93 protein-coding genes, 1 pseudogene and 1 riboswitch (1 of these 95 only partly in view) are annotated in these 115,343 nt (G+C 65.3%); of the genes and pseudogenes, 34 read left to right on the top strand and 60 right to left on the bottom strand.

Features of this window, described 5'->3' with window-relative positions:
* Positions 1-1,527: the 3' portion of a xanthine dehydrogenase family protein molybdopterin-binding subunit gene (locus ACVMB1_RS31775; RefSeq protein WP_076834855.1), read on the top strand. It extends 699 nt beyond the left edge of the window; the window shows 1,527 of its 2,226 coding nt (coding positions 700-2,226); its start codon lies off the left edge, out of view; the stop codon is at positions 1,525-1,527.
* A gap of 5 nt (positions 1,528-1,532) precedes the next feature.
* Here the strand turns inward: ACVMB1_RS31775 and ACVMB1_RS31770 are convergent, their stop codons facing one another.
* On the bottom strand, positions 1,533-2,753 hold the full coding sequence (locus ACVMB1_RS31770) for a DUF2235 domain-containing protein (RefSeq protein WP_076834856.1): 1,221 nt from the start codon (positions 2,751-2,753) through the stop codon (positions 1,533-1,535).
* Between the two features lie 464 nt (positions 2,754-3,217).
* Between ACVMB1_RS31770 and ACVMB1_RS31765 the strand changes: the two genes are divergently transcribed.
* Positions 3,218-3,745: a hypothetical protein gene (locus ACVMB1_RS31765; protein ID WP_210262845.1), complete on the top strand. Its 528-nt coding sequence runs from the start codon at positions 3,218-3,220 to the stop codon at positions 3,743-3,745.
* Between the two features lie 14 nt (positions 3,746-3,759).
* Here ACVMB1_RS31765 and ACVMB1_RS31760 read toward each other — a convergent pair whose 3' ends face one another.
* The 4 genes from ACVMB1_RS31760 to ACVMB1_RS31745 all read right to left on the bottom strand — a co-directional run bounded on the left by ACVMB1_RS31760 (position 3,760) and on the right by ACVMB1_RS31745 (position 7,509).
* Positions 3,760-5,136 carry a vWA domain-containing protein gene (locus ACVMB1_RS31760; protein ID WP_057021191.1) on the bottom strand — a complete coding sequence of 459 codons (1,377 nt, stop codon included), beginning with the start codon at positions 5,134-5,136 and terminating at the stop codon, positions 3,760-3,762.
* Positions 5,137-5,142: 6 nt separating this feature from the next.
* Positions 5,143-6,090, bottom strand: a complete 948-nt coding sequence (locus ACVMB1_RS31755; RefSeq protein ID WP_021078095.1) for an AAA family ATPase — start codon at positions 6,088-6,090, stop codon at positions 5,143-5,145.
* A 300-nt stretch (positions 6,091-6,390) separates the two neighbouring features.
* Positions 6,391-6,570: a hypothetical protein gene (locus ACVMB1_RS31750; protein ID WP_307720420.1), complete on the bottom strand. Its 180-nt coding sequence runs from the start codon at positions 6,568-6,570 to the stop codon at positions 6,391-6,393.
* Between the two features lie 306 nt (positions 6,571-6,876).
* Complete coding sequence (locus ACVMB1_RS31745) at positions 6,877-7,509, bottom strand: HAD-IA family hydrolase (RefSeq protein WP_076834858.1); 633 nt, start codon at positions 7,507-7,509, stop codon at positions 6,877-6,879.
* A 134-nt stretch (positions 7,510-7,643) separates the two neighbouring features.
* Here ACVMB1_RS31745 and ACVMB1_RS31740 point away from each other — a divergent pair, with 134 nt between their 5' ends.
* Both ACVMB1_RS31740 and ACVMB1_RS31735 read left to right on the top strand, forming a co-directional pair.
* Complete coding sequence (locus tag ACVMB1_RS31740; RefSeq protein ID WP_057021193.1) at positions 7,644-8,405, top strand: S1 family peptidase; 762 nt, start codon at positions 7,644-7,646, stop codon at positions 8,403-8,405.
* 162 nt (positions 8,406-8,567) lie between these two features.
* Positions 8,568-9,509: pseudogene (locus ACVMB1_RS31735) on the top strand (IS630 family transposase).
* 259 nt (positions 9,510-9,768) lie between these two features.
* Here ACVMB1_RS31735 and ACVMB1_RS31730 read toward each other — a convergent pair.
* The 3 genes from ACVMB1_RS31730 to ACVMB1_RS31720 form a co-directional block, all read right to left on the bottom strand.
* Complete coding sequence (locus ACVMB1_RS31730) at positions 9,769-11,991, bottom strand: acetate--CoA ligase family protein (protein ID WP_076834859.1); 2,223 nt, start codon at positions 11,989-11,991, stop codon at positions 9,769-9,771.
* Positions 11,992-12,161: 170 nt separating this feature from the next.
* On the bottom strand, positions 12,162-12,752 hold the full coding sequence (locus ACVMB1_RS31725; protein ID WP_076834860.1) for a class GN sortase: 591 nt from the start codon (positions 12,750-12,752) through the stop codon (positions 12,162-12,164).
* A 227-nt stretch (positions 12,753-12,979) separates the two neighbouring features.
* Positions 12,980-15,193: a marine proteobacterial sortase target protein gene (locus tag ACVMB1_RS31720; RefSeq protein WP_371852198.1), complete on the bottom strand. Its 2,214-nt coding sequence runs from the start codon at positions 15,191-15,193 to the stop codon at positions 12,980-12,982.
* Positions 15,194-15,446: 253 nt separating this feature from the next.
* On the opposite strand from ACVMB1_RS31720, the gene ACVMB1_RS31715 reads away from it, so the two are divergent.
* The gene (locus ACVMB1_RS31715; RefSeq protein WP_076834862.1) at positions 15,447-16,211 is read left to right on the top strand and encodes a helix-turn-helix domain-containing protein; all 765 of its coding nucleotides are present in this window, start codon (positions 15,447-15,449) and stop codon (positions 16,209-16,211) included.
* Positions 16,212-16,486: 275 nt separating this feature from the next.
* Here ACVMB1_RS31715 and ACVMB1_RS31710 read toward each other — a convergent pair whose 3' ends face one another.
* Positions 16,487-17,707, bottom strand: a complete 1,221-nt coding sequence (locus ACVMB1_RS31710) for an ABC transporter substrate-binding protein (RefSeq protein ID WP_076834863.1) — start codon at positions 17,705-17,707, stop codon at positions 16,487-16,489.
* A gap of 125 nt (positions 17,708-17,832) precedes the next feature.
* The gene (locus tag ACVMB1_RS31705; protein ID WP_057021198.1) at positions 17,833-19,374 is read right to left on the bottom strand and encodes an acyl-CoA synthetase; all 1,542 of its coding nucleotides are present in this window, start codon (positions 19,372-19,374) and stop codon (positions 17,833-17,835) included.
* 215 nt (positions 19,375-19,589) lie between these two features.
* On the opposite strand from ACVMB1_RS31705, the gene ACVMB1_RS31700 reads away from it, so the two are divergent.
* The 4 genes from ACVMB1_RS31700 to ACVMB1_RS31685 all read left to right on the top strand — a co-directional run bounded on the left by ACVMB1_RS31700 (position 19,590) and on the right by ACVMB1_RS31685 (position 23,847).
* Complete coding sequence (locus ACVMB1_RS31700) at positions 19,590-20,726, top strand: acyl-CoA dehydrogenase family protein (protein ID WP_057021199.1); 1,137 nt, start codon at positions 19,590-19,592, stop codon at positions 20,724-20,726.
* 290 nt (positions 20,727-21,016) lie between these two features.
* Positions 21,017-22,186: an acyl-CoA dehydrogenase family protein gene (locus tag ACVMB1_RS31695; protein ID WP_057021200.1), complete on the top strand. Its 1,170-nt coding sequence runs from the start codon at positions 21,017-21,019 to the stop codon at positions 22,184-22,186.
* Positions 22,186-22,842, top strand: a complete 657-nt coding sequence (locus tag ACVMB1_RS31690) for a glutathione S-transferase family protein (RefSeq protein ID WP_076834864.1) — start codon at positions 22,186-22,188, stop codon at positions 22,840-22,842. The genes ACVMB1_RS31695 and ACVMB1_RS31690 overlap by 1 nt, the downstream gene beginning before the upstream one ends.
* A gap of 174 nt (positions 22,843-23,016) precedes the next feature.
* Positions 23,017-23,847, top strand: coding sequence for a helix-turn-helix domain-containing protein (locus ACVMB1_RS31685; RefSeq protein WP_057021202.1), 831 nt, complete (start codon positions 23,017-23,019; stop codon positions 23,845-23,847).
* A gap of 143 nt (positions 23,848-23,990) precedes the next feature.
* On the opposite strand, the gene ACVMB1_RS31680 is transcribed toward ACVMB1_RS31685, so the two are convergent.
* A complete protein-coding gene (locus ACVMB1_RS31680; RefSeq protein WP_076834865.1) occupies positions 23,991-25,214 on the bottom strand; it encodes an ABC transporter substrate-binding protein in 1,224 nt (407 codons plus the stop codon).
* Positions 25,215-25,428: 214 nt separating this feature from the next.
* Between ACVMB1_RS31680 and ACVMB1_RS31675 the strand changes: the two genes are divergently transcribed.
* The 4 genes from ACVMB1_RS31675 (at position 25,429) to ACVMB1_RS31660 (ending at position 31,609) form a co-directional block, all read left to right on the top strand.
* Positions 25,429-26,295, top strand: a complete 867-nt coding sequence (locus ACVMB1_RS31675; RefSeq protein WP_057021261.1) for a BKACE family enzyme — start codon at positions 25,429-25,431, stop codon at positions 26,293-26,295.
* 111 nt (positions 26,296-26,406) lie between these two features.
* Positions 26,407-28,005, top strand: coding sequence for an AMP-binding protein (locus ACVMB1_RS31670; protein ID WP_076834866.1), 1,599 nt, complete (start codon positions 26,407-26,409; stop codon positions 28,003-28,005).
* On the top strand, positions 28,005-29,633 hold the full coding sequence (locus tag ACVMB1_RS31665) for an acyl-CoA carboxylase subunit beta (RefSeq protein WP_141339960.1): 1,629 nt from the start codon (positions 28,005-28,007) through the stop codon (positions 29,631-29,633). The genes ACVMB1_RS31670 and ACVMB1_RS31665 overlap by 1 nt, the downstream gene beginning before the upstream one ends.
* Entirely contained in the window at positions 29,630-31,609 is a 1,980-nt protein-coding gene (locus ACVMB1_RS31660; RefSeq protein ID WP_456849664.1) for an acetyl/propionyl/methylcrotonyl-CoA carboxylase subunit alpha, read from the top strand. Before ACVMB1_RS31665 ends, ACVMB1_RS31660 begins: the two co-directional genes overlap by 4 nt.
* A gap of 129 nt (positions 31,610-31,738) precedes the next feature.
* Here ACVMB1_RS31660 and ACVMB1_RS31655 read toward each other — a convergent pair whose 3' ends face one another.
* From ACVMB1_RS31655 to ACVMB1_RS31615, 9 genes are all read right to left on the bottom strand, one after another.
* Positions 31,739-32,734, bottom strand: coding sequence for an ABC transporter ATP-binding protein (locus ACVMB1_RS31655; RefSeq protein WP_076834869.1), 996 nt, complete (start codon positions 32,732-32,734; stop codon positions 31,739-31,741).
* Positions 32,731-33,744 (bottom strand): ABC transporter ATP-binding protein, encoded by a 1,014-nt coding sequence (locus tag ACVMB1_RS31650; RefSeq protein WP_076834870.1) that lies wholly within the window; start codon positions 33,742-33,744, stop codon positions 32,731-32,733. Before ACVMB1_RS31650 ends, ACVMB1_RS31655 begins: the two co-directional genes overlap by 4 nt.
* The gene (locus ACVMB1_RS31645; RefSeq protein ID WP_076834871.1) at positions 33,744-34,637 is read right to left on the bottom strand and encodes an ABC transporter permease; all 894 of its coding nucleotides are present in this window, start codon (positions 34,635-34,637) and stop codon (positions 33,744-33,746) included. Before ACVMB1_RS31645 ends, ACVMB1_RS31650 begins: the two co-directional genes overlap by 1 nt.
* Before the next feature lie 217 nt (positions 34,638-34,854).
* Entirely contained in the window at positions 34,855-35,802 is a 948-nt protein-coding gene (locus ACVMB1_RS31640; RefSeq protein ID WP_057021208.1) for an ABC transporter permease, read from the bottom strand.
* A gap of 91 nt (positions 35,803-35,893) precedes the next feature.
* Complete coding sequence (locus ACVMB1_RS31635; RefSeq protein WP_057021209.1) at positions 35,894-37,489, bottom strand: ABC transporter substrate-binding protein; 1,596 nt, start codon at positions 37,487-37,489, stop codon at positions 35,894-35,896.
* A 415-nt stretch (positions 37,490-37,904) separates the two neighbouring features.
* On the bottom strand, positions 37,905-38,792 hold the full coding sequence (locus ACVMB1_RS31630) for a TauD/TfdA dioxygenase family protein (RefSeq protein ID WP_076834872.1): 888 nt from the start codon (positions 38,790-38,792) through the stop codon (positions 37,905-37,907).
* A 78-nt stretch (positions 38,793-38,870) separates the two neighbouring features.
* Positions 38,871-39,569, bottom strand: a complete 699-nt coding sequence (locus ACVMB1_RS31625) for a DUF2270 domain-containing protein (protein WP_371852193.1) — start codon at positions 39,567-39,569, stop codon at positions 38,871-38,873.
* 120 nt (positions 39,570-39,689) lie between these two features.
* On the bottom strand, positions 39,690-41,240 hold the full coding sequence (locus ACVMB1_RS31620; protein WP_076834874.1) for an AMP-binding protein: 1,551 nt from the start codon (positions 41,238-41,240) through the stop codon (positions 39,690-39,692).
* An 87-nt stretch (positions 41,241-41,327) separates the two neighbouring features.
* Complete coding sequence (locus ACVMB1_RS31615) at positions 41,328-42,482, bottom strand: iron-containing alcohol dehydrogenase (protein WP_076834875.1); 1,155 nt, start codon at positions 42,480-42,482, stop codon at positions 41,328-41,330.
* Positions 42,483-42,986: 504 nt separating this feature from the next.
* Between ACVMB1_RS31615 and ACVMB1_RS31610 the strand changes: the two genes are divergently transcribed.
* Entirely contained in the window at positions 42,987-43,292 is a 306-nt protein-coding gene (locus ACVMB1_RS31610; protein WP_244559026.1) for a DUF6916 family protein, read from the top strand.
* Here ACVMB1_RS31610 and ACVMB1_RS31605 read toward each other — a convergent pair.
* The 6 genes from ACVMB1_RS31605 to ACVMB1_RS31580 form a co-directional block, all read right to left on the bottom strand.
* A complete protein-coding gene (locus ACVMB1_RS31605) occupies positions 43,274-43,822 on the bottom strand; it encodes a GNAT family N-acetyltransferase (protein WP_244559027.1) in 549 nt (182 codons plus the stop codon). The genes ACVMB1_RS31610 and ACVMB1_RS31605 overlap by 19 nt on opposite strands.
* Before the next feature lie 7 nt (positions 43,823-43,829).
* Positions 43,830-44,363 carry a phage tail protein gene (locus ACVMB1_RS31600; RefSeq protein ID WP_076834877.1) on the bottom strand — a complete coding sequence of 178 codons (534 nt, stop codon included), beginning with the start codon at positions 44,361-44,363 and terminating at the stop codon, positions 43,830-43,832.
* A 12-nt stretch (positions 44,364-44,375) separates the two neighbouring features.
* Positions 44,376-44,870 carry a phage tail protein gene (locus ACVMB1_RS31595; protein WP_253588614.1) on the bottom strand — a complete coding sequence of 165 codons (495 nt, stop codon included), beginning with the start codon at positions 44,868-44,870 and terminating at the stop codon, positions 44,376-44,378.
* Between the two features lie 42 nt (positions 44,871-44,912).
* Positions 44,913-45,413 carry a phage tail protein gene (locus ACVMB1_RS31590; protein ID WP_076834879.1) on the bottom strand — a complete coding sequence of 167 codons (501 nt, stop codon included), beginning with the start codon at positions 45,411-45,413 and terminating at the stop codon, positions 44,913-44,915.
* A gap of 337 nt (positions 45,414-45,750) precedes the next feature.
* Positions 45,751-48,465, bottom strand: coding sequence for a beta strand repeat-containing protein (locus tag ACVMB1_RS31585; protein WP_456849661.1), 2,715 nt, complete (start codon positions 48,463-48,465; stop codon positions 45,751-45,753).
* Positions 48,466-50,388: 1,923 nt separating this feature from the next.
* Positions 50,389-53,739 carry a beta strand repeat-containing protein gene (locus ACVMB1_RS31580; protein WP_456849659.1) on the bottom strand — a complete coding sequence of 1,117 codons (3,351 nt, stop codon included), beginning with the start codon at positions 53,737-53,739 and terminating at the stop codon, positions 50,389-50,391.
* Between the two features lie 832 nt (positions 53,740-54,571).
* On the opposite strand from ACVMB1_RS31580, the gene ACVMB1_RS31575 reads away from it, so the two are divergent.
* The 3 genes from ACVMB1_RS31575 (at position 54,572) to ACVMB1_RS31565 (ending at position 60,417) form a co-directional block, all read left to right on the top strand.
* The gene (locus ACVMB1_RS31575; protein WP_076834950.1) at positions 54,572-55,789 is read left to right on the top strand and encodes an efflux RND transporter periplasmic adaptor subunit; all 1,218 of its coding nucleotides are present in this window, start codon (positions 54,572-54,574) and stop codon (positions 55,787-55,789) included.
* Positions 55,786-58,959: an efflux RND transporter permease subunit gene (locus tag ACVMB1_RS31570; RefSeq protein ID WP_028344243.1), complete on the top strand. Its 3,174-nt coding sequence runs from the start codon at positions 55,786-55,788 to the stop codon at positions 58,957-58,959. The genes ACVMB1_RS31575 and ACVMB1_RS31570 overlap by 4 nt, the downstream gene beginning before the upstream one ends.
* 267 nt (positions 58,960-59,226) lie before the next feature.
* On the top strand, positions 59,227-60,417 hold the full coding sequence (locus tag ACVMB1_RS31565; RefSeq protein ID WP_057021219.1) for an ABC transporter substrate-binding protein: 1,191 nt from the start codon (positions 59,227-59,229) through the stop codon (positions 60,415-60,417).
* A 168-nt stretch (positions 60,418-60,585) separates the two neighbouring features.
* Here ACVMB1_RS31565 and ACVMB1_RS31560 read toward each other — a convergent pair whose 3' ends face one another.
* The 5 genes from ACVMB1_RS31560 to ACVMB1_RS31540 form a co-directional block, all read right to left on the bottom strand.
* Complete coding sequence (locus ACVMB1_RS31560) at positions 60,586-60,975, bottom strand: MAPEG family protein (protein WP_057021220.1); 390 nt, start codon at positions 60,973-60,975, stop codon at positions 60,586-60,588.
* 267 nt (positions 60,976-61,242) lie between these two features.
* Positions 61,243-62,328 (bottom strand): lipocalin-like domain-containing protein, encoded by a 1,086-nt coding sequence (locus tag ACVMB1_RS31555; RefSeq protein WP_076834881.1) that lies wholly within the window; start codon positions 62,326-62,328, stop codon positions 61,243-61,245.
* A complete protein-coding gene (locus tag ACVMB1_RS31550; RefSeq protein ID WP_076834882.1) occupies positions 62,318-64,777 on the bottom strand; it encodes an ABC transporter permease in 2,460 nt (819 codons plus the stop codon). Before ACVMB1_RS31550 ends, ACVMB1_RS31555 begins: the two co-directional genes overlap by 11 nt.
* Complete coding sequence (locus ACVMB1_RS31545) at positions 64,774-65,427, bottom strand: ABC transporter ATP-binding protein (RefSeq protein ID WP_057021223.1); 654 nt, start codon at positions 65,425-65,427, stop codon at positions 64,774-64,776. The genes ACVMB1_RS31550 and ACVMB1_RS31545 overlap by 4 nt, the downstream gene beginning before the upstream one ends.
* 36 nt (positions 65,428-65,463) lie before the next feature.
* Positions 65,464-66,225, bottom strand: a complete 762-nt coding sequence (locus tag ACVMB1_RS31540; protein WP_076834883.1) for a class I SAM-dependent methyltransferase — start codon at positions 66,223-66,225, stop codon at positions 65,464-65,466.
* Between the two features lie 222 nt (positions 66,226-66,447).
* Between ACVMB1_RS31540 and ACVMB1_RS31535 the strand changes: the two genes are divergently transcribed.
* Positions 66,448-67,776, top strand: a complete 1,329-nt coding sequence (locus ACVMB1_RS31535) for an MFS transporter (protein WP_057021225.1) — start codon at positions 66,448-66,450, stop codon at positions 67,774-67,776.
* A 226-nt stretch (positions 67,777-68,002) separates the two neighbouring features.
* Here ACVMB1_RS31535 and ACVMB1_RS31530 read toward each other — a convergent pair whose 3' ends face one another.
* Both ACVMB1_RS31530 and ACVMB1_RS31525 read right to left on the bottom strand, forming a co-directional pair.
* Entirely contained in the window at positions 68,003-69,721 is a 1,719-nt protein-coding gene (locus ACVMB1_RS31530) for an N-acyl-D-amino-acid deacylase family protein (protein WP_076834884.1), read from the bottom strand.
* Between the two features lie 356 nt (positions 69,722-70,077).
* Entirely contained in the window at positions 70,078-71,898 is a 1,821-nt protein-coding gene (locus ACVMB1_RS31525) for a chloride channel protein (RefSeq protein WP_244559028.1), read from the bottom strand.
* Positions 71,899-71,974: 76 nt separating this feature from the next.
* On the opposite strand from ACVMB1_RS31525, the gene ACVMB1_RS31520 reads away from it, so the two are divergent.
* The gene (locus ACVMB1_RS31520; RefSeq protein WP_076834885.1) at positions 71,975-72,427 is read left to right on the top strand and encodes a MarR family winged helix-turn-helix transcriptional regulator; all 453 of its coding nucleotides are present in this window, start codon (positions 71,975-71,977) and stop codon (positions 72,425-72,427) included.
* Between the two features lie 28 nt (positions 72,428-72,455).
* On the opposite strand, the gene ACVMB1_RS31515 is transcribed toward ACVMB1_RS31520, so the two are convergent.
* On the bottom strand, positions 72,456-73,694 hold the full coding sequence (locus tag ACVMB1_RS31515) for an MFS transporter (protein ID WP_076834886.1): 1,239 nt from the start codon (positions 73,692-73,694) through the stop codon (positions 72,456-72,458).
* Between the two features lie 226 nt (positions 73,695-73,920).
* Between ACVMB1_RS31515 and ACVMB1_RS31510 the strand changes: the two genes are divergently transcribed.
* Positions 73,921-75,168, top strand: a complete 1,248-nt coding sequence (locus ACVMB1_RS31510; RefSeq protein ID WP_141339962.1) for an ATP-grasp domain-containing protein — start codon at positions 73,921-73,923, stop codon at positions 75,166-75,168.
* A gap of 18 nt (positions 75,169-75,186) precedes the next feature.
* Here ACVMB1_RS31510 and ACVMB1_RS31505 read toward each other — a convergent pair whose 3' ends face one another.
* The 3 genes from ACVMB1_RS31505 to ACVMB1_RS31495 all read right to left on the bottom strand — a co-directional run bounded on the left by ACVMB1_RS31505 (position 75,187) and on the right by ACVMB1_RS31495 (position 78,936).
* The gene (locus tag ACVMB1_RS31505) at positions 75,187-76,179 is read right to left on the bottom strand and encodes an ABC transporter substrate-binding protein (RefSeq protein ID WP_456849657.1); all 993 of its coding nucleotides are present in this window, start codon (positions 76,177-76,179) and stop codon (positions 75,187-75,189) included.
* 206 nt (positions 76,180-76,385) lie between these two features.
* Positions 76,386-76,559: a hypothetical protein gene (locus ACVMB1_RS31500; protein WP_194295436.1), complete on the bottom strand. Its 174-nt coding sequence runs from the start codon at positions 76,557-76,559 to the stop codon at positions 76,386-76,388.
* Positions 76,560-76,671: 112 nt separating this feature from the next.
* Positions 76,672-78,936 (bottom strand): TonB-dependent receptor, encoded by a 2,265-nt coding sequence (locus tag ACVMB1_RS31495; protein WP_076834889.1) that lies wholly within the window; start codon positions 78,934-78,936, stop codon positions 76,672-76,674.
* A gap of 109 nt (positions 78,937-79,045) precedes the next feature.
* Positions 79,046-79,243: riboswitch (cobalamin riboswitch) on the bottom strand.
* Positions 79,244-79,355: 112 nt separating this feature from the next.
* On the opposite strand from ACVMB1_RS31495, the gene ACVMB1_RS31490 reads away from it, so the two are divergent.
* From ACVMB1_RS31490 to ACVMB1_RS31480, 3 genes are all read left to right on the top strand, one after another.
* Positions 79,356-80,399, top strand: a complete 1,044-nt coding sequence (locus ACVMB1_RS31490; protein ID WP_076834952.1) for a FecCD family ABC transporter permease — start codon at positions 79,356-79,358, stop codon at positions 80,397-80,399.
* The gene (locus ACVMB1_RS31485) at positions 80,396-81,169 is read left to right on the top strand and encodes an ABC transporter ATP-binding protein (RefSeq protein ID WP_076834890.1); all 774 of its coding nucleotides are present in this window, start codon (positions 80,396-80,398) and stop codon (positions 81,167-81,169) included. Before ACVMB1_RS31490 ends, ACVMB1_RS31485 begins: the two co-directional genes overlap by 4 nt.
* Before the next feature lie 200 nt (positions 81,170-81,369).
* Complete coding sequence (locus tag ACVMB1_RS31480; protein ID WP_076834891.1) at positions 81,370-82,185, top strand: ABC transporter substrate-binding protein; 816 nt, start codon at positions 81,370-81,372, stop codon at positions 82,183-82,185.
* A 168-nt stretch (positions 82,186-82,353) separates the two neighbouring features.
* Here ACVMB1_RS31480 and ACVMB1_RS31475 read toward each other — a convergent pair whose 3' ends face one another.
* From ACVMB1_RS31475 to soxX, 8 genes are all read right to left on the bottom strand, one after another.
* On the bottom strand, positions 82,354-83,394 hold the full coding sequence (locus tag ACVMB1_RS31475) for an MBL fold metallo-hydrolase (protein WP_076834892.1): 1,041 nt from the start codon (positions 83,392-83,394) through the stop codon (positions 82,354-82,356).
* Positions 83,395-83,732: 338 nt separating this feature from the next.
* Positions 83,733-84,188: a DsrE family protein gene (locus ACVMB1_RS31470; RefSeq protein ID WP_076834893.1), complete on the bottom strand. Its 456-nt coding sequence runs from the start codon at positions 84,186-84,188 to the stop codon at positions 83,733-83,735.
* Complete coding sequence (gene soxB / locus ACVMB1_RS31465) at positions 84,185-85,933, bottom strand: thiosulfohydrolase SoxB (RefSeq protein WP_076834894.1); 1,749 nt, start codon at positions 85,931-85,933, stop codon at positions 84,185-84,187. Before soxB ends, ACVMB1_RS31470 begins: the two co-directional genes overlap by 4 nt.
* Positions 85,934-85,967: 34 nt before the next feature.
* A complete protein-coding gene (locus ACVMB1_RS31460) occupies positions 85,968-86,282 on the bottom strand; it encodes a hypothetical protein (protein WP_083715237.1) in 315 nt (104 codons plus the stop codon).
* Positions 86,279-87,202, bottom strand: coding sequence for a sulfur oxidation c-type cytochrome SoxA (gene soxA / locus ACVMB1_RS31455; RefSeq protein ID WP_371852194.1), 924 nt, complete (start codon positions 87,200-87,202; stop codon positions 86,279-86,281). Before soxA ends, ACVMB1_RS31460 begins: the two co-directional genes overlap by 4 nt.
* Positions 87,199-87,510 (bottom strand): thiosulfate oxidation carrier complex protein SoxZ, encoded by a 312-nt coding sequence (soxZ, locus tag ACVMB1_RS31450; protein WP_057021236.1) that lies wholly within the window; start codon positions 87,508-87,510, stop codon positions 87,199-87,201. The genes soxA and soxZ overlap by 4 nt, the downstream gene beginning before the upstream one ends.
* Before the next feature lie 70 nt (positions 87,511-87,580).
* Positions 87,581-88,075, bottom strand: a complete 495-nt coding sequence (gene soxY, locus ACVMB1_RS31445; RefSeq protein ID WP_057021237.1) for a thiosulfate oxidation carrier protein SoxY — start codon at positions 88,073-88,075, stop codon at positions 87,581-87,583.
* Between the two features lie 33 nt (positions 88,076-88,108).
* Entirely contained in the window at positions 88,109-88,399 is a 291-nt protein-coding gene (gene soxX, locus ACVMB1_RS31440) for a sulfur oxidation c-type cytochrome SoxX (RefSeq protein ID WP_076834955.1), read from the bottom strand.
* Between the two features lie 265 nt (positions 88,400-88,664).
* Here soxX and ACVMB1_RS31435 point away from each other — a divergent pair, with 265 nt between their 5' ends.
* A complete protein-coding gene (locus tag ACVMB1_RS31435) occupies positions 88,665-89,339 on the top strand; it encodes a DUF938 domain-containing protein (RefSeq protein WP_076834895.1) in 675 nt (224 codons plus the stop codon).
* A 6-nt stretch (positions 89,340-89,345) separates the two neighbouring features.
* Here the strand turns inward: ACVMB1_RS31435 and ACVMB1_RS31430 are convergent, their stop codons facing one another.
* Positions 89,346-90,218, bottom strand: coding sequence for a protein-L-isoaspartate O-methyltransferase family protein (locus tag ACVMB1_RS31430; RefSeq protein ID WP_076834896.1), 873 nt, complete (start codon positions 90,216-90,218; stop codon positions 89,346-89,348).
* An 86-nt stretch (positions 90,219-90,304) separates the two neighbouring features.
* Between ACVMB1_RS31430 and ACVMB1_RS31425 the strand changes: the two genes are divergently transcribed.
* The 3 genes from ACVMB1_RS31425 (at position 90,305) to ACVMB1_RS31415 (ending at position 93,732) form a co-directional block, all read left to right on the top strand.
* Complete coding sequence (locus ACVMB1_RS31425; protein ID WP_076834897.1) at positions 90,305-90,796, top strand: type II toxin-antitoxin system HicB family antitoxin; 492 nt, start codon at positions 90,305-90,307, stop codon at positions 90,794-90,796.
* Between the two features lie 304 nt (positions 90,797-91,100).
* A complete protein-coding gene (locus ACVMB1_RS31420; protein WP_076834898.1) occupies positions 91,101-92,345 on the top strand; it encodes an MFS transporter in 1,245 nt (414 codons plus the stop codon).
* Positions 92,346-92,517: 172 nt separating this feature from the next.
* Positions 92,518-93,732 (top strand): MFS transporter, encoded by a 1,215-nt coding sequence (locus ACVMB1_RS31415; RefSeq protein WP_076834899.1) that lies wholly within the window; start codon positions 92,518-92,520, stop codon positions 93,730-93,732.
* Between the two features lie 180 nt (positions 93,733-93,912).
* Here ACVMB1_RS31415 and ACVMB1_RS31410 read toward each other — a convergent pair whose 3' ends face one another.
* A complete protein-coding gene (locus ACVMB1_RS31410) occupies positions 93,913-94,347 on the bottom strand; it encodes a helix-turn-helix domain-containing protein (protein ID WP_057019001.1) in 435 nt (144 codons plus the stop codon).
* Between the two features lie 83 nt (positions 94,348-94,430).
* Between ACVMB1_RS31410 and ACVMB1_RS31405 the strand changes: the two genes are divergently transcribed.
* Together ACVMB1_RS31405 and ACVMB1_RS31400 are read left to right on the top strand one after the other, a co-directional pair.
* Positions 94,431-95,294 (top strand): class I SAM-dependent methyltransferase, encoded by an 864-nt coding sequence (locus tag ACVMB1_RS31405; RefSeq protein ID WP_076834900.1) that lies wholly within the window; start codon positions 94,431-94,433, stop codon positions 95,292-95,294.
* The gene (locus ACVMB1_RS31400) at positions 95,287-95,790 is read left to right on the top strand and encodes a DUF2938 domain-containing protein (protein WP_076834901.1); all 504 of its coding nucleotides are present in this window, start codon (positions 95,287-95,289) and stop codon (positions 95,788-95,790) included. Before ACVMB1_RS31405 ends, ACVMB1_RS31400 begins: the two co-directional genes overlap by 8 nt.
* Before the next feature lie 366 nt (positions 95,791-96,156).
* On the opposite strand, the gene ACVMB1_RS31395 is transcribed toward ACVMB1_RS31400, so the two are convergent.
* Positions 96,157-96,651 (bottom strand): VOC family protein, encoded by a 495-nt coding sequence (locus ACVMB1_RS31395; protein WP_076834902.1) that lies wholly within the window; start codon positions 96,649-96,651, stop codon positions 96,157-96,159.
* 137 nt (positions 96,652-96,788) lie between these two features.
* A complete protein-coding gene (locus ACVMB1_RS31390) occupies positions 96,789-97,334 on the bottom strand; it encodes a carboxymuconolactone decarboxylase family protein (RefSeq protein ID WP_038385649.1) in 546 nt (181 codons plus the stop codon).
* A gap of 170 nt (positions 97,335-97,504) precedes the next feature.
* On the opposite strand from ACVMB1_RS31390, the gene ACVMB1_RS31385 reads away from it, so the two are divergent.
* Together ACVMB1_RS31385 and ACVMB1_RS31380 are read left to right on the top strand one after the other, a co-directional pair.
* Positions 97,505-98,689, top strand: a complete 1,185-nt coding sequence (locus tag ACVMB1_RS31385; protein WP_076834903.1) for an acyl-CoA dehydrogenase family protein — start codon at positions 97,505-97,507, stop codon at positions 98,687-98,689.
* A 152-nt stretch (positions 98,690-98,841) separates the two neighbouring features.
* Entirely contained in the window at positions 98,842-99,981 is a 1,140-nt protein-coding gene (locus ACVMB1_RS31380) for an acyl-CoA dehydrogenase family protein (RefSeq protein ID WP_076834904.1), read from the top strand.
* A 355-nt stretch (positions 99,982-100,336) separates the two neighbouring features.
* Here the strand turns inward: ACVMB1_RS31380 and ACVMB1_RS31375 are convergent, their stop codons facing one another.
* The 9 genes from ACVMB1_RS31375 to ACVMB1_RS31335 all read right to left on the bottom strand — a co-directional run bounded on the left by ACVMB1_RS31375 (position 100,337) and on the right by ACVMB1_RS31335 (position 108,608).
* Positions 100,337-101,374: an amino acid ABC transporter substrate-binding protein gene (locus ACVMB1_RS31375; RefSeq protein WP_141339963.1), complete on the bottom strand. Its 1,038-nt coding sequence runs from the start codon at positions 101,372-101,374 to the stop codon at positions 100,337-100,339.
* Positions 101,375-101,432: 58 nt separating this feature from the next.
* On the bottom strand, positions 101,433-102,026 hold the full coding sequence (locus ACVMB1_RS31370; RefSeq protein ID WP_057018994.1) for a L,D-transpeptidase: 594 nt from the start codon (positions 102,024-102,026) through the stop codon (positions 101,433-101,435).
* Positions 102,027-102,196: 170 nt separating this feature from the next.
* On the bottom strand, positions 102,197-102,325 hold the full coding sequence (locus tag ACVMB1_RS31365) for a DUF2474 domain-containing protein (protein ID WP_141339964.1): 129 nt from the start codon (positions 102,323-102,325) through the stop codon (positions 102,197-102,199).
* The gene (cydB, locus tag ACVMB1_RS31360; protein ID WP_057018993.1) at positions 102,325-103,326 is read right to left on the bottom strand and encodes a cytochrome d ubiquinol oxidase subunit II; all 1,002 of its coding nucleotides are present in this window, start codon (positions 103,324-103,326) and stop codon (positions 102,325-102,327) included. Before cydB ends, ACVMB1_RS31365 begins: the two co-directional genes overlap by 1 nt.
* Positions 103,323-104,729, bottom strand: coding sequence for a cytochrome ubiquinol oxidase subunit I (locus tag ACVMB1_RS31355; protein WP_057018992.1), 1,407 nt, complete (start codon positions 104,727-104,729; stop codon positions 103,323-103,325). Before ACVMB1_RS31355 ends, cydB begins: the two co-directional genes overlap by 4 nt.
* A gap of 191 nt (positions 104,730-104,920) precedes the next feature.
* Positions 104,921-105,499: a thioredoxin family protein gene (locus tag ACVMB1_RS31350; RefSeq protein WP_076834906.1), complete on the bottom strand. Its 579-nt coding sequence runs from the start codon at positions 105,497-105,499 to the stop codon at positions 104,921-104,923.
* Positions 105,500-105,515: 16 nt separating this feature from the next.
* Positions 105,516-106,271 (bottom strand): cytochrome c biogenesis CcdA family protein, encoded by a 756-nt coding sequence (locus ACVMB1_RS31345; protein ID WP_076834956.1) that lies wholly within the window; start codon positions 106,269-106,271, stop codon positions 105,516-105,518.
* A 411-nt stretch (positions 106,272-106,682) separates the two neighbouring features.
* A complete protein-coding gene (locus ACVMB1_RS31340) occupies positions 106,683-107,294 on the bottom strand; it encodes a sigma-70 family RNA polymerase sigma factor (RefSeq protein WP_057018990.1) in 612 nt (203 codons plus the stop codon).
* A gap of 246 nt (positions 107,295-107,540) precedes the next feature.
* Positions 107,541-108,608, bottom strand: a complete 1,068-nt coding sequence (locus ACVMB1_RS31335; RefSeq protein WP_076834907.1) for an acyltransferase family protein — start codon at positions 108,606-108,608, stop codon at positions 107,541-107,543.
* A gap of 211 nt (positions 108,609-108,819) precedes the next feature.
* On the opposite strand from ACVMB1_RS31335, the gene hrpB reads away from it, so the two are divergent.
* The 3 genes from hrpB (at position 108,820) to ACVMB1_RS31320 (ending at position 113,660) form a co-directional block, all read left to right on the top strand.
* Positions 108,820-111,288, top strand: coding sequence for an ATP-dependent helicase HrpB (hrpB, locus tag ACVMB1_RS31330; RefSeq protein WP_076834908.1), 2,469 nt, complete (start codon positions 108,820-108,822; stop codon positions 111,286-111,288).
* A gap of 219 nt (positions 111,289-111,507) precedes the next feature.
* On the top strand, positions 111,508-112,959 hold the full coding sequence (locus tag ACVMB1_RS31325; protein ID WP_057018987.1) for an NCS1 family nucleobase:cation symporter-1: 1,452 nt from the start codon (positions 111,508-111,510) through the stop codon (positions 112,957-112,959).
* 188 nt (positions 112,960-113,147) lie between these two features.
* Complete coding sequence (locus ACVMB1_RS31320) at positions 113,148-113,660, top strand: TIGR02281 family clan AA aspartic protease (protein WP_092078840.1); 513 nt, start codon at positions 113,148-113,150, stop codon at positions 113,658-113,660.
* A gap of 276 nt (positions 113,661-113,936) precedes the next feature.
* Here the strand turns inward: ACVMB1_RS31320 and ACVMB1_RS31315 are convergent, their stop codons facing one another.
* Both ACVMB1_RS31315 and ACVMB1_RS31310 read right to left on the bottom strand, forming a co-directional pair.
* Positions 113,937-114,326, bottom strand: coding sequence for a hypothetical protein (locus ACVMB1_RS31315; protein ID WP_141339966.1), 390 nt, complete (start codon positions 114,324-114,326; stop codon positions 113,937-113,939).
* Positions 114,327-114,676: 350 nt separating this feature from the next.
* Positions 114,677-115,165: a hypothetical protein gene (locus tag ACVMB1_RS31310; protein WP_141339967.1), complete on the bottom strand. Its 489-nt coding sequence runs from the start codon at positions 115,163-115,165 to the stop codon at positions 114,677-114,679.
* Between the last annotated feature and the right edge of the window lie 178 nt (positions 115,166-115,343).

Raw genomic sequence — 115,343 nt, 5'->3', positions numbered from 1 at the left:
TACGGCGCGCAGCTCGTGGAATGCGACACGGCCGCGATCGAGAAAATGCCCGGCGTGATTCAAATCGTGCGCGACGGCAACTTCCTGGCCGTGGTGGCGGAGAAGGAATTTTCGGCGGTCAAGGCCATGCACGCGCTGGCCGCCGCGGCGAAGTGGCGGGAGAGCGCGAAACTGCCGAACCAACACGATCTGGCCAACGTGCTGACCACGCTGCCCTCTCAGGATTTCGCGATCTTGCAGCGTAGCGATCCCACGGTGAGCGGCGCGCGGTCGCTCGAAGCGACCTATGCGCGGCCTTACCAGTCGCACGGCTCGATCGGGCCGTCCTGCGCGGTCGCGCAATTCGTCGACGGCGCGATAACGGTGTGGACGCACACGCAGGGCGTCTATCCCGACCGGCAGGCGATCGCCGAGATGCTCGGCATGACGCCCGCCAGCGTCCGCCTGATCCATGTCGAAGGCTCCGGCTGTTACGGCCACAATGGCGCCGACGATGCCGCGGCCGACGCCGCGCTGATCGCCCGGGTGCTGCCAGGGCGCCCAATTCGGGTGCAGTGGATGCGCGAGCAGGAGCACGGCTGGGAGCCGTATGGTCCGGCGATGGTGACAAAATTGAGCGCGTCACTCACGGCCGACGGCAAGATCGCCGACTGGAATTTCGCGGTGTGGAGCAACACCCATTCGATGCGGCCGGGCGGCGCCGGCGCGCTGCTTGCGGCCCAGCACATGGCGCGATCATTCGCGGTGCCCGCACCAAAGCCGTTGCCGTTGCCGGAAGGTGGCGGCGATCGCAACGCGATTCCGATCTACAATTTTCCGAACGCGCATGTGATGCATCACTTCATCCCCGCGATGCCGCTGCGGATCTCCGCGATGCGCGCGCTCGGCGCCTATCACAACGTGTTCTCGACCGAGAGCTTCATGGATGAACTGGCCGCTCTCGCCGGCGCCGATCCGGTCGAGTTTCGGCTCAGGCATCTCGACGATCAGCGGGGCCGCGCGGTGGTCGAGAAGGCCGCGGAGGAATTCGGCTGGACGCGCGGACAGCAGCCGCCGCGAAATCGCGGCTACGGCTTCGCTTTCGCGCGCTACAAGAATCTCGCCGCCTATTGCGCCATTGCATCCGAGGTCGAGGTCGATCGCGAAACCGGGCGGGCCCGGCTGGTGCGCGCGGTCGCCGCCGTCGACGCCGGCCAGGTCGTCAATCCGGACGGCATCACCAACCAGATCGAGGGCGCGATCGTGCAGTCGACCAGCTGGACGCTCTATGAAAGCGTCACCTTCGACGAGACAAGGATCACCAGCATCGACTGGCAGACCTACCCGATCCTGCGCTTCAATGCGGTGCCCGACAGTATCGCCGTCCACATCATCAACCGCCCCGGCCAGCCGTTCCTCGGCAGCGGCGAGACCGGGCAGGGCCCGGCCGCCGCCTCGCTCGCCAATGCCATCGCGCATGCAACCGGCAAGCGGCTGCGCGAGCTGCCGCTCAGCCGCAAACGGATCAAGGACGCGATCGACGCGTAATGCGGTCAAGCCGTTGCAGCGGGGGGAGCCGGGGGCGGCGTCATCGGCTCGACGTTGTAGGTCATCGGCATATTGATCGGCTTGTAGGCCGGATCCTTCTCCATGCGCTCCAACACCGAGGCATGGATGGTCGCGCCGTCCGCAATCGGCCGCGGCTCGCCGCGCGGCAGATAGAAGCCGAGGAAGGATTTCCGCTCCGACCATTCCTTCCATTTGTCGCTCTTCGGAATCCATTCCAGGATTTCCCAGGCGGCGGTCAGCGAATTGTGCAGCGGAGCGGTCGCGCTCGGCGGCACATATTCGTGCTTGTGCGGCGGCAACGGCATCCCCCAGGCGAGATGATCGATCAGCGCCTGATCCATGTGCAGCCCGGCTGCCTTGGCCTGCTCGAGCATCCAGATCAGCGGAAACTTCGACGGCCCGCTCTGGTCTTCCGGATAGCCGCCGCCGACGTCGGAGTGCACGCCGGCAAACCAGACCTGGCGGATGTCCTGCTCCAACTCCGTTGCCGGATCGAATGGATCCGAGCGAAATTTCTGCGGCTCGATCCAGCGATTGAGTCGGAACATGCGCCTGCGCTCGTCGATCGAGATCGCCTGGCGGAACCGTTTGACGCTGGAATTGGTGCGGGTGAACAGCAGCGTCTGCAAGTCGAACAGGAAATTGTCCTGTCGCGGCACGATGATCGAGGCCACGGTGTCCCAGACCCCGACGAACTCGATATCGATGTTGCGGCCGCCGGCAATCTGGCTGAAATGCCAGGCCTCCTTCAACGGAGCATAGTCGAACGAGCCGTCGGACTTCTGGGCGTCGGAGCTGGCTTTCTTGTAGGTGCCGAAGGCGTAGCTCGCGAGGTCGAGCTGGTCGACGGGCAGCAGGCCCATCACATGGACGAAGGCCGCGAGCACGCGCACCGTGTAGGCACCGCGGCTGAAGCCGAACATCCAGACCCGGTCACCGGGCTCCCAGGTTCGGCACAGGAACAGGTAGGCGCCGAGCGTGTCCTGGTCGAGACCGGCGCCGAAGGCCAGCCCGAACAAGCCGCGCATCTGCTGCTTGAAGCGGCCCCAGGCGTTTTGCAGGCCGATGGTGCCGAGGCCGGGATGATAGTAGATTCGCTGCCGGTCATTCTTGTCGGCGACGCGGAACAGCTTCAGCACGTTGGAAATATTGTCACCGATCTCGTTGCCGGTGCCGTCGCAGCAAATCACAATATCCTTCGGCATCCGTTGCCCTCGCGGCCGCCGTGAAAATTCGCAGCCTCTATGTACGGCAGAATGCGGTGAAAATTCAATCTCCAATTGAAGACGGTTCTGTGGCGGCGGCGTGACCGCCGGTGGTGCCGGGTAGCGAAGCGCGATGCGCGCCGGCGTTGCCTGCCGTTGGCTTTCGAATTCAATCTCGCCACAGCCGGCCAAAGCTGCGCCAAGGACGGCATCGCTTCAGCTCGCCGATGCCCGGCCGTGACGGAGTGTCCGTGAGAGACCCAATTGCGTTCGCGATGCTTTGGGCCAGCCGCCAATGGCGCTCTCAAAATTCAATTGCAACACTTCGGAAAAGATGGAAATCTGCTCGTCGATCATTGCTATATGCGTCGACATTTTCTCCCTTTCAGGGACTCCGCGGTGCACGCGATCATCTTTCCTGCGGCTTCCCGCAGCTTCCTCAGCAGCAACAGGAACAGGTCGGCATGAGCCCTCAAGCTCTCGTGACGGCCATTCTCTTGGGACTTGTGGTGGTGGCGTTCGGGCTGTTCTGGTGGGTCGGCAGCTATTCCGATCGCGTGTTCGCAAGCAGGTTCCGCACCCGCTTTCCGGAGAAGACGCTGAGCTACACCGGCGACCAGCTCGGCGAGCTGGTGCAGTCCGATCTGCGGATGAAATATGTCTTTCCGATCCTGTTTCCGCTCGACCTGATCGTCATGCTGGCGCTGGCGGGTGCGATGGGGGCGGCGTCATCGCACTGGCTCAGCCGGATCTACCCGTCCGCTGCGTGGCTCGGCCTGGTCGTGCCGGCGGTGTACCTGCTCAGCGACCTGATCGAGGATTGTCTCCTGGTATGGCTGCTGCTGCACGGCGACCCGCATGCGGCGGCGCGGTCTGTCTCGATCCTGAAGGCGATCACGACGATCAAGCTGGTCGGCATCTTCGCCTCGATCGCTCTGACATTGGCTGCGTTCGTCGGGTGGCTGTTCCACGGCGAGTCGCTTGCCATCTAAGTGCGGCGGGCGGCCTATTGATAGGTCGCGACGATATCCGACACGGCACGCTCGAGCTGCTGCGCGGTCGCGCACTGCCGCAACACGCTGCAGAAGGTCGCGTAGCGCGGCATCTCGGAATCGCCAAAACCCCAGACCATGCGGCCCTCGGGATTGAGCCAGACCAGCCGTTTGGAGCGCTCGCCGATCCGGCGCAGGATGTCGGCGCGCGGATCGAGGTTGTTGCTGCGGGCGTCGCCGAGCACGATCACCGTGGTCTGCGGCGTGATCGCGCTCATCCAATTGTCCTCGAAATCGGCGAAGGAATTGCCATAATCGGATGAGCCGAAGCCGACCTTGGACATGATCTCCTTCATCGCCTCTTCCGGCGATTTCGATTCCAGGATGTCGCTGACCTCGATCAGGTGGCCCGAGAAGGCGAACGAGCGGACGTCGTCCACCACTTCGTGCAGGCTGTGGATCAGGAGCAGGAAGAAGTCCGAGACGCGGGCGACCGAGCCCGAGACGTCGCATAGCGCGACGATCTTCGGCCGGTCGCGATGCTTGCGCTTCCACGCTGTGAGGAAGGGGACGCCGCCCCAGGCTGCGTTGCGGCGTAGCGTGCGGCGGACGTCGAGATGACCGCGGCGCTGGCGCTTGCGCGGCTTGGAATAGCGCTCGCGCAGCCGGCGCGCGATCTGGCGGATCAGCGCGCGCATCTGCTCGACCTGCCGCGGCTCGATCCGCGCCAGCGGCGCGTTGCGCAGGATCTCGTTGCGCAGATTCTCCGCTTCCTCGCGCCCGTAGAGCAGCAGGGCCTGCGAGACCGCATCGCGAACGGTGCCGCGCAAGCCGTTGAGCGCCTCCTGCAGCCGTTCGGCGAGCGCGGGATTGCGCGTGGTCTGGTCGTCGATGTCGTCGCGCAGGCGCTGGATCCCCATCGCATCGAGGATGCGGGTCTGGAAGATGCCGCGCTGGGTGAAGTAGCGGATATCCGGCAGCGAGGCGGCGCCGGAGGCGTTGGCGATCGCGCTCGATATCGCGGAGCGATCCTGCGACAGCAGCATCTGCGCCAGCGGCCCGACGTTCTCGCTGGCGGCGCCGCCCGACGCATCGCCATGCTCGTCGGCCGATGGGTTGGCACCGGATTCGCTGCCGTCGTCGGTCTTGCTCTGCTCGGCGTTCTCCTGCTGCGGCTCGGGCTGGCTGAAGAACAGGTCGAAGCATTCGCCGAGCGCGCGCTTCTCGTCCTGGGTCTTGGCCAGCGTCAGCAGGAAGGTGTCGCGCAGGATGTCGCGATCGGCAAAGCCGACCTGGGCGACCGCCCGCATCGCATCGATGCTTTCGGCGGGCGAGACCCGGACCCCGGCTCCCCGCGCCGCACGAAAGAAGCGATGCAGGTTCTCGCGCATCTTGGTTTAGCTGAACACGCCCTGGCGCGACGCCTTGGCGATGAAGGACGAAATCTGCGGTGTCGCGGCCTCGATATCGGCCTCGTATTTCAGGAGCACGTTGAGCGTGTCCTTGACGATCTCGTGGTCGAGCTCGCTGGCCTGCAGCAGCACCAGCACGCGCGCCCAGTCGATCGCCTCGCTGACCGAGGGCAGCTTCTTCAGGTCGAGCGAGCGGATCTCGTGGATGAAGCCGACCATCTGCTTGCGCAGCGTCTGCGAGATGCCGGGCACCCGGCTCTCGACGATGCGCTCCTCCAGCTTCTGTTCGGGGAAGCCAATGTGCAGATGCAGACAACGCCGCTTCAAGGCATCGCCAAGATCGCGCTCGCTGTTCGAGGTCAGGATCACGGTCGGCGGCGCCACTGCGGAGACGGTCCCGAGCTCGGGGATCGTGACCTGGAAGTCCGAGAGGATTTCCAGCAGCAGCGATTCGAATTCGGCATCCGACTTGTCGATCTCGTCGATCAGGAGCACGCAGCCGGCCGGCTGCTCCAGCGCCTGCAACAGCGGCCGCGGCTCGACGAACTCCTTGGAGAAGAACACATCGCCGAAGGTGTGGAGCTGGTCGAGCGCAGCCGCCAGCGACTGCGCGCCGCCGAGCACCTCGCCGAGCTTGTCCTTCAGGATCTGGGTGTAGAGCAGCTGCTTGGCGTATTTCCACTCATACAGCGCCTTGGCCTCGTCGAGGCCCTCATAGCATTGCAGGCGGATCATCTTCATGCCGCGCCATGCGGCGATCGCCTTCGCCAGCTCGGTCTTGCCGACGCCGGCAGGGCCCTCGACCAGGATCGGCTTCTCGATCTGCTGCGACAGATAGACCGCGGTCGCGATCTGCCGGCTCGCAATATAGCCTTGCGCGGCGAGGCCGCTTTCCACGGCCTCGATCGAGGCGGTGGGCCTGGTGTCAGCCACGAGGATCAGCTCCGAATTTGCCTTGAACTCGGACCTGTTCTGCGCCCGTTGCGGACAAAGCACAAGGCTCGTTTGGCCCGCATAGCGCATGGTTCCGGGTATTTCCGCCAAACGCAATACGGGCTACGCTTGTTAGCGTGTAGTTCGAACCTCCCCTTGAAAAGAGGAGGTCGCTTTGCTCGCCAGAGCAAAGCGGGTGGGGATCTACTCTCTCCATCAACGCCGGCGTCTGCGGCTGACCCCCATCCCGACCTTCCCCCTTTCAGGGGGAAGGAGAAGAATCTCGTAGCCCGGCTACCGTCAACCCGCGCAGCTCTTCACGAAATCCTTGCGCTGCGGGCCCGTGATCTTTTGGTCGATGGCCTGCTTCAGGCAGTCGAGCCGCGCCTGCGCCATGCAGAGCTGCATCTGGTCGTGCCGCTCCTGACCCTTCAGCGCCTTCGCCGCGCTCTGGCAGGCCGCGCGCTTCGCGCCGGGCACGGGCGCCGCCGTCGACGCGCTCTGTTGCGCGGGAGCTGCCACCGGCGCTGTTGTGGGGGCTGGTGTTTGTCTGCGCGAGCGCTGCGACCGGGATCAGCAGCGAACCAGCGGAGACAAGGGCGACGACAAGACGTTTCATGGGAAGTGCCTCCGCGAGGCATGATCCGGAGAAGTGGACGTCGGTTTTCCGGAACGTCATGCTCAGAGCAGGAAAGGGGTCACGATGCGATCGCGCCGTGACCCGAGGGGAGGCCGACAATTAGAAGCCGCCGCGTGAATGCGGCATGAACAGGCGCGTAGCCCGCTTCACCTCAGCGTGAGGCCGGTCGCGGCTTCAAGCTCGCCGATCGCCTGCGCGGCATTCGCGACCTTGATCGTGGTCATGCCCATCTCGCGCGCCGGCTTCAAATTGACGCCGAGATCGTCGAGATAGACGCAGTTCTTCGGGTTCACCTGCAGCGTCTCCACCATCATCTGGTAGATCCGTGGGTCGGGCTTGCGCAGGCCGATCTTCGCGGACTCGATGACGTGATCGAACAGCGCCATCACCTCGGCGACGTAGAGCGTGCGTCCGCCGCGGCTGCCGATCGCGTTCGCCGGCAGGTTGTTGGTGATGCAGCCGGTCTTGAATTTCGCCTTGATGCGCTTCAGCGCCTCGACCATCTCGGGGCGCAGGTCGCCCGAGAGCAGCGGCAGCACGTCCTTGCCGCGCACCTCGGCGCCGAGCGCCTTCGATTCCGTGGCGAACAGCGCGTCGAACGCGTCGATATCGATCTCGGCGCGCTCGAACTTGGCCCAGGCGTTCTCGAGATGATTGGCGGCGTTGGTGCGGCGGATGATGTCGATCGGCAGGCCGCGCTCGGTCTCATAGCGCGCGAACGCCTCGAACGGCGAGGTGGTCAACACGCCGCCGAAATCCCAGATCACTGCCTCGATCATGCTTTCCTGCCCAATGATGCGTTGCTTGAGGAGCGGCTAACACGGATCGCAGACCGGGACCAGCCCGATCCGGCGCTTGTTCGATGCTCGTTCGGTGCTTGGCGACCCGCGCGGAGCGGGCTATTGCTTCGCCGATGAAGACATCCCGCCTGATCCTCGCCGTTCTCGTGTCGCTGGTCTGCCCTCCGGCTTTCGCCATCGTCGGCGGCGGCGCGCCGTCGACGGATGGCGTTGCGCGCTCCGTCGTCACGATCGTTGGCTCGCGCGGCAATTTCTGCACCGGTGCGCTGATCGCGCCGAAGGTCGTGCTGACCGCGGCGCATTGCGTGCAGCCCGGTGCCGATTACAAGATTGTCGAATATGGCGCGGACAGGCAGCCGAAGCTACAGGACGTCAGGACGGTTGCGATCCATCCCGGCTTTCGGATGCAGGCGATGACCAATCATGTCGCGACCGCCGATGTCGCGCTGCTGCAGCTCGCGGCGCCGGCCGCAGGCAAGGCGCCGGCCGCGCTCGGCATGCCAAACATTCCGATCCAGGTCGGCGGCCGCTTCACCATCGCGGGCGTCGGCGTCACCGTGCGTGGTGACGGCAAGAGCGGCGGCGCCACCCGCGTCGCCGGCCTGATCGCGAGCGGCAAGCCCGGCACGTTGCAGATCCGTCTCGTCGATCCGGTCGGGCAGGGCGTGCGCGACGGGCTCGGGGCCTGCACCGGCGATTCCGGCGCGCCGGTGTTCGAGGACAAGCAGGGCGGTCCCGCAATCGTCGGCGTGGTGAGTTGGTCGACGGGACCGAACGGCGCCGCCGGCTGCGGCGGCATCACCGGCGTGACGCCGCTGACACTCTATCGCGACTGGGTGATGCAGACCGCGCGGCAATGGGGCGCGAGCTTTTAGAGCGTTTTCGAGCGAAGTGGATACCGGTTCGCGTGAAGAAAACGCGTCAAAACAAGAATCTAGAGCGGTTTCCAGTTGAGGTGAATCGGAACAGTCAAAGGGGATTCCCACGGGCACGCAAATCAGATTCGGTGTTGCCCGCGACAACATGCGGGGCATGCGATGGCGAAGGGATACTCCAAGGACCTCAGGGTGCGTGCGGTTGAGCTTGTTGAGTCCGGCGAAAGCGCACGTGAGGCTGCGCGCATTCTCAATCTCGGCGCTTCGACTACGATCCGATGGATGGATCGTTGGAGGAAGACCGGAAACGTTGAGGCCAAGCCCGGCACCGGGCACAGCCGCTCGCCGTTGGAGCAGCACAAGCAGTGGCTGATCGAGCTGATCGCCGCGGAGCCGGACCTGACGCTCGAGGAGATCCGCGCGCGTCTGCGCTCTCAGAGAAAGCAAAAGGCCGGCATCGGTTCGATCTGGCGTTTCTTCGACCGTCACAGCATCACCTTCAAAAAAAACACTGCACGCCGCCGAGCAGGATCGACCTGACGTCGCTGCCGAGCGTGCCGCGCTGAAAGCCGAGCAGCCCAAGCTGCGTGCACCGCGCCTCATCTTTATCGACGAGACTGCGGTCACGACGAGATGGTCCGGCACTATGGGCGCTCTCCTCGCGGTGAGCGCCTCGTCTCTGGCGTGCCCCATGGTCACTGGAAGACGCTGACGCTTGTCGCCGCGCTGCGCATCGATGGCCTCACGGCGCCCTATGTCATCGACGGTGCAATGGATGGGCCCTCGTTCCTGGCTTATGTCGAGCAAGTCCTGGCGCCGACCTTGCGCAAGGGCGACATCGTCTTCATGGACAACTTGCGCACTCACAAGATCGCCGGTGTCCGCGAGGCGATCGAGGCTGTCGGCGCCCGCGTGCGTTATCTGCCGGCCTACTCGCCCGACCTCAATCCGATCGAACAGGCCTTCTCCCGGTTGAAAGCTGCGCTGCGCAAAGGCGCCACCCGCACGGTCCAAGCCCTGCTCAAACTCATCGGCAAACTCGTCAAGTCGTTTGCGCCGCAGATGTGTGCCAACTACTTTAGGCATGCTGGATACACCAGATGATCCACATCATGTGGAAAATGCTCTAGAGCCCCGTTCCGATTCCATCGGAACGGGAAAAGCTCTAGCGCGCGGTGGCGGTCGAAGCGCTGACGGGCTCAGAGTTCCGTCATCCCCGCGCAAAGGCTTCGCCTTTGTCGCTGGAGGAGCCGCGAAGCGGCGTCTCGAAGGATCGACGGCCACCAGCCGGGCCGTGCATCCTTCGAGGCTCGCTCCGCTCGCACCTCAGGATGACGGGGAAGGAAAAAGCGAGTATCGAACCCTAATGCCCCGCGGCCTTGTTCGCGGCGGCGTTGTTCAGCACGATCAGGCCGTCGACGGCGACGCCGAGCTTGCTGTTGATCAGGAACGGGTTGACGTCGATCGAGGCAATGCGGCCATTGGCGTCGGCCATCAGGTTGGAGAGCCCGACCAGCGCCTTCACTGCCGACGGCTCGTGCAGCGCGGGCTTGCCGCGATAGCCCTTCATCTTGACCCCGGCCTTGGTCCTGGCGATCAGCTCCTTCGCCTCGGCGGCGTCGAGCGGCGCGCCGGCGAGCGCGACGTCCTTCATCAGCTCGATATCGACGCCGCCGGTGCCGAACAGCGCGACGGGGCCCATCTCGGCGTCGAGCGAGGCGCCGACCACGAGCTCGAGGTCGGCCTTGACCTGTTGCGCGATCAGGATGCCCTCGAGTTTCGGCTTGCCCTTCAGCTTCTTCACTCGCGCGGTGATGTCGTTGAAGGCTTTCTTCACCTCGGCCGCATTGGCGAGATTCAGCACCACGCCGCCGATATCGGATTTGTGCAGGATGTCGGGGCTGACCACCTTGGCGACCACCGGGAAGCCGATCTGCTTGGCGATCTTCACGGCCTCGGCCGCGGTCTGCGCAACCTCTTCCTTTGAGATCGGGATGCCGTAGGCCTTGAGCAGCTTCTTCGAGGCGACCTCGTCGAGCGCGGCGGCGCCGTTGGCGGCCTTCAGCGTCTTCTCCAGCACCGCGCGCGCCGATGCCTTCGAGCTCGACGCGATATCGGGCACCTCCTTGCGCAGGCCGGCATATTCGATCAGCGATTTGATCGCGCCGACCGCGCGGTCGAGGCCCTGCATGACCGCGATATCGGGCAGCGATTTGCGCAGCCCCTTGGTAAATTCGGTGAAGCCGATCGACATCGCGCTGATATAGATCACCGGCTTGTTGGCCCGGCCCGCCATCTCGTTGACGATGCGCAGATTGCGCTCGCGCAGCTCGTGCGGCGCCTTCGGCAGCTCGGCATCGATGATGACGATATCGGTGTCGGGATCGTCGATCATGATCTTGATCGACTTCATGTAGACGGAGGGATCGACCACCGCGGCAAAGCCAGCGTCGAGCGGATTGCCGACAATGCTGCCGGGGCCGAGCATCTTCGCCAGCTGCTCCGATGCGTTCGGGCTCAGCGGCGCGAAGTTCAGCCCGGCGGAATAGAACGCGTCGATCAGGAGGCCGCGCTTGCCGCCCGACAGCGACACCGCCGCGAGGCGATTGCCCTTCGGCGGATCGGCATGCACGAAGCACTCGGTGGTTTCGATCAGTTCATCCAGCCCACGCACCCGGATCACGCCTTCGCGGGTCGAGATCGCATCGAAGGTCTCGATCGAGCCGGCGAGCGCGCCGGTATGCGCCATCGCCGCCGCGCGGCCGCCTTCGGAGGCGCCGAGCTTGAGCGCGATCACCGGCTTGCCGGCGGCGCGCGCGGCCTTGCAGGCATCGCGGAATACCTTCGTGTTCCTGACGCCTTCGAGATAGACCACGATGACACGGATGCTCGGATCGGCGGCGAAATAGCTCATCAGGTCCGGGGTCTCGAGGCCGGATTCATTGCCAGTCGTGACCATGTAGCCGACGCCGACCCCACGATCCTCCAGCGCCTGGCGGATCGCCATCACGATCGCGCCGGATTGGCCGGCGATCGCCACCGCGCCCTGCTCCATGGTGACGATGCGGTCGTCGATATTGGTGAACAGGTTCTCGCCGGCGCTGAGATTGCCGAGGCAATTCGGACCGGTGACCGCAAGCCCGGTCTCCTTGATCGCCTGCTTCAGCTCGACCGCAAGCCGCTGGCTTTCCTCATCCTGCAGCTCGCTGAAGCCCGAGGTGACGATGGTCGCCGAGCGTGCGCCGGCCGCGGCCGCATCGCGGATCACCTGCACGGCAAACCGGGCCGGCACCAGCACCAGCACATGGTCGGGTTTTTCGGGAAGGCTAGCGAAGTCCTTGTAGCAGGTTACGCCCCAGATCGCTTCGCGCTTGGCGTTGATCGGATAGAGGCCGCCGGCATATCCGTATTTGACCAGATTGTTCCAGATCCGTTCGGCGTAATTGCCGGGCTTGTCGGTGGCACCGACCAGCACGATGTTGCGCGGATGCAGCATCGCGTGGATGCTCTTGACGATATCACTGGCGTCAGCGGGCGGCGCCCATTCGTGGGACACATGAGACGCGGTGCTTGCGAAAGCTTCCATGGAGCCTGCCCTTATCCTTGTTGTCTTTGTTTCCTCTGGCCACGGCGGATCACCGTGAGGCGCGCGATTTTTCATTGTTTTTATGGCGAGGGAAAGGGGGTAGCAACTCATGCCGGCGCAGGTCAGGGCACCGCGCGCAATATCCCGGCAGGCGCAAAATTGATTGCGTATCAGGAACCCGATCCGCGCGGGCGCGAATCCGTTTCGACCAAAGTCGCGTGCAACAGATAACGCTCGGGCCCCGATGTCAGCGCATCGAACGGCCAGCAGGTCGACAGCACCAGTTCACGACGGTCGGTGAGCGGATCGATCCCCGATTGATCGAAGCGGACCACCGAACTGCGATCGGCCCGATAGCGAAACGTCTTGCCGTCGCTTCGCGTGACGTCGATCTCGTCACCGATTGTGACATCCCTCAGAAAGCGAAAATGCGTGTCGCGGTGAGCGGAATAGACCGCGACGCCCCGCTCGCCGGCATCGACTGTCTGTTCGACATGGCCGGGGCCGAACGCCAGCGCCTGGCCGCTGCTGCCGGCAAGCACGATCGCGGAGGCGTGCAGACGCTTCACCTCGATCCGCGCCACTGGCCAGGTATCGGCCCAGCTCCACGGCCTCACCGGCTGGCCGGTCGCGATGCTTTGTGTGAAGGCGCGCTCCAGCAGCACCTGTGCGAGCAGCGCCTTGGCGTGGATATAGGCGCCCTGGCCGAACAGGATCAGGCCGATGAGGGCGAAGGCGAGGGATGGGATGAAGCGGGGCATTGTTGCGCCTGTTGCTGTCATTCCGGGATGGTCCGAAGGACCAGACCCGGAATCTCGAGATTCTCAGGCGCGCAAGCGCGCACCATAGTTCGATGCTGCGCGTCGCCCCGGAATGACATTGCGGGTTGGAAAAAAAGTTGCGCGCGCGGCCCCTGGGGGACGGGTGGGAACGCCGCGCGCGCTCTTGAAGGAGGAGGTTGGGGGGCACCTCCTCCTTTCATCCGACGTCATTGGGGCGACGTCTGACGCCGGTTGAACACCAGGAGGAGAATGCTCACCGTGAGCAGGATCACGCCCGCGATCATCTTCAGCTCCGCATCGGTCGCGGTCTTCGGCAGCTGGATCGTGCCGGGACCTTGCGTGGCGACCGGTGACCGCTTCAGCGCAGCGAGCTGCAGGTTGCCGTCGCCGGCGCGCCGCTCGCCCGGGACGGCCGGCAGACTCGGACGCTCGCCGAACAGCTTCGCGAAATCCCAGCCGGCGGGCAGGTTGAGCGGGAGTTCGCTCAACTTCAGCGGCTCGCCTTCCGGGCGGCTCGGCGTCTTGTCGACCGCGACAAGGCTGGTCAGCCGCGTGACGAGCTGATGCTCCAGCGCCAGCGCGAGGATGGTCTTGTCGGCGTCCTCGGGGTTCTGCTGCCGCGTGGTGCGCGCCACTTCGGCATCGGCGATCTTGCGCCGGGCCCACAGTTTCGACAGGCCCTTGCCCTCAGCGGCATTCGCGAGCGGCAGCGTCACGCTCCACGGGCGATCGCCGATACGGCCCTTGATCTCGACCGAGCCGGCCAGCTTGTCGAGCTTGGCGGCCAGCACCAGCGGCTCGTCGCGATAGACGTCGGGCAGTGCCGACGGTGTCAGGTCGGCCGTCGCCTCGGAGAATTTCGCGGAGAGGCTAGTCACCGCGGGATTTTCCAGCTTGGCGAACAGGCCGCGCATGCGCTCGTCGACCTGCTCGACCGAGCCGATATGGGTGAAGGTGCCGCGGCCGAGTTCGGCGGCGCGCGTCATCAGATAGGTGTTCGGCGCCGAGCCGATGCCGACCATGAACACCCGCGAGCGGCCGCGCAGCGCGCTGATGGTCTCGAACAATTGCTGCTCGTTGCCGATGGCGCCGTCGGTCAGGAACACGACCTGACGGACGTAGTTGGCGTCGTCATGGTTGGTGTCGGACAGCGCTGCGCGCATCGCCGGCACCATCTCGGTGCCGCCGCGGGCCTGCAGCGCGCTGACGAACGCCGTCGCGTTGCCGACATTGGCGTTGTTTGCCGCGACCGGTGCCGGATACAGCGTGTCCATGGTGTCGTCGAACCGGATCACGTTGAAGCGATCGGTCGGCTGCAAGCGACCGATCGCGTAAGTCAGGCTCGCTTTGGCCTGGATGATCGAGGTGCCACCCATCGAACCGGAATTGTCGATCACGAAGATCACTTCGCGCGGCAACGGCTTCTGTTGCGCCTGCTCGACCGACGGCGGGGTGACGAAAGCGAGCAGATAGTCGGAATTGCCGACATGCTCGCGGAATAGCCCGACCGACGGCGCCTTCTCGGCGGCCGGCTTCCAGGTGAGCTCGAAATCACGATCGGCCGGCACCGGGCCTTCGGCGAGCTTGACGAGCCGCGTGGTGCTGTCGGGGCTCTCGATCCTGACCTGGTGGAAATGGCTCGTCACCTCGCCGAGCGCGAAGCCGGCGTTCAGATGCACCGTGATGTTGGTCGGATTGACCGGCGCATTTGTGGCAGGGTCGAGCACTTCGGGGGAGATGCGGTCGCGGTCCGGCACGGGATCGGTTGACGTGGCGCCCCAGCCGTTGCCGTCGGCGCGGAGATCGACGCTTTGCACCACCGGGCGCGGATTGTAGCGCGGGCCGACCACCATCGGCACCCGCAGCGAGAACTCGCTGCCGTTCTGCTGCACCGGCTCCTGATATTCGATCTGCACCAGCACGGTTTCGCCGGGGCCGATATTGGCAACGGAATTGGTGAAGATGTTGGGCCGCTCCTGTTCGGTGAGCGCGGCCTTTTGGCCATTCTGCTTGGCCTGCTCATAGATGGCGCGAGCCCGCTGCCGCTCCTTGATGTCGCCGACCACGACGTGGTCGCCGACCACCATCTTCAGCGTGTCGACCGCGCCGCCCGCCGGCAGCGGATAGACATAGGTCGCCTCCACCCAGTCCTTGGTCGGGTTGCGGAAGATCTGCGTGACGCGGGCGCGGACCGTCGGACCCGACACGGTGAGGTCGACGTCAATGCCGAGCCTCAGCGCATCCCGATAGCCGTCATCGGTCTTGAACAGCAGCGAGCCGGAGCGCGCATCTGATGGACGCAGCACCGCCTGTCGCGGCAGTTCGGCCGACCACACCGGATCGAAACTCACGAACAAGGCCGCAAAGCCGATCACCAGCGCGGCCACACCTTCCACCAGAAAGAACAGCGCAATGCGCATCCTGCGCGACAGGCGGATCTCCGGGCTGCTCTCACATGCATCGTAAATCGTCATTTTCGTCACTCCCGAGCGAGGCTTTCGCTGCCTCGCGATCATGGAGAACGGCGGTTTTGGCGCGAGCAGAATGATCGGCAATGATTGGCCGCCGTCCGGCGCGGCCCGCCGCCGGCTGAGGCGGATTTGTGCGGTTTGGTGATGGATTGTCCGGTCTGCTAGACTGCGCGGAATCAAGGGGAACCGGGCAGGAATCTTGATGCCGACGCCTGACAAGCAGCTATCCGCCGAGCAGAGCCAGCAGGTAGCGGAGACCATCCGCGAGGAAATCGCGCGCCGCCGCATCTCGCGGCAGACGCTGGCCGAGCAGGCCAAGCTCAGCCTCTCGACCCTGGAGAAGGTGCTCGGCGGCCGCCGCCCGTTCACGCTTGCGACCACCGTGCGGCTGGAGCAGGCGCTGGGTGTGTCCTTGCGCAAGCTGCCGGAGACGATCACGGTGGCCGCACCCGCCAATGGCGGGATCGCACCCGACAGCCTCGGGTCCTATTCGCGCCGCGCGGTGGCGCGCATCGAAGGGACCTACATCACGGTGCGGCCGTCGTTCGGCGAGCAGGGCGCGCTCTATGCCTATCGGACGGAGATCACCTGGGACGAAGCGTCGTCGTCGCTCGGCTTTCGCGAGGGCGAGCGGCAGGACGCCGACTATACGCAGTACGGCGAAGTCGCGGTGCCCAATGAATCCGGCTTCGTCTACCTCGTGACCAACAGGCACGGCCAGCATCGCGTGATCACGGTGTCGCGCCCGCGCAATTCCGGCGAGATGTACGGCATCATCACGACGCTGCTCGCCGGCCGCGGCTCGCTGCTGACGCCGGTCGCCGCGCCGATCGCGTTCCTGCCGGTGAAGAACGTGCCCAAGCCCAGCCTCGGCCGGGTGTCGGCGGATGACGCGAACTACGCCGCCTATCGCGAGCATTTGCGTCGAACGATCGATGAGCCGTTCGCGATTTTCTTGCCGGGATGACAACGGCAGAGTTAGGTCCGTCATCCTGAGGTGCGAGCCTTGCGGCGCGATTGCGCCGCTGGGCGAGCCTCGAAGGATGCACGGCCCGTATGCATCGACTCGGGAGAGAGCCCGGCCGTCGACCCTTCGAGACGCCGCTTCGCGGCTCCTCAGGGTGACGGTGAGATAGCTTGCGCGTCGCTCGGCTTGGCTTCACCCGCGATTCGCAAAACAAACGAAGCCGCCCGGATGGGCGGCTTCGCGATGGCTGATGTTTGGTGGCGGTGCGCGTCACGCTAGCCGCCGGTCTCGGCGCTGATGATGTCGCCGAACAGCTCCCACTGCCCGTTCTTGAACTGCATCATCTTGAGCTGCTCGACCGGCGCGAAGTCGGTCGCGCTGGTGTTGATCCTGATGCCGGGGATCAGCGTGTCGGGCGCAAAATCCTTCAGGCTCGCGGCCTGCTTCATCACGTTCTCACGTGTCAGGTTGTCGCCGGCCTGCTTCAGCACCTGCACCATGGTCTGCGCCGCGGCGTAGCCATAGACCAGATTGGCGTCGGCGAGGTTGGAGCCCGGCATGTACTTCTCGGCGAAGGCCATGAACTTCTTCATGCCCTCGTCATTCTTCCATTGCGGATCGGACGCGTCCTTCAGGTAGCCGGCCGACAGCACGCCTTCGGAAGCTTCAAGCCCGGCGGGCTTCATCACCGCGCCGATCGAGATCGAGACGTCGGTCATCACCTGCATCGGCTTCCAGTTGAGCTCGGCGATCTTCTTGATCGCCTGCGCCGCGAATTTCGGCGTCGAGATGTTGACGAACACGTCGGCGCCGGTGTCCTTCAGCTTGACGATGTGGGAGTCGATCGACGGTTCGGTGGTCTCGTAGCTCTCTTCGGCGACGATCTTGACGCTCGACTTGTCGAGGATCTCCTTCAGGCCGACCAGGTAATCCTTGCCGAAATCGTCATTGGCATAGAAGATCGCGACCTTGGCATCCGGCTTGGCCTTCAGGATGTACTTGCCGAAGATCCGCGCCTCGACGCGATAGCTCGGCTGGAAACCCATGGTCCACGGGAAATCCTTCGGATCGTTCCACTTGCTGGCGCCGGTGGCGAGGAACAGCTGCGGCACCTTCTTGGCGTTGTGATACTTCTGCACCGCGGTCTGGGTCGGCGTGCCCAGCGCGTTGAACACCAGGAACACTTCGTCGCTCTCGATCAGCTTGCGGATCTGCTCCACGGTCTTCGGCGGCGAGTAGCCGTCGTCATAGGAGATCCAGTTGATCTTGCGGCCGTTGATGCCGCCCTGGTCGTTGATCATCTTGAAATAGGCTTCTTCGGTCTTGCCGATGACGCCGTAGGCGGAGGCGGGACCGCTATAGGCCTCGACATTGCCGATCTTGATCTCGGTGTCGGAGGCGCCGGTATCATACTTCTTTTGTGCAAAGGCGGCCTGGGTGGAGAGCAGGCAGAGCGCCGTGGCGGTTGCCAGCAGCGACAGTGTTGTTGTTCTCATAAAGGAAATTTCCTCGATTGATCTTGGTTGGGGACTTACGCAACGAACCCGCAGCCGGTCCCGGCAGACGGCAGCGGGGCAATCCTTGTCGCGGCGAATTCCGGAACGCGCGGCGCGCGTCTGGCTCACCCCGCGGTATCGGTTGGCTTCGGCCGGCTGAATTGTTGCCGGAGCGTCGGCTTATGAATTTTGCCTGTCGCGTTTCGCGGCAGGACCTCGATGAATTCGATCAGGCGCGGGCATTTGAACCGCGCCAGATTGGCCTGGCAATGCGCGTGGACCTCGGCCGGGGTCAGCGAATGGCCGGATTTCACGGCAATGATCGCCATGCCGACTTCGCCCCATTGCTCGTCGGGGATGCCGATCACGGCGGCTTCGGCGACGGCCGCCAATTGATGCAGCACGCTCTCGACCTCGGCCGGATAGACGTTCTCGCCGCCCGAGATGTACATGTCCTTCCAGCGGTCGACGATGTAGTAGAAGCCTTCCTCGTCGATCCGCGTGGCGTCGCCGGTGTGCAGCCAGCCGTCGGTGAAGGAGGAGGCATTGGCGTCCGGCCTGTTCCAGTAGCCCGGCGTGATGTTCGGGCCCTTGACCCAGAGTTCGCCGAGCTCGCCGACCGCGGCGTCGCTGCCGTCGGGCCGCACGATGCGGACCTCGGTGTGCAGCACCGGCTTGCCGGAGGAGCCGGCCTTGCGCGCGGCATCCTCGCGGTCGAGCACCATCACCGCCGGCGAGGTCTCGGTCATGCCGTAGCCCTGCTGCAGCGCGACGCCGCGCGCCTCCCAGGTCTTGAGCAGCGGCACCGGCATCGGCGCGCCGCCGACGCCGCCAATCACGAGGCGGCTGAAATCCGCTGTGGCGAAGGAAGGATGCTGCGCCATGAACTGGTAGATCGCGGGCACGCCGAAGAACACGTTGATGCCCTGCAAGGGATCGCCGATCAGCTTCAGCGCCTCGCCGGGATCGAAGGCGCGCATGATCAGCACGGTGCCGCCGGCATGCAGCACCGGGTTGGTGTAGCAATTCAGCCCGCCGGTGTGGAACAGCGGCAGCACCGTGAGCAGCACCGAGGCCGGCGAGATGTAGGCGGGGCCGCCGAGATTGACGCAATTCCAGAACGTCATCCCATGAGTGATGATCGCGCCCTTGGGCTGGCCCGTCGTCCCCGAGGTGTACATGATGGTCGAGATGTCATCGAGCATGACCTCCTCGAACCGTTCGAGCGGCGCGGCTGCCGCAATGCCGGTCTCATAGGCGCCGCCCGGGCCGAGCCTCACGGTCGCAGCGACATTGCAGAGCTTTGCCACCGCAAGCGCGGTCTCGGCGAGGTCGTCGTCATGGATCATCACCTTCGGCGCGGCGTCGCCGGTGATGTAGCGCAGCTCGGGAACGGTGAGGCGGGTGTTGAGCGGCAGAAAGATCGCGCCGATCCGGAAGCAGGCGAACTGCACCTCCAGCGTATCCGTCGTGTTCAGCGCCAGCACCGCGACGCGGTCGCCGCTGGCAACCTTGAGCCCATCGCGCAGCCAGGCCGCGAGCCGCGACACGCGGGCGTCGAGCTCCGCATAGCTGAAGCGGCGTCCGCTGGCGAGATCGACAAGCGCCATCTTGTCCGGCGTGCGCCGGCGATGATGCGCGATCCAGTCGTAGTAACGAACCGGCAAATTTCCCTCCTCCGGAACGGCAGTCTTGCGCCGCCTGTTCCTGGCTCAATTGATGCCATGAATTGGCAGTGGAGGGGGCGTATAAGGATACTGTCTTGCGTTTAGTGGCTGGCAAATCGCCGGACCGGGCGTCGGCACCGATGGCAGCCACTCGACGCAAGTGAACCGGGAGAAATCCGGACATCGTCGGAGGGAAGAATCAACGGAGCACGCGGATGGCAAACCCGTTCTACACCGGCGAGCATGAGGCCTTTCGCGAGGTGATGCGGCGCTTTGTTGCCAGGGAAATCGAGCCTTATGCCCATCAATGGGACGAGGACGGCGAGTTTCCGCGCGAGCTCTATGCCAAGGCGTCCGCGATCGGGCTACTCGGCCTCGGCTTCCCGGAAGAATATGGCGGCATCGCCGCCGACCAGTTCATGAGAATCGTGGCCTCGCAGGAGCTGGCGCGTGCCGGCGCCGGCGGCGTCTCCTCGAGCCTGATGAGCCACACCATCGGTTCGCCGCCGATCGCCCGTGCCGCGCGACCCGAGGTCAAGGCGCGGGTGCTGCCGGAGGTGCTCGCCGGCAAGAAGATCTCCGCGCTCGCGATCACCGAGCCGAGCGGCGGCTCCGATGTCGCGAACCTGCGCACCAGGGCGCGGCGCGACGGCGATCACTACGTCGTCTCCGGCGAGAAGACCTTCATCACCTCGGGCATGCGCGCCGACTATCTGACGGTCGCGGTGCGCACCGGCGGCGAAGGTCCCGGCGGCGTCAGCCTGCTGTTGATCGAAGGCAATACGCCCGGTCTGTCCCGCACCAAGCTGAAGAAGATGGGCTGGTGGGCGTCGGATACCGCGACGCTTCACTTCGACGAATGCCGCGTGCCGGTCGAGAACCTGATCGGCGAGGAAGGGCAGGGCTTCAAGATCATCATGCAGAACTTCAACAGCGAGCGCATGGGCATGGCGGCGAGCTGCACCGCCTATGCGCGCGTCTGCCTCGACGAGGCGGTCGCCTATGCCAAGGAGCGCAAGACGTTCGGCAAGCCGATCGCGCAGCACCAGGTGATCAGGCACAAGATCGTCGACATGGCACAGAAGGTCGCGGTCTCGCAGGCGATGCTGGAAATGCTGGCATGGCGGCTCGGCCAGGGCGAAAGCCCGGTCGCCGAGATCTGCATGATGAAGAATCAGGCGACCCAGACCATGGCGCATTGCGCCTCCGAGGCGGTGCAGATCTTCGGCGGCGCCGGCTTCATGCGCGGCGTCAAGGTCGAGCGTATCTACCGCGAGGTCAAGGTCAACGCCATCGGCGGCGGCACCGAGGAGATCATGAAGGACCTCGCGAGCCGGCAGATGGGGTTGTGATCGCGTCAGGTGATGATGTGGTCGCGGCGAAAAGGCGGATTGTGAACCCTCCCCCTGAAAGGGGGAGGGCAGGGTGGGGGTCAAGCCGCGAGTCGGACTGCTAGTTTGACCCCCACCCGGCCCGCTCGGCATAGCCGAACGTGCCGACCTCCCCCTTTCAGGGGGAGGTGAGAAGGCAAGGTCATTCCGGGGCGCGCGCCAGCGCGAACCCGGAATCCAGAGGTAATGGATCGAGATTCCGGGTTCGATGCTTCGCATCGCCCCGGAATGACAAAGGATAGTTCGAGAACATGCTCTTCACCGCCGACCACGACGAACCGCGCCGCGCTCTACAGAAGTTCATCGCGGCCGAGATCAATCCCCATGTCGACGAATGGGAGAAGGCCGACATCTTCCCGGCGCATGAGCTGTTCAAGAAGCTCGGCGATCTTGGCTTCCTCGGCCTCAACAAGCCGGTCGAGTTCGGCGGCCAGGGACTGGATTATTCCTACGCGCTGATGATGGCCGAGGAGCTAGGCGCCATCACCTGCGGCGGCGTGCCGATGGCGATCGGGGTGCAGACCGACATGGCGACGCCGGCGCTGGCGCGGTTCGGCTCCGACGAGGTGCGGCGCGAATTCCTCAGCCCGGCGATTGCCGGCGATCAGGTCGCCTGCATCGGCGTCTCCGAGCCCGGCGCCGGCTCCGACGTCGCCTCGATCAAGACCAGTGCGCGCGCCGACGGCGACGACTACGTCATCAATGGCGGCAAGATGTGGATCACCAACGGCACCCAGGCCGACTGGATCTGCCTGCTCGCCAACACCAGCGACGGCCCGGTCCATCGCAACAAGTCGCTGATCTGCGTGCCCATGAAGACAAAGGGCGTGCAGATCGCGCGCAAGCTCGACAAGCTCGGCATGCGTTCGTCGGATACGGCGCAGATCTTCTTCGACAATGTCCGGGTGCCGAAGCGCAACCGGATCGGCGAGGAGGGCCAGGGCTTCACCTACCAGATGATCCAGTTCCAGGAGGAGCGGCTGTGGGGTGCGGCCGCCTGCCTCAAGGCGCATGAATTCATCATCAACGAGACCATCGACTACACTCGCAACCGCAAGGCGTTCGGCGGCTCGATCCTCGACAATCAGGTGGTGCACTTCAAGCTCGCGGAAATGCAGACCGAGGTCGAGCTGCTGCGCTCGCTGATCTATCGTGCCGGCGAGGCGCTGGTGGCCGGCGAGGACGTGACGCGGCTCGCGACCATGGCCAAGCTGAAGGCCGGCCGGCTCGGCCGCGAGCTTACCGATGCCTGCCTGCAATATTGGGGCGGCATGGGTTTCACCAACGAGACGCCGGTCAGCCGCGCCTATCGCGACAGCCGCCTGACCTCGATCGGCGGCGGCGCCGACGAGGTCATGCTCATGGTATTGTGCAAGATGATGGGCACGCTGCCTGGCCTGAAGCAAAAGGGAAACGCCTGATGATCACGCTCTATCACTGCGACGCCGCGCGCTCGTTCCGTCCGCTGTGGATGCTGGAGGAGCTCGGGCTTGCCTATGAGCTGAAGATGCTGCCGTTCCCGCCGCGGGTGTTCGCCAAGGAATATCTCGGCATCAATCCGCTCGGCACCATCCCGTTCATGATCGATGGCGAGACCAGGATGACGGAGTCCTCCGGCATCTGCCATTATCTCGGCACCAAATACGGCCCGACGCCGCTGATCGTCGGCGTCGACGAGCCGGCCTATGGCGCGTTCCTGAACTGGATGTATTTTTCCGACGCGACGCTGACCTTCCCGCAGACGCTGGTGCTCCGCTACAGCCAGCTTGAGCCGGAGGAGCGGCGCAACCCGCAGGTCTCGGGCGATTATGCAAAATGGTTCCTGGGCCGCCTGCGCGCGGTCGAGGCCGCCGCCGCGAAGTCGGAATTCCTCTGCGCGGAACGCTTCACCGCAGCCGACATCGCCAACGGTTATGCGCTCCGTCTCGCCAGCAATATCGGCCTCGCCAAGGATTTCGGGCCGAATGTCGCGGCCTATTGGGCGCGGCTGCAGCAGCGCGACGGTTACCAGCGCGCGGTCGCGGCGGAGCAAAAAGCCGGTCAGGAACAGAGCGTTGCGCCGCGGGCGCGGCGTTAGCGCTCGTCATTCCGGGATGGTGCGTTAGCACCAGACCCGGAATCTCGAGATTCCGGGTTCGATGCTGTCGCATCGCCCCGGAATGACGACGTTTCGTTGCAGTGACAGCGTGCGAATTTGCGTTATGGTAGCTCCGCCGCAGCGGCCCAAAGAGCCGCGCGAGGAGGAACCGCCATGGACGCGATCGTGGACGCGAAGTGCCAGAGCTCCAGCCAGCAATCCGGTCACCGGATGCTGATCACGCCGGAACGGGTGTTCTATGCCGGGCTGCTCGGACGCCCGCGCGAGCGCTGTCCCGGTGCATTCCATGTCTATGTCGCGATCCGCGACGGCTTGCATCTGTCGACCAGCGAAGGCCGCGAGTCGCATGGCGAACTCGCGGTGACGATGCCGAACCTGCGCCACACCATCACCAGCGAATATCGCTCGGCGATCTGCGTCGCGATCGAGCCGGAAAGCGTGCCCGACGGCACGCTCGAAGCCGTCGCCCGCCGTCTGCAAGGATCGGACTCCCATCTGTTCGCCAATCGCATTCGCAACGCCTATGCGACGCTCGCCGAGATGCAGCATCGCGACGCGATCGCGAATGCCGAGTTCGACACCATGTGCTTCGGCGACGCGCTGCCGCAGCGCGTGCTCGATCCGCGTGTCGTGCGCGCGATCGGCCGCATCGGGCAATTCTCCGGCGAGCCGGTGACCGCGGCAGGCTGCGCCGCCGAGGCCGGGCTATCGCCCTCGCGCTTCCTGCATCTGTTCAAGGAGGAGACCGGGATCTCGTTCCGCTCCTTCCGCGCCTGGAAGCGCGCGCGGCATCTGCTGCACTTCGCCAACCAGGACATCAACCTCGCGCATCTCGCGCAGGATATCGGCTATCCCGATAGCACGCATTTCAGCCACTCGATCCGTCGCTTCTATGGCTTGAAGCCGCGCGCGATCTTCTCCGGCTCGCGGGACCTTGCGATCTACCGCACCGGGCAAACCGCGAGCGAGCGCGCGCTGACGTAACCTCCGCTGTCGTCCCGGCTTTCGCCGGGACCCATACCGCGTGATCTATCCGTGATGCGGGATGGCAGACGCGCTGTTAAATAATGAGCAGCGGTGGTTATGGGTCCCGGCCTTCGCCGGGACGACATTGGGGTTGTTCTCCGCTACAAATTCGCGCCCTGGATCACCTCCCCGAACCGCAGCCAGCCCGGACCTTCGATCCGTTGCAGCTGAAGCTGCTGCAGCGGGTGATGATTGGTCGGGCTGGTGTTGACGCGGATGCCGGGCAACAGCGTCGGCACCTCGATGTCCTTCAGGTTGTTGGCCTGCGCCATGATGTTGTCGCGCGTGAAATTGCCCTTGCACTGCTCGAGCACGATCTTCAGCACCTGCGCCACCGTGTAGGCGTAGAGGTTGTAGCCTTCCTTCGGATTGCCGTCGGGGAAGTACTTCTCCATGAAGGCGAGGAAGTTCTTCACGCCGGGATCATTGGCCCAGGCGGGGTCGGCGACGTCCTTGACATAGGCCGACGAGATCGTGCCCTGCGACTTGTCGAGGCCGACAGGCGCGATGGTCGAGGAGATCGAGGCGGCGCCGCTGGCGATGAAGTGCATCGGCTTCCAGCCGAGCTCATAGATCTTGCGGATCGACTGCGCGCAGAACTTTGCCGTGGTGCCGGAGATCAGCACATCTGGGTTGCCGCCGCGCAGCGCAACGATCTGGGAATCGATCGTGGGATCGGTAACCTCGTGCGAGGCCACCACGGCCGCGGTCGCGAACCGCTCGCCGAGCACGTCCTTGGCTCCGGCGACGAAATCCTTGCCGAGGTCGTCGTTCTGGTAGAGCACCGCGAATTTCGCGTTCTTGTTCTGGCTCAGTGCATACTTGACGAACACCTGCGCCTCGGTCCGCGCGCTCGGCGCAAAGCCCATGGTCCAGGGATAGGTCTTGTAGTCGCCCCATTTGTCGCCATTCACCGACAGGAACAAGTGCGGCACCTTGGCGGCGTTGATGTATTTGACGACCGACGAGTTCGGCGCGGTACCGAGCATGTTGAACAGGAAGGCGACATTGTCGCTTTCGATCAGGCGGCGCACCTGCTCGACCGTCTTCGCCGGGTTGAACGCATCGTCGTAGTAGATGTATTTGATCTGCCGGCCGGCGATGCCGCCCTGCTCGTTCAGCATCTTGAAATAGGCTTCCTGGCAGCGCGCCTGCACGCCGAGCGCGGATACCGGGCCGCTCAGGGAGGTGGTGCTGCCGATCCTGATCTCGGTCGCGGTGACGCCTGGCGTGTCGTCGGCCAGCGAAGGCTTAAGACCCGCGACCGCGGCAAGTCCCGCGCCTGCCGCGCCGGTGAGCCATGTGCGCCGGTTGATCGAGACCATGACGTTCTCCCCGTGATGCCGGCTTGTTGCGCCGCTTCTGCTTGGCAGCAAGGTTAGGCGTGATACGGGCGCCGCGTCTTGTGTTAACCGGCTGGCGGCAGATCGTGTCGTCGCCGCATCCACTTAGCCAGTCAACGCAAGATGGCGCGAAGGCAAAGTTCTCATCATGGCGAAATCAGCAGCGCATGTGCGCTGCAAAGCGGACAAGAGACCCATGAGCGACAAGGCCGTCATCACCTGCGCGCTGAACGGCGTGCTTACCGACCCGAAGCAGCACAACGTTCCGGTGACGCCCGAACAGATGGCGCGCGAGGCCAAGGCCGCGTTCAACGCCGGCGCCAGCATCATGCACATCCATCTGCGGCAGCAGGAGCCGAACAAGGGCCACCTGCCGTCGTGGGATGTCGGCGTCAGCAAGGAGATCCAGCAGGCGATCCGCGAGGCCTGCCCCGGCGTGATCATCAACCACACCACCGGCACCTCTGGCCCGAACTACCAGGGCGCGCTCGATTGCGTGCGCGAGACGCGGCCCGAGATCGCCGCCTGCAATGCCGGCTCGCTGAATTATCTGAAGGTGAAGGCCGACAACACCTGGGCCTGGCCGCCGATGATGTTCGATAACGCGGTCGAGAAGGTGCAGGACTATCTCGACGTGATGAAGGCGGCCGGCACCATTCCCGAATTCGAGTGCTTCGATGTCGGCATCGTGCGTTGCGTTGGCATGTACCGGCAGACCGGGATGTATTCCGGTCCGCTCGAATACAATTTCGTGATGGGCGTCGCCTCGGGCATGCCGGCCGATCCGGAGCTGTTGCCGATCCTCCTGAAGCTGAAGGCGCCGGAGGCGCATTGGCAGGTCACCGCGATCGGCCGTGCCGAGATCTGGCCGCTGCACCAGCGCGCCGCCGACCTCGGCGGCCATCTGCGCAGCGGGCTCGAGGATACGTTCTATCTCGGCGACGGCACCAAGGTGACGTCGAACGGGCAGCTCGTCGAAGGTCTCGCCGCCTGCGCGCGCCGCGCCGGCCGCGAGATCGCGAGCCCGGCCGAGGCGCGGCAGATTTTTGGAACGCGACACTGACCGTCATTCCGGGGCACGCGAAGCGTGAACCCGGAATCTCGCGCCACACCTCTGGATTCCGGGTCTGCGCTTCGCGCATCCCGGAATGACGGAGCCCGGGAGGAGAAACGCATGCACAATCTCGCAGCAACCGGCGGCGTCACCGGGCCGGGTCGTATCGGCCGGGTCGCGATGGGCGACCTGTTGAAGCGCGCCGCGCGGCGGTTTCCGGATCGCATCGCGCTGACCGACGGCAGCAGGCAGGTCACCTTCACCGAACTCGAGCGCGACGCCAATCGCTTCGCCAATCATCTGGTGCAGCGCGGGCTGAAGCCGGGCGAGAAGATTTCGACCATCTGCAACAACTCTGTCGAATTCGTCAAAGCGCTGTTTGGCATTCACCGCGCCGGGCTGGTCTGGGTGCCCATCAACACCATGCTCGGACCGGCTGATATGGACTACATCCTCGGCCATGCCGAGGTGCGTTTCGCCATCATCGATGACGCCCTTCATGCCCAGGCCGACCGCCGCGCCGCGCTGGAAGCGCGCGGCATGGAGATGATCGCGATCGATCTGACCGGCAATGCCGGCAAGACCGGATTGCAGGAGTTCAACGGTCTGCTGGAGGGACAGTCCGATATTGAGCCTGACATCGAGATCAACGACCGCGACCTCGCGATGATCATCTATACGTCAGGCACGACCTCGCGGCCGAAGGGCGCGATGCATTGTCACCTCGCCGTTGTCATGGCCGTGATGAGCAATTGTATCGAGATGCAGCTCTCGCGCGATGACGGGATCACCGGACAGTTTCCGCTGTTCCACTGCGCCGGCCACGTGTTGCTGCTCAGCTATCTCTCGGTCGGCGGCCGCATGGCGCTGATGCGCGGCTTCGATCCGGTCGCGTGCATGGAGGCGATCGTGCGCGATAAGCTCACCGTGTTCGTCGGCCTGTCCTTGATGTATCAGGCGATCCTCGACCATCCGCGCCGCCGCGACTACGACCTGTCGGGTCTGCGCTGCTGCATCTACACCATGGCGCCGATGGGCAAACCGCTGCTCGAGCGCGCCATGGCCGATCTCTGTCCGAACTTCGTGCTATCCAGCGGCCAGACCGAGATGTATCCGGCGACGACGATGTCCCGCCCGGAGGTACAGCTCGACCGTTTCGGCAATTACTGGGGCGAATCGCTGATCGTCAATGAGACCGCGATCATGGACGACAACGGCAATCTGCTGCCGCGCGGCGAGATCGGCGAGCTCGTGCATCGCGGGCCCAACGTGATGATGGGCTACTACAAGGACCCCAAATCGACCGAGGAGGCGCGCAAGTCCGGTTGGCACCATACCGGCGATCTAGCCTTGATCGACGGCAATGGCGAGGTGCTGTTCCTCGACCGCAAGAAGGATATGATCAAGTCGGGCGGCGAGAACGTTGCCTCCGTCAAGATCGAGGAGACGTTGCTGGCGCACCCCGCCGTGCAGAACGCCGCCGTGGTCGGCCTGCCGCATCCGCAATGGGGCGAGGCGGTCTCCGCCTTCGTCAAGCTGAAACCCGGCGCGGAGGCTGACGAGGCCGGCATCGAGGCGCATTGCAGAAAGCACCTCGGCGGCTTCCAGGTGCCGAAGCTGGTGCGTATCCTCGAGGAGATGCCGATGACCGCGACCGGCAAGCTGCGCAAGGTCGAGCTGCGGCAGCAATACAGCGGACATTTTGTGGAGCGCGCCTAGTGGCCATCATCGAGAACACGATTTCCACCGGCAGCGCCGCCTTCCAGGGCAATCGCGACGGCATGCTGGCGCTGATCGCCCGGATGCGCGCCCTGGAGGAGCGGACGCGCGCAGCCTCCGCCGCGGCAAAGGACCGCTTCCACAAGCGCGGCCAGCTATTGCCACGCGAGCGCGTCGCGCTGGTGCTCGATCCCGGTTCGCCCTTCCTCGAACTGTCGACGCTCGCCGGTTACATGTTCGACGTAGCGGATGCGGACAAGAGCGTGCCCGGCGGCGGACTGGTCGCGGGCATCGGCTTCGTCTCCGGCATCCGCTGCATGGTCAGCGCCAATGATGCCGGCATCGACGCGGGCGCATTGCAGCCTTACGGCCTCGACAAGACGCTGCGGGTGCAGGAGCTCGCGCTGGAGAACAAGCTGCCCTATGTGCAGCTGGTCGAGAGCGCCGGCGCCAACCTGCTGCGCTACCGTGTCGAGGACTTCGTCCGTGGCGGCAACATCTTCCGCAACCTGGCGCGGCTGTCGGCGGCAGGGCTTCCCGTCGTTACCGTCACCCACGGCTCCTCGACCGCGGGCGGCGCCTACCAGACGGGCCTGTCCGACTACATCGTGATGGTGCGCGGCCGCACCCGCGCGTTCCTTGCCGGGCCGCCTCTGCTCAAGGCGGCCACCGGCGAGATCGCGACCGAAGAGGAGCTCGGCGGCGCCGAGATGCACACCCAGATCTCCGGTCTCGGCGATTATCTCGCCGAGGACGACCGCGACGCACTGCGCATCGCGCGCGACATCATGGCCAAGCTGCCTTGGGATCGTTCTTGGGATCGGCCGGCCGCCGAACCGGCCGCGTTCAAGCCGCCACGTTATGACGCCGAGGAACTGCTCGGCATCATGCCGATGGATCACAAGCGCCCCGTCGACATGCGCCAGGCGATTGCGCGCTTCATCGACGATTCCGACTTCGCCGAGTTCGGCGCCAATTACGGCCCGGCGACGGTCTGCGGCCACGCGCGCATCGAGGGCCAGGCGATCGGCATCATCACCAATAATGGCCCGCTCGACGTGCCCGGCGCCAACAAGGCGACGCATTTCATCCAGGCCTGCTGCCAGTCGCGCACACCGATCCTCTACATGAACAACACCACCGGCTACATGGTGGGCCGGGCCTATGAAGAGGCCGGCATGATCAAGCACGGCTCCAAGATGATCCAGGCGGTGACCTCGGCGACGGTGCCGCAGATCACGCTGTATTGCGGCGCCTCGTTCGGCGCCGGCAATTACGGCATGTGCGGCCGCGGCTTCCATCCGCGCTTCTGCTTCTCCTGGCCCAACGCCAAGACCGCCGTGATGGGCGGCGAGCAGGCCGCCGAAACCATGGCGATCGTGACTGAGGCCGCCGCCGCGCGGCGCGGCAAGCCGATCGAGAAGGAGAAGCTGGACGCGATGAAGGCGCAGATCACCGGGGTGTTCGACAGCCAGATGGACGTGTTCTCGACCAGCGCCCGGGTGCTCGACGACGGAGTGATCGATCCGCGCGACACGCGGACGGTGCTTGCCGAGGTGCTTACAATCTGCCGCGAGGCCGAGGCCCGCAGCCCGCAGCGCATGCAGTTCTCGGTGGCGCGGCCATGAGCGGGGCAATCGTGAAGCGGACGCCGTTCTTCAAGATCCTGATCGCCAACCGCGGCGAGATCGCGCTGCGCATCATGCGATCGGCACGGCGGCTCGGCCATGGCGTCGTCGCGGTCTATTCGGACGCCGACCGTGACGCGCTGCATGTGCGCGAGGCCGACCAGGCGGTGCGGATCGGCGAGGCGCTGCCGGCGCAATCCTATCTGAAGATCGACGCGATCATCGCCGCGGCCAAGGCGAGCGGCGCCGGCGCGGTGCATCCCGGCTATGGCTTCCTCGCCGAGAACGAGGATTTCGCGCGGGCCTGCCGCGATGCGGGTCTGGTGTTCATCGGTCCGTCGCCGGAGGCGATCCTTGCGATGGGCAACAAGGCCGGCGCCAAGGAGATCATGCAGCGGGCCGGCGTGCCCTGCGTGCCCGGCTATCAGGGGGCCGACCAGAGCGATGCCGTGATGCTGGCGGAAGCCAGGGCCATTGGTTTTCCGGTCATGATCAAGGCGGTCGCCGGCGGCGGCGGCCGAGGCATGCGGCTGGTCGAGGACGCGGCGGCATTTCCCGACGCGCTGCGCAGCGCGCGATCGGAGGCGCAGGGTGCGTTCGGCGATCCGACCGTCATTCTGGAGCGCGCGATCGTCAATCCCCGCCACATCGAGATCCAGGTGTTCGGCGACCGCCATGGCAACGCCATCCATCTCGGCGAGCGCGATTGCTCGGTGCAGCGGCGGCACCAGAAGCTGGTCGAGGAGGCGCCGTCGCCGGCGGTGACGTCGGAGCTGCGCGCGCGGATGGGCGCGGTCGCGGTGCAGGCGGTCAAGGCGATCGGCTACGAGGGCGCCGGCACGCTGGAATTTTTGCTCGATCGCGCCGGCAATTTCTACTTCATGGAGATGAACACGCGGCTGCAGGTCGAACATCCCGTCACCGAGGCGATCACCGGGCTCGATCTGGTCGAATTGCAGCTGCGCGTCGCCAGTGGCGCGCCGCTCGGCTTGACCCAGGAGGACGTCAAGTTCTCCGGCCATGCCATCGAGGTGCGGCTCTGCTCGGAGGATGCTGCGCACGATTTCATGCCGCAGTCCGGTACGATGGCGCGGTGGCAGATGCCCGACGGTATCCGCGTCGAGCACGCGCTGCAGTCCGGCTCGGAGATTCCGCCGTTCTATGATTCGATGATCGCCAAGGTTATCAGCCATGGCACGACCCGCGAGGAGGCGCGCGGCAAGCTGATCTGTGCCCTGGAGCAGGTCACGGCCTTCGGCGTCACCACCAACCAGGGCTTCCTGATCGACTGCCTGCGCTACCCTGTCTTTGCTAGAGGCGAGGCGACCACGGCCTTCATCGGCGACAACCGCGACGCGCTGTTGGCGCCGCGGCCGGATCGCGGCAGCGACCTCGCGCTTGCGGCGCTGCTGCTCTACGTCACCAATCCGCACGCCCCGCCATGGCGGCGCGGCCGGTCGCTCGCAGCGACATTCCCGCTCGGCCTGCGGATTGATCTCGGCCACGGCGTGCAGGAGATCGAGATTGTCCGCGAGCGCGACGGCAGCTACATCGCGACCCGCAACGGCGATCGCTTCAGCTTCGTGATCGACGAGCTCAGCCGGGACAGCATCCGCTTCCACCACGATGGGGTGATGGAGCATGCCCAATTCCTGCGCGATGGCGACCGGCTCTATATCCTGCATCGCGGCGTCACGCTGTCGGTGCGCGATCTCACCCTCGCGCCGCCGGAAAGCGCGACGGCGGCCGGCAGTGACGGCAAGGTCCGCGTCGCCATGAACGGCCGGGTCGTCGCGGTGCTGGTGAAGCCGGGCGACAAGGTCGCGGCCGGCCAGCCGGTGATGACGCTGGAAGCGATGAAGATGGAGCACGTCCACACCGCCGGCGTCGCGGGCACGGTATCGTCGATCGATGTCGCCGAGGGGGAGCAGGTGACGACGGGGAAGATCGTGGTGGAGATCGAGGCGGCGGCATAAAGACTGTCGTCCCGGCGAAGGCCGGGACCCATAACCACCGCTGTATGTTGTTGGAGCAAGCTGTGGCCCCAGTTTGGCAAATCAACGGGCATTCGGGGTAATGGGTCCCGGCCTTCGCCGGGACGACATTTATGAGGCCGCTTGCCCGGTCCCGTCATTCAGCCAGCAGGCGACCTGATGCGCCGGGCCGGCCGCCTCCAGCGCCGGGCGTTCGCTCTTGCAGCGATCCATCGCGTAACGGCAGCGGGTGTGGAAGGCGCAGCCTGAAGGTGGATTGATCGGGCTCGGGACATCGCCGTCGATCAGGGGCGCGGTGCGTTTCGCCTTCGGGTCGGCGATCGGCACCGAGGCGAGCAGCGCCTGGGTGTAGGGATGGCGTGGATTGGCGAACAGCTCGTGCTTGTCGGCGATCTCGACGATGCGGCCGAGATACATCACCGCGACGCGGTGGCTGATATGGGCGACGACCGCCAGATCATGCGCGATGAACAGGTATGAGAAATTCTGCTTGCGCTGCAGGTCGATCAGCAGATTGATCACCTGCGCCTGGATCGAGACGTCGAGCGCGGACACCGGCTCGTCGCAGACGATCAGACGCGGCCCGAGCGACAGCGCACGCGCGATGCAGATGCGCTGGCGCTGGCCGCCGGAGAACTGGTGCGGAAAATTCTTCATCTGGTCGGGCCGCAGGCCGACCTGCTGGAACAGTTCCGCGACGCGCTCCTGCTTCTTCGCCCCGGTCGCGAGGCCATGCACAATGAGGGGCTCGCCGACGATGTCGCCGGCCGTCATGCGCGGGTTGAGCGAGGCGAACGGATCCTGGAACACGATCTGCATCGAGCGCCGGTACGGCCGCAGCGCCGTCTTGCTGAGCGGCGCGATGTCCTCGCCATCCAGCTTGATGGCGCCGCTGGTCGGCTCGACCAGCCGCAGCACCGTGCGCGCCACCGTCGACTTGCCGCAGCCGGATTCGCCGACCAGGCCGAGCGTCTCGCCGGCGCCGAGCGCGAAGCTAACGCCGTCGACCGCATGCACGGTGCCGACCTGCCGGCGCAGCACACCGCCGCGCACCGCGTAGTGCTTGACGAGGTCGGTCACCTCGAGTAGCGGGCGCTGTTCGGTCATGACGCCTCCGCCATCTCGCCGGCGCGCCAGCACGCGGCCCAGTGATTGCTCTTGATCTCGTCGAGCGGCGGATATTCCTGACGGCAGCGGTCGACCGCCAGCTTGCAGCGCGGCGCGAAGGCGCAGCCGGGCGGCAGCTTGGTCAGCGACGGCACCATGCCGGGGATTTCGGTCAGCCGCGCATCGGTCTTCGCGCCGAGCGCGATCACCGCCGGCATCGAGGCCATCAGTCCGCGGGTGTAGGGGTGCAGCGGCGTCTCGAACAAAGCTTCGACCGTCGCCTCCTCGACCTTCTTGCCGGCATACATCACGATCACGCGCTGCGCGGTTTGCGCGACGACGCCGAGGTCGTGGGTGATCAGGATCAGCCCGGTGCCGAGCCGCTTTTGCAGATCGACAATCAGCGCCAGGATCTGCGCCTGGATGGTGACGTCGAGCGCCGTGGTCGGTTCGTCCGCGATCAGGAGCGCCGGCCGGCACGCCAGCGCCATCGCAATCATCGCGCGCTGGCGCATGCCGCCGGACAGCTGATGCGGATATTCCTGCGCGCGGCGCTCCGGCTCTGGAATCCGCACCAGCCGCAGCATGTCGACCGCCTGCTTCCAGGCCTCCTTGCTGCTGACCTTCTGGTGCAGCCGCACCGCCTCAATGATCTGGTCGCCGATCCGCATCACCGGATTGAGCGAGGTCATCGGCTCCTGGAAGATCATCGAGATGCGGTTGCCCCTGATGTCGCGCATCGCGGCATCGTCGAGCTTCAGCAGATCGGTGCCCTCGAGCGTCACCGAGCCGCCGACGATGCGGCCGGGCGGATCGGGCACCAGCCGCATGATCGACAGCGCGCTGACGCTCTTGCCGCAGCCGGACTCGCCGACGATCGCCAGCGTCTCGCCGCGGCGGACCGAGAACGAGACGTCGTCGACCGCGCGGAACAGGCCGGAGTTGGTGAAGAACACCGTTTGCAGGTTCTTCACGTCGAGAATCGTATCGAGCGTCTTGGCCTCGCTCATCAGCCGCGCTGCCTCGGATCGAGAATGTCGCGCAACGCGTCGCCGAACAGATTGGTGCCGAACACCGCAAGGCTGATCGCAATGCCGGGGAAGATCACCAGCCACGGCGCGGTGCGGACATATTCGGCGGCGGATTCGGACAGCATGCGACCCCAGGACGGATAAGGCTCGGGGATGCCGAGGCCAAGGAACGACAGCGACGCTTCGGTCAGGATGGTTGAGCCGAGTTGCGCGGTGGCGAGCACGATCAGCGGCGCGATGGTGTTGGGCAGCACGTGGCGCAGCGCGATCCGCATCTCGCTCATGCCGATCGATTTGGCGGCCTCGACGAACGGCTGCTCGCGCAGCGCCAGCGTGTTGGCGCGGATCACGCGCGCGACCGTCGGGATCAGGGGAATTGCGATCGCCAGGATCACGTTCGGCAGCGAGGGACCGAGCGCCGCGGTCATGACGAGTGCGAGCACCAAGAGCGGCAGCGACTGCAGGATGTCGGTCACCCGCTGGAACACGAGGTCAACCCAGCCGGAGAGATAGCCGGAGGCAAGGCCGACGATCACGCCGAGCGTGGCGCCGAGCGTCGTCGAGCCGATGCCGACCGCAAGCGAGATCCGGGCGCCATGGATGATGCGGCTCCAGACGTCGCGGCCGAAGGAGTCAGTGCCGAACCAGTGCAGCGCGGACGGCGCAGCCAGCCGGTGCGCGGAATCGACGCTGAGCGGATCGTAGCGGCTGATGACGTTCGCGAAGATCGCGGTCAGCACGAACAGCAGCATGATGACGAGGCCGATCGTGCCGAGCACATGGCGCTGCGCGAGGAACGCAAACCGTCCCCAGCCACCGGTGGCGTTGGCCCCGGCACGTCGCAATTCGCTGTCGAAATTGATCGTCGCCACGTGTCAGCTTCTTCGCCTGATGATTGCAGAACGGTCTTCTCCCTCTCCCCGCTTGCGGGGAGAGGGTTGGGGTGAGGGGGGCTCTCCGCAAGCGCGGTGGGCGTTGGATTCGCGGTGAGCCCCCCTCACCCGGATCGCATCTGCGATGCGATCCGACCTCTCCCCGCAAGCGGGGCGAGGTAAGAGTTGGACTCGGCCTTCGACCAATCCTGTCATGTCACTCTCCAAACCGGATACGTGGGTCGATTGCCGCATAAAGCATGTCGACGATGAAGTTCACCACCACCACGACGACGGCGATGAACATCACGAGGTTCTGCACGATCGGGTAGTCGCGCCAGCGCAGCGCCTCGACCAGGAAGCGGGCGATGCCAGGGATGTTGAACACGGTCTCGGTGACAATCAGGCCGCCGATCAGGAACGCGGCCTCGATGCCGATCACGGTGATGACCGGCAGCACCGCGTTCTTCAGCGCGTGGTGATAGTTCACGGAGGCCTCGGAGGCGCCCTTGGCGCGCGCGGTGCGGATATAGTCCTGGCGCAGGATCTCCAGCATCGAGGAGCGGGTGATGCGCATGGTGAGTGCCGCGCTGCGGAAGCCCACCGCCATCGCCGGCACCGCATAGATGGTCAGCGCCTCGAGCCAGGTTTTCGGGTTCGGATTGAAGATCGGCATGGTGCCGAACAGCGAGACCGAGGCCATCAAGACCAAGAGGCCGAGCCAGAAAGACGGCAGCGACAGGCCGCTGAGGCTGACGACGCGCAGCGCATAATCGAGCCGTGAGCCCTGGTGGACGGCGCTGATGACACCGAGCGGAATACCGATCGAGGCGGAGAACAATAGCGCCAACCCGGCGAGCCGCGCCGTGATCGGAATCCGCGGCAGGATTTCCTCCAGCGCCGGCTTTTCCGAAACGTAGGAATAGCCGAGATCGCCGTGCAGCAGGCCGCCGATCCAGTGCAGATACTGGATCACGATCGGCTGGCTCAACCCGAGCTCGCGCTCGAGATTGGCCTTGTCGGCGGGGTCGACGAAGCCCGCGGCGTCGAACAGGATGTCGACGATGTTGCCGGGAACGACGCGCAGCAGCACGAAGATGATGACCGAGATCCCGAACAGGGTCACCAGCATCAGGAACAGCCGCCGCACGATATAGGCAAACACCCTGGCTCTCTCCTTGATCCCGCCTGTGTCTTGTCTTCCGACGCGCTTTCTTTGCGCGAACCGGTATCCACTTCGCCCGAAAACGCTACGCCTACTTGTCCAGCCAGACGTCTTCGTAACGATAGCCGTTATAGGAGCTGTTGGACATGATCGTGACATTCTTCACGTAAGGCTGCCAGCAAGTGCCGGTGCGGGCATGGAAGATGATCGGACGCGCGACGTCTTCCTGCAGCTTCTTGTCGATCTCCCAGACCAGCTTCTTGCGCTTGTCGACGTTGGTCTCTTCCGACTGCTGGTCGAACAGCTTCTCGATCTCCTTGTTGCAGTAGTTGGTGTAGTTCCGCTCCGAGCCGCAGGCGTAGTTCTCGTAGAACGACTGGTCGGGCTCGTCGACGGCATTGCCGGTGAGGTTGAGACCGAGCGAATAGTCCTTGCGGGCGATCTTCGGGAACCATTGCGCGGTGTCGACGACGTCGAGCTCGGCGTCGATGTAGATGCTCTTGATCTGGTCGATCAGGATGATCGCGGGATCGCGATAGACCGCGATGTTGCGGGTCGAGACCTTGATCTGCAGGTGCTTGTCCGGGCCATAGCCCGCCTTCTGCATCAGCTTGCGGGCTTCCTCGCGGTTCTTCTCGATGTCGGGACCGTAGCCGGGGATCTGCTCCAGCATGTCCTTCGGCATCGCCCACAGCCCGTCCGGCGCCGGCTCCATGGTACCGCCGATGTCGCCCTGGCCTTCGAACATGATCTGGATGAACGCCTTGCGGTCGAGCGCCAGCGCCAGCGCGCGGCGGATGTCGAGATTGTCGAACGGCGGCGCGGTCGAATTGATGATGATGTTGGTGGAGACGTTGTTCGGTTCCACCATGCAGACCGCATTGGCCGCCTGCGACTTGACGTCCTTGAGCAGCGGGATCGAGACCTCGGTCGGGAACGTCATGTCGAACTTGCCGGAGACGAAGCCGAGGATTGCGGTCGAGCGGTTCGGGATGATGGTGAACTCGATACCGTCAAGATAAGGTAGGCCCTTCTTGAAGTAATCCGGGTTCTTGGTGAGCTTGATCGATTCGTTGGCCTTGAACTCGACGAACTTGAACGGGCCGGTGCCGACCGGCTTGGTGCGCATCTCGGCCGGCGACACATGGCAGGGATAGACCGGCGAGTAGCCCGAGGCGAGCAGCGACAGCAGCGCCGGCTGCGGCCGCTTCAGCTTGAACGACGCCTCATGGTCGCCGTTGGTCGTGACCTCTTCGACTTGCTCGTACCAGGACTTGCGCGGGTTCTGCCGGAACTTCTGCTGCGACTTGCCCATCAGCATGTCGAAGGTGCATTTGACGTCGGCCGCGGTGAACGGCTTGCCGTCGTGCCATTTCACGTCCTTGCGCAGCTTGAAGGTCAGCGTCTTGTTGTCGCCGCTCCAGGCCCAGCTTTCCGCAAGCTCGGGCCGGATCGTGCTGGTGCTGTTCTGGGCGATGTGCTGGTCGAAGATGACGAGATTGTTGAAGATCGGCATGAACGGAACGTTCAGCGAATAGGTCGCGCCCTCGTGGATCGAGGCGCTGCCGGGGCTGTCGCGGTGATAGATCCTGAAGATGCCGCCCGGTTTCGGCTCGGCTGCGCGTGAAACGTCGCTGATGATCAGCACAGACAACACCGCGACGGCCAGCGCTTGCACGCTCCGCATGGTCCCCTCCCACATTTCGGTCTCAATGGCCGATTGGCATCGACGATACCACGGTGAGGCTGTCGGGCAACCAGCGAGGATCGCGCGGGGATTGGCAATTCGGATGACCCCACAACATTAAAATTTCCACGGATCGGGAATAATGGCTGTGATTGCGGGGAACCTGCGTCGTTTTGCTATGCAGCGGCGAAACTCCGTTTGAATTCGGTTGCCGATGCCGATGTGTGCGGCGTGAAGCGGGCTGCAATCAGCGACAGTATGTCGCCGATGTAAGCCGCGCACTGCACACGCTCTCCGTCATCCTGAGGAGCGCGAAGCGCGTCTCCAAGGATCGACGGCCCAGCTGGTGGCCGTGCATCCTTCGAGGCTCGCTCCGCTCGCACCTCAGGATGACGGGGAAACATTCGCATTCACCTCACTCCGCCGCCTGCGGCGAAGGCAGGTGCATGTTGGCGACGCCATCGGCCTCGGTCGCCGAGATCGTGGTGCGAATCATCAGGCGGCCCTCATGCGCCGGCCAGGGGCGGCCGCGATGCATGGTGGCGCGGTTGTCCCACATCACGACGTCGCCCTGCTTCCATTGATGCAGATAGCTGACGCCGGGCGCGGTCGCGGCTTCGGTCAATTGCTCGATCAGCGCCCTGCCGGCCTCGGTATCCATGCCCTCGACGCCATAGGCATGGGAGGCAAGATACAGCGCGCCGCGGCCGTTGACGGGATTGCGCCAGACCATCCGCCAGCATACCGGCGGCAGCGCGTCGACTTCTTCAGTCGTTGCGAGGCCGGTGGCCACCTTGCTGCGCGAATGCGCGTAGGAGTGCCAGGCGAACGCGTTCTCCAGCCGACTTGCCGCGTCCTTGTCGAGCCGCTCGAAGGCAAGCCGCATCGAGACGAATTCGGTCTCGCCGCCATGTTCAGGAATGATGCGCGCCGACAGGATCGAGGTCAGCGCCGGCACCTGCTTGAAGGAAGAGTCGGTGTGCCAGAGCTGGTTGGCCCTGGCGCGCAGCTGCTGCCGGTGATCGGATGGAACCACCTTGCCGTCGGGCCCGAAGGTCGAGAGGATCACGAAATGCGAACCGGTGCCCATCGAACCGACCTTGGTCACCTCGGGCGGACCGAACCGGCGCGAGAAGGCGAGCTGGGTGTCGTTGCTGACCTCCTGGCGGCGGAACACCAGCACCGAATGTTCCTCGAACGCCGCGCGCACCGCCGCATAGGCGGCATCGCTGGCGGCAACGTCTGACAGCGTGACGCCGCGCAGCTCGGCACCGAATCCCGGACGCAGTGGGATCACTTCCATCGCAAGTCCTCCCTTTTCTTTGTTGTTGCGGCGAGGTTAGGGGAAAAGCCCGCGATCGGCAACGCGGCCCGCGGCGCCTCAGCCCATTGCGATCAGATTGTGCCGCGTGCGCCGGTCCGCGACCTCGATGCGATGTGTGACGAAGGCGAACAGCGCCCAGCTGGAATGGAAGGCGACACCGGCCAGAATCACGATGGTTCCGGGAATCGGACCGATCGAAGCGCGGTCCAAGATCGCGCTCATCGTGGTCAGCGGCAGCGGGTGGATCGCCAGCTTGCCGTAATAGGCGATGGCCTGGATCGCGAAGATCCAGCCATAAGTCCGTCGCAGGCGCCGGCCGATCGCTCTGACATAGCTGATGTGATAGCTGGGGCGGCGGTAGTCGTTGGCGAGCAGGTCGGTCCAGGCTGCGTTCGGTGTGGGGCCCTCGCCGCGGATCATCGGCGCGTAGAAGTCGGTTTCGAGCAACCGCGCCCGGGCGCGCCAGACGTTGAAATAGCGATAGCGCCGCGCCTCGAATAGCAGGAACACGGTTACCAGCAGTCCGACCAGGACCATCGGCAAGGGCGAAGCCTCTGCGCTGCTATAGGTCGCCGACAGCGCGATCCCGGTCGTGACCACCGCCCAGTTGGTCGAGCTGTCGAGACGGGTGCGCCAGACCGTGCTGCGATAGACCTCGCCACGATAGAGATGGGCGAGTGCACCGATCTCGGCGGCAGTGAATTCGAGCCTTCCGGCCTGCACCGGCTCCGGCTCGCGCGGCTGGGGCAATGGCATGGCGGCCTCCGGCGAAGCTGGCTTACGATCCCGGAGCATAGCGCGAAATCCGCGCGACCGGCGAGTCCGTTGCGTCCGTCGGCTTGGTTGGCAGCATCAGTCCGGATGCCGCACCGCCGCTCACACGATCCGCGAGGTCTTGTTGCCCCAATAGCGGTCACGCAGCAGGCGCTTGTAGAGTTTGCCGGTCGGCAGCCGCGGCAGCTCGGCTTCGAAATCCACCGAGCGCGGCACCTTCTGGCGCGACAGCGAGCCGGCGCAGAATGCGATCAGTTCCTCGGCAAGCTCCGGCCCCGGCGCGATGCCGTCGACCGGCTGCACCACCGCCTTCACTTCCTCGCCGAGATCGACATTGGGCACGCCGAACACCGCGGCGTCGGCGACCTTGGGATGGGTGATCAGGAGGTTCTCGCATTCCTGCGGATAGATGTTCACGCCGCCGGAGATGATCATGAAGGTGGCGCGGTCGGTGAGATAGAGGAAGTTCTCGTCGTCGACATAGCCGACGTCGCCGACCGTGCTCATGCTGCCGTCGGCCGAGCGCGCCTCGCCGGTCTTGGCGGGGTCGTTGAAATATTCGAATGGCGTGGCGGTCTTGAACCACACGGTGCCCGGCGTTCCCTTGGGGCAAGGCTGCATGTTCTCGTCGAGGATATACAGATCGCCGAGCAGGACCCTGCCGACGGTGCCGCGATGCGCGAGCCACTCCTCGCTGTTGCAGGCGGTGAAGCCGAGCCCCTCGGTCGCGCCGTAATATTCGTGGATGATGGGGCCCCACCATTTGATCATGTCGTCCTTGACCAGCGCCGGGCAGGGCGCGGCGGCATGGATCGCGATCTCGAGGGTCGACAGATCGTAGCGGGCGCGAACCTCCTCGGGCAGTTTCAGCAGGCGCGAGAACATGGTCGGCACCAGCTGGCTGTGGGTGATGCCCCATTGCTCGACCAGCTGCAGATAGCGCTCCGGGTCGAAGCTCTCCATAATGACGACCGTGCCGCCCATCCGGATGGTGAGATTGACCGCGGCCTGCGGCGCCGAGTGGTAGAGCGGCGCCGGCGAGAGGTAGACCATGCCCTCGCGGTAGTGCCAGAGCTTGGTCAGGAAATCGAACAGCGGCAGGTTCTGCGATGGCGGCTGCTCCGGCAGCGGCCGCACGATGCCCTTGGGCCGGCCGGTCGTGCCGGAGGAATACAGCATCGCGGTGCCGGCAAATTCGTCCGCGATCGGCGTTGACGGCAGGCCTGCGGTGGCCTCTCGCAGTCCGACAATGCGATCGCTCTCGCTTTCGCCGTCGACCACGATGCAGAGCTCGACCCGCAGGCACTCCTTCAGCGCCTCGCGCGCGATGTCGAGCTTCAGCTTCGAGGTGATCAGGATCCGCGACTGGCTGTTGGTCAGGATGTAGGCGAGTTCGCCCGCGGTGAGGTAGGAGTTGACGCAGGTGAAGTAGAGCCCGGCGCGCTCGCCGGCGCCGCAGGCCTCGAGGTAGCGGTTGTTGTTCTCCATGAAGATCGAATAATGATCGAGCCGACGCAGCCCCTGCTTGCGGAACAGATGCGCGAGCCGGTTGGAGCGCGCCTCGAGCTCACGATAGGTGACGGTCTCGCCGGTCCCGGCCATGATGAAGGCGGGTTGCAGCGGGCGCAGGTAAGCATGCTTGCCGGTATACATCGAACTCCAGATCCCCCTTGATCGTGCTTGTTCTTGTTTGACGCGTTTTCTTCACGCGAACCGGTACCCACTTCGCTCGAAAGCGCTCTATGCAGCCATCTCCAGAATCTCGCGAACCTGGGATGGATCGTCGATCTTGCGCGGATTGCGCGGCACCCAGGGCGTTCGCATCGCTTGCTTTGCGATGCGGTCGAAATGCTCGGGGCCGACGTGGACCTCCTGCAGGCTGCGCGGCATGCCGAGGTCGCGGATGAAGAGGTCGAGCACGTCGCCGGCGTCCGCGCCCGCATGTCCCATTGCGGCCGCGACCAGCGCGTGCCGGTCGGCATTGTCGCGCTTGTTCCAGCGCATCACCGCGGGCAGCATCACGCACGAGGTATAGCCGTGCGGCACGTCGAATTCGGCGCCGAGCACGTAGCCGATGCCGTGGCTCGCGCCCATCGGCACACCCGAGGCGAGCGGGCCGGTGGAGAGCCAGGTGCCGATCTGGCAATCCATTCGCGCCGAAATATCCTTCGGGTCGGCTTTCACCCGCGGCAGGCCGGCTGCCAGCATCTCCAGTCCCTTCAGCGCCTGCGCGTCGCCGTAAGGATGCGCCTCGCGCGAGCAGATGCCCTCGACGCAATGGTCGACGGCGCGGATGCCGGTCGACAGGAACAGCCATTCCGGCGTGTGCACCGACAGTTCCGGATCGAGGATGGTGGCGCGCGGCATCACCAGCGGATGGCGCAGCATCTCCTTCTGCCGCTTGGCCTCGTTGGTGACGCCGGCGATCGACGAGAACTCGCCGCCGGCGATGGTGGTCGGCACGCTGATCTGGCGCACGGTCGGTGGGTTCATCGCGGGCGAGACGCCGCCATGGGTGCGGATCGTCTCGATGCCGTCGGACGTCGTGACGTTGTTGGCGAGGCAAAGCTGCACCGCCTTGGCGCCGTCGGTGATCGAGCCGCCGCCGATCGTGACGATCAAATCCGCTTTCGCGCCGCGCGCCTGCTCCGCCGCCGCGATCACCGCGGCGCGCGGCGTATGCGCCGGCATCTTGTCGAAGGTGCCGACGCAGCGGCGCCCAAGCGCCGCGCGAACCTTCTCGATCTCGTCGGTCTCGCGGTTCAGCGTGCCCGACACCATCAGAAAGGCGCGCTCGGCGCCAATCCGGTCCAGCTGCTCGACGATGGCCTCACGCGCGGGCCGCCCGAACACGACCTCGTCCATGGCACCGAATACGACACGGCCTTGATGCAAGCGCCTGTCCTCCCTCAACACGGTCCGCCTTGCTGGCGGACCTTTGCGGCGAGGTTAGCGGAGGAAATCGGGGCCGTCATCAGGGCTCTGGGCCGGTGGTTTGATACGGTCGCGCCGCCCATTCCGCTGTCGTCCCTGCGAAAGCAGGGACCCATAACCACAGGGTTGCGTTGTTGAAGTGAGCTGTGGCCCGAGCGCTGGCTAAACAATTGGCATCGGTGGTTATGGGTCCCGGGTCGCGCGGAGCCTGTCATCGGGCGGCGCTTCGCGCCGACCCGTTGGCTTGCCCGGGACGACATCGAATATGTAGCGCTCGCGTGAGTCATACATCCGCATCCTCGCGGCGCGCTGCATCCGAGTCTTGCGTTTACTTGCCTCCCCCTGGAAGCAGAGGGCGCCCCGGAATGACGGTGAAAGCTTCAGGTCGAAATCGGATGACCGGCAGAAATCTTGACGGCAACATCGCCGCGTGTGTTACACCTCGAAAGCAACAGGGACGTGCGCATGACATCGACCGTCGATCTCGCGAAACTGCATATTGACGACTTCACGCCGCATCAGGATGCGGAGTTCGCGATGCAGGCGGAGAGGGATTGCGTCGTGCCGCTGAAGCTCGCCAAGGTCGAGCCCGCGGGCAACAGCGGCCGGCCGGGCGGCGCGTTCTCGCTGCTGTTCGCGGGCCCGAAGGGCGCGTGGCTGCCGCAGGCGATCTATCCGGTGCGGCATCCGGCATTGGGCGTGATCGAGATGTTCCTGGTGCCGATCGGTCCGGTCGCGGACGGCAATGGTTATCAAGCGATCTTCACCTGACGCTCTGCCGCCCGCCAGCGCATCAGGTCGTAAACGCCCTTGTCTTCCTCGGTGATGAAGCCGAGCCGCCGGTAGAGCCGCATCGCCGGGTTGAGCTTCTCGACGTGGATCGAGACGTCCTTGCCGGCGGCCTTCGCCTCGTCGATCGCGTCGCGCAGCAACGCTTCGCCGTAGCCCCTGCCGCGATGCTCGGGCAGGAAGGCGATGTCGATGATGCGGTGCTGGCTCGGCCAGCGTTCGAGATAGAACCGGCCGACGTCTTCACCCTGGCGCGCGATCACCAGCCAATCGGCGTTCGGATAGTGCTGCTGGTAGTGCGCGTGCTGGGCGCGGAATTGCTGCTCGAGAAAGGCAGCCTTGTCGGCCTCGCTCCACGGCACCGGCGCAAGTTCCTCGGCGCGCGTCGAGGCATAGAGGCGGCCGAGGAACGGCAGGTCCGCCTCCGACAGGCGGCGAAAGCCGCAACCGACTTCGGCCGCGCGCGCCCAGCCGAAGGCGGACGTGATGGTGCCTGGCGCGTCGAGAGCCAAAACGAGCTCAGCCTCGCGCCGGGAAGACGCCCTGCAGTGCGATGCAGAAGTTCAGCGTGAGGTAAGGTTGCATGTTGTTGTGCGGAAGGTTGCCGCCCGTCATGCCGATCATGGTTGCGTTCATCTGCGTCAGTGTTGGCGCCGGGCTCCCGGGCACGTAGGCGAACGCGTTGGCCGATTTGCCGAGGATGCGGGTCGGGCTCGGGACTTGAACGTCGGCCGTGTCCTGCGTACCGACGTTCACAGGGTGGTTGTGCTGCGGTATCTGGTTTTGCAGCAGCGTCACATTGGGGGAGCCGGTGGTCTCGCCGAGGTCATACAGCGACAGCCCCGGGCCCTGTCCGGGCGCCAGCGGCGCGTTGCCCTGCATGTTGGGAAGCGCGAAATTCGAGGTGCCGTTGCCGCCATAGGTGACGCCGAGCAGCGAAAACAGCGCCGTGTTCTGCGAGATCGGCAGGATCTGGCCGCTGCAGAAGGCCCAGCCCTTGGGAGCGAAGTTGAACGGAAAGATGCGGATTTCGGCGACGAAGGGGTCGGCCATGGTGTCGCGCTCCTAGCCCTGGCTCGGGAAAATGCCGGACAGCGAAATGATGAAGGTGACGCAAAGCAGCGGCTGCAAATTGCTGTGCGGCAGGTTTCCGCCGGTATTCGTCAGCATTCCGCCTGCCATGGGCCCGTCGGGCGGCTGGCCGTCGATATACATCGCGATTGTGCCGGTCGTCTGATCGAGAATATTTCCCTGCGGGTTCGACGCGGTGCCGGTCTGCTTCGCGGCGATGAAGGCGTGCGAATGCTGCGGGATCGTCTGCGTCGTGAGTGTCACGTTTTCGACGCCGCCAGTCTGCCCCATGGCATAGGTCGTGCCGCTGCTGGCGGTGCCCGTGTGGATTGGCACACGGCCGCGCAGATCGGGGACCGCGAAGGTGGATTGGCCATCGCCGCCATAGGTGGTGCCGATCAGATTGAACAGCGCGTCGTACTGGGAGATCGCCAACAGGCTGCCGTCACAGAAATTCCATCCGACCGGGGCAAAGCTGCCGCCGAACATACGGATTTCGCCTAAATAGGATTCTGACATCGGCGCTTCTCGTCAATTCTGCGAGGGGAAAATGCCCTGGAGGGCAATGCTGAAATTGATCGTCAGGAACGGTTGCATGTTCTGATGGGCCTGGCCGCCGCCGGCATTGCCCACGGTCAATGGATTGAGCGGGGTGATGTCGGTCGTCGACGTGCTGTAGCCGTTGTTGAAGGCACCGAGATAGGCCCCCGAATCGAGCGGCTGGCTACCGTTGCTGTTGGTGGCGTTGGCCAAATGATTGTGCTGCGCCATCTCGTTGATCGTGAGCGTGTGGCTCTCCTCGCCGCCGCGTTGGCCGAGCGTATAGCCGGGGCCCATACTTATCGGCACCCGGCCTCGAAGGTCGGGCAGGCCAAAAGTGACGCGCCCGTCCCCGCCATAGGTCGTACCTAGCAACGAGAACAGTGCCTGATTCTGAGCGATGGGAAGCAGTTGGCCGTTGCAAAATGCCCAACCCTTGGGCGCAAAGCCGAACGACATCATGCGGACTTCGGAAAGAAACGGATCGGCCATCGGTCCTCCGCGAATACGTCGTACGATTTGTGAAAAATTCGAAGCAATGATGCTGCGTGTGCAACGTCTGCACGATAGCGTGTTTTGCGGCTAGTGCAACCTCAACGATTGTCTGGTTTCCGCGATTTTTTCGATTCCGCGGCCGCGCGAGCCATTCGCAGTTCGCGACGAGACGGTATCGCTGCTGACGGGACCGTTGTCACGAATCGGACATGTCCAAGCGGACATCATGAGGCGATTGAAGTTTGCCGGGTCGACGGAAGCGCGGATCCCATCCATCTGAGGCAAGCCTGCCGGAACGCTTCGGCAGGCGTTGTGTAGTCGATACGGTGCCCGGTCAGACGATCAGGTCATGGTGCAGCTGGGCGTGGTTGTCGGTCGGCGTGCCGCCCATGGCGGCAAACGTCGCCTCATGGCCGACCCACCATGGGGTGCCGGCATTGGCGTGCCCGCTGAACAGATCGGACCAGGTCTGGGTGTTCGCGGCCGGGTCCGCGTGGCTCGTGCTGGCCTGCGACGGCGTCTGGGTGAACGACGAGAAGTCGAAGCCGTCGCGGTTCAGAGTCGAGGATGTGTTGCTCTGCATGGGCATCGCCTTCGCCGATCCCACGTTGGCCTGCGTGACATCCGCGGCGATTGGGAGCCGCCGCTCGCCGTCGGCGAGACTGATATACATCAGGTCGTTGACATCGGATGACGACGTCAGGTCGGGGAGGCCGAGCACGTGTCCCAATTCATGGACCACGGCGGTCAATAGATCGAGATGACCGGCGGCGGCCGTCGACGAATCGGTCTGCAGATCGGAGCCGGAAGCATTGAGCGCGTGGGTGAACTCAAAATTGTCAAACGGTGTCGAATCAACAAACCAGCCATGGCCGGCGGCGTCGGCATCGATCGTGATGTGGCCGGCGCTTTCCAGGCCGACGACCTGGCCGGCGAGATCAGCGACGCTGAAGGTGACGGCATGCAGCGCGGCCAGTTGATCCGCGTCCACGCCAGCCTTTGCCCATTGGGTAATGGCCGCCGAGACGACCGAGTCGAGCTGGCTTTGCGTCAGGTGGGTTTCACCAGGGGTCGCGATGGCGGCCTGCACGCCGCCATCCGCGGCGATCAGCGGCGACGAGCCGAAGCCGTTGGTGCTGCCCGCCGTGACGCTGATGGTCGGTGCCGTGGTGACCGTATTGTGCGCCAGGACGTAGGCTGAAATCGCGGCGGTATCGGTGGAGCCGCCGCCGTAGGACGTGCCGTCGCCCGCGTGCAGGCCGACGGTGGTGGCAAACCGATCGCGCAGCCGGATGTCGGTGCCGGTCGCGCCCGAACCGAGGAACTGATTTTCCTGGGCGCCGGTGCCGCCCAGCGTCAGCGAGACGCTCTGCGCATCGCCCGCGACCGTGCCGGCATTAAGTTCGAAGCCATGAGCGCCGAACGCACCCGGGTTGGACACCGTGTTGCCCATGACGATCGCGGTCAATAGGGCGTTGCCGCCGTTCGCAGCGTCACCGGTCTGCAGTTCGATTCCGTCGTTGTTGTACTGATACAGATGATTGTTGGTGATCGTGACGCTGGAATTGGCCCCGCCCATCGTGACGAAGCCGATGTCACTGCCCTGGGCGGAGCCGCTGTTGGCGACGCCGGCGACGCCGATCGTGTTGGAATCGATCGTGCCGTTGAACGAGCTTGCTCCTGATCCCGTGCTGATGCCGAGCGCGGTGCCGAGGGCATCACGCATGGTATTGTTGGCGATGTTGAAGGTCAGGTTGGCGTGGTCGCCGGTCCCGCCGGAGCTGATGGTGATGCCGCCGCCGCCCGAGACGATATTCTGGTTGTTGTTCGAGAAACTGTTTCCGTTCAGCACGAGGTCCGAGTTGACGCCGCCGTGCAGATCGAGCTGGAACAGGTCGCCGCGCGCCGACGTGAATGTCGAATTCTGCACGGTCGCGTTGAATGTTCCGTCGGTGGCCTGGAACACCAGGGCATCGCCCGAGCTGTTTCCGGCCGCCGAATTGGTCGCGAAGGTCGAGCCGGTAATGGTGATGCGGTTGAGTGTCTGACCGCTGTTGTTGAAGACGTGGAACGCATCGAGCGCTGCGCCCGTGAAGGTCGAATTCGTTACCGACGCCGTGCCGGACAGGCCGGTGAAGTAGACGTCGCCCTCGCCGATGCCGCCGACGTTGGTGCCGTTGGTGCCGGTCACCGTGGTGTTGCCGAGGGCAAAGCCGGTGACGCTGGTGCCGACGATGCCGTAGTTCTGGAAGTCGTGCATCGCCAGGTAGGAGAGCTGAACGTCCTTGGTGTTGTTCAGATAGACGCCGCTGCCCTGCGTGGTGCTGCCGTCGGCGCCGGTCTTATTGGCGATGGTGCCGCCGCTGCCCGCCGTCGAACCGTCGCCGGTGATGTGCAGGCCGCCATTGCCGGCGGCCGTGCCGGTATTCGACAGGATGATGCCGTTGTTGGACCCACCGCTCGAGGTGATGCTCTTGAGGATGAGGTTGGACGAGCCGATCTGGGTGTTCTCGACATCGAGCGCGGTGCCGGTGCCTGACGTGATGGAGTTGTTGGTGCCGGTCAGCGTGATGGTGCCGCCATGCGTGAAGCTCATGCCGGTGCCGCTGGCAGTCTTGACCGTGATGTCGGACATCGTGACGGTGCCGACATTGAAGCCGTCGTCGCTGATGCCCACGCCGGTCGAGGCCGAGGTGTCGATGCTGACGCCGCTAATGCTGTGGCCCGAGGTGCCGAGCAGGTCGATGCCGTTGTCGGCGCCGGTCACCTTGATCACCGGATCGGTGCCGGTCGCGGTGTTCGCGGTCACCACAGCGCCGGTCACCGGATTGGTGAACGTCAGGGAGTGACTGCCGCCGACCAGGTTGACGCCATTGGCGAGGTTGATGCCGTTGGCCTCGGTATAGGTGCCGGACCTCAGCACGACATAGTCGCCAGAGCCGGCCGGATTCGCCGCGTTGTAGGCGGCGATCGAGGTGTATGGATCGGCCGCGGTGCCGAGATTGGCGCTGTTGGCCAGCGCCGTGGGCGAGTTGTCGATATAGAACACCTGCGCGGGACGACGCCGACGTGGAAGGTCTGGGCGCCCGACGTGAGCGGCCCGCCGGTGCCGGTGTTGCCGTTGTCGTTGATGTTCAGCGTGACGGTATCCGAGCCGGTGAAGCCGTCGTCGCTGTTGTATGTCAAGGTCGCCAGCGCGGTGTTGACCTGTGCGACGGTGCCGGTCAGCGTCACCGTGTGGCTGCTGTTGTTGGTGGAGCTGGCGAGCCCGGCGGTATTGAAGGTCAGGTTCGCATGGCTTGAGGCAATCGTCGCCGTGACGTTGCCGCTGGCGGCATCGATGTCGGCGACCGAAAGTCCTGAAATCGCGAGGTTGGTGTGCGAGAACGCCGTTCCGATCGAATTGTCCGCCGGCACCGACGCGGTCGGGCCATCGTCCACGGCGGTGACGCTTCCCGTCGTCGATCCTGTGCCGGTGTTGCTGCCGCCATTGGCGGTGCCGCCGTCATCGTGCACGGTCAGGCTGTAGGAATGCGCGGTGGTGTCGGGGTTTTCGCTGGTGTTGTTGAACTGAATCAGGTCCAGCGCCGCATTGTAGTGCGCAAGCGTGTCGGTGCCGGTGAAGCTGATCGTTTCGGTGCCCGCGGTGCTGGTGATCTCGAAGTGGATGCCGCCGATATCGCCGCTGTTGCCGGCGTGGCCTGCGATCGACAGCGCATCCGACGGCTTCAGATTGTTCAGAACGAAGGTCGCATCGGTCAGGTTATTGCCTTCGGCGTCCGTGATCGTCAGGTTCGGCGTGATCGTGACCGGCGTCGAGTTCGCTGCCGGGGTGCCGTTCGGCGGCTCGGAGAAGCCGGTGATGGCCCCGAAGCTCACGACCGGCGCGTCGTTGACCGGCGTGACGTGGATGATCGAGGTCGAAGTGTTGCTATTCGCCGAGCCGTCATTGACGGTGAAGCTGACGGTGCGATCCGCGCCGGACGGATTGTCGCTCGAGTTGAAGTAGGTGATGGAATCGAGCGCGGCCTTGTAGTTGGCGACGCTGGAGGAGCCAAATAGCGTCAGCACGCCGGTCAAGCTGTTGTACGATCCGGAGATGCCGTTTTGGCCGGCGAAGCCCAGCACGTCCTGGCCGGCGGCGAAGCCGCCGGTGATCTGCACCGTCGCGCCGGTCATATTGGCGCTGTCGACATCGGTCACGTTGACCGACGCATCGATCACGGTCGCGGCCTGGTTTTCGGTGTAGTTCAGCGTGCCGCCGGCGGTCGTGACCGGCGGATCGTTGACCGGCGTGACGTTGATGGTGCCGGTGACCGGCGTGGAGGTCGCCGTGCCGTCGTTTGCGATGATCGTGACGGTGCGCGCCAGGCCCGACGGGTTGTCGCTGGTGTTCTGATAGGTCACCGAGGCGAGCGCCGCCTGATAATCGGCGACGCTGGCGGTGCCTGTCAGCGTCAGCATGCCGGTTCCCGCATTGAACGAGCCGGTGATGCCGTTCTGGGACGTAAAGGCGAGGACGTCCTGACCGTTCGCGTAGTTGCCGGTGATCTGCACCGTCGCGCCGGTCAGCGTAGTGTTGTCGACGTCGGACACGATGATCGCCGGGTCGAACGCGGTCGCGGCCTGGTTCTCGGTGTAATTGAGGGTGTGACCGGCGGTGACGACGGGCGGGTCGTTGACCGGGGTGACGTTGATGGTGTCGGTGACCGGCGAGCTGTCGAGCGTGCCGTCATTGGTCGTGATGGTGACGGTGCGCGCCAGCCCGGACGGATTGTCGCTGCTGTTGATGTAAGTCACCGACGCCAGCGCGGCCTGGTAGTTCGCGACGCTGGAGGAGCCGGTCAGCGTCAGCGTTCCGGTCGCGGCATTGAACGAGCCGGTGATGCCGTTCTGGTTGGTGAAGCCGAGGACATCCTGGCCGCTGGCATAGTTGCCGGTGATCTGCACCGTCGCGGACACCAGATTGGCGTCATCGCCGTCGGTGACGGTGATCGCCGAATCGATCACGGTCGCGGCCTGGTTCTCGGTGTAGTTCAGCGTGTGGCCGGCGGGTGACGACCGGCGCCTGGTCGACCACGACGGCGATGGTGAAGGTCTGCTGGCTGTGCAGCGTACCGTCGCTCGCATCGACCGTGACGTCATAGGACGGGTCGGCAATGTTGATCTTGCTGGGATCGGCGACCGTGATCTTGCCGGTGGTCGCATCGATGGTGAAGCCGCCGCCGGAAGTGTCGCCGACCAGCGAATAGGTCACGGCGGGGCCGTTGACGTCCGTCGAGGATGCCGTGACGCTGGTTCCCGCGCCGACCGGTGCGTTGACCGCAACGCGGTTGGCGCCGGCGTCGGCATCGACCGGGGTCGACGGCGCGACGTCGGTGACGGCGATGGTGAAGGTCTGCGAACTCGTGAGCAAACCGTCGCTGGCCTGCGCGGTGACGGTGTAGGCGTGTCCGGCCGGGCTTTCGTAATCGATCTTGGAGCTGTCCGCGACGGTGATGACGCCCGTCGTCGCATTGATGGTGAAGCCACCGCCGGAGGTGTCGCCGATCAGCGACCAGGTCACGGTTGGGCCGTTGACGTCGGTTGCCGCCGCGGTGATGCCGACGGTCGAGCCGTTGGCAGCGCCTTCGGCGATCGTGTTGGTGCCGGCGTCGGCATCGACCGGGGTCGACGGTGCGGCGTCGTTGACGGCGATGGTGAAGCTCTGCGAGCTCGCCAGCGTTCCGTCGCTGGCCTGCGCGGTCACCGTATAAGAATGGGTCGGGCCGCTGCCCTCATAATCGATCTTGGTCGGGTCGGCGACGGTGATGACGCCGGTCGTCGGGTCGATGGTGAAGCCGCCGCCGGAGGTGTCGCCGATCAGCGACCAGGTCACGGCCGGGCCGTTGACGTCGGTCGCATGCGCGGTGATGCCGACCGCAGTGCCGGCGGCCGCGCCTTCGACAACGCTGTTGGCGGCGGCGTCGCCGTCGACCGGCGTCGATGGCGCAACATCCGCGATGTTGATGGTGAAGGTCTGCGAGCTCGCTAGCGTGCCGTCGCTGGCTTGCGTGGTGACGGTGTAGCTGCCGCCCGAGCTTTCGAAATCGAGCTTGCTCGAATCGGCGACCGTGACGACGCCGGTTGCGGCATTGATGGTGAAGCCGCCGCCGGAGCTGTCGCCGATCAGCGACCAGGTCACGGCCGGACCGTTGATGTCGGTCGCCGACGCGGTGATACCGACGGTCGAGCCGTTGGCTGCGCCTTCAATGACGGTGTTGGCGCCGGCGTCGGAGTCGACCGGGGTCGACGGCGCGACGTCGGTGACGGCGATCGTAAAGGTTTGCGAACTCGCCGTCGTGCCGTCGCTGGCCTGCGCGGTGACGGTATAGGAATGGGTCGGACCGCTGCTCTCGTAATCGACCTTGGTGCTATCCGCGACGGTGATGACGCCGGTTGTCGCGTCGATGGTGAAGCCGCCGCCGGAGGTGTCGCCGATCAGCGCATAGGTCACCGGCGGGCCGTTGACGTCGATCGACGACGCCGTGACACCGACGGTCGAGCCGTTGGCGGCGCCTTCGGCGATCGCATTGGCGCTGGCGTCGCTGTCGACCGGGGTCGAGGGCGGGGCTTCGGTGACGGCGATGGTGAAGGTCTGCGAGGTCGCAAGGGTGCCGTCGCTGGCCTGCGCGGTAACGGTATAGGCGTGGCCGGGCGCGCTTTCGTAATCGAGCTTGCTCGGGTCGGCGACGGTGATGACGCCTGTTGTCGCGTTGATGGTGAAGCCGCCGCCGGAGCTGTCGCCGGTCAGCGAATAGGTTACCGCCGGGCCGTTGATGTCGGTCGAGGATGCGGTGACGCCGACCGTGGTGCCGACGGCCGCACCTTCGACGACGGTATTCGCGGCAGCATTGCTGTCGACCGGGGCCGACGGCGCAACGTCGGTGACGTTGACGGTAAAGGTCTGCGTGCTGGTCTGCGTGCCGTCGCTGGCCTGCGCGGTGATCGTGTAGGCGTGGCCGGGCGCGGTTTCGAAATCGACCTTGGTGGGATCGGCGACGGTGACGACGCCGGTCGCGGCGTTGATGGTGAGGCCGTGGGCATCGCCGACCAGCGAATAGGTCACGGTGCCGCCATTGATGTCGGTGGCGTGCGCGGTGATGCCGACGGCGGTGCCGATGGCGGCGCCTTCGACCACTGTGTTGGTCGCGGCGTCAGAGTCGGTGGGAGCCGACGGCGGGGCGTCGGTCACGCCGATCGTGAAGGTTTGCGTCGTCGTGGTCGCGCCACTCGTCGCCTGCACCGTGATGGTGTAGGCGTGGCCCGGCGCGCTCTCGTAATCGAGCTTGTTCGGATCGGCGACGGTGACGACACCCGTCGTGGCATTGATGGTGAAGCCGCCGCCGGAGGTGTCGCCGGTCAGCGAATAGGTGGTTGCGGGGCCGTTCGGATCGACCGCGGAGGCGGTGATGCCGACCAGCGTATTGACGGCAGCGCCTTCGACGACGCTGTTGGCGGCGGCATTAATGTCGACCGGGGTGCTGACCGCCACGTCGTTGACGTTGATCGTGAAGCTCTGCGAGCTGACGCCGCCATGGCCGTCGCTGGCCTGGACCGTGATGGTGTAGGCGTGGCCCGGCGCGGTCTCGAAGTCGATCTTGGCGGAATTGGCGACGGTGACGATGCCGGTGGTGGGATCGATCTTGAAGCCGCCATTGGAGGAATCCGATGTCAGTGAGTAGGTGACGCCGGGGCCGTTGACGTCGGCCGACGACGCGGTGATGCCGACCGAGGTGTTGACCGCGGCGCCCTCGTTGACGGCGTTGGCGGTGGCGTTGCCGTCGGTCGGTGTCGAGGGCGGCGCATTGCTGACCGCGATCGTGAAGCTCTGCGACGAGACGAAGATACCGTCGGTCGCCTGCACATTGACAACGTAGCTGCCGCCGGAGCTCTCGAAATCGACCTTGGAGGGATCGGCAATCGACACGACGCCGGTATTCGGATCGACCTTGAAGCCGCCATGCGAGGAATCGGACGCCAGCGAATAGGTGACCGGAAGACCGATCAGGCTGGTGGATTGCGCGGTGATGCCGACCGATGTATTGGCTGCGGCGCCCTCAACAACCGTGTTGGCGCCGGCATTGGCGTCGGTCGGAGGCGACAGGAAGCCGGGCACGGGCGGCCACGGCGTGCCGGGAGGACAACCCAGGTAAAGATATTGCAGACCATACGTATTGACGAACGCCTGCGCGGCCGGATCCAGAATGATATTGCCGCTCGGATCGAGATGAAGCTCGGGGCGGGTTAAACCACCGATTGTATAGGCAGGTATGGTCGTCATGAGCACTCCCGCGATCGGCGTGAAAGCCGATCAACTAACTACAATTTTTGGGGACGACGAGGTGTGAAGCAGTTCACACGTTGAGGTTGACTACTTACGATCCGAGATCGCACCGATCCGCTCGCAATATGCGGACACCGCGACGGTTGCGGAGTCCCGACATCAGCAAGTTCAAATGCGCTTGCCATTACGTAATCGCTTCCACTCACTCACGCCGCGAGAAAAGCCCAATGAATGTTCGAGAAAAGCGCGGCGGCCAAGAAAATTTACCGGTTGGCAACCACGACCGTATTGTCGATGCTTCCGAGTGTCAATGTGTGTCCACGTGACACCGCGCCGTTAACCACGATTCGGCCATGCAGCGGGAGGTAGAGTGTGGGAACTCGACCATTTTTAATCTTGTGCGACCCCCGGTAGTTTCTGCGCCGCAGGCGGAATTGTCGTTGTGTGACGAACATGTGTCGGTGATTCGCCTTGGGATTGATTCCCGGCAAGCCGTCTGTGATCTCTCCTCACCCGAAAGGCCAGTGAATCTGTCCCTTCCTGTCGTCACGGCTTCGCGATCACGTCGTAAGGCTTTCAGATTGCGCAACTATTCGCTTGATCCGGCGGCCATCTTGAACAGACTGGGGAGCGGCTACATCTGTGACGTCCGCTGCCGCGACATTGCGGTGGTCCATCCGCGTTGAATCACCGCAAGTTTAATTGCGACTTTCGTAGTCCTGCACTGATCCTTGGGGAGAGGGAATTGAGTTCGATTGACAGAACGGGGCGTGTGGCTCCGGTGACCGGCGTCGAGCGTCATTCGCTTCGCCGCCATGCCTCACGCGGCCTGTCGCTCAGGCCTTGGCTTGGCCTTGCGCCGATCGGGCTGCTGGCGGCGCTGGCGCTCGGCGGCTGCGACAACAAGAGCGCGCAATCGCAGGCCGCGCCTCCGCCGCCACCCGTGACCGTCGCGCAGCCGGTCAAGCGCACCGTCACCGACTGGGACGAGTTCACCGGCCGCTTCGAGGCGATCGAGGAGGTTCAGGTCCGCGCCCGTGTCGGCGGCTTCGTCAACAGCGTCGAGTTCAAGGATGGTGCGATCGTCCACGCCGGCGATCTGCTCTACATTATCGACCCGCGGCCGTTCGAGGCGGTCGTGCTGCAGGCCGAAGGCCAGCTGGCCGACGCGCGCGCCAAGGGGGAGCTTGCCAAGCGCGATCTCGAGCGCGGGCTGAACCTCGTGCAGACCAGCGCGGTCTCGGAGCAAGTCGTCGATCAGCGCCGTCAGGCGTTGCAGGCGGCACGCGCCGCCGAGACCCAGGCCGAGGGCACGCTGAAGGCCGCGCAGCTCAACGTCGAATTCACCCATGTGCTGGCGCCGATCACCGGCCGCATCAGCCGGCATCTGGTGACTCCGGGCAATCTCGTGCAGGGCAGCGAGGGCGGCGCGACGCTGCTGACCTCGATCGTGTCGCTCGATCCGATCTACATCTATTTCGACGTCGACGAGGCGACCTATCAGCGCAATAGCAAGCTGTGGTTCGAAGGCAGGCGGCCGAGCTCGCGCGACACCGCGAACCCGGTGCAGGTGACGCTGACCGGCGAGACCAAGCCCTTGCATGAAGGCAAGATGGACTTCCTCGACAACCGGCTCGACGTCTCGACCGCGACGCTGCGCAGCCGCGCGATCATTCCGAACAAGGATCTGTCGGTCCTGCCCGGCCAGTTCGGCCGCGTCCGCATCATCGGCTCCTCGCCCTATGAGGCGCTGTTGATCCCGGACAGCGCTGTTGCCACCGACCAGTCGCGCAAGATCGTGTTCGTGGTCAAGGACGACAACACGGTGGAAGCAAGAGCGGTCACGCTCGGGCCGCTCGACGATGGCTTGCGCGTCGTCCGCGAAGGCCTCAAGGCGGAGGATCACGTGATCGTCGACGGCCTGCAGCGCGCCCGCGTCGGCGCCAAGGTGACGCCGAAGATGGCGCAGGCTCCGGCGGATTCCAAGCCCGCCGCAGGCGACAAGCCCGCGGCCGCTGACAAGCCCGCCTCAGGTGCCAAACCATGAATCTCGGCAGGCTCTCCATCAACCAGCCCATCCTCGCGATGGTGCTGTCGATCGTGCTGCTGATCGTCGGCGCGATCGCCTATCCGACGCTGCCGGTCTCGGAATATCCGCAAGTGGTGCCGCCGACCGTCGTCGTCACCACGCAATATCCGGGCGCCTCGGCGCAGACCGTGTCCGACACCGTCGCCGCGCCGATCGAGCAGGAGATCAACGGCGTCGAGGACATGCTGTATCTCTACAGCCAGGCGACGTCGAACGGCCAGCTCACCATCACAGCGACCTTCAAGCTCGGCACCGACCTCGACAAGGCCCAGGTGCTGGTGCAGAACCGCGTCGCGATCGCGCAGCCGCGGCTGCCCGAAGAGGTGCAGCGCAACGGCGTGACCACGCGCAAGAACTCGCCCGACATCCTGATGGTCGTGTTCATGCTGTCGCCCGATGACACGTTCGACCAGCTCTACATCTCCAACTACGCGCTGCTGCAGGTCCGCGACCAGCTGTTGCGGCTCGATGGCGTCGGCGACATCCAGATGTTCGGCGCGCGCGATTACTCGATGCGGCTGTGGCTCGATCCCGACCGGATCGCCAATCTCGGTCTGACCTCGACCGAGGTGCTGGCGGCGATCCGGGCGCAGAACCTGCAAATCGCCGGCGGCCAGATCGCCGAGCCGCCGATCGCCGATCGCGCATTCCAGCCGAACCTCGTCTTCACCGGCCGCCTCAAGGACATCAGGCAGTTCGAGGACATCGTGGTGAAGGCCGGCTCCGACGGCCGCACGGTACGTCTGCGCGACGTCGCCCGCGTCGAGCTCGGCGCGCTGTCCTACGCCACCAACAGCTTCCTGCTGCGCAAATCCGCGGTCGCCCTGCTGGTGACGCAACGGCCCGGATCGAACGCGCTCGCCACCGCCAAGAGCATCTCCGACACGATGGAGCGGATGAAGGCGAGTTTCCCGAAGGGGCTCGACTACAATATCGGCTACAACCCGACCGAATTCATCGCCCAATCGGTCCACGAGCTGATCAAGACGATCTACGAGGCCATGGCGCTCGTCGTCATCGTGGTGCTGGTGTTCCTGCAGGGATGGCGGCCTGCGATCATCCCGATCATCGCGATCCCGGTGTCGCTGGTCGGCACCTTCGCGGTGATGGCGGCGCTCGGCTTCTCGATCAACAATCTGACGCTGTTCGGCCTCGTGCTGGCGGTCGGCATCGTGGTCGACGACGCCATCGTGGTGGTCGAAAATGTCGAGCGGCATCTCGAGCACGGCATGAGCAGGCGCGACGCTGCGCTCAAGACCATGGAGGAGGTCGGCGGCGCGCTGGTCTCGATCGCGCTCGTGCTGTGCGCGGTGTTCGTGCCGACCGCCTTCCTCGGCGGCATTTCCGGGCAGTTCTTCCAGCAATTCGCGGTCACCATCGCGGTCGCGACCGCGATCTCCTGCTTCTGCTCGCTGACGCTGTCGCCGGCGCTGGCCTCGCAGATCCTGGTGCCGCATGAGGAGAAACGCCCGCCGGCGCGCTGGAACATTATCGCGCGCGGCTGGGACAGCTTCACCGCGCTGTTCAACCGCGTGTTTGACCGGCTCGCGCACGGCTATGCATCGGTGGCCGACTTTGTGATCCGGCATACGGTGGTGATGCTTGCGCTCTACCTCGTACTTATCGGCAGCGCCGGCTGGCTGCTCGCGACCACCTCGCAGGGCTTCATTCCGGCGCAGGACCGCGGCTACGTCATCATCTCGGCGCAGCTGCCGGGCGCCGCGTCGCTGGCGCGGACCACCGCTGTTGTGCGCGAGATCGAGCGGATTGCGCTGGATACGCCGGGCATCGTTCGCGTCGCGGCTTTCGCCGGCTTCTCCGGTGCGACGCGCACGCAGCAGGGTAACGCCGCGGCGCTGTTCCCGGTATTCGACGAGCCGGAGGCGCGCCTGAAGAAGGGGCTGACGGCGAACGCGATCACGGCCGAATTGCGCAAGCGTCTGTCGGTGATCCAGGGCGCCTTCATCATCGTCATTCCGCCGCCGGCCGTGCCCGGCATCGGCACCGGTGGTGGCTTCACCATCCGCGTCCAGGACCGGCAGGGGCGCGGACCCGAACTGCTGGCTTCCGCGACCGATGAATTGGTGACAGCCGCGCGCAAATCGCCGTCTCTCACGTCGGTGTTCTCGCCGTTCACCGCGAACACGCCGCAGCTGTTCGTCGACATTGATCGCGTCAAGGCGCAGAAGCTCGGGGTGCCGATCGCCAACATTAACGACACGATCCAGACCTATTTTGGTTCGACCTATGTCAACGACTTCAACCTGTTCGGCCGCACCTATCACGTTACCGCGCAAGCCGATCTGCCGTTCCGGAAAGACAGCCCCGATCTCGCAAGGCTGCGCACCCGCAACGTCGCCGGCGACATGGTGATGCTCGGCAGCATCGTGGACTTCAAGGACGTCTCGGGACCCGACCGCGTCGCGCGCTACAATCTGTACTCGGCGTCCGAACTGCAGGGTGAGCCGGCACCCGGCGTGAGCTCGACGACGGCGCTCAACACCATCAAGCAGCTCGCCGACCAGACATTGCCGAGCGGCTTTTCGTTCGAGTGGACCGACCTGTCCTATCAGCAGGTGACCGGCGCCAATGCCGGCCTCTACGTGTTCCCGATCTGCGTGCTGTTCGTCTATCTGGTGCTGGCCGCGCAATATGGCAGCTGGACCTTGCCGTTCGCGGTGATCCTGATCGTGCCGATGTGCCTGTTCGCGGCCACGATCGGCGTGCGCCTGATGGGCCAGGACGTCAACATCCTGACCCAGATCGGCTTCGTGGTGCTGGTGGGGCTGGCCGCCAAGAACGCGATCCTGATCGTCGAATTTGCACGCGACATCGAGCTCGAGGGGAGGTCGCGGCTGGACGCGGTGATCGAGGCCTGCCGGCTCCGTCTGCGGCCGATCCTGATGACCTCGTTCGCCTTCATCCTCGGCGTGCTGCCGCTGGTGGTATCGACCGGTTCGGGCTCGGAGATGCGGCAGGCGGTCGGCGTTGCCGTGTTCTTCGGCATGCTCGGCGTCACCCTGTTCGGCCTGATCTTCACGCCGATCTTCTACATGGTGGTGCGCAACCTCGCGGAAGGAAAGAACGAGGGCAAGCCGGCCGAGCCCAAGGCAACCGTGGCGGGTTGAGGGCGGCACCCAACGTTCCGCAGCAGCAAGTCCTTCCCCGTCATCCTGAGGAGCCTGCGAAGCAGGCGTCTCGAAGGATGCACGGCCACCGGCCGGGCCGTCGACCCTTCGAGACGCGCGTTCCGCGCTCCTCAGGGTGACGGGAAGCTAGCAAGTGCTGTCGACGCAGCCCATACTTTTGGCTGAGCGGAAAGAGATGGGCAGGCGTGGGGTTATAAAATAATGTCGCGCCGATTTTCCTGATAGAAACTGCTGGGAGAGCATAGAATGAAGTCCGGATTTTTGGCCGCAGTCGCGGCCTGCAGCCTGATGCTTGCGGCGCCGGCGATGGCCCAGGGCGTCAAGATCGGCATCCTGAACGATCAGTCCGGCGTCTATGCCGACTACGGCGGCAAATATTCGCTCGAAGCCGCGCGGATGGCGGTCGAGGATTTCGGCGGCGAGGTGCTGGGACAGAAGATCGAGATCGTTACCGCCGACCATCAGAACAAGCCGGATCTTGCGACCGCGATCGCGCGGCGCTGGTACGAGGTCGAGAACGTCGACATGATCACCGAGCTCACGACGTCGTCGGTCGCGCTCGCGGTGCAGGAGCTGTCGAAGGAAAAGAAGAAGATCGACATCGTGGTCGGCGCGGCGACCTCCCGTATCACCGGCGATGCCTGCACGCCCTACAGCTTCCACTGGGCCTATGACACCCGCGCGCTCGCCGTCGGAACCGGCGGTGCGCTGACGGAAGCCGGCGGCAACACCTGGTTCTTCCTGACCGCCGACTACGCCTTCGGCTACGCGCTGGAGAAGGACACCAGCGACATCGTCACCTCGAAGGGCGGCAAGGTGGTCGGCTCGGTCCGCGTGCCGCTCAATTCGTCGGACTTCTCGTCCTTCCTGCTGCAGGCGCAGAGCTCGAAGGCCAAGATCATCGGGCTCGCCAACGCCGGACTCGACACCACCAACTCGATCAAGCAGGCGGCCGAGTTCGGCATCGTGCGCGGCGGCCAGAAGCTTGCCGGCCTGTTGATGACGCTGTCGGAGGTGCACGGTCTCGGGCTCGAGGCGGCGCAGGGTCTCGTGCTCACCGAGGGCTTCTACTGGGACCACGACGACGCCTCGCGCGCCTTCAGCGAGCGCTTCTTCAAGCGCACCAGCCGGATGCCGAGCATGATCCATGCCGGCACCTATTCGGCGACGCTGAGCTATTTGAAGGCTGTGAAGGCCGCCGGCACCAAGGACAGCGAGGCGGTCGCCGCCAAGCTGAAGGAGCTGCCGGTCGATGACGCCTTCGCCAAGGGCAAGGTGCTCGCGAACGGCCGCATGGTGCACGACCTCTATCTGTTCGAGGTCAAGAAGCCCTCGGAGTCGAAGAAGCCGTGGGACTATTACAAGCAGATCGCCGTGGTGCCCGGCGACAAGGCCTTCTTCACCGCCAAGGAAAGCGGCTGCCCGCTGACCAAGTGAGGCGAATATCCACGGGTGGTGTCGTCCTGGCGAAAGCCAGGACCCATTACCCCGATTGGATGTTATTGCACCACGCTGTGGCCATCAGATTGCCCATAACCACGCTCTGTGGTTATGGGTCCTGGCTTTCGCCAGGACGACGGTAGTGGTTATGGCGCGACCGCGCCTTCAATGCGCCAGCCGCCACACCGCGCCGCCGATCGCGCCAACCCAGAGGATGACGCAGGCGAGCGCCTGGATGGCGAAGCCGGGGCTGCGTTTCGCCACCGCTTCGCGATAGCCGATGAAATAGACGATGCGGCCGATCACCCAGATCGCGCCGACCGCCGCCGCGGCGGCATCGCCGACATAGACCGCGAACAGCCAGAGCGACGGCAGGAAGATCGGCATCCATTCCAGCGTGTTCATCTGGATGCGGTAGATGCGCTCGAAATCCGGATTGCCCGTGATCGCCGGCAGCTTGACGCCGTAGACCGCGCGGGCGCGGGCGACCTGCAGCGCGAAGAAGAAGTGCAGCGCGACCGCAAGGCAGGTGACGATGGCGGTGTAGTGGTACATGTCAGGCGTGTCCTCTTTCCATTGGCCCCGATGTCATGACGGGACAGCGAAGCCCGGTGTGACATGTGGCCTTGCTTTACCTCTCCTCGCGCGCGGGGAGAGGTCGGAACGCATCGTCAGATGCGTTCCGGGTGAGGGGGGACCTCGGCGAGACCAACTGTCACCGAGTACGCGGAGACGGCCCCTCATCCCAACCCTCTCCCCGTAAGAACGGGGCGAGGGAGCACAGTTATGCCGCGGCCCCATTCGGACCAATTCCGTCACGTCCTAGTACCCCGTCATCTCAAGATAGCCGATTCCGGCGTGGCTGCCTGAGAAGCGGATCGGGCCTTCCCAGTACGGGAAGCTGGTTCCCATCCAGCTCCGTGCATTGAGCGGCGTGGTCTCGATGGCAAGGCCGCGTGCGGGCAGGCTGACGCGCCATGACGTCGGCAGCTTGCGGCCGTCGATCTCGGTGGTCGCGAGCGGCGCGATGCTGTTGCCGCTGGCGGCGATCTCGGCCGAGCGGCCGTCCAGCGTGATCCAGTTGCCGAACAGGTTTTCGCGGCCGTCCTTCTGGCGCAGCCGGTACAGCATCAGCTTCTCGTCGCCGGGCAGATGCAGCGAGAACCAGTCCCAGCCGGTCTGATCGGCCGCCAATGGCTGGCTGCTCCATTCGCGATCCATCCACGCCGAGCCCGTGACGTCGACCGGTCTGTCGTCGATTACGATGCGGCCGGACGCCTTGTAGAACGGCTGGCTGTAGTAATAGGAGGCTTGCCCGCGATCCGACTTGCGGCTGTAGCCGCGGTCGCCCTGCAGCACCAGCGCGCGGTCGGCCTCGAGCCGCAGCGCGGTGCTGAAGTCGGCGGCGGAGGCCTTGAGCTCGAGCGGTGCGACGCGCTGAGCATCGAACGCGTCGCGCCCGCGCAGCTCCCAGGCGTCGATCCAGGCGCGGAACGGCGTGGCTTCGACAGCGGCCTGCCCGACGCCGCCGCGGGCAAAGGTTTCGCTGAAGCGGTGCGTGCCGGCGCTGGTCACGGCGGCGTGGCCCATCCAGAGCTGCTGATTGGCCCAGCCCTCGGCCGGTCCGCCCGCTTTCATCGCCTGGCGGAACAGCGTCCATTGCGCGCCATAGGCCGCGCCGCTCGTGTCGGACAGGTTGGCGGTCACGTACCACCATTCGATCCGGAATTCCGGATGCGGGCCGTGGTCCGCGGGGAACGTGAATGGCTTGCCCGGCGTGACGGCGGCAAATCCTTCCGCCGTCTCGCCGAGCCCGGCGAAGCCCTGCGCGAACGTCTTGCCGCCGAGCGCCAGCCCCAGCGCACCGCCGGCAAAAGCGCGACGGGTGATGGTGCCGCTAGCGCTCATTGACAAAGATCCTGATCAGGCTGGCGGGCTGCATGCGCGCCAGCCTCGCGACCGGAAGCGCCGCGGCACAAAATGCGGCGGCCAGCGCCACCGCGAGCAGCTCGATCAGCTGCAGCGGGAAAATGTGGAACGGCAGCCGCCAGCCGAACGCCTTGACGTTGACGATCGCAAGCAGGCACCACGCCACCAGCAGGCCGAGCGGCAGCGCAAACAGCGCGGTGATCAGCGCGACCGCCATGGTCTTCAACAGTTCGAGCGCGGCGAGCCGCCGCCGGGTCAGGCCGATCGCCCACAGCGGCGCCAGCTGCGGCAGCCGCGAATTGGCCAGCGTGAGCAGGCTGGTCAAAAGCGCAATGCCGGCGACGCCGAGCGTGAAGGCGTTGAGCGCGGCGGTCACCGAGAAGGTGCGGTTGAAGACCCGCTTCGATTCCGTTTTCATCCTGGCCTGGTCGGCGATGTTGCGATCATCGAGACCGAATTTCTCCTGTAGCGCGGTGATCAGCGGTGCGATCTTATCCGGTGCCACGCGGAGGCCCATCCGTGTCATTGGTGTCTGCGGGAAGCGCCGGGTCAGCGCGGCGAAGTTGACCGCGATCTGGCCCTTGGGGTTGCCGTAATCGGCATAGATGCCGACGATCTCGAGCGGCCAGTTGCCGCCGGGGGCGGGTACCTCGATATGATCGCCGATCGCCAGCTTCATCCGCCGCGACAGCTGCTCGCTGACGAGGCAGGTGTCGCCGGGCCGCAGCCGAACCCACGCATTTGCGACGCTTTCGAGCAACGGCCAGCTGTCGTGATAGGTGGCGTGGTCGGGCAGGCCGAGCACCTCGATCGGCGCGCCGTCGAGCTGGGTGTCGGCGCGGCCGCCGGGCAGGATGGCCTGAACCTCGGGCCGATCGCGCAGCCAGGCCTTGATCTCCTTTGCCTGCTGATCGCTGGCGGCGCTGATGTAAACGTCGGCGGCGAGCCTTCCGTCGAGCCAGACCAGGAAGGTGCGGTTGAAACTTTCCACCATGGTGCCGACGCCGACATTGACCGCGAGCGCAAGCAGCAGCGCCATCAGCGCCAGCGACAGTCCCGACAATTGCTGGCGGCTGTCGGCCCAGAACCAGATGCCGACCGGCGCCCGCGCGCTGCGCTGCCCGAAGGCCAGCGCAATCTGCAGGACCATCGGCAGGATCAGCGCCGCGCCGAGCATCAGCGCGGCGAGCACGGCGAAGCCCGCGATCAGGGAATCGCCGAACCAGATCAGGCCCGCGGCGACCGCAAACACCGCGAGTGCCGCCGCGCTCTGGAGCAGCAGCCAGCGCCGCTGCGCCTGCTGCCAGGCCTGCGGCTGCGCCGTCGCCAGCACCGGCATCCGGATCGCCTTGGCAAGGCTCGCAGCCGCCGCGGCGAGCGCGCCAAGAATGCTGATAGCGATGCCGGCGAACCACCAGGCGGGTTTAAGCGAAAGCTGTCCGGGAATCTGCGCGCCATAGAGCCCGCGCAGCGAGGCCGCGACATCCGGCAGCAAGGCAGCCGCAATGAAGTAGCCGCAGACGAGGCCGATGAGGCCGGCGACCAGCGCCAGCGACACCAGCTCGATCACCAGCACGGTGTTGAGCATTCGCGCCGAGACGCCACAGGCGCGCAGTGTGCGCAGCATCGGCAGCCGCTGCTCGAAGGCGAGGCCGATCGCGGAGTTGACGATGAACAGGCCGACAAAGAACGACAGCAGCCCGAACGCGGTGAGGTTGAGATGGAAGCTGTCGGTGAGGCGTTCGAGGTCGCTCTCCGCGCTCGGCTCGACCAGGCGGAGCTTGTCACCCGCCACGTTTTCGAACGCTGTGTGCGGCGCTTTGGACTTGCCGACGAGCAGGCGCGAGACCTGGCCGGGCACTTTGAGGATGTCCTGCGCGATGCCGATATCGACGATCAGTGCGCCGGGCGCGAGCTCGGCCTGCACGCGCAGCGGCGGCAAGCTCATGCCGTTGGCCTGCGGCCGCTCGCCTTCCTTGAGGCCGAGATCGCGCAGCGTTTCGCCCGCCACCAGCATTTCGCCCGGCGGCGTGACGAAGGACTGCAGGCTGCCGCGTCCGACCGCCGGCGCGTTGCCGACCTCGGACGGCAGCGTCACCGGCTCGACGCCGAGCAGGCGGAAGCTGCGCCCGTCGATCTGGACCCGGCCCTCCAGCATCGGCGACACCGGCCAGCCGGCACGGCGCAGATCGACGAACAGTTGTTGCGGGAAGGTCGCGCTGTCCCTGGCGACCAGCATTGCAGTCCGCGACCCGCCGAAGGTCGCGGCGGCGCGATCATAAGCGATGCGGGCCTGCTGGTTCAGCGCCTGCACGCCGCTCCACAGCGCGGTGGCCGAGATCAGTCCGATCAAGAGCGTTGCGAGCTGCATCGGATGCCGCCGCCAGTGGCTGAGCAGCACCGCGAGGATCCACAGCGCGCGCCTCATGCGACGATCCCGGCATGCAGGGTGACCTGGCGGTCGAGCGTCGCGGCGAGCCGCGCGCTGTGCGTGACCATCAGGAAGCCGCAGCCGGTGCGGGTCACCAGATCGCGTGCCAGTGCCAGCACCTCGTCGGCAGTGTCCTCGTCGAGATTGCCGGTCGGCTCGTCGGCGAGCAGCAACAGCGGCTTTGGCGCCAGCGCGCGGCCGATCGCCACGCGCTGCTGCTGGCCGCCGGACAGTTGCTCGGGATAGCGCTTCAGCAACTGCTTCAGCCCAAGGCGCTCGACCAGTTCGTCGTGCCAGGCCGCGTCATGCCGTCCGGCGATGCGCGACTGAAACACGAGATTGTCCGCGACCGTCAGGCTCGGGATCAAATTGAACTGCTGGAACACGAGGCCGAGCCGGTTGCGGCGCAATTCGGCACGACCGGCGTCGCTGAGGTGGGAGACGACGGTGTCGGCGAGGGCGATCTCGCCGCTATCGGCGGCATCGAGCCCCGCGATCAGATGCAACAGCGTGCTCTTGCCGCTGCCGGATTCGCCTGATAGCGCCACGCTCTCGCCGGTCGCAACGGCAAGGTCGACGCCGCGCAGCACAGCGACGTCTTCGCCGGCAGAACGGTAACTCTTGGTCAGGCCGGTGACGCGAAGCACCGCGGCGGTCTGGTCAGATGAAGCGATGGCTGGGCCTCATTGCGGCTTCTGGTATTTCAGGACGAACTCGTCGATCGGCACCGGTGCCTTGAAGACGGGAATGTCCTTGGGGTCCTCCGCATGATGCAGGAAATCGCCCTCGGCCACCAGCTTGAAGCCCGCCGCCTCGATCTCCTGCTTCAAGGTGCTCTCCTCGATCCGGTGCAGCGTCTTGGCGACACCGGTGCCTGCGCCCGTCTTGGCCGAGTGATCCGCGATCACGAGCAAGCCGCCCGGCTTGAGCGCGGCGAACATCTTCTTGTTCATCGCGGCGCGGTCGACAGGCAGATAGGTGATGTCGTGATAGAAAAAGAAGAAGGTGATCATGTCGAGGTCCTTGACCTCGGGCGGGATCGGGTCGTCATAGTCCCGCACCACATGGACCACGTTCTTCATCGCCGGCGCCTTGGCGCGGGTGTCGAACTTGTCCTTGACGAAGCGCTCGAGCACGGTCGCGGAATCCTGTGCGTAGACCTTGCCCGACGGGGCGACGGTGCGCGCCAACAGTTCGGTGCTGTAGCCGGCGCTCGCCGCCATGTCGAGGATCGTCATACCCGGCTTGACGCCGGCAAAGGTGAGCATCTCGGCCGGCTGCCGGCGCTGGTCGACCTGGCGATCCGCATCGCTGCGATCGGGTGCGGCGACGATCGCGGCGTAGTCGGGATTGGCGGCGTCTTCCGCGCGGACTTGAGGCGCGGCAAGCAGCGCGGCGGACATAAGTGCAGCGCAAGCGGTGGCACGTAGGATCAATCTGTTCATGAAATAACCCCGGGCTTTTCGTTGGCCCTGAACATAGCAGTCGGGACATGACAGTTCACCGCTCCACTGGCGCGACCGACGCGATCGTGATCGGGCCGTTAGAAGCGCTCCGGGGCGCACAACCCCGAGGAAATGCGGTGTTGCGTTGCACGGCGAGGCGTGGCTAGCATCGCCGGACGGGGCCGATTTACGAAGCCAAAACGAAACGACGGGGAGCCGGACATGACTACGCAAGCGACGTCCAAGAGGACGTCAGAGGGGCTGTCAAAGGGGACGCCGAAGGGCGCCTGGCAAATCACCTTCCTTCTATTCCTGTTCATGGTGGTGAACTTTGCCGACAAGATCGTGGTCGGGCTCGCCGGCGTGCCGATCAAGAAGGAAATGGGCCTCACCCAGGAGCAGTTCGGCGATCTCGGCTCGTCATTCTTCCTCTTGTTCTCGATCTCGGCGATCGTGGTCGGCTTCATCGTCAACCGCGTCGCCACCCGCTGGGTGCTGCTGATCCTGGCGGTGATCTGGTCGCTGGCGCAATTTCCGATGGTCGGCACCGTCAGCTTCACGACGCTGGTGATCTGCCGCATCATCCTCGGCGCCGGCGAGGGGCCGGCGTTCTCGGTCGCGGCGCACGCGATCTACAAATGGTTTCCGGACGAGAAGCGTACGCTGCCGACCGCGATCCTGTCGCAGGGCTCCGCGTTCGGCGTGATCCTCGCGGTGCCCGCGCTGAACTGGATCATCGTCAATCACAGCTGGCATCACGCCTTCGGCGCGCTCGGCATCGTCGGCCTGATCTGGGCGGTCGCCTGGTTCGCGCTCGGCAAGGAAGGGCCGCTGGTGTCGACGTCTGCCGTGGCGGCCGACGAGCCGCGGATTCCGTATTGGAAGCTGTTGACCTCGCGCACCTTCATCGGCTGCGTGGTAGCAACCTTCGGCGCCTATTGGGCGCTGTCGCTCGGGCTCACCTGGTTCACGTCCTTCATCATCGAGGGGCTCGGCTTCTCGCAGCACCAGGCCGGCTTCGTCTCGATCCTGCCCTGGATCTTCGGCGCGACGATCGTGCTGCTGACCGGCTGGATCTCGCAGCTGATGCTGACGCGCGGCTTCACCACCCGCGGTGCGCGCGGCGTGCTCGGCTCGGTGCCGCTGATCTTCGGCGGCGCCATCCTTGCGATGCTGCCCTATGCGCCGCCCGGCGGGATCATGATCGCGCTGCTGGTGATCGGCTCCGGCCTGTGCGGCTCGATCTACGTGGTGTGCCCGCCGATGCTCGGCGAGTTCACGCCGGTGTCGCAGCGCGGCGCGATCATCGCGATCTACGGCGCGCTCTACACGATCTCGGGCATCCTGGCGCCGATGGTGATGGGCAATGTGATCCAGCACGCGGCAACGCCGATGGCCGGTTACATGTCCGGCTTCACTATCAACGCGGCGATCATGGCCGGCTCCGGCCTGCTCGGATTGCTGCTGCTGTGGCCGAACAGCGAGCGGGCGCGGCTGACCGGCACGTCGCAGCCGGCGGGCACGATCAAAGGTGCGATGTCGCCGACGTAAGGGGCGCACCTCTGGCAACTCGCTCCACTTCGCCTTTCCCCTTGTGGGAGAGGCCGGATTTCGCGCGTCAGCGGGAAATCCGGGTGAGGGGTCTGCCTCCGCGAGTTTCGTCCCTCGAGAGACCGCAACCCCTCACCCGGATCGCATTGCGCTCCGCTGCATGCGATCCGGCCTCTCCCACAAGGGGAGAGGCGCGGGAGTCCTGTCGCCCGGATCGCTGCGTCTCTCAATTCATCCCCTGCGCGCCGCGGACGAGCTTGCCCGGGCGTGCGCCGGTGGCCTTGCCCTCGCGCTGGGTCACGATGCCCGACACGATGGTGGCGTCATAGCCGTCGACCTGCTGCAGGAGGCGGCGGCCGCCGACCGGCAGGTCGTAATGCACCTTCGGAGGGTGCAAATGCAGCCGGTCGTAATCGATCACGTTGACGTCGGCCTTGAAACCAGGAGCGATCACCCCGCGATCATACAGACCGACCGACAGCGCGGTCTTGCGCGACTGCGCCGCGACCACGAACGGGATCGAGAGCTTCTCGCCGCGGCTGCGGTCGCGCGTCCAGTGCGTCAAGAGATAGGTCGGGAAGCTGGCATCGCAGATGATGCCGCAATGCGCGCCGCCGTCGGACAGGCCGGGCACGGCACTGGGCTCGCGCAGCATCTCATGCACGGCGTCGAGATTGCCGTCGGCGTAATTCAGGAACGGCACATAGAGCATGCCGCGACCCTCGTCGGTCAGCATCGCGTCATAGGCAAGCTCTTCCGGCTGACGGCCCTGGCGCCGCGCCTGCGGCCCGAGCGCGTTTTCCGGCGGCTGCTCATAGTTCGGCGGATTACCCAAGAGATACATCTTGTCGTAGTTCGGCCGGAAGAACAGCGGATCGTCGGTCGCCGTCGCGCTCTCGCTCAGGATCGTCGCGCGCACCTCGGGTCGGCGCAGATGCGCGAGCCGCTCGGCCAGCGGCAATTTGGCGATCTCGCGATAGCTCGGATGGGTCTGGAACGGGTTGCGCGACAATTCGAGCCCGAGCAGCAGCCCGACCGGCCGCGCCGCGATCTGGGTCGTGATCGACAGGCCGCGGGCGGCGGCTTCGTTGATGGTGTCCATGGTCTGCCGCCAACGCCGCGGCGCCTTGTCGGCCTGGGCGACCGAGAACGAGATCGGACACCTTGTGTTCTCGGCGACCCGCAGCATCATCGGCAGGTCCTCGTGCACGGTGCTCTGGTCGAGCACGAATTGCAGCACGCTGCGGCCGACGCCGTGCATCGCGCCGGCGATCGCGGTCAGTTCATCCTCGCCGGCTTTCAGCGTCGGCGTGTAGTCGCCGGTCGAGGTGCGGTGATTGAGCGTGCGCGAGGTCGAGAAACCCAGCGCGCCCGCCCGCACCGCGTCGCCGGCGAGCGCCGCCATCGCCTTGTTGTCCTCGGCCGTTGCGGGATCGCGGCGCGCGCCGCGCTCGCCCATCACATAGACCCGCAGCGCCGCATGCGGCAGCTGCGCGCCGATGTCCATGTCGAAATTGCGCTTCGACAGCCACTCCATGTAGTCGGGGAAGCTCTCCCACGCCCAGGGAATGCCGGCGGAGAGCACCGGCTCCGGAATGTCTTCGACGCCTTCCATCAGCTGGATCAGCCTGGTGTGGTCGCTCGGCCGGCACGGCGCGAAGCCGACGCCGCAATTGCCCATGATCGCCGTGGTGACGCCGTTCTGCGACGACGGCGTGATGTCCTGGCTCCAGGTCACCTGGCCGTCGTAATGGGTGTGGACGTCGACGAAGCCGGGCGCCACCAGCTTGCCGCGGGCGTCGATCTCTTCCTTGCCCTTTGCCGAGACCTTGCCGACTTCGGTGATCTTGCCGCCTGTGATCGCGACATCGGCTTCATAGAGGTCGCCGCCCTTGCCGTCGGCGATGGTGCCGCCGCGGATCACGAGGTCTGGGGTCGAGGTCATGGCATTTCATCCCGAGGCTGTTTTTGGTTGACGGCATCATGGGTCAGCCCCTGATGCTGTCAACCAGCGCCGATGAAGCTCTGGGATGCGCTGATGCTGATTTGCCAGCTGGGATCGAACGTTGCCGCCCGACGGAAATTTGTTCCTCGACGGCAGGCGGCGCTGCGCTCCCTCTCCCCGTACTCACGGGGAGAGGGGTGGGGTGAGGGGCTGTCTCCGCATAAGCGGTGATAGCTGCGTTTGTGGAAGCTCCCCCTCACCCGGAACGCATCTAACGATGCGTTCCGACCTCTCCCCGCACGCGGGGCGAGGTGAAACGGAGTCCGCGGCTCGATTCGAAATGAACTCGTATTGCGCTATCGCGCGCCGAAGAACGCCGTCTTCTGGGTCTCTTCGGCCTGCAGCCTGGCGCGGACGCGCATCAGGTCCTTCCAGCCGATATAACCGACGAGGCGCTGATCCTCGCGCGAGATCACAGGCAGATGCGAGACGTTGACCTGCATCAGGCGGTCGGCGAGCCGGTCGAGATATTCGTCGGGATAGGCGACGGTGATCTTGCTGCCGGCCAGCAGCTGCTTGAGCGTCGCGGTGCGATGCTTGCCGGCGCGGCGCCAGCGCAGCACGGACGGCGGGTCGATCACGCCGAGCACGTGGTGGTTGGCGTCGACGACGGGAAAGCTGGGGTGACCGGTCTTCGGGTTGGTCAGGAAGGCGGCCGCGCCGTGCAGCGTCATGGTGTCGGCGACGGTCTCGACCGCCTTGGTCATGACGTCGCGCACGCGGGTCAGCGCGAACGGATCGACACGGTACTCGCGCACCAGATGATGGCCGCGCCGAGCCACCTTCTCGGTCAGGATCGAGCGCCGCATCAAAAGCACCGTGACGCCGTGCGCGGTGCCGCAGGCTGCGATCAGCGGCAGCAGCACATGGGTGTTGCCGGTGAGTTCGACGGCGAAGAAGGTCGCGGTCAGCGGCGAGCGCATCGTGCCGCCCATTGTCGCCGCCATCGCCAGCAACGCCCAGAAGCCGGGGCTCGCTTCAGGCAGATAGCCGCTCAGCGCCGTTCCCATCGCGCCGCCCATGATGAGCAGCGGCGCCAGCACGCCGCCCGAGGTGCCCGAGCCGAGCGCGACCGACCAGATCACGGCTTTCACCACGAGCAGCAGCAGCGCGGCCTTCAGCACCACATCGCCTTGCAGCATCGACGCGAGGTTGTCATAGCCGACGCCGAGCGCCTGCGGCTCGATCAAGCCGCCGAGGCCGACCACCAAGCCGCCGATCAGCGGCCACCACATCCAGTGGATCGGCAGCTTGAGGAAGATGTCCTCGCAGCCATAGACCAGCTGGGTGAGCACGCCCGACAGCAGCCCGGAGAGGATCCCGATCAGCATCCAGGCGCCGAGCTGCAGCACCGAGATGTCGACGCCGCCGGTGAACGGAAACAGCGGCGCGGGCATGTGCAGGAAGGTGCGTCCGACCGCCGCCACCACGGCGGCGACGGTGACGGGAATGAAGCTGCGCGGCGTCCATTCGAACAGCAGCAGTTCGACCGCGAGCATGATCGCGGCGATCGGCGTTCCGAACACCGTGGTCATTCCGGCGGCGGCGCCCGCCACCAGCAGGGTCTTGCGCTCGTTGTCGCTGACCGGGAGCATCTGCGCGATCAGCGAGCCGATCGCGCCGCCGGTCATGATGATCGGGCCCTCGGCGCCGAACGGGCCGCCGGTGCCGATCGACACCGCCGACGACAACGGCTTCAGGATCGCCACCTTGGGGTCGAGCCGGGAACGGCCGAGCAGGATGGCCTCGATGGCTTCCGGGATGCCGTGGCCGCGGATCTTCTCGCTGCCGAAACGCGCCATCAGCCCGATGATGAGCGAGCCCGCGACCGGCACCAGCACGGTCCAGAGCCCGAGCGGCGAATCCTGCAATTTCAGGTCGGCGAAGCTGAACTGGCCGAAATAGGCGATGTTGGTGGCAAGCTTGATCAGCTGCAGCAGTCCCGCCCCGGCCAGCACGCCTGCGGCGGAGACAAACACGGCGATCGCCGAGATCACCACGACGCGCGGATCGGTCGTGAAGTCGCTCAGGAGGTGGCTGGCCTTCTCGCCGATTTTGGCGGTGTTTGGGGCGGTGTTCGTGGCGGAGACGCTCGATTTGGTGGAAATGGCGCTCATTGGTGGCGTAAGGCTCGGGTGAAGTGGACGCGGCGTCATATCGCATTGCGATATAATTACAAGCGGGAGACATCGAATGGCAGCGTTGAAAGCACCGTCGAAATCGCCGAGGCAGGACCAGAAGCGGGTTCCCAGCCAGGGCGATTACGAAACGCTGTCGCAATTTCGCTATCTGATCCGCCGGTTTCTGGAGTTCAGCCAGGACGCCGCGAAGGCCGCAGGCCTGACACCGCGGCAGCATCAGGCATTGCTGGCGATCCGGGGGTATCCGGGCGGCGGGCCGGTTGCGGTCGGTGATCTGGCCGAACGGCTGCGGCTTCGTCACCACACCACGGTCGAACTGGTCGACCGGCTGTCCGAGGCCGGGCTGGTCGAGCGCGTGCTCGATCCCGCCGACCAGCGGCGAGTGCTGCTGAAATTAACCGGCCTTGCGGCCGATCATCTCGCCGAATTGTCGGCGGTCCATCTCGATGAGCTGTCGCGCATCGAGCCGCTCCTGAAGCAGGTGCTGTCGCGACGGTCGGAGTGAGCGCGCTGCGTGCGCAACGTTTCGCGTTTCAGGCGCGCGGGCTGGCGGTCTCGGCCTCGTATCCCGAAGCCTGCGGCTTGCGCTCGGTGACGAGGGCAAGCAGCACGGTCAGCACCATGAACACCACGGAGGCGCCGAACACCCAGTGCGGCATGTGCTGGTCCATGATCCAGCCGAACAGCAGCGGGCTCACGATGCCGCCGAAGTTGAAGCCGGTGGAGACGATGCCGAAGGCGCGGCCGGCGGCGCCGGGCGGTGCCGCGTTGCGCACCATCATGTCGCGGGACGGCGCGATCACCCCGCCGAGGAATCCGGCAAGCCCCATCGCCAGCGTGAGCGCCACCGGCGGCAGGTCGAGCAGCGCAATCAGCAGCACAAGGGCGGCATTGACCGCGAAGCAGCCCGCGGCGACCTGGCTGTGGCGGTGGGTCCAGTCGGCGAGGTAGCCGCCGGCGAGCACGCCGGCCGCGCTGGCGCCGAGGAATGCGGTCAGCGCGATATTGGCCGTCGAGAACGACGCGCCGTAGCCGCCCATCAGTGCGACCACGCCGAAATTGTTGATGCCCGAGGTCGACAGGCTGAGCAGCGTGAAGAAGGCCGTCAGCACCATCAGCGCCGGCGTGATCACGCTCGCCTTCGGCGCGGCGCCCTCCTTTGCCTTGTTCTTGTTGGCGCCGGCATCGGGAATGCCGAGCACGATCAGGAACAGCGCCACCAGCGGCCCGACCGCACCGGCGACGATCAGCGCGCCGAGGCCGCCGATCGAGGCCACGAGCGCCGCCATGATCGCGGGCGCCACCGCGCCGCCGAGGAATCCGGCGAAGGTGTGGATCGAGAAGGCGCGGCCCATCCGCGCCTCGTCCATATGCGCCGAGAGGATCGCGTAGTCGGCCGGATGATAGACGCTGTTGGCGAGGCCCAGCAGCACCGCGCAGACGATCAGCGACGTATAGCTGAGATGCAGGCCGAGCCCGATCAGCGCGCAACCGCCGACGGTCAGTCCGATCAACAGGATCTTGCGCGCGCCGAAATGGTCGGCGAGGTAACCGATCGGCGCCTGGGTCAGCCCGGAGACCGCCGCGAACACCGTCAGCGCCAGGCCGAGCTCGACATAGCCGACGCCGAGCTGCTGCTTCAGGAACGGGAACAGCATCGGCAGCACGAAGATATGGAAATGGCTGACCCAATGGGCGACCGAAATCCCCGTCAGCGTGCGCAGCGCACTGTCGGCTTTCGCTTGCTGCGGTGCGGCCAGAACGTCGACCATGTCGTCGAAAACCCCAGTTCCATAGCGTTTTCAAGCGAAGTGGGTACCGGTTCGCGTGAAGAAAACGCGTCAAACAAAATGCCCGGCAGGGCCCGCCGAAAATAGAGATCGGCCGCTAATTGTCTATGAACGCGGGCGCATGGCTGCCCCCGGCGCGGGCGTGCCGGATCGACACATGCGGCATTAAATGCGGCGACAAAGCACGGCGGCACGGCGATGATCGGCCATGATCGACGCCAAAAAGCAGCTCCGCGTGCTGGTGTCGGAGGGCTCCAGCACCTCCGGCCGCGAGGCGATCACGATCCTGGGCCTGGCCGGCCATCACGTCGAGGTTTGCGACCCCTCGCGCTGGTGCCTGGCGCGCTACTCGCGCTTTGTCCGCAAATACCACCATTGTCCGCCGCTGCGGTCGGATCCGGCCGGCTTCCTGCGCTTCGTCGAGCGCCTGTTGGCCTCGCGGCATTTCGATGTGCTGCTGCCGACCCATGAACAGGGATTTCTGTTCGCCCGCGCCGCGGCGGGGCTGGCCTCACGCACTGGCCTCGCGCTGCCGGATTTCGCCAGCTATCGCGCCGTGCACAGCAAGGCCGGGTTCAGCCGCCTGCTCGACCGGCTCGGCCTGCCGCAGCCGCCGACCCGGATCGTGAACTCGGCCGAGGAGCTGCGCGAGGCGGTGCGCTTTCCCTCCGTTGTCAAAACGTCGGTCGGCACCGCCAGCCGCGGTGTCTGGTTCGTGCGCGACGCTGGTGATCTCAATCGCGCGCTCTACGACCTCGAATCCTCAGGCGATTTTGCCGGCGAGGTGCTGGCGCAGGATCTGGTCACCGGCACGGTCGAGAAGGCGCAGTCGGTGTTCTGCCACGGCACGCTCGTCGGCTTCCATGCCTACCGCCAGATTGCGGCCGGTGTCGGCGGCGGCGAGGCGATCAAGGAGAGCGTGAGCCGGCTGGCGATCCGCGCCGGCCTCGAGACCATCGGCGCGCATCTTGGTTGGCACGGTGCGCTCTCGGTCGACGTCATCATGCCGCTCGACAGCGCGACGCCGCTGCTGATCGACTGCAACCCACGGCTGGTCGAGCCGATGAACGCCTTTCAGTCGGGCGTCGATCTGGTCGACCTGCTGCTGCGCGTCTCGCGCGGCGAAACGCCGGCGCCGCTGGCCGAGGGGCGCGCCGGGGTGCGGACGCATCTGGCGATGCAGGCGCTGCTCGGCAGTGCGTCGCGCGATGGTACGCGGCGTGACCTGATCCGGGAATGCGGCCGCATCGCCGCGGGCGAAGGGCACTATCGGGGAAGCAGCGAAGAGCTGACGCCGGTGCGGCTCGACTGGCTCAGCGCCGTGCCGCTTGCGATGACGACAGTGCTGCTGCTGGCATCACCGCAGATCGCCTCATCGCTGGCGCGCGGCGGCTTTGGCGCGCATCTGCTCGATCGCGGCAGCATCAAGGCGATCGAGAATGGCGATTTCCGCTAGTATCCCTCCAGCGCGAATTCACCGCACGATCTTGTCTGCGCGCTTCAAGAGCTCCGGTGGAATCTCGACGCCCACGGCCTGGGCCGCCTGGAGATTGAATATCAGCTCTCGCTTGGTGACGACGCCGACTGGCAGGTCGCCCGGCTTCGCGCCCTTGAAAATCTTGTCGGCGAATGTCGCAAACTCGCGCCATGTATCGGCGACGTTGGCCCCATAAGTAATCACCCCGCCGGCGTCCGCCTGGCCGCCGGGAAACATTGCCGGCAAGCGGTTCTTGATGGCCAGTTCACCGACTCGTTTTCGATTGCTCCAGGGCACCGGCACTTCAAGGACCAGCAGCGCCTGCGCGCGCTCCTTTGCCATCCCGGCAATCGCGGCCTCCAGATCGTCTGCACCCTTGACCTTCACGATTTGCGGCTCCACCCCCTGGGCCTTGGCTGCTGCCTCGTTGGCACGATCAATCGGGGCGAGCCCGCGTTCATCCGCGCCGGGGATCGTTTGATCACTGAGAATCGCAACGCGCGTGATCCCGGAGAATGCCTCCTTCAGAAGCTTGAACTGGTCGCTGGCCTGCTGCGGATCGAGGTTGGTGAGGCCCGTGACGTTGCCTCCCGGTTTTTCCATCGAGGCGACAAGCTTCAACGCGACCGGATCGGTCACGATCGCAAAGATCACCGGGATCGTCGACGTGGCTTTCTGCGACGCGACCGACGCCGGGCCGCCGAGTGCGAGGATGACATCCACATTCGCACCGACCAGCTCCGAGGCGAGGCCCGGAAGGCGCTCGAGCTTCGATTCGGCAAATCGCGGTTCGATGACGATGTCGCGTCCTTCGAGATAGCCGCGCTCGGCGAAGTCGCTCAGAAGGTTCTTCTTGATGGAGTCGAACAGCGGCGACGGGCTGCCGTTGACGAGGATTCCTACTTTCCTGGGGGCCTGTTGCGCATCGGACGGGTCGCACATCGACGCGATCATGCAGAAGACCGTGAGCACCGCCTTCGCAAACCTCATGGCACCGCCCCCAGCAAGGACCCAGCGTCCATGCGAAGCCTAGCATCCAGGGGGTGGGCAACCAATCCGGAAGGGTGGTCCGGCCGATGACCTCGCTGCGACCTAATGTCTGCTTGGCGACGACGAGCCGGGCTCGGTAGCTCGCGAGCTACGAGGCCGCCGCGCGCGACTGCGCGCAGGATCTGTGGATCGATATTCGCCGGGCCTCACAACGGCTCGTCATCATTGCCGTAGCGGTCGAGCTTCGGTGTGGCGATATCGCCGTCCTCGTAATAATCATCGTCCTGTAGCGCTGCGGCTGGCGGAGGTTTCTTCGCCTTGTCGTCGGTCTTGTCTTTGGTCTTCGTGCCGCCCTTGGTCTGCTTCCCGGCCTTGGCCATGCGTTTCCCCTGCGCGGGTCAAATCAGCTGCCGGAACTCTACCCCAGTTTCGGTGCGTTTGTAATGTTCGGGGACGGTGCGGCGGGGCAGACCCGCCCCACCGGTTCACGCTCTAGAACGTCGCGCCGGCCTTTACCATGTAGGTGCGGCCGGGCAGCGGATAGGCCGAGAAGCGGCCTTCGGTGAACGTGCTCGCGATGGCGTAGTCGTAATAGAGCGCGTTGAACAGGTTGTTCACGCTCAGTGACCAGAAGAAGCGGTCAACTTGCCCGCTCAGCTTGATATCGGCGGTGGCGTTTCCGGGAATCCGGCTCTGGGTGTTGGCCTGATCGTTGTCCATGATGCGCGAACTCCAGGCCCGCACCGTGGCGTCGAACACCAGATAGTTCTGCCAGATATTCCAGGTGACGCCGAGATTGCCGGTGTAGCGCGACACCAGCGGCACGTCGTTGCCGGCCCAGATGCCTTCGCGGAACACCGCGCGGGTGATCGCCATGCCGCCGCGCAGGGTCACCGTATCGCTGAACTTGAGCGAGGCACTGGTTTCCGAGCCATAGCGGCGGGTGGGGTCGAGGTTGGTGTTGAAGAACAGCACCGGGTTGAAATGGATTTCGTTCTCGAGATCCATCAGATAGACGCTGGTCTGGACCTGAAACAGGTTGGTCCTGACGCGAAAGCCGCCCTCGACATCCTGCGAGGTCTGGGTCTTGAGCTGGAAATTCTGCGGGATCGGGGCGAAGGTCAGCGGGTCGAATGACGGACCCGACGCGACGCGTTCGTCGACATCAGGCGTGCGGAATGCGCGTGCCGCGCGGCCGAACACCGAGAAGGTGTCGGTCAGGCGATGCTCGGCGCCGACATGCAGGGCGTATTGCGTCTCGTTGCTGTCGAGCGGTGCCGCCTGCGTGTCGAACGCGAACGGCGCATTCGGGTCGTAGCGATCGCGCGCCGAGATGCTGGTATTCTGGACGCGCGCGCCGTAGGAGATGTCGGTCGTTGGCAACAGGCCCAGCGTATGTTGCCAATAGCCGGCCACGCTCTGCTGCTCGATATTGTAGATGTGGAACGGGTCGACGCCCTGATAGGCGCCGCGCGCCTCGCGGAAGCTCGAATCGTAATAGTCGATGCCGGTCAGGATCGTCGACGGCACGCCCAGCATCACATTCTTGACGCTGAGCCGCGGCGTCAGCGACCAGGTCTGCAGCGCGGCGTCATTGTAGGTCGAGGCGAAGCTGATGGTCGGCACCGTGCCGAAGAAGCCGCTCTGCGTCTCGCGCTGCCGCCAGCCGCCGTCGACGATGAGGTCGACGCCGTTCATCAGCGTCTTGGTGAAGCCGGCGGTGACGCTGGCGGTCTGCTGGTTGGCATAGTCGAAGGGCGTCGCGGCGCCGCGGCGATCGGTGAGCAGCTCGTTCACGCCGATCGACGGATCGACCAGCCGTCCGCCGGGTAGGCCGAGCTTCTGGTCGCTGCCGGTGACGGTCAGGAAGGCGGTGAGATCAGGCGTCGTGTAGTTGATGTTGCCGACGGCGTTGCGCTGGTCGAGCGCATTGTTGACGCGGTAGCCGTCCGACTTGATGCCGTTGCCGTAGAACGAGGTGGACCACGGGCCGGAATTGAGCGCCGCGGAGACCGCGGCCATGCGGGTGTTGAACGAGCCAACTCCGGCCTCGGCCCGCATCGTCGTCGGCGGGCCGCCGACGCCGGTCTTGGTGATGATGTTGACGACGCCGCCCACCGCGTTGTCGCCGTAGAGCACCGCGCCGCTGTTGCCGCGCGTGATCTCGATGCGCTCGATCGAATCGAGCGGAATCGTGGTGAGGTCGAAGCCGGCCTTGTCGACGTCGTTGAGGCGGCGGCCGTTGAGCAGGAAAAGGGTATTGTCGGTCGCGAATGCGCCGAAGCCGCGCAGGTCGACCGACGTCTTGGCGCCGTTCGGTCCGCCATAGGGCGTTTGCAGCTGCACGCCCGGCACCTGCGCGAGGATCTCGGGTAACGACTGCACCGGCGAATGCGCGATGTCGTCGGCGGTGATCACGGCCGAGGAGGAGCCGACAATGCCGGCGAACTGGCGGCCGCCGGTGCCGCCCGTTCCGGTGGCCACGCCGGTCCCTGTCGTGCCCGATCCGGCTCCGCTGCCTGTATTGTTGCCTTGCGAGGTGCCCGGCGCCGGGCGTCGCGGCGCCGGCGCTTCGTCAGCGGCCGGCCTGGCGCGCGTGACGTTCTGGTCGCCCGGCTTGGTGACTTCGATCGCCGGCAGCTGATCGGGAGCGGGTGCCTGCTGCGCCCGCGCTGCGGAGACAAGGATCGCCGGCGCGATCATCGTCGACGCGAGCAGAAGCGCGCGGCGCCGCCGATGGAAAGGGAAGGAGAACATAAGCAAGGCCTCGGCAACGTCAGTGGCACGTCACCGCGAACCAGTCTCACCATCGTGCTCACAGCATCAGGTGAAGCTCATGCCTGTACTCCCCGACCGGCAGCATCGCGTGTGACCACGGCTGACGGCAGGTCTCCTGGCTCGCGGGTCGTTACCCTTCGTCGCCTTCCCAGGACCGAGATTCCCAGTGGCCTGTGACGAAGGATTCACCGCATACAGTTGCGGGGGCAGCCGCGGCGTTGGGGAAGTTTCCCCGTACCGCATTCCCTTTTCATCTCATGAAAGAACCGTCATGTTCATCTAGGGTTCGGCCGGGTAGCAAAGTCAATCCGGCGGAAGTCGGGCGGCGGCCGCGCGGCCACGGTTTTTGTCGAGTGTCGCTTGTCTGCCACGGCGATCGCTGTAAGAGCATGGATCCGATGAGCGCGCAGGATTTTGCCTTGGCGGCCGAGGTCGCGGCGCGGCGCCGGTGGGGCGCCACGGCGGCGCTGCTCGCGCTCGTGGTCCTGCTGTGTGTGCTCTCGCTCGGCATCGGGCCGGTGCGGCTGTCGCCGCTCGCGGTGATCGAGGCGCTGTTCGGCGGCGGCAGCGATGTGGCGCAGGTGATCGTGCGCGAGATCCGCCTGCCGCGCACCATCCTGGCATTTGCGATCGGCGGCATTCTCGGGCTGTCCGGTGCGGCGCTGCAAGGGCTGCTGCGCAATCCGCTGGCCTCGCCGTCGCTATTCGGCGCGCCGCAATCGGCGGCGTTCGGCGCGGTGCTGGTGATCGCGCTGGGCCTCGCCGATGTGCGCTCCTACGCGCTGCCGGTGGTGGCGATCATCGCCGCCTTCGGCTCGGTGTTCGCGCTGCTTGCGATCGCCGGCAGCAATGCCGGGCTGTTGATCCTGATCCTCGCTGGGCTCGCGATCTCGAGCTTTGCGGGAGCCGCGACCGCACTGGTGATGAATCTCTCGAGCAATCCGTTTGTGGTGCTGGAGATCGCGTTCTGGCTGCTCGGCTCGCTGGAGGACCGCAGCTTCCAGCACGTGGCGCTGGCGCTGCCCTTCATCGTCGCGGGCGCCGCCATCCTGCTCAGCCAGGCGAGCGCCTTCCGCGCGCTGACGCTTGGCGAGGAGGCGGCGCAGAGCCTCGGCGTCGACGTCGGGCGGTTGCGGCTCTTCGTGATCACGGGCGTGGCGCTTGGCGTCGGCGGCGCGGTCGCAGTCACCGGCACGATCGGCTTCATCGGCCTGGTTGCGCCGCATCTGATGCGTCCCGTGATCGGTCACGATCCGGCGCGGCTCTTGGTGCCCAGTGCGCTCACCGGCTCGGCGTTGCTGCTCGCGGCCGACATCGCGGTGCGCATCATTCCCTCGACCTCCGACATCAAGGTCGGCGTGCTGACCTCGATCATCGGCGTGCCGTTCTTCCTCTATCTGATCATGCGCGAACGCCGCGCGCTCGGCGGAGGCGTGGCATGACGCTGCTCTCCGCCGCCGCTCTCAATGCCTCGCTCGGCAGCCGCAAGGTGCTGCACGATGTCTCGCTGTCGTTGCCATCGGGCCATCTGGTCGCGCTGGTCGGGCCGAACGGCGCCGGCAAGACCACGCTGCTGCGCGCACTCTCCGGGCTGATTCCGTCGGGCGGCGAGATCCGGATCGGCGGCGATCCGCTGGCGTCGCTGCCGCTGCGCGAGCGTGCGAAACGTTTTGCCTACCTGCCGCAGGGGCACATGGTGCACTGGCCGCTGCCGGCGCGCGACATCGTCGCGCTCGGCCGCTATCCGCACGGCGCGACCGATCCGGCGCGGCTGTCGCAGACGGATATGGAGGCGGTGCTGCGCGCGATGCAGGCGGTCGACGTCACTGAGTTCAGCGATCGCCGCGTCACCGAACTCTCCGGCGGCGAGCGCAGCCGCGTCGCGCTGGCCCGGGTGCTCGCGGTGGAGGCGCCGGTGATCCTCGCCGACGAGCCGACCGCCTCGCTCGATCCACGCCACCAGATCGACGTGATGCAGAAGCTGCGCAACGTCGCCGATGCCGGTGTGCTGGTGATCGTGGTGACGCATGACCTGGGACTCGCCGCGCGCTTTGCCGATCATGTGCTGGTGCTCGCGGAGGGGCGGCTGGCAGCGCAAGGCGCGCCCGTCGAGGCACTGTCGGAGAGCGTCCTCGCCAGCGTGTTCCGGGTCAGCGCCTATCGCGCCGAATTTCAGCGCGAAGCCGTCATCGTGCCGTGGGCGGACGTCTGATGTGGCCACGGCCTCACCACAAGCTCAGTTCACCTCTCCCGCTTACGGGGGAGGTCGCTGCGCTCGACGAGCGCAGCGGGTGGGGGCTCTCTCCACGATATGGCTCGCGGCGAAACCCCCACCCCAACCCTCCCCCGCAAGCGGGAGAGGGGGCGCACCTTCAGCGTGGCAGCCATCTCGCTTCGCTTCATCTTGGTGCGGTGGTCGCGATACTGCTGTGGCTTATTTCCGCCGGCGCCGCGTTCGCCGCCGGACCGCGCATCGTCTCGATGAATGTCTGCAGCGACCAGCTCGTGCTGTCGCTGGCCGATCCGGACCAGATTATCGGCCTCAGCCGCTTCTCGCGCGATGCCTGGCAATCCTGGGCCGCGGAGAAGGCGCGAAACTTTCCGCGCCTGTCCGGCGAGGCCGAGGACGTGCTGCTGCTCAAGCCCGACCTCGTCGTGGTCAGCCTGTTCGACAAGCGCGCGACCCGCGATCTGTTGAAGGCCCACGGGCTGCACCTCGTCGAATTCACCGTGCCGCGCACGCTGGACGAGGTGAAGGACCAGATTCGCGCGATGGGCGATGTGGTGCAGCATCCCGATCGCGCGGAGGCCGAGATCGCGCGCCTCGATGCGACGATCGCGCATGCGCGGGCGGCGGCAAGCGCGCATCATTACCGCGTGCTGCCGCTGGAGCGGCGCGGCTTTGTCTCGGGCGACCATAGCCTGGTCAGCTCGCTGCTGGCGGCAGCCGGCCTCGCCAACGCCGCCGGCGAACTTGGCGTCGGCGCAGGCGGGTTTGCTTCGCTGGAGGCGATCGTAAAACTCCGGCCGGATTTCATCCTGGTGTCGGAAGCCGGCGACCGCGCCGAGGATGACGGTCGCGCCTTCCTGCTGCATCCGGCGCTGGAGCGCTTCTATCCGCAAAGCAAGCGCATCGTGCTGCCGGAGCGGCTCACGGTGTGCGGCGGCGTGATGCTGGCGGATGCGCTGGATCGCCTGACGGAAGAGTTGCAGCGAGTGACGCAGTGACCTTCCAAACCCGTCATCCTGAGGAGCGGCGAAGCCGCGTCTCGAAGGATGCACGGCCCGGATACTTCCAGGAGTTCGCGGAAGGAGTGTGGCCGTCGCCCTTCGAGGCTCGCTTCGCTCGCACCTCAGACGGTGAGATATTTGCGAGCGGGCTAAAGGGTTATGAGACTATCCCATCACCACCGGCCCGCCGGCCTTCTTCCACGCATCGATGCCGCCATCGATATGCGCGGTGTTGGCCAGTCCCGCCTTCTTCGCGGCGGCCACCGCCATCGCCGAGCGCTCGCCGAAGGCGCAGAAGAACACGACGCGGCGGCCGGTTGCGGCGGCGACCTCGCGCAGCATGCCGCCGGGCTGCAGGGTGGCGCAAATCCCCGGATAGGGCGCGTGCAGCGCGCCCGCGAGCGTGCCGTGCTTGGCCCGCTCGCCGCTCTCGCGCAAATCGACCAGAAGGATATCGGGGCGGCCGAGACTCGCGATGGCGTCGCGCGCGCTGAGGGAGAGGCCTTCCTTGGCGAGTTCGTCCTGGTGCAGGCCGACATGCATGTTGGCGGGCACCACGACGTCCATCAGCTTCGGGTTCGGCAAATTGAGGTTGTTCATCAGCTCGACATAGTCGTCGATCGATTTGACCTGCAGCCGCGGATTGTAGCGCTTCTCCTCGCCGATGGTGGAGACGGTGTCGCCCTTGTAATCATGCGCGGGGAACACCATGGTCTCCTCCGGCAGCTTCAGCAGCCGGTTGAAGATCGAATCGTACTGCGCCCGCGCGCTGCCGTTCTGGAAGTCGGTGCGGCCGGTGCCGCGGATCAGCAGCGTGTCGCCGGTGAAGACGCGGTCGCCCATCAGATAGCTGTAGGAATCGTCGGTGTGGCCGGGCGTGTACAGCGCCTCGAGGCAAAGGCCCTCGATCGTCACCTTGTCGCCGTCGGAGACGCGCATCGACACCACGTCGGCCTTGCTCTGCTCGCCCATGATGGTGATGCACTGGGTGCGGTCGCGCAGCTCGCCGAGGCCGGTGACATGATCGGCGTGCAGGTGCGTATCGACGGCCTTGACCAGCCTGAGGTCAAGTTCCTGGAGCAGCTTGCAGTAGCGATCGGCCTTCTCCAGCACCGGATCGAGGATCAGTGCCTCGCCGCCGGCGCGGCTCGCGAGCAGATAGCTGTAGGTTCCGGATACGCTGTCGAAGAGCTGGCGAAAGATCATGACGGCTTACCTATTCTCCGGGCCGAGTCACATGGAGGATATTATTCCATAGATAGGGTCCGTTCAAAGCAAATCCATCCCCACCCCAGCCGGATCCCGTCACCCTGAGGAGCGCGCTCTTGCGCGCGTCTCGAAGGGTGGACGGCCCGGGTCTTTCCGCGAATGGGACAAGGCATCTGGGCCGTGCATCCTTCGAGGCTCGCTCCGCTCGCGCCTCAGGATGACGGGATATGCATCGAGGTCGTGGAAGAGACGAAGTTACGGCCGCACGTAACTCCAGCCTGCTCCTGCGGGCGCGCGTTCGCGCGACCCGTTGGCTCGCAATGACGACGGGGCCGTTACGGCCGGACCAGCGTGTATCCGTTCTCGGTGAGCAGCAAGATCTGCGCGACGCCGACCTGCACGGGGGTGGCGACGGCGATGTAGTCCGGCCGCTTGCCGCTGTCGCGTTCGATCGTGTCGACGGTGTTGAGGCAGATGTCGACCCGCGCGCCCTGCGCGACCAGGCTCTCGACCAGCTTGCGGTTCGGGTTGTCGGGCTTGAGCAGGTCGATGCCCGGGCCGAAGGCGACGATCTCGACCGCGACCTTGTCGGGGTCGTAGTGCTTCATCAGATTGTTGGCGACGCTGATGACGAGGCCTTGCTTCCTCGGATCGTTGTCGGAGAGCTGCAGCACGACCTTGTGCTCGGCGAACGGCTTGTCCTGCAACGGCGCCTGCTGGGCACGCGCGAGCGGCGTCGCCAGCGCGAGCGCAGCAAGGCCGAATGCCGCGATCAGCGCGCGGCGCGTCATCCGTGCCTCGCGATGCCCGGGTTGTCCTCGACGCCTTTCAGCGTCACGCCGGGTTCGTCGCGGTTCGGCGGCCGGCCGGAGCGCAGGTGCCTGGCGACGACATCCCAGATCGGCGCGCCGCTCTGCTGGTTGACCGAGGCCCAGCCTGCGACCTTGTAGTGCTTGCCGGCTTCGAGACGCTTGCCGTTGCCAAGCTTCAACTCGGAAATGCGCTTGCCGACAGTCTCGGCCGGCGTGCAGGTGTAGGCGAGGCCGCCGACGCGGACCATGTCGCCGCCCTGCTGATAATAGGGATCGACGTTGAACAGATTGTCGCAAACGTCTTCCAGCACATCCTTGATCTGGCTACCCGTCATCTTGGCGACGTAGGTCTCCGGATAGGTGATCGCGGTTTCCGACAGCACGTCTTCCATGGTCAGCGGCTGGCCGGCGAGCGTGGTGATGCCCCAGCGGAAGCCCGGCGACAGCGCGATCTCGGCGTCGAGCTCGTTCAGCAGCGCATCGCAGATCAACTGGTCGACGGTGCCGGAGAAATTGCCGCGGCGGTAGAGCAGCCGGTCGGCCGAGGCCAGCTTGTTGTTCCATTCGTCGGCATGCGGATCGCGCATCTTGTCGATCAGCGTCTGCATCGCAGGATCGGGCTTCAGCAGTTCGGCGAACACCGGCAGCAGCCGGTAGCGGACATTGGCGACCTTGCCCTTGGCAAGGTCGAGATCGAGCACGCCGATGAATTTGCCGTTGGAGCCGGCATTGGTCACCAGCGTGACGCCGCCGGCATTGGTCACCGTGATCGGGATCGGGATCGCGTCGTGGGTGTGCCCGCCGAGGATGACGTCGATGCCGGTGACGCGGCTGGCGAGCTTGAGGTCGACATCCATGCCGTTATGCGACAGCAGGATCACCGCCTCGACCTTGTCGTTGTTGCGATGGCCGTCGACGAGCTTCTGCAGCTCCTCGTCGCGGATGCCGAACTTCCAGTCCGGCGTGAAGCGCTTCGGATGCGCGATCGGCACGTAGGGGAAGGCCTGGCCGATGATCGCAACGCGATGGCCGCCGATCTCCTTGATGAAGGACGGCTTGAACACCCGTCCCGAAGCCGGGTCGAACGCCTTGGCGTCGTTGAACGCGGCTTCCTCGGTCAGGAACACGTTCTGCGCCAGGAACTCGCCCTTGAAGCGGGAGAGGTTGTCGCGCAGCACCTGCTCGCCATAGGTGAATTCCCAGTGCCCGGTCATCGCCTCGATGCCGAGCAGATTGGCGGCCTCCACCATGTCGGCGCCGTTCATGGCGTTGGCGAGCGCCGAGCCCTGCCAGAGGTCGCCGCCGTCGAGCAGGATCGAACGCTTTTCGCCGACATCGGCGCGCAGCTTGTCGACCAGTGTCTTCAGGTGGGCGAAGCCGCCGAGCCGGCCGAAACGGCCGGCGGCCTTCTCGAATTCGACGCAGGTGAAGGCGTAGGCGTCGGCGCTGTCGGGCCGGATGCCGAAGCGGTCGAGGAACGCCTTGCCGACGAGGTGCGGCGGCTGGCCGGCCATCGCGCCGACGCCGAGATTGACGCCGGGCTCGCGGAAGAACACCGGCTTCAGCTGCGCATGCGTGTCGGTCATGTGCAGGATGCGGGCGTTGCCGAACCGCTCGAGGTCGTAGACGCTGGCGGTATCGGCGCTGCGCGCAAGGCGGGGCAGGCCGGCCGTCAGCGTTGCGGCGGCCGCAGCTTTCAGGAATTCCCGGCGGCGGATGATCATCATTCTCTCCGCGCGGCCCCTGGCCTGCGCGCTCTTAACGAACTTCCATGTCCTTCCAGCGTTCCTTTTCGCTGGTGGCCTGGAAGATCGAGGCCTTTGCCAGCGCCTCGGCCTCCTTGGCCCTGGCGACTGCGGTGTCGAAATCACCAGCCTCACCGGCCTTTTTTGCGGCAGATAGTGTCGAGGCGGTGGTGGTCCACTGGTTGCGCAGGTTGCCTGCTTCCTTGTTGGCGGCTTCGGCGGCGGCGTAGGCGGCCTTGTAGTCGGCTTCGGAGGCGGCGAGGGCACAGGTCGCCGCTGCGATCAGCAGGGCTGATGCTGCGAGGACAGTTTTGATGGCCGCGCTCATGGCCGTGCTCCCGGACCCGAAATCGGCAGCCCGTTGCTGACATAGGACAGATAGTATTCGAGGTTGCGGTACTCGTCGTCCTGCGGATTGAGCGGCACGCCGCGGATCTGGCTGTTGCAGGTGGTGAAGCGGCGGCTGGTCGTGCCCATGCCGCTCCATTCCGAGCGGTAGATCGGCATCGCGTTCAGGATGCCGAGCGCCGGCGCCAGCACCTCGGCGCGGATCCGCTCGCCCGGGCTCTGGATGTGGCAGGTGGCGCAGGAGAAATTGAGCTGGCCGCGGCGGGTGTAGAAATACTCCTTGCCCTTCTGATAGGCCTCGAGCGCGCGCGGATCGTTCGGGATCTTGATGTCCATCGGGTTGCCGCGCGAGGTGAAGGCCATGTAGGCGGTGAGCGCCGCCATGTCGTCCTTCAGATAGGAGAACGGCGCCTCGCCATTAGCTTCGCGGCAGCGGTTGAGCGCGAGCTCGAGCGTGACGACCTTGCCTTCCTTCTCGTCGAAATAGGGATAGTTCTGGCGGATACCGATGCCCTTGTTCGGGAAGCAGTCGGCGTAGGTCTTGCCGTTCTTGAACGGCGTCGCGAACATCTCCTTGCCGGCTTCGAGCGAGAACTCGTAGGGCGGAAACTGCTCCTTCTCCTCCCACTGCCTGTGCAGGTCCTCATTCATCGAATAGGGACCGTTGACGAAATCCTCGAGCTTCAGCTTGGGGAATTTGCTGGTGAAGAATTTCTGGAAAGCGGCCTTGTCGGCGGCGGGATCGACGGTGTCGGCCGCCCGCGCGACCGGCGCGAGCGCCAGCACGCCGAGCGCGAACGTGGCAATTAGATTTTTGTTTTGACGCGTTTTCTTCACGCGAACCGGCGCCCACTTCGCTCGAAAACGCTCTAGAGCACGGATTGCGAGGCGCCGCGTCATTGAATCTTCGCCGTGGCGGTGTCGGTCGCGCCCTTGTTGTCGACCCAGCTGACCTTCAGATCGTCGCCCTTCTTGCCGCCCTTGAAGGCGAACTTGACATAGGGATCCTTGGAGACGCCGCCGCCCCAGTCGGCGACGAACACCGGCTTGCCGTCATATTCGAAGGTGAGCTGCTGGATGAAATGCGGCGGAATGATCTCGCCCTTGGCGTCCTTGACGAAGCCGGAATCCATCGGATGCTGGATCAGAGCCTGCACCTCGGTGGTGTCGCCGTTTGACGTGGCGCGCACGCGAATGCTCGATGCCATCTGATTATCCCTATTGTTTGCGCATGTTCTTGTCGGAAAACCGGTTCCCACTTTTCCGGATCATGCGTACTCAGCCGCCGCAGCCGCCGACGGTGACCTTGATTTCCTTTTTGGCGCTGTAGAGCTTGCCGCCGGCCTCGACGATCGCGGTGACGTTGCTGGTCTTCGCCATCTTGATGCGGTTGGAGACGGTCGGCAGCGTGCCGGCCGGAATCCTGTATGAGGCGACCAGCGAGATCGGATTCTCGCTCACCAGAAACGAGATCGAGGTGACGTCGGCCAGCGTCGTGGTGGCGGAGATCGGCACCACCGCGCCGTTCTCGGCGATCTCCGGCGCATCCATCTTGATCTTGTCCGACGGCTCGGCGGTCTTGCCATAGAGCGCCTTGATCGCGTCGGCCTCGTTCTTCTGCTTGAATGCGTCTTCGGGATATTTGTCGTTGGCGGCGGCGAGCGCCTGCGGCACGTCGAACGGAATGACCCCGAGGCCGATCAGCGCGGCGACGCCGGCGCCCTTCAGCACCATGCGGCGCGCTTTGAAAAATTCGCTGGTCGTGATGTTCATCGAAAAAAATCTCCTCAAGCGACGGTCGCGGCGTCACAGCGTCTGCAGGAAGTCCACCACCGCGTCGATTTCCTTCTCGCTCAAAATCCGGTTTCGGCCGAACGGCGGCATCACCGTCTGCGGATTGCGCCTGGTTTCGTCGGTCACGATCGCGATCAGCTCGTCACGGCTGTATTTGGCCTTCAGGCCGCTCAGCTCGGGGCCGATCGTGCCGGGCAGGTCGCCGCCCTTGATGACGTGGCAGGTCAGGCAATTGCCCTTGCCGCGGTCGAAGGCGAGCTTTTGTCCCTCGGCGGCGGATTGGGCCTTGGCGGGCGCGGCCATGGCGGTGCCCGCCAGCAGCGCCAGGACGAAGGCTGGCTTGGAGAAAGTGGCGATCAAGGACGTTTCCCGGGCTTCAATCTCGATGATCCCATCGCAATATAAAGCGTGGAAAGCACAAAGGCCATCGGCTGGCAACACGGAGAATAGGCGCGTTGCGACGGGGTTAATGCCACAGGGGCAGTCCGGCACTGGAGCGCATGTCCTGCGCCTTCCGCCTGTCATGTTTGTGCGGTTGAGATGTGGCTGAGGCGTAGGGAGAAGCGCGGTGGCGGAATTCGTGGCGGAGTTTGGCAAGGACGGCCGGCCGGTCGAGGCGGACGGGCGGCTCGATGCGCCCGCGTTCCATCGCAACCATAAGCCGATCTGGGCAGTTCTGAAAGATCATCTCGCCGGCCAATCCGGCGACGTGCTGGAAGCCGGCAGCGGCACCGGCCAGCATGTCGTCTATTTCGCCGGTCAGACGCCCGACATCACTTGGTGGCCGAGCGACCTCCATGCGGCGCACCTGCGCAGCATCGAGGCCTGGCGCGCGCATGCCGCCCTTCCGAACATCCGGCCGCCGCAGCCGATCGATCTGTCCGACCCGGCTTGGTCGCCGGCGCCGCCGGACGGCAAAGGTCCGGACAAACTGCTCGCGATCTTCTGCGCCAATGTGATCCACATCGCGCCGTGGCGCGTGGCCGAGGGCCTGTTCGCCGGCGCCGCGCGGCACCTGCGCGCCGACGGCCGGCTGTTGCTCTACGGCCCGTTCAAGCGCGGCGGCAAGCACACCGCGCTCAGCAATGCCGTGTTCGACACGTCGCTGCGCGAGCGCGACGCCGAGTGGGGGGTGCGCGATATCGCCGATCTCGAGACGCTTGCGGAGCGCGTCGGGCTCAAGCTCGCCGGCAGCTTCGAGATGCCGGCCAACAACATGATTTTGGTCTTTGCCCGCAAGTAGCCGCGCTCAATCGTAAGCCAGGCACCAGCCTGGCCCACGCAGCCAGCAACGTTCATCGGGGATCCCGGCGTCGCGATAGAGCCGCGTCACTTTCTGCCAGCCGCCGCGGGCGAAGGCTTCGGCGAGCGTTTTTTCGGACGTCTCGTCCCGGCCGCCGTCGCAGGGAATGATCGCGACCGGTGATATCCAGTCCGCCTGGTACGCTGCCTCCTCGCGCCGGATCCGGAACACGGCGCCGGATCGCGCCACCTGATCCGGCGCGCCGCCCTTGAATCCCTCATCCGAAGTCAGCGGCAGGATCAGGCGGCCGCCGGCGGCGAGCCCGTCGAGCCATCGCGTGGCAGGCCGGGTGCAGCCGGCGTTGACATAGATCACGTCGGCGGACTCGAACGCAACCTGTGTGCCGTCGCCCTGGATGATCTCGACATTTGCGTAAGCGGCGAGATTGGCGCGAGCGTCTGCCGCAAGGTCCGGATCGTATTCGATGCCGGTCACGCGGCCGGACGGTCCGACCAGATGCGCGAGGATCGCGGTGTAGTACCCCGTGCCCGTACCGATATGCACCACGTGCTCGCCGGCGGTGGGTGCGGCCTGGTGCATGAGATAGGCATGCAGCGACGGCTGGCCGTTGTTGAGACGTCGCTCGGGTCGCAAGGCGACGAGATCGTTGGTGTAGAGATAGATCGGGTCGGCATCGGGCGTCGGCGCATAGTCGCGGCTCCACCAGCGCAGCATCATCCATGGTCCCGGGCCGACGAAGTCCTCGCGGCGAATGGCGGCGAAGGCCTCCGTCAGCCGCGGATTGATGGTGTTGGCGGCGGCCAGGATCTGCTTGGCATAGGCCGCGCGGACGATGCGGAGTTCGGCTTGCGGGTCCATTGCCGCGCGCTCCCACGATGTCGCGTGTTGTGTGATTTGACACACCGAGGTGTGTGAAATAGCATACTGCGGCGACGGAGGCCAGAATGAAGAGACGGCTTTATCCGGCCGTGCTGGAGCGCGGGCCGCGCGGCGCGTTCGGGGCGTGGTTCCCGGACTTTCCCGGCTGCGTCGCCGCGGGACGATCGCAGGAAGACGCGATCGAGCGCGCCGAGCAGACGCTGGCGCAAACCGTCGACGGCTGGGTCGAGCAGGGCAAGCCATTGCCGGAGCCGACCCCGATCGAGCGCATCGTGGCGCCGAAGGGCTCGGACGTCGCCGCCTTCTTCATGGTCGGCGTCGATCCGCCCGACCCGTCCGAGCGCGTCAACGTCTATTTGCCGAAGAGCCTCATCGCACGGATCGACAAGCATGCCGCCGGACTCGGCATGAGCCGTTCGAGCTTTTTTGGTTTCGCCGCGACGCTTGCGCTTGAATGGCACGTTCACAAGCCGCACCTCGTCGGGCCGCGCTCCAAGGTGCACAAGACCGGCGCGTTGCGCGCCGAGAAGCGGATGGGCAAGAAGCCGGCGCGGTAGGCGATCGATCATCGAGCGACAGCTCTCTCACCGTCACCCTGAGGAGGCCGCAGAGCGGCCGTCTCGAAGGGTCGACGGTCCGGCTGTTGGCCGTGCATCCTTCGAGACGCGCTACGCGCTCCTCAGGATGACGGTACTGATAGAAGTGCCGGGCTGCTGTGACGTCACTCTGTGAGAGCAAGCGATCCCCTCGTGCGCCTCCTGCATGGCGTACGTCCGTTTGCGCCGGTTGATCGGCCTCGACCCGCTCTCCATAGTGCGCCCGATTGGGGGCTCCCGCCGGGGCTTCGGGGCGGGACCACCGATGATTGACGTGACGGCTGCGGATGAGGCGAGCGACGACGCGCGGGCGCGCAGCAATGTGTGGCGGCTTGCGGCGGCGCAGGCGCTGACCGGCGCCAATTCGGCGGTGATCTTCGCCACCGGCTCGATCGTCGGCGCGACGCTGGCACCCGACGTCTCGCTCGCGACGGTGCCGCTCTCGATGTATGTGCTCGGGCTTGCCGCCGGCACGCTGCCGACCGGCGCGATCTCGCGCGCCTATGGCAGGCGCGTCGCCTTCATCATCGGCACCTTCTGCGGCACGCTCACCGGCGCGCTCGGCGCCTGGGCGATCCTGCATTCATCGTTCTGGCTGTTCTGCGGCGCGACCTTCCTCGGCGGGCTCTACGGCGCCGTCGCGCAGTCCTACCGCTTTGCCGCGGCCGATGGCGCCAGTGTCGCGTTCCGGCCCAAGGCGGTGTCCTGGGTGATGGCCGGCGGCGTGTTCGCCGGCGTGCTCGGGCCGCAGCTCGTGCAATGGACCATGGACATCTGGCCGCCCTATCTGTTCGCGTTCTCCTTCGTGATGCAGGCGCTGGTCGCGCTGGTGGCGATGGCGGTGCTCTCGGGCGTCGACGCGCCGAAGCCTGCGGCGGCGGACCTGCATGGCGGCCGCCCGCTGCTCGAGATCGCAAAGCAGCCGCGCTTCATCGCCGCGGCGCTGTGCGGCGTGATCGCCTATCCGATGATGAATCTGGTGATGACCTCGGCGCCGCTCGCCATGAAGATGTGCGGGCTGTCGGTCAGCGATTCCAATTTCGGCATCCAGTGGCACATCGTGGCGATGTACGGCCCGAGCTTCTTCACGGGCTCCTTGATCGCGCGGTTCGGCGCGCCCGTGATCGTCGCGCTCGGGCTGGCGCTCGAGGCGGTCGCCGCGATGATCGGACTGTCAGGCGTCACTGCGCCGCACTTCTGGGCGACGCTGTTCGTGCTCGGGATCGGCTGGAATTTTGCGTTCGTTGGCGCTTCCGCGCTGGTGCTGGAAACGCACCGGCCGCAGGAGCGCAACAAGGTGCAGGCGTTCAACGATTTCCTCGTGTTCGGCATGATGGCGATCGGCTCGTTCTCGTCGGGCCAGCTGCTCGCGCATTACGGCTGGAATGCCGTCAACTGGGTGGTGTTCCCGCCTGTGCTGCTCGGCCTTGCCGTGCTTTCGTTCGCTTCATTCGCCAAGCGACGCGCGAAATTGCGCGCGGTGGAAGAAATCCCGGATCCCAGCATCTAAAGCTTGTCGTTTGACCATGGTCTGTTCGGAAAACCGCTTCGCACTTTTCCGGACCATGCTGCTGCCAATTGCTGACACTTCGATCGGCTTCGAAATGATCCGCTTGCAACGCTGTTCACATCATGGGATCGGGTTGGTCCGGCCATGACGATGTGAGAAGCAAAAGCAAGAAATGGACGCATCCTCAGCCACGCTGCCTGATGAATCCTCGCTTGGCTACGAAGGCTGGCGCATCGTCGTCGTCTGCTTCCTGCTCGCGACCTTCGGCTGGGGACTGGGCTTCTACGGCCAGAGCGTCTATGTCGCCGAGCTGCAGCGGCTGCACGGTTGGCCGGCATCGCTGATCTCGTCGGGCACGACCTTCTTCTATTTGTTCGGCGCCGCGCTGGTCGCCTTCGTCAGCGAGGCGATCAAGGCGTTCGGCGCGCGCAGCTGCCTGATCGCCGGCACCTTTGGGATGGCGATCGCAGCGGTTGCGATCGGCGAGGTGCGCGAGCCCTGGCAGCTCTATCTCGCCGATGCGCTGCTGGCGTTCGGCTGGGCCGGCACCAGCCTCGGCATCATCACCAACACGCTCGGCCTGTGGTTCGACAAGAAACGCGGCATGGCGATCAGCCTGGCGCTGAACGGCGCGAGCTTCGGCGGCATCGTCGGCGTGCCGCTGCTGGTGGCGGGGATCGGCACGTTCGGCTTCTCCGGCGCGATGATCGCGGCCGCGGGGCTGCTGATCGTGGTGATGGTGCCTGTCATCCTGATCTTCGTCGGGCAACCGCCGGTGCATCTGCACGCGGTCACGGCCGCCGCTGCCGACGCGCCGTCAGCGACCCAGGTGCGCAGCCGGGCGCTGCGCGACATCCGCTTCCTCTCGGTCTCGATTGCCTTCGCGCTGGTGCTGTTCGCCCAGGTCGGCTTCATCGTGCATCTGATCGCCTATCTCGATCAGGTAATCGGCCGCGAGCGCGCGACGGTGGCGATGGCGCTCTTGACCGCGATGGCCGTGGTCGGGCGCGTCTCGTTCTCCTTCGTGATCGACCGGCTCAACCAGCGGCTGGCATCGGCGCTGTCTTTTATCAGCCAGGCGGTCGCGCTCGCCGTCATCATCAATGTGCACAATGACGTGGCGCAGATCGCCGCCTGCGCGCTGTTCGGCTTCTCGGTCGGCAATCTGATCACGCTGCCGGCGCTGATCGTGCAGCGCGAGTTCGATCCGCGTGCGTTCGGCGTGCTGGTCAGCCTGATCACCGCGATCAACCAGATCACCTACGCCTTCGGCCCCGGCGTGGTCGGGCTGCTGCGCGATCTCTCGGGCAGCTATTCGCTGCCGTTCTACGGCTGCATTGGCCTGGAGCTGATCGCGGCGGCGACGATCATGGCGAAAGGGAAGTAGCTTTCCACCTCCCCTTGAAAAGGGGAGGTCGCTTTGCTCACAGAGCAAAGCGGGTGGGGATCAGCTCTCTCCATGAGCAGCATCGCCTGCGGCTGACCCCCATCCCGACCTTCCCCCTTTCAGGGGGAAGGGGAATAAAGACCTGTCCCCGGATGTCGCTTCCCTCATCCGGGCTACGTTCTACGACTTGCGGCGTGACTTCCGCGCCTTCTTCTCGCCGATCTTGCCGGCCGCCGCGACCCGCAGCAGGCGGCGGAAGGTCGGGCATTCCATGTGGCTCGGAGCCGGGCAGACGGCGGCGTGGCGCAGGCCGTCGCGCATCGCGTTGAGCCTGCGGATGGTGCGGTCGAGCTCGTCGGCCTTGGCAGAAAGCATTTTCCGGTCGATGCGTGGTCTTCCATCGGGCGCGAACATCCTTGCGATCTCGTCGAGCGAGAAGCCGGAGGCGCGCCCGAGCGCGATCAGCGCCAGCCGGTCGAGCACGGCCGGATCGAACAGGCGGCGCAGCCCGCGCCGGCCATGCGAGGCGATCAGACCTTTCTCCTCGTAGAAGCGCAAGGTCGAGGCGCGCACGCCCGATAGCTCCGCCACCTCCGCGATATCGATGTCCCGCATGGCCCTTGACCTCAAGTTCACTTGAACTGGCAGTATCCAGCCCTATCGGTTGCGTAAGGCAAGCATCAACAAGGACGAGAATCATGGGTGTCGCAGCGCAAGTCGACGACGAGCAGGTCAAACTCTGGAACGGCGCCGCCGGCCGCGCCTGGGTCGAGACGCGCGAGGTGCTGGAAGGGATGTTCAGGCCGCTTGAAGAGCTGCTCCTTCAGGCGGTGTCCGATGCCGCGGCAAGCCGGGTGCTCGATATCGGTTGCGGCACGGGCGCCACGACTTTCGCTGTGGCCCGCGTGCTCGGCCGTCAAGGGCATTGCACCGGCATCGACATTTCCGAGCCGATGATCGCGGCGGCGCGCGCCCGCGCGGAGCGGGAGGGGCGGCCGGTCAGCTTCATCTGCGCCGACGCGCAGACCTATCCGTTCGCGCCCGCGAGCTTCGACATGATCATCTCGCGCCTCGGCGTGATGTTCTTTGCCGATCCGGTGCAGGCTTTCGCCAATCTGCGCCGCGCGGCCCGGCCGGATGCTGCGATCCGCTTCATCGCCTGGCGCGGCGCCGCCGAGAACCCGTTCATGACGACGGCGGAACAGGCAGCGAAGCCGTTGCTGCCGGATCTTCCGCCGCGGCGTCCCGATGCGCCGGGGCAGTTCGGCTTTGCCGACCGGAAGCGGGTCGAAACTATCCTGGAGGATAGCGGCTGGGACGCGATCGCGATCGAACCGGTCGATGTCGCCCTCGGCTTTCCGGCATCACAGCTGGCCTGCTATGTGAGCTGGCTCGGCCCGGTCGGGACGATGCTGCAGGCGATGGAGGAGCCGCGCCGCACGCGAGTGATCGAGACCGTGCGCGGTGCGTTCGATCGCTACATCCACGGGACCGAGATTCGCTTCACCGCCGCCTGCTGGATGGTCGCGGCACGAGCGCCGGCGGAGGCCGCGCATGGTTGAAGCCGCGGAATTTGTGGCGAGCGCGGTGCTGACCGGGATCGGTGCGACCGTCGTGATGGACATCTGGGGGATGGTTCGAAAGCGCCTGCTTGGCATCCCGTCGCTGGACTATGCCCTGGTCGGTCGCTGGCTCGGCCATCTCGTATCCGCTCGCCTGCGCCACGACCGCATCGCCGCGTCACCACAGGTCGTGGGCGAACGGGTCATCGGATGGACCGCGCATTATCTGATCGGGATCGGCTTTGCCGGCGTGCTGCTTGCGATCTTCGGCCTCGATTGGGCGCGGCAGCCCACCATCGCTCCGGCTCTGATGGTCGGGATCGGCAGCGTGGCCGCGCCGTTCCTGGTGATGCAGCCCGCGATGGGCGCCGGCATTGCCGCGAGCCGTACGCCCCATCCATGGGCGGCGCGGCTGCAGAGCCTCGTGACGCACACGGTGTTTGGGATTGGGCTTTATGCGGCCGGCTGGCTCGCGCACCCGTTCCTGAACTCGTAGCCCGGATGAGCGAAGCGCAATCCGGGAACAGTATCACCCCACGGCGCCAACCCCGGATTTCGCGGAGCCTGTCATCGGGCGCGCGTTCGCGCGACCCGTTGGCTCCATCCGAGCTACCTCTTCACCTCCCCTTGGAAAGGGGAGGTCGCTTTGCTCGCAGACCAAAGCGGGTGGGGATCTGCTCTCTCCACTTGCAGCAGAGCCCGCGGCTAACCCCCATCCCGACCTTCCCCCTTTCAGGGGGAAGGGGAAAGCATTCGTAGCCCGGATGGAGCGAAGCGTAATCCGGGAGCAGTATTACCTCATGGAGCGAACCCCGGATTTCGCTGCGCTTCATCCGGGCTACGAAATTATCGCCTTGCGGAATTACGTCGCGCGCTGCTTCAGCAGGTCGTCCAGGTCCAGCCGTCGCGTGAACATCGCGAGCTTGCCGTCCGCGCTGCGCGGCCATTCGGTCTCGGGGCGGTCCCAATAGAGCTCGACGCCGTTCTCGTCGGGATCGCGCAGGTACAGCGCCTGGCTGACGCCGTGGTCGCTGGCGCCGTCGAGCTGGATGCCGGCCGACAGCACCCGGTGCAGCGCATCGGCGAGCGCCGGGCGGGTGGGATAGAGGATGGCGGTGTGGAACAGGCCCGTGGTGCCCGGCGGCGGCGGATGGCCGCCCTTGCTCTCCCAGGTGTTGAGGCCGATGTGGTGGTGATAGCCGCCGGCCGAGATGAAGGCCGCGTCCGCGCCCAGGCGCTGCTGCAGCTCGAAGCCGAGCACGCCGCAATAGAAGCCGAGCGCGCGCTCGAGATCGGCCACCTTGAGGTGAACATGCCCGATCCGGGTGCCCGCGATGATGGGGGGATTCTCTGGCATGAGCGGACCCCGTTGACGTCAATGCCCCTGCCATCAGGGGCGAGGTTTCGCCGCCTGATATAGTCCGGATTTGCCGACGCCGGAGCGTTCGATCCGGAAACGCAAGGTTTTCGAAAGGCGCCACGGTCCGCCGGCGTCTAGCAGAGCTCCGACAGCTCGCCGCCGGGCAGCTGGAACTCGAACGTGTTCAGCGTCATCGACACCATGGTGTAGTAGCCGCAGAGGCCGATCACCTCGACCAGGCCGCGCTGGCTCAGCACCTCGACCGCCTCGTCATACAGTGCCTTCGGCAGGCCGTGACCTTCGTGCAGCGCCTTGGCGACGTCGTAGATCACCCTGGCCTTGGGATCGTCGAACGTCGGCGTCCGGCGCACGCGAATGTCCTCGATGATCTTCGGGTCGAGGCCGCCCTTCAGCGCCAGGCGCTTGTGGGCATACCATTCGTAATGCGCGGTCCAGTGCCGCGCGGTGACGAGGATCGCGATCTCCGACAGCTTTGGGGGAAAGATCGTGTCGAAGCGCAGCACCTCGCCGAGCCGCGTCGCATGCCGTGCCATCTCCGGGCTGTTCAGCCAGGCCATCATCGGCGCCGGTGGCGCGCCGCGCTTGCCGGCGATCGACTCGTCGTAGGTTTCTTTCTGGGCGGCGTTCATTTCGCTAGGCGAAAGCAGCTTCAGCCGCATGTCCGTTTCCTCTTGTTTTTCAAGCGTTACCCCATCTCGGCGATACACCCGATCGCGCGCAGTGAGTAGCGACGCCAGAGCATGGCGCGGCCGCGAGGCATATTGAATTCGGCGGCTGCGTAGGTCTAAGGTCGAATCCAATTCGACGATTTTTTGACTGGAAACGCACCATGGCCGACCTCGAGAAATTCCGCGCGGAGACCCGCGCCTGGCTGGAGCAGAATTGCCCGGCGGAGATGCGCAAACCGATGACCTCGGATGGCGACACCTTCTGGGGTGGCCGCAACACGAAATTCTCGTCCGAGGCGCAGCGCGTCTGGTTCGAGCGGATGCGCGACAAGGGCTGGACCGTGCCGCATTGGCCGAAGGAATATGGCGGCGGAGGCCTCGACGGCGAGGAGGCCAAGATCGTGCGCCAGGAGATGGCTGCGATCGGCGCGCGTCAGCCGCTGACCTCGTTCGGCATCTCCATGCTGGGACCGGCGCTGCTGAAATACGGCACCGAGGAGCAGAAGAAGGAGCATCTGCCGAAGATCACCGCGGGCCTGATCCGCTGGTGCCAGGGCTATTCCGAGCCGAATGCCGGCTCCGACCTCGCCTCGCTGCAGACCCGCGCGGTCGGCGACGGCGACGATTACATCATCAACGGCCAGAAGATCTGGACGTCCTACGCCAACTACGCCGACTGGATCTTCTGCCTGGTGCGCACCGATCCGGCGGCGAAGAAGCATGACGGCATCAGCTTCATCCTGTTCGACATGACCTCGAAGGGCGTGTCGACCAAGCCGATTCTCCTGATCTCGGGCTATTCGCCGTTCTGCGAAACCTTCTTTGACAATGTTCGCGTGCCGAAGTCGCATGTCGTCGGATCAGTCAATCGCGGCTGGGATGTCGCGAAATATCTGCTGCAGCACGAGCGCGCGATGATCTCCGGCATGGGCGAGCGCGGCGTCGGTCGTCCGCTCGGCCAGATCGCCGCCGACTCGGTCGGTGCGGACGCGCAGGGCAAGCTCGATGACGCGCAGCTGCGCAGCCAGATCGCGAGCTTCGAGGTCGACGAGGCCGCGCTCGCTGCCGCCGCCGAGCGCGCGGTCGATCTTGCCAAGGCCGGGCAATCGCATCCGGCGTTCTCCTCGGCGATGAAATATTACGGCACCGAGCTCAACAAGCGCCGCTATGAGATCCTGATGTCGGCCGGCGGCATCGACGCGCTGGAATGGGAGAGCGACAGCTCCAAAGGCGGCGCCCGCCCGCGCGCCTGGCTGCGCACCAAGGCCAATTCGATCGAGGGCGGCACCTCGGAGGTGATGCTCGGCATCGTCGCCAAGCGCATCCTCGATTTGCCGGGCGCGTGATCGCTGCACCGTCGTTCCGGGGCGTCGCGAAGCGGCGAACCCTAATGCGCAGTTGCGCATTGTGGAACCTCGAGATTCCGGGTTCGATGCTGTCGCATCGCCCCGGAATGACGAACTCAGACCGTTGCTTAGAACGTTAGATCGGATTTCCTATGGCCCTCGTCCTCACCGAAGAACAATCCATGCTGCGCGACAGTGCGCGCGGTCTCATCAGCGACAAGGCGCCGGTGGCGCATCTGCGCGGCCTGCGCGATGCCAAGGATGCCACCGGCTTCTCGCGCGATCTCTGGAAGACATTTGCGGAGATGGGCTTCTCCGGCCTGCTGGTGCCGGACCAGTTCGGCGGCAGCGGGCTCGGTTGCGTCGAGGCCGGCATCGTCATGGAGGAGATCGGCCGCACCTTGATGCCGTCGCCGTTCCTCGCGACCTCGGTGCTCGCCGCCTCGGCGCTGTCGCGCGGCGGCAGCGAGGCGCAGAAGGCGCAGCATCTGCCGAAGATCGCCGACGGCTCGCTGCTGGCGGCGCTCGCGATCGATGAGGGCGCCAAGCATCGCCCGCTGCAGACCAAGTTGCAGGCCACGCGCTCCGGCAACGGCTTCAAGCTGTCGGGCGACAAGGCCTTCGTAGTCGACGGCCACACCGCCGACCTCCTGATTGTCGCCGCGCGCGGCGCGGGCAGCGCCGGCGACAGGAACGGGCTGACGCTGTTCCTGGTCGATCCGAAGGCGAAGGGGCTCGCGGTCGAGCGCACCGCGATGGTCGATTCGCACAACGCGGCGCGCATCGTGTTCGACAATGTCGAGGTCAACGCCGACAGCGTGCTCGGCGAAGTCGATCAGGGCTTTGGGCTGCTCGAGGGCGTGCTCAACATCGGCCGCGGCGCGGTGGCGTCCGAAATGGTCGGCCTCTCCGACGAGGTGTTCGGCCGCACCGTGGCCTATCTGAAGGAGCGCAAGCAGTTCGGCAAGGCGATCGGCGAATTCCAGGCGCTGCAGCACCGTGCCGCGCAGCTCTACATCGATATCGAGATTACGCGCGCCGCTGTGTTGAAGGCGCTGCAGGCGCTCGACACGGACATCGACAAGGCGGCCACCGCGGTCGCGGTGGCAAAGGCCCGCGCCGGCACCACTGCGACGCTGGCCGTGCAGGAGGGCGTGCAGATGCATGGCGGCATGGGCATGACCGACCAGTTCGACATCGGCTTCTTCATGAAGCGCGCCCGCGTCTGCCAGGAGCTGTTCGGCGACAGCAACTTCCACACCGACCAGCTGGCGAGCGGCAAGGGGTATTGATCTTCGCCGCGTCATTGTCGCTACGCAACACGCTGTCATCGCCCGGCTCGCCGCCTTCGCTCAAGCTTCGGCGCGCCTGAAAGCGAAAGCCTCGTCGAAGCCTTGGCGTAGACGGGACCGGGCGTTCCAGTATTCCAGAGACGTCGGCGCTTGAGCCGAGAAGCCGCGGCGTACTGGATCACCCGCTTTCGCGCGGGTGATGACAGCGGTGAGGGCGGCTTGGCATAGGCTCGTCATTGCGAGCGAAGCGAAGCAATCCATCTCTCCACTTGTGGCGAAATGGATTGCTTCGTCGCTTCAGCGCAAAATTGCTTTGCAATTTTGTCGCGACCTCCTCGCAATGACGATGGAGAGTCTACCGGATCGGCGGCGCGTACTGGACGCCGCCGGCGTTCCAGAGCTGGTTCATGCCGCGCGGGATCTTCAGCTTGGAGTCTGCGCCGACGTTGCGGTCGTAGACCTCGCCGTAATTGCCGACATGGCGGATGATGCGCACCGCCCAGTCCTTGGTCAGACCGAGATCCTCGCCATAGCTGCCCTCGGTGCCGACCAGCCGCATCACCTCCGGCTTCTTCGACTTCAGCGCCTCGTCGATGTTCTTCGAGGTGATGCCGAGCTCTTCGGCGTTGATCATGGCGTACAGCGTCCACTTCACGATCATCATCCAGTCGTCGTCGCGCAAGCGCACCACCGGCGCCAGCGGCTCCTTGGAGATGATGTCGGCGAGGATCGTGTGGTCGCTCGGCTTGGCGAGGTTGAGCCGCAGCGCATAGAGCTGCGAGGCGTCCGATGTTAGCGTATCGCACTGGCCGGAGTTGTAGGCGTTCACGACGTCGTCCAGCTTGTCGAACTTCATCTCCGTGTACTTCATGTTGTTGGCACGGAAATAGTCGGCGAGATTGAGCTGCGTCGTGGTGTTGGCCTGCACGCAGACCTTGCTGCCGTTCAGGTCGAGCGCGGAATCGATGTTGCGCGAGCGTGGCAGCATGAAGCCCTGGCCGTCATAATAGGCGACCGCGGGGAAATAGAGGTCGTAATTGGTCTCGCGCGACATGCTCCAGGTGGAGTTGCGCGAGAGGATGTCGACCTTGCGGTTCTGCAGCTCCTTGAAACGCTCGCTGGCGTCGAGCGGAACGAACTTCGCCTTCGACGGGTCGTCGAAGATCGCCGACGCGACCGCGCGGCAGAAGTCGACGTCGAAGCCGGTCCAGTTACCCTTGTCGTCCGGGATCGAGAAGCCCGGCAGGCCCTTGTTGACGCCGCACAGCACGTCGCCGCGGCGGACGGTGCGCTTCAGCGTGCGGGTGTCGTAACGCTCATAGGTGATGGCGGCGGCCGCAACCAGCGCGGCGATCGCGAGCCCGATCGTCAGGCCGCCTCGAAATGTACGCATGGGTTCTCTCTCGCGAAGGATCGGGGAAATCAGGACGGATATCGAAGGCGGGTAGAGATCAGAGTTCGGGCTTCTGCCGGATGATCACCTTGGTGCCGACCGGAACGCGGTTGTAGAGATCGGCGACGTCGTTGTTGACCAGGCGGAAGCAGCCGGAGGAAACGGCGGTGCCGATGGTGTCGGGCCGGTTGGTGCCGTGGATGCGGTAGACCGTGGTGCCGAGATACATCGCGCGTGCGCCGAGCGGATTGCCCGGGCCGCCCGCCATGAAGCGCGGCAGATAGGGCTGGCGCGCGATCATTTCCGGCGGCGGCACCCAGTCGGGCCACTCGGCCTTACGGGTGATGCTCACGAGGCCCTGCCATTGAAAGCCTTCGCGGCCGACGCCGATACCGTAGCGGAGCGCGCGGCCATTGCCCTGCACCAAATAAAGATGGCGCTCGGCGGTCGCGACGATGATGGTGCCCGGCGCCTCACTGGTCCGGTAATATACGACCTGCTTCTGCCATTCCGGGTCGAGCTCGTAGCCGTCGTCAGCAACAAGGCCGGGCTCGTCGGCGTCCGGGCGGTTCTGGGCGAAGCCCTGCGACGTCGACAGCACGAGCGCGCCCGTCGCGATCAACATCCAGACCAGGTGACGAAACTTCGTCATTGAAAGCTCTCCTTGTTGGCACGCGGCCAAATGGTTGCTCCACCCGCAAATCAGGCAGCATCAAATCTCAGCGGCAGCTTGATGGCAAGCTTAGGGCGGCATCACAGGTATATCCCTGTAATGCTTCTGTTTTTTGTCATTGATTGTCGCGGCACGTTGCGCGGGCCGCCTCATTTCGGCGCGATCCAGAGTCGCAAGGCGAACGAGATCAGCGCCACGGTGCCGACGCCGCCGAGCCAGAGCGCTGCGAACCACAGCAGGCGCTGGCCGAGCGGCCGCTGATTCGGGCTCTCGGGCATCAGTGGTATCCGTGGCCGGGGCGCACCTTGCCGCGGAACACCCAATAGGCCCAGGCGGTGTAGCCGAGGATCAGCGGCACCAGGATCGAGACGCCGACCAGCATGAAGACCTGGCTGTTGGTCGGTGCCGCCGCCTGCCAGATCGTGATGCTCTGCGGCACGATGTACGGATACATGCTGATGCCGAGTCCGGCATAGGACAGCGCGAACAGCCCGAGCGTCAGGAAGAACGGCTGGTGGTCGTTCTTGTTGCTCAGCGCGCGCAGCAGCAGTGCGGTGACGGCGGCGACCGCGATCGGCACCGGCGCGGTGAGGATGATGTTGGGCCAGGCGAACCAGCGCTGGGTGTACTGCACGCTGAGGAAAGGCGTCGCGATGCTGACGGCGCCGATTGCGCCCAGCATCGCGACCAACAACATCCAGCTCAGATGATAGGCGCGGTCGCGCAGCTCGCCCTCGGTCTTCATCACCAGCCAGGTCGCGCCGAGCAGCGCGTAGCCGATCACCAGCGCGACGCCGGTCAGGACGCTGAACGGCGTCAGCCAATCCCACCAGCCGCCGGCGTATTGGCGGCCCTCGACATGGATGCCCTGCAGGATGGCGCCGAGCGCGATCCCCTGCGCCAGTGTCGCAAGCAGCGAGCCGCCGGCGAAAGCGATATCCCATTTGTTGCGCGCCTTCTGGGTCCGCCAGCGGAATTCGAAGGCGACGCCGCGGAACACGAGGCCGAGCAGCATCGCGATCATCGGCGTGTAGAGCGCCGGCATCAGCACCGCATAGGCCAGCGGAAACGCCGCCATCATGCCGCCGCCGCCGAGCACCAGCCAGGTCTCGTTGCCGTCCCACACCGGCGCCACCGTGTTCATGATGACGTCGCGGTCGGTCTTTTGCGGAAACAGTGGGAACAGGATGCCGAGGCCGAGATCGAAGCCGTCCATCACGACATAGACGAACACGGCAAAGGCGATGATGAAGGCCCAGATCGTGGCGAGATCGATCATCGCGCGCCCTCCACGGCTGCGCCCGCCGCCGGCGTGATGCCGGCCGCGCGGGCCGGAAGATCCTTCGTCGGGCCTTGCTCGCCGGGATGCGGCGGCTGCGCCATCAGCCGCAGGATGTAGATCACGCCCGCGGTGAACACGGCGAAATAGACGATGATGAAGGCGATCAGCGACGAGCCCACCGCGGGCGCCGCCAGCGGCGACGCCGAATCGGCGGTCCGCAGCAGCCCGTAGACCGTGAACGGTTGCCGCCCGGTCTCCGTGGTGATCCAGCCCGCGAGCACCGCGATGAAGCCGGCGGGGCCCATCAGCACGGCGAAGCGATGCAGCAGCGACGACTGGTACATCATCCCCCGCCAGCGCATCAAAAGGCTGAGCAGGCCGAGCCCCATGATCAGGAAGCCGAGGCCGACCATGATGCGGAACGACCAGAAGGTGATCGGCACCGGCGGCCAGTTCTCGCGCGGCACGGTGTCGAGGCCGGCCAGCGGCGCGTCGAGCGAATGCTTCAGGATCAGCGACGACAGTTTCGGCACCTCGATCGCATACTTGACCTTCGCTTCACGCTGGTCGGGCCAGCCGAACAGGATCAGTGGCGCGCCGTCCTTGTGGCTCTGGTAATGCCCTTCCATCGCCATCACCTTGGCGGGCTGGTGCTCCAGCGTGTTGAGGCCGTGCTGGTCGCCGGCGAGGATCTGGATCGGCGCCACGAGGGTGGCCATCCACATCGCCATCGAGAACATCACGCGCGCTCCCGCCAGATGCTGGTCGCGCAGCAGATGCCAGGCGCCGACCGCGCCGACCACGAGCGAGGTGGTAAGGTACGCCGCCAGCACCATGTGCACGAGGCGATAGGGGAACGACGGATTGAAGATCACCTTGAGCCAGTCGGCGGCGACGAACTGGCCATCGGCGTTGACGGCGTGGCCGGTCGGTGTCTGCATCCAGGAATTGGCCGACAGAATCCAGAACGCCGAGATCAGCGTGCCGATCGCGACCATCAACGTCGCCACGAAGTGCAGCCTGGGGCCGACGCGCTCGAGCCCGAACAGCATCACGCCGAGGAAGCCGGCTTCCAGGAAGAATGCGGTCAGCACCTCATAGGCCATCATCGGGCCGATCACCGGCCCGGTCTTGTCGGCAAAGGACGACCAGTTGGTGCCGAACTGGTAGGACATCACGATGCCCGAGACCACGCCCATGCCGAACGCGACCGCGAAGATCTTCAGCCAGTAATTGAACAGGTTGATGTAGACCTCGCGCCTGGTGGCAAGCCACAGCGCTTCCAGCACCGCGAGATAGCTCGCAAGCCCGATCGAGAATGCGGGAAACACGATGTGGAACGACATCGTGAAAGCGAATTGCGCGCGGGCGAGTACGACCGCATCCCAGCCTTCGAACATTACGCACCATCCGTCGTCGACCTGGCGTGGACCTTACCACGTCAGCTGTGACGACAAAGAGGGCGGATTGTCCGACTGGAGCGGGTTGAGTTTTGGCTGGATCGGCTTGGCGCGGTCCCGGTTCACCTCTCCCCGTCGGGGAGAGGTGAGCTTTCGACGCCGTTCCAGCTCAACCTGATTTTCATCAGGCTTTAGCTGTTGGCGTTGAGCAGCCGCGCGACGGTGCGGTCGATCTCGTCGTACTGTCCCTCGCCGGCGTGCTGGAACACGATCTTGCCGTTCTGGTCGATCACGTATTGCGCCGGCCAATACTGGTTGCGGTAGGCGTTCCAGGTCTGCGAATTGTTGTCCTGCGCCACCGGATAGAGGATGCCGTGCCGCTTCAGCGCCGCCTGTACGTTGGAGGCCGAATGCTCGAACGGGAATTCCGGCGTGTGGACACCGATCACGACGAGGCCGCGATCCCGGTACTTCGAATAGAGCTGGGTGACGTGCGGCAGCGTGTTGACACAGTTGACGCAGCCATAGGTCCAGAAATCCACCAGCACGACCTTGCCGCGCAGGTCGGCGAGCCTGAGCGGCTGCGAATTGAACCAGTTGCTGATGCCGACGAATTCGGGCGCGGTCTGGCTCTGTCCGGTTGTCATGGCGATCGCCCGCGGCACTGGCTGTGCCGGCGCGTCTGACTCGGTGCAGAGGCCGGGAATGACGGCGCCGCCGAGGCCAAGGCCCGTAACCAGAGCGGATACGGCAATCAAGCGCAGGGACATCGATATCTCCTTTGGCTTACAGGCCGATCTGGCCGTTGGGATAGAACTGGGTCAGCCACGCCACGATCAGCGTGTCGTATTGCAGGTAGGACAGCGCGGCGAATGCGACGATCACGACGCCGAAGCCCTGCTGCAGGCGCGGCGCGATCCGCGCCATGCTGCGCGCGCGCGTGGTGACGGCCTGTCCGCCATAGGCAATCGCAAGCATCGGGATCGCGGCGCCGATCGCGTAGGTGACGAGCTGCAGGCTCGCCCACGCGGTGTCCTTCGAGGTCGCGACGATGGTCAGGATCGAGCCGAGCACGGGGCCGGCGCACGGCGTCCACACCAGGCCGAGCGTAGAGCCGAGCACGAAGCCGCCGAACAGGCTTTGCGACGGCGCGGCATGACCGAGGCTGCCCCCTTGTTTGGACGTGTTTTCTTGACGCGAACCGGTATCCACTTCGCTCGAAAACGCTTTGGTAGCGCCGGTGAGCCGGATCGACAGCCATTCGAACGGCGCCGGCCAGATCATCAGGAGGCCGAAGCCCGCGAGCAGCACGGCCGCGCCGGTCCGCAGCACGTTCGGATCGAAATCGAAGGCGCGCGTGATCGCGCTCAGCAGCAATGCCACCGCAGAGAATGACATCACGAAACCGAGCGCGATCATCGCGGGCCGCGCCTTGCCGGTCTGGCCTATCGATACCCCGAGCAGGATCGGCAGCATCGGCAGGGTGCAAGGGGCGGCGACGGTGGCGACACCGGCAAGCAGGGCAAGGGCAAGGCTGAGCATCGTCATCCGTCCATCAGAGTCCCGGCGCGCCAGAGGGCCGTGCCGGGTACGCCTGATGTTCTTCGCGAGGACGGTTTGGCCGTTACGGCGGGCCGGTCGCGGGCCGCGTCACGTCTGTGTGAGGCGAGGTGCACTCGGCTTCACGACGTCGCGCCAAATACAGAGCGACCCGGCTGGGGGGCATCCCGGCCGGGTCGTTGGAGGCTACTTGGGAGGTTAGAACGAAGAGGTATCGAAATCGGTTCAGTGGATTGGAGTTGGGGTTGCGTCGTTGGATATAGGTATAGAGGTCGCGTTTTTCCGGGTGATGTCGTCGATTGTTTCAATTGTTTCGTCGCCTGGTTTTTTCGGCTTCGTGGATAATTGCCCGGGTCGCGCGATTTCCCTTTAAGGTATTGAATTTGCAGTCTTTTATGCGGCGACGCTATCCACGCCGGCACCCCGCAGGAGGTCGGCGAGCTGCTTGCGGGCATAGAACATGCGGGTCTTCACCGTGCTCTGCGGGATCCCGATGATCTGCCCGGCCTCCTCGACCGACTTCTCATGGTAGTAGACCAGATTGATGATCTCGCGGTGAGCCGGCGACAGCTTGGCCACGCAGGCGCGGAGGATCTCGCTGGTGGTGGCGCGATCGAGCGAGGTTTCCGGCGTGTCGGCGCCGTCGGCGATCTCCAGCACGTCGTCCTGGTCGATGTCCTCATGCTTGCGCTGGCGTAGCGCGGTCAGCGCCTTGAAGCGGGCGATCGAGAGCAGCCAGGTCGAGACCTGCGAGCGGCCCTCGAATTGGGCCGCGGTGCGCCAGACGTCCAGGAACACCTGGCTCACCAGGTCCTCGGCCATCGTGGTGTCGCGCACCATGCGGAGCACGAAGCGGTAAACCCGGACGTTATGACGGGAATAGAGCGTGTGCATCGAGGTGCGGTTATTCTTGGCGATACGCGCGAGCAGCGTTTCATCCGAGGTCGCGCGAGCAGCGTCGATATGCTTCGTGGCTGCAGAGTTGATGGCGATGACGTTCGGCATGACAGGCTCCCAGTTCGCCGTTGGGCGGCGGTTCGTTGGGAGAATTGTTAGTTACGGCCCGTTTCCGGATGTCTGCGCGAAAAGCGGAAAATGGTTTCGTGAACGGGAGAATTGTTTCGTCGCCGGCCCGACGACGAAACATCCGGGACCAAAAAGCCAATAATTTCAATGCGAGGAAAATTCGAACGGCCGGATTCCCGCCGTCGGAACGAATCCGGCTGTTATGACTTCTGGCACTGTCGGGGCTTATTCGGCCGCCTGCAGCGAGGGCGCCGCCTTTTTCGGGGCAATCCAGAACGCATCGGGCCGTTCGAACAGGAAATTGGCCCGCGCCGCCAGCGCCAGCCGCCAGATCACGAGCGAGCCGGCGACGCCGACCGCGGTCACGATCAGCGAGATCAGGCCGATGTCGTGGATGACGCCGAAGCGCAGCAGAAGGGTGCGTGACGCCGCCATCGGCAGGAAGAAGGCGAGATAGATCACGATCGAATGCTCGCCGCAGAAGCGCAGGAAGCCAAGCCAGTGCGCGCGCGCCAGCAGCGTGCCGGTCACGATGATCGCGCAGGCGCCGGCAAAGCCGAGTGCCAGCGAGACGACCGGCCATTCGCTCACCTCGAGCGCAACCAGGCCGCCATTGATCAGCGCCCAGAGCCCAAGCCCGAGCAGGGCAAGCGCAGGCCGTGCCCGCGCGCGGTCCGAGAGCGCGAACACGTAATCGGCGAGGACATAGCCGGTGTAGAAGTAGACGAAGCGGGAGCAGAACTCGTCGATCACGGTCCAGCCGGTCGCGACATGCGCGGTCTCCAGCGCTGCTGCGATCAGCCAGATCACGAGCGGGTGGACGTTGCGCGCGAGCTTGGTGACGACGAAGAAGATCGGCAGCAGATAGATGAACCACAGCGTGCCGAACGGCTCGATGAAGGATTCGAGGTATTGCAGTCCAACCTGGGGCCAACCGGTCTCGGCGGCCAGCGACGGCGCCTTGAAGCCGAACTGGATCGTCACCCAGAGCACGTAGAAATAGGCGAAGTGCATCACCTTGCGGTCGAGATAGGTGCGCCAGTCGCGATCGATCACGACCGACAGGAACAGGCCCGAGATCAGGAAGAAGTCAGGCATCCGGAACGGCTTCGCGAACATCACGACGTAATGCATGAAGCCGGTCTGCTCGGCGGCCTTCTCGACCCCCAGCACCGAATGCATCATCACGACCATGATGATGCAGATGCCCTTGGCATAGTCGACCCAGTCGACGCGTCCGCTCGCGCCTGGGGCGGAACGATCTGTCGCAGCGGCTGTGCCGTTCGTGGTCATCTTTGTCTCGTTTCGGCGTGATCGGGCCTATCATCGGCCCGATCGGTTGCTTTCTCCTTTATTGATACAAATGGTGTGCCACCAAACCGGACCTTTCCGCGGGTTTCCCGTAGCCGGCGAATGGTCTAAGAGGCCGAGGAATCCAAGAGAAGAGACCATTTGTTAACCATGGGACGCACCGGCCCGAGCGCCACTGCGATGATGAAAGTCCTTGCCGCGCCAATTCGATAGTCCGCTGCCGATCGACGCCGTGCTCGACGAGCTCGATCGCGCGCTTGAGGGCCACAACGCCGCGGTGCTGGTGGCGCCGCCGGGCGCCGGCAAGACCACGCGCGTGCCGTTGGCGTTGCTCGATGCCCCCTGGGCGAAGGGCAAGAAGATCATCGTGCTGGAGCCGCGCCGCATCGCCGCGCGCGCCAGCGCGGAGCGGATGGCGAAGACGCTCGGCGAGCGTGCCGGCGAGACCGTCGGCTATCGCGTGCGCTTCGGCTCGAAGGTGTCGCGCGCGACGCGGATCGAGGTCGTCACCGAAGGCATCTTCTCGCGCCAGATCCTCGACGATCCCGAGCTCAACGGCGTCGCCGCGGTGCTGTTCGACGAATTCCACGAGCGCTCGCTCGATGCCGATCTCGGGCTGGCGCTGGCGCGCGACGCGCAGACCGGCCTGCGCGAGGATCTGCGGATCCTCGTGATGTCGGCAACGCTCGACGGTGCACGCGTCGGAAAACTGCTCGGCGACGCGCCGGTGGTCGAAAGCGAGGGGCGCGCCTTTCCGGTCGAGACCCGTTACGTCGGCCGCAAGGTCGACGCGCCGCTGGAGCGGCAGATGGCCGAGACGATCGCGACCGCGCTGCGTGCCGATGCCGGCTCGGTGCTTGCCTTCCTGCCGGGCGCCGCCGAGATCCGCCGCACCCAGACCTTCCTCACTGAGCGTGTGCACGACGCCTCTGTCGAGATCGTGCCGCTGTTCGGCGCGCTCGATGCCAGCGTGCAGGATCGCGCCATCGCGCCGGCGCCGAAGGGCACCCGCAAGGTGGTGCTGGCGACCTCGATCGCCGAGACCTCGCTGACCATCGAGGGCGTCCGCATTGTGGTGGACTCTGGCCTTGCGCGGGTGCCGCGCTACGAGCCAGACATTGCATTGACGCGGCTCGAGACCGTGCGGGCGTCGCGCGCCGCGGTCGATCAGCGGCGCGGCCGCGCCGGCCGCATCGAGCCCGGCGTCTGCTACCGGCTCTGGGACGAGCCGCAGACCGCGTCGCTGCCGGCCTACACCGCGCCCGAAATCCTCTCCGCCGATCTGTCCTCGCTGGTGCTCGACCTCGCGCAATGGGGCGTCAGCGATCCCGCGGGCCTTGCCTTCCTCGATCCACCGCCGGGACCGGCGCTGAAGGAAGCCAGATCGCTGCTGTCGGAGCTCGGGGCGCTCGACGGTGATGGCCGCATTACAGACGAAGGGCAGAGCCTGCGCGCGCTGGCGCTGCCGCCGCGGCTGGCGCGCATGATCGTGGATTCCGCTCGCTTCGGTATGGGCGAGGAGGCGGCCGAGATCGCCGCGGTTCTGACCGAGCGCGGGCTCGGCGGCGACAGTGTCGATCTCGACGTCAGGCTCGACCAGTTCCGCCGCGACCGTTCGCAGCGCGCATCGAGCGCTCGCAGCATGGCGGCGCGCTGGGCCGCGCAGGTGAAGTCGGCTGTCGGCGAAGCGAAGGATCTCTCCACCGGCGTCATGCTGGCCTTCGCATTCCCGGATCGGGTCGCCCGGAACCGCGGCAATGGCAGCTTCGTGCTGGCCAACGGCCGCGGCGCCGCCGTCGAGCAGACCGCGGCGCTGGCGCGGCTGCCTTATATCGCGGTCGCCGAACTGACCGGCACGGCCGCGAGCGGCCGCATCCTGCTGGCGGCGCCGATCACCCAGGAGGAGATCGAGCAGCGTTTCGCCGACCAGATCGAGAACGTGGAAGAGGTGACGTTCGACCGCGGCGCGATGGCGCTGCGCGCGCGGCGCCGGCGTTCGCTGCACGCGATCACGCTGTCGGAAGCACCGATGTCGCTGTCGCCCTCGGCCGAGACCGCGCGCGTCTTCGCCGACGGGCTCATCGCGGCCGGGCTCGACCGGTTGCCGTGGTCGAAGCACTCCAAGCAATGGCGCGACCGTGTCATGTTCCTGCGCAAGGCCGAGGACGAGAGCTGGCCCGATCTGTCCGACACCGCGCTCGCCGCGCGTGCCGACGACTGGCTGGTGCCGGCGCTCTACGACAAGACCGGGCTGAAGGACCTGTCCGCCGGCGACCTGTCGGACGCGCTGATGGCGTTGCTGCCGTGGGAATTGCGCGCGCGGCTCGATCGCGAGGCGCCGACGCATTTCGAGGCGCCGACCGGAACGCAGCTCGCGATCGATTACGAGGCCGAGCAGGGCCCGACCATCGCGGTGCGGCTGCAGGAGCTGTTCGGGCTCAACACCCATCCCTCGATCGCCAAGGGCGCGGTGCCGCTGGTGCTGGAACTGCTGTCGCCGGCACAGCGGCCGGTGCAGGTGACGCGCGATCTGCCCGGCTTCTGGCGCGGCAGTTACGCTGCGGTGCGTTCCGACCTGCGCGGCCGCTATCCGCGCCATCCCTGGCCGGAAGATCCCGCCAGCGCGATGCCGACCAGGCGCGTGAAACCGCGCGGCACGTGACGGGTCGCGAATCTCATGCATCGCCATCATTGCGAGGAGCGATAGCGACGAAGCAATCCATCGTTCCGCGCATGCCGCACGATGGATTGCTTCGCTTCGCTCGCAATGACGGGCATAGACCCGCACCATCCGGGACGTAACGCTGGCGAGCGTCCGCAAACGGTGGTTAGATTTGCACGCTGGGATGGGATCACGGGCTCGCAGTTTGGGGAGGTCACCGTGGAGATCAAGAACGCATCGCCGTCGCTGTACAACGAAGACCTGGCGCCGGCCAAGGAACGTAACTGGGGCGCCTTCAGCATCTTCAACGTCTGGACCTCGGACGTGCATAGCCTGTGGGGCTATTATCTCGCCGCCAGCCTGTTCCTGCTCTGCGGCAGCTTCGTCAATTTCATCCTCGCGATCGGCGTCGGGTCGCTGGTGATCTTCGTGCTGATGAGCCTGATCGGCAATGCCGGCGTGAGGACCGGCGTGCCCTATCCGGTGCTGGCGCGCGCCTCGTTCGGGGTCTGGGGCGCCAACATTCCGGCGCTGGTCCGCGCCGTCGTCGCCTGCTTCTGGTACGGGGCGCAGACCGCGGCGGCCTCGGGCGCGATCGTTGCGCTGCTGACGCGCATCGACAGCTTCAAGGCGTTCCACCAGTCCAGCCATATGCTCGGCCATTCCACGCTCGAGGTGATCTGCTTCGTCGTGATCTGGGCGCTGCAGCTCCTGATCATCCAGCGCGGCATGGAAACGGTGCGGCGCTTCCAGGACTGGGCGGGACCTGCGGTGTGGTTGATGATGCTGATCCTTGCGATCTATCTGTGCATCGCGGCCGGCGGCATCTCGCTCACCGCGCCGATCCCGCAGGACGTGCTGCTGGAGAAGACCAAGGAGGCTGGCGTACCCGGCGTGCCCGGCTCGTTCCCGGCGCTGTGCGCCGTCGCCGCGACCTGGATCACCTATTTCGCCGCGCTCTATCTCAACTTCTGCGACTTCTCGCGCTATGCGCCGGATGCAGCCGCGCTGCGCAAGGGCAATATCTGGGGCCTGCCGGTCAATCTGATCCTGTTCTCGCTGGTCGCCGGCGTCACCACGATCGCGGCGTTCAACGTCTATCACGAGGTGCTGCTGCATCCCGACCAGATTTCGGCGAAGTTCGACAGCTGGTTCCTGGCGCTGCTCGCGGCGGTCACCTTCGCGGTGGCGACGCTCGGCATCAACGTCGTCGCCAATTTCGTCTCGCCGGCGTTCGATTTCTCGAACGTGTTTCCGCGGCATATCGACTTCAAAAAGGGCGGCTACATCGCGGCGCTGATCGCGCTGGCGCTGTATCCGTTCGCGCCCTGGGAGGGCAGCGCCGCCTCGTTCGTCGGGCTGATCGGCGCGACGATGGGACCGATCTTCGGCGTCATGATGGTCGACTATTACCTGATCGCCAAAGGCCGTGTGAACGTGCCGGCGCTGTATCAGGAGAACGGCGAATATCGCTTCCAAAACGGCTGGAACGTCAGCGCGCTGATCGCCGCCGGCATCGGCGCGCTGTTCTCGTCGGTGCTGCCGAACTTCACCTCGATCCTGCCGGCGTGGTGGGCGGTCTATGGCTGGTTCTTCGGTGTCGGGATCGCGGGCGCGGTCTATTACGCGCTGCGCGTTGCGATGCCGAGCCCGGTCGCCAGGACGGCCTGAGAGACGGCCTGAGGGCCGGAAATTGCGGCCCTCGCGGGCGACCGACGTCATTCGGCCGCCCCTTGGGGCTCGCATTAACCCTTCGCTCATCCTTTTCGCCAAAATGGCAGGCTCGTGCCGCCGCCCTCGCTCGCGGCGGGGCGGGCGGCGTGGTGAAATTGCGTGTTCGGTTTTCCGAGTATGGTGTCATGCGTAACCTGATGATTTTCGCGGCCATCCTGATCGGGCTGGGCACCTTCATGGCTCAGATGGCCAGCAAGATGTCGCCCGCCGCCGCGACCACCACAAAGCAGACCATGGCCCCAGCCGTCACGGTGGCGCAGGCCAGCGCCCGCACGCTCAGTATTGCGCCCGATCCTCGCGGTCATTTCGCGACCGACGGCCGGATCGACGGCCAGCGCATCAACTTCATGGTCGACACCGGCGCCTCGGTGGTAGCCCTGAACGAAACGTCCGCGGCACGCTTCGGCCTGCGTCCGGTGCCGGGCGATTACACCTCGCGCGTCACCACTGCCAACGGCACCATCAAGGCCGCGCGCGCCCGCATCGCCATGATCGAGATCGGCGGCCTCACCGTGCGCGACGTCGATGCCCTGGTGCTGCCCGACGAGGCGCTGTCGGAAAACCTGCTCGGCCTGTCCTTCCTGTCGAAGCTGAAGCGCTTCGAATATGCCAACGGCAAATTGTTGCTGGAGCAGTAAGGCCGATTGGCATCAAAGCCTATCCAAGTCTTCCGCCGGATGTCTTCCTCCGTGATGCGCATCGTCTCCTCAGAACGGCAGAAATTCCGCCGAAACTGAGGAAGGCGGACACACGAGTCGCCGCGAGGGAATTCAGTGCGCTGCTTGTTCACATTTTGGGAATGAGAGCGTAGTCGAGTCGATCTTCGCGACGGCGCGGCATTTGCGCCAGACGTTCGCGGGCAACGTCAGACCTGAGGCGCTTTCGCAGAGCGTCGCGCCGATCTCCCGCCGTGCTCACTGTAAATCCCTACTGCACTCTCTGATATAGCCGGGCGGGTCGTCGACATTCGGGCAGCGCACGACCTGAACGCAAAAGACTTCATCACCGTGTTTGAATATCGAGACTTTTAAACGCTCGCCTCTCTCCGTCGGTTTCCCGGTAATAGCTATGCCTAGGCCGGCATCGTCACCCGATAGCGACACCTCATCTTCCCCAAAAGGAAAAACGGATAAACACTCTTTCGGCACATCAATCCATTGCCCATTGTGTTCAATGCGCATCGACCGTTCCAAGCCTACCCCAAACCCTTTCTTTTCCGGGTTTCGGTCGCAAACTGCCTTGAGGGTGCGAAGTTCGATCTTCGCAAGATCCCCGCCTTGTTGATTTTTGAAAGTCAAAGTCACGACACCGGCTTACACCAGGGGCCCGAGTTTGCCTTGCATACCGTTGAATTGGCGAGCAGAAGGCATAAGGCTCCGGCGAGCACGAACATTTTCATCGGCATGACTCAATATTTGTATCGATTCCAATCAGGCATTCTCGACCCCGTTGGCTTGCCGTGAAGCCAATACAAATAGCTCCCATCCCAAGATCCAACCCACGCTCGATAATCCGGAGTTTTCTGCGAATAAGCCTTCGCATTGTCTAGATCTCCATCAATCTCGTGCTGATCATCCCAGTGCATGTGCCGACGTGCCACCGCTGTCGCCAAACCCCACACCACCGCCCAGCGCTCCGTCTTGGAATCCGCGCGCTATCTGATCGTAGTAATTCCGCGCGCTATCTGATCGTAGTAATATAGTCCGCCGCGCTTATGAATTTCCACGCCCAGTTCCGGGATAAAGCCCCTGCTCTTGGTCTCTTCCGGGTAATATTGGGCACCAAGGTCTATCATTTCCTTACGGGCAGCGTCCCATGCGCGCTCCGCGCTCTCGAAACCGATCCCCGCATTGCGGCTCGGAAAGTCGCCACCTTCGGCGCCGCCAAAGCGCTTGATGCCAGCGACGCCACCCGATCCGCTGGGGCTGTTGCCAGTCGCCGGCCCGTTGACGCCGGGCTGACCGGCTGCTGTCGCGGGCTGCTGCGGCTGGGGTTGCGCTGGTTGAGTCGGTGTCGGCGGCTGCTGAATCTGCGCCTGTTGAGTTACGCCATCCGCGGCGAACGGGTCGTGGTCAACGGGAACGAGCGAGTAGTCATCGAAATCCGGCTGATGGTCCACCGGCACCAGAAAGTAATCAGGCATCATCAATCACCTACAGATATTGCGGACACCTTCGGGGGAGCCAGCGCGTGACTGCACCTCGCGGAGAGGGCTGGGTTGGCTTTAGATGTTTGAAGCCAAGTGCTTGAAGGATGGCTTGCGCAATGGCGCGGAAGTGTCGCTTCCGGTTCGGCTTGCAAATCGTCTTCGCCGGACGCCC

It is taken from the genome of Bradyrhizobium sp. USDA 4504, from assembly GCF_054063995.1.
This window is presented reverse-complemented; position numbering and strand designations above follow the sequence as displayed.

Bases quoted from the DNA above. Each gene is read 5' to 3' on its own strand.
- ACVMB1_RS31410 (WP_057019001.1), bottom strand. From the start codon at position 94,347: ATGCGGGACATCGATATCGCGGAGGTGGCGGAGCTATCGGGCGTGCGC.
- soxB (WP_076834894.1), bottom strand. From the start codon at position 85,933: ATGATCATCCGCCGCCGGGAATTCCTGAAAGCTGCGGCCGCCGCAACG.
- ACVMB1_RS31570 (WP_028344243.1), top strand. From the start codon at position 55,786: ATGAATCTCGGCAGGCTCTCCATCAACCAGCCCATCCTCGCGATGGTG.
- ACVMB1_RS31385 (WP_076834903.1), top strand. From the start codon at position 97,505: ATGGCCGACCTCGAGAAATTCCGCGCGGAGACCCGCGCCTGGCTGGAG.
- soxZ (WP_057021236.1), bottom strand. From the start codon at position 87,510: ATGGCATCGAGCATTCGCGTGCGCGCCACGTCAAACGGCGACACCACC.
- ACVMB1_RS31530 (WP_076834884.1), bottom strand. From the start codon at position 69,721: ATGACCTCGACCCCAGACCTCGTGATCCGCGGCGGCACCATCGCCGAC.
- ACVMB1_RS31680 (WP_076834865.1), bottom strand. From the start codon at position 25,214: ATGGTCTCGATCAACCGGCGCACATGGCTCACCGGCGCGGCAGGCGCG.
- ACVMB1_RS31485 (WP_076834890.1), top strand. From the start codon at position 80,396: ATGACGCTGCTCTCCGCCGCCGCTCTCAATGCCTCGCTCGGCAGCCGC.
- ACVMB1_RS31550 (WP_076834882.1), bottom strand. From the start codon at position 64,777: ATGAGGCGCGCGCTGTGGATCCTCGCGGTGCTGCTCAGCCACTGGCGG.
- ACVMB1_RS31500 (WP_194295436.1), bottom strand. From the start codon at position 76,559: ATGGCCAAGGCCGGGAAGCAGACCAAGGGCGGCACGAAGACCAAAGAC.
- ACVMB1_RS31400 (WP_076834901.1), top strand. From the start codon at position 95,287: ATGGTTGAAGCCGCGGAATTTGTGGCGAGCGCGGTGCTGACCGGGATC.
- ACVMB1_RS31560 (WP_057021220.1), bottom strand. From the start codon at position 60,975: ATGTACCACTACACCGCCATCGTCACCTGCCTTGCGGTCGCGCTGCAC.
- ACVMB1_RS31335 (WP_076834907.1), bottom strand. From the start codon at position 108,608: ATGACCACGAACGGCACAGCCGCTGCGACAGATCGTTCCGCCCCAGGC.
- ACVMB1_RS31405 (WP_076834900.1), top strand. From the start codon at position 94,431: ATGGGTGTCGCAGCGCAAGTCGACGACGAGCAGGTCAAACTCTGGAAC.
- ACVMB1_RS31715 (WP_076834862.1), top strand. From the start codon at position 15,447: ATGCCGACGCCTGACAAGCAGCTATCCGCCGAGCAGAGCCAGCAGGTA.
- ACVMB1_RS31380 (WP_076834904.1), top strand. From the start codon at position 98,842: ATGGCCCTCGTCCTCACCGAAGAACAATCCATGCTGCGCGACAGTGCG.
- ACVMB1_RS31555 (WP_076834881.1), bottom strand. From the start codon at position 62,328: ATGAGCGCTAGCGGCACCATCACCCGTCGCGCTTTTGCCGGCGGTGCG.
- ACVMB1_RS31540 (WP_076834883.1), bottom strand. From the start codon at position 66,225: ATGAACAGATTGATCCTACGTGCCACCGCTTGCGCTGCACTTATGTCC.
- ACVMB1_RS31675 (WP_057021261.1), top strand. From the start codon at position 25,429: ATGAGCGACAAGGCCGTCATCACCTGCGCGCTGAACGGCGTGCTTACC.
- ACVMB1_RS31510 (WP_141339962.1), top strand. From the start codon at position 73,921: ATGATCGACGCCAAAAAGCAGCTCCGCGTGCTGGTGTCGGAGGGCTCC.
- ACVMB1_RS31600 (WP_076834877.1), bottom strand. From the start codon at position 44,363: ATGGCCGACCCCTTCGTCGCCGAAATCCGCATCTTTCCGTTCAACTTC.
- ACVMB1_RS31670 (WP_076834866.1), top strand. From the start codon at position 26,407: ATGCACAATCTCGCAGCAACCGGCGGCGTCACCGGGCCGGGTCGTATC.
- ACVMB1_RS31770 (WP_076834856.1), bottom strand. From the start codon at position 2,753: ATGCCGAAGGATATTGTGATTTGCTGCGACGGCACCGGCAACGAGATC.
- ACVMB1_RS31345 (WP_076834956.1), bottom strand. From the start codon at position 106,271: ATGCTCAGCCTTGCCCTTGCCCTGCTTGCCGGTGTCGCCACCGTCGCC.
- ACVMB1_RS31320 (WP_092078840.1), top strand. From the start codon at position 113,148: ATGCGTAACCTGATGATTTTCGCGGCCATCCTGATCGGGCTGGGCACC.
- ACVMB1_RS31310 (WP_141339967.1), bottom strand. From the start codon at position 115,165: ATGCCTGATTACTTTCTGGTGCCGGTGGACCATCAGCCGGATTTCGAT.
- ACVMB1_RS31460 (WP_083715237.1), bottom strand. From the start codon at position 86,282: ATGAGCGCGGCCATCAAAACTGTCCTCGCAGCATCAGCCCTGCTGATC.
- ACVMB1_RS31690 (WP_076834864.1), top strand. From the start codon at position 22,186: ATGATCACGCTCTATCACTGCGACGCCGCGCGCTCGTTCCGTCCGCTG.
- ACVMB1_RS31695 (WP_057021200.1), top strand. From the start codon at position 21,017: ATGCTCTTCACCGCCGACCACGACGAACCGCGCCGCGCTCTACAGAAG.
- ACVMB1_RS31765 (WP_210262845.1), top strand. From the start codon at position 3,218: ATGAGCCCTCAAGCTCTCGTGACGGCCATTCTCTTGGGACTTGTGGTG.
- ACVMB1_RS31595 (WP_253588614.1), bottom strand. From the start codon at position 44,870: ATGTTCGGCGGCAGCTTTGCCCCGGTCGGATGGAATTTCTGTGACGGC.
- ACVMB1_RS31685 (WP_057021202.1), top strand. From the start codon at position 23,017: ATGGACGCGATCGTGGACGCGAAGTGCCAGAGCTCCAGCCAGCAATCC.
- ACVMB1_RS31350 (WP_076834906.1), bottom strand. From the start codon at position 105,499: ATGTCCCTGCGCTTGATTGCCGTATCCGCTCTGGTTACGGGCCTTGGC.
- ACVMB1_RS31620 (WP_076834874.1), bottom strand. From the start codon at position 41,240: ATGTATACCGGCAAGCATGCTTACCTGCGCCCGCTGCAACCCGCCTTC.
- ACVMB1_RS31370 (WP_057018994.1), bottom strand. From the start codon at position 102,026: ATGACGAAGTTTCGTCACCTGGTCTGGATGTTGATCGCGACGGGCGCG.
- ACVMB1_RS31505 (WP_456849657.1), bottom strand. From the start codon at position 76,179: ATGAGGTTTGCGAAGGCGGTGCTCACGGTCTTCTGCATGATCGCGTCG.
- soxA (WP_371852194.1), bottom strand. From the start codon at position 87,202: ATGACGCGGCGCCTCGCAATCCGTGCTCTAGAGCGTTTTCGAGCGAAG.
- ACVMB1_RS31660 (WP_456849664.1), top strand. From the start codon at position 29,630: ATGAGCGGGGCAATCGTGAAGCGGACGCCGTTCTTCAAGATCCTGATC.
- ACVMB1_RS31470 (WP_076834893.1), bottom strand. From the start codon at position 84,188: ATGACGCGCCGCGCGCTGATCGCGGCATTCGGCCTTGCTGCGCTCGCG.
- ACVMB1_RS31730 (WP_076834859.1), bottom strand. From the start codon at position 11,991: ATGGAAGCTTTCGCAAGCACCGCGTCTCATGTGTCCCACGAATGGGCG.
- ACVMB1_RS31725 (WP_076834860.1), bottom strand. From the start codon at position 12,752: ATGCCCCGCTTCATCCCATCCCTCGCCTTCGCCCTCATCGGCCTGATC.
- ACVMB1_RS31490 (WP_076834952.1), top strand. From the start codon at position 79,356: ATGAGCGCGCAGGATTTTGCCTTGGCGGCCGAGGTCGCGGCGCGGCGC.
- ACVMB1_RS31395 (WP_076834902.1), bottom strand. From the start codon at position 96,651: ATGCCAGAGAATCCCCCCATCATCGCGGGCACCCGGATCGGGCATGTT.
- ACVMB1_RS31610 (WP_244559026.1), top strand. From the start codon at position 42,987: ATGACATCGACCGTCGATCTCGCGAAACTGCATATTGACGACTTCACG.
- ACVMB1_RS31535 (WP_057021225.1), top strand. From the start codon at position 66,448: ATGACTACGCAAGCGACGTCCAAGAGGACGTCAGAGGGGCTGTCAAAG.
- ACVMB1_RS31495 (WP_076834889.1), bottom strand. From the start codon at position 78,936: ATGTTCTCCTTCCCTTTCCATCGGCGGCGCCGCGCGCTTCTGCTCGCG.
- ACVMB1_RS31655 (WP_076834869.1), bottom strand. From the start codon at position 32,734: ATGACCGAACAGCGCCCGCTACTCGAGGTGACCGACCTCGTCAAGCAC.
- ACVMB1_RS31740 (WP_057021193.1), top strand. From the start codon at position 7,644: ATGAAGACATCCCGCCTGATCCTCGCCGTTCTCGTGTCGCTGGTCTGC.
- ACVMB1_RS31720 (WP_371852198.1), bottom strand. From the start codon at position 15,193: ATGCGCATTGCGCTGTTCTTTCTGGTGGAAGGTGTGGCCGCGCTGGTG.
- ACVMB1_RS31420 (WP_076834898.1), top strand. From the start codon at position 91,101: ATGATTGACGTGACGGCTGCGGATGAGGCGAGCGACGACGCGCGGGCG.
- ACVMB1_RS31650 (WP_076834870.1), bottom strand. From the start codon at position 33,744: ATGAGCGAGGCCAAGACGCTCGATACGATTCTCGACGTGAAGAACCTG.
- ACVMB1_RS31340 (WP_057018990.1), bottom strand. From the start codon at position 107,294: ATGCCGAACGTCATCGCCATCAACTCTGCAGCCACGAAGCATATCGAC.
- ACVMB1_RS31710 (WP_076834863.1), bottom strand. From the start codon at position 17,707: ATGAGAACAACAACACTGTCGCTGCTGGCAACCGCCACGGCGCTCTGC.
- ACVMB1_RS31430 (WP_076834896.1), bottom strand. From the start codon at position 90,218: ATGGACCCGCAAGCCGAACTCCGCATCGTCCGCGCGGCCTATGCCAAG.
- ACVMB1_RS31415 (WP_076834899.1), top strand. From the start codon at position 92,518: ATGGACGCATCCTCAGCCACGCTGCCTGATGAATCCTCGCTTGGCTAC.
- ACVMB1_RS31355 (WP_057018992.1), bottom strand. From the start codon at position 104,729: ATGTTCGAAGGCTGGGATGCGGTCGTACTCGCCCGCGCGCAATTCGCT.
- ACVMB1_RS31390 (WP_038385649.1), bottom strand. From the start codon at position 97,334: ATGCGGCTGAAGCTGCTTTCGCCTAGCGAAATGAACGCCGCCCAGAAA.
- ACVMB1_RS31475 (WP_076834892.1), bottom strand. From the start codon at position 83,394: ATGATCTTTCGCCAGCTCTTCGACAGCGTATCCGGAACCTACAGCTAT.
- ACVMB1_RS31635 (WP_057021209.1), bottom strand. From the start codon at position 37,489: ATGCGGAGCGTGCAAGCGCTGGCCGTCGCGGTGTTGTCTGTGCTGATC.
- ACVMB1_RS31700 (WP_057021199.1), top strand. From the start codon at position 19,590: ATGGCAAACCCGTTCTACACCGGCGAGCATGAGGCCTTTCGCGAGGTG.
- ACVMB1_RS31565 (WP_057021219.1), top strand. From the start codon at position 59,227: ATGAAGTCCGGATTTTTGGCCGCAGTCGCGGCCTGCAGCCTGATGCTT.
- ACVMB1_RS31760 (WP_057021191.1), bottom strand. From the start codon at position 5,136: ATGCGCGAGAACCTGCATCGCTTCTTTCGTGCGGCGCGGGGAGCCGGG.
- ACVMB1_RS31365 (WP_141339964.1), bottom strand. From the start codon at position 102,325: ATGCCCGAGAGCCCGAATCAGCGGCCGCTCGGCCAGCGCCTGCTGTGG.
- ACVMB1_RS31425 (WP_076834897.1), top strand. From the start codon at position 90,305: ATGAAGAGACGGCTTTATCCGGCCGTGCTGGAGCGCGGGCCGCGCGGC.
- ACVMB1_RS31515 (WP_076834886.1), bottom strand. From the start codon at position 73,694: ATGGTCGACGTTCTGGCCGCACCGCAGCAAGCGAAAGCCGACAGTGCG.
- ACVMB1_RS31580 (WP_456849659.1), bottom strand. From the start codon at position 53,739: ATGACGACCATACCTGCCTATACAATCGGTGGTTTAACCCGCCCCGAG.
- ACVMB1_RS31525 (WP_244559028.1), bottom strand. From the start codon at position 71,898: ATGAGCGCCATTTCCACCAAATCGAGCGTCTCCGCCACGAACACCGCC.
- ACVMB1_RS31520 (WP_076834885.1), top strand. From the start codon at position 71,975: ATGGCAGCGTTGAAAGCACCGTCGAAATCGCCGAGGCAGGACCAGAAG.
- cydB (WP_057018993.1), bottom strand. From the start codon at position 103,326: ATGATCGATCTCGCCACGATCTGGGCCTTCATCATCGCCTTTGCCGTG.
- ACVMB1_RS31745 (WP_076834858.1), bottom strand. From the start codon at position 7,509: ATGATCGAGGCAGTGATCTGGGATTTCGGCGGCGTGTTGACCACCTCG.
- ACVMB1_RS31630 (WP_076834872.1), bottom strand. From the start codon at position 38,792: ATGGAAGTGATCCCACTGCGTCCGGGATTCGGTGCCGAGCTGCGCGGC.
- ACVMB1_RS31625 (WP_371852193.1), bottom strand. From the start codon at position 39,569: ATGCCATTGCCCCAGCCGCGCGAGCCGGAGCCGGTGCAGGCCGGAAGG.
- soxX (WP_076834955.1), bottom strand. From the start codon at position 88,399: ATGGCCGCGCCCGCCAAGGCCCAATCCGCCGCCGAGGGACAAAAGCTC.
- soxY (WP_057021237.1), bottom strand. From the start codon at position 88,075: ATGAACATCACGACCAGCGAATTTTTCAAAGCGCGCCGCATGGTGCTG.
- ACVMB1_RS31375 (WP_141339963.1), bottom strand. From the start codon at position 101,374: ATGCGTACATTTCGAGGCGGCCTGACGATCGGGCTCGCGATCGCCGCG.
- ACVMB1_RS31590 (WP_076834879.1), bottom strand. From the start codon at position 45,413: ATGGCCGATCCGTTTCTTTCCGAAGTCCGCATGATGTCGTTCGGCTTT.